Source organism: Kitasatospora sp. NPDC002040, from assembly GCF_040296785.1.
Classification (GTDB): Bacteria; Actinomycetota; Actinomycetes; order Streptomycetales; family Streptomycetaceae; genus Kitasatospora.
Genome location: NZ_JBEOXV010000006.1, coordinates 170,280 through 272,870 on the forward strand (window position 1 = coordinate 170,280; position 102,591 = coordinate 272,870).

Consider the following 102,591-nt stretch of genomic DNA (forward strand, 5'->3'; position numbering starts at 1 on the left):
GACCGGCTCACTCCGGTCCCCGACCCGGTCGCCCCGACCGCGAACGGACCGGTCCAACAGTCGGCGCTGACAAGGACGTTGAAGGCCAGGAAGACACCCGACCCGGTTGCTCCGGCCGGGGGCGCGGCACCCGGCGACGAGGAGCCGGTACGGATCATGGACGGCGTCGGCGGCATGTTCGGCCCGTCCCCGCGCGACCCGAGCCCGTGGCGGGCCACCTGCGGCCCGGTGCGAGGACGACGGTAACCGTCGTCCCGACAGTCAGGAGGTTCTCCCATGCTCCAGTCGGAACTGCTCGGCAGCAGCCCGGACCTGGCCCAGGTGGCCGCCGGGACCCGGAAGATCCGCGAGCCCGAGGCCTCGGACGCGGTGGCCGCCGTCCAACAGGCCCTGGTGACCACCGGTTCGGCCCTGCCGGCCTTCGGCCGGGACGGCAGGTTCGGCGCCGAGACGGGGACGGCGGTCAGCGCCTTCAAGGCCGGCCGCGGGCTCCAGCCCTCCGACCCGGTGGTCGGCGTCGGCACCATCACCCGGCTCGACCTCGAACTCACCTTCCTGGAGGGCCTGGACACGCCCCCGATCCGGACCGACTCCGCCCTGCTGGCCCGCGAACCGTTCACCGCGGGCATCCTCGACAGCCTCCATCCCGACCTGGACATCACCGGCAAGGTGCTCCAGATCCTGGAGCTGGCCGACGAGTTCTGCTTCTCGATGTCGATGGCCGTCCTCGACGCCCCCAAGCTGGCCAGCTTCGTCGGACGCTTCGTCGAGCCGCGCATCACCGCGGACTTCTGCACCCGGACCGGCCCGTGCAGCCCGGTCGACGACTTCTTCGACCTCGCCAACAGCCCGACCCCGTACACCGACTTCCTGCGCACCCACAACCCGGCCGTCCCCGCCGCCGTGATCAGCCAGGTCGGCGCGAGCGTCCGCCCCGACATCCTGAGCCAGCGCCCGGGCCGGGCCGCCGAGTGGTACGAGATCAAACCGCTCTCCCCCTCCGGCGTGACCGACGGCATCGCCAAGGGCGTCAAGCTGCGCTCCAACTACGAAGGCAACGGCTTCCCCTACCGCCCCGGCAAGACCTACACCCCGAGCCCGACCATCCCGCTGCACCAGTTCCTCACCCCCGAGGGCGAGAACCTGGAGCTCGTCATCGAGGCCCGCCGCCTGCTCCCCGGCCTGCTCTTCTACCGCCTCTGCCTGCGCGGCGACTACGTCCGCTTCTTCAACCGGGTCCGCCTCACAGCCGGCCTGCTGGCCATCCTGGCCGCCCTGGCCCCCGAACTCCTGGAGGCCGGCGCGGTCGCCGAGGAGGTGGCGGCCTTCCTCGCCCTGCTCCGCACCATCGCCGCCGGCCTGGGCGTGCTGATCCCGGCGATCTAGTCCAACAGGTGGCCGGTGGTGCTGTCCACGTGGGAGGGGATCTCGTCGTGGCGGTCGCCGGTGGTGGGGGTGCCGGTGGGTTCGAACATCAGGATGGCGGCGCCGGACGGGGCGGCCGGGCGGTGCTCGGTGCCCCGGGGGACGGTGAAGACGGAGCCCTTGGGGAGGACGACGGTGCGTTCGCCGGCGGGCTCGCGGAGGGAGATGTGCAGCTCGCCGTCGAGGACCAGGAAGAACTCGTCGGTGTCGTCGTGGGCGTGCCAGACGTGCTCGCCCTGCACCTTGGCGATCCGGACGTCGTAGTCGTTGACCCGGTTGACGATCCGGGGGCTCCAGAGGGCGTCGAAGGAGGCCAGGGCGGTGGCGAGGGCGATCGGTGCGGTGGTGGTGGTCATGGGGACCATGCTGGCCCGTGGCGGGCGGCCGGCGTGAGTGCTAGGAATTGCACATGCCGCAAGAATCCTCGCACCAGGTCCGGCCCGCGCCGCCCGCACCGCACCGCGTCGTGGTGATCGTGGACCGGAACTCCAACCCCTTCGAACTCGGCTGCGCCACCGAGGTGTTCGGCCTGCGCAGGCCGGAGATCGGGCGCGAGCTGTACGACTTCCGGCTCTGTTCGCCCGAACCGGACACCCTGATGCGGGACGGGTTCTTCACCCTCACCGGGGTGGCGGGGCTGGAGGCCGCCGAGACGGCGGACACCCTGATCGTCCCCAACCGCCCCGACACCGACGTGCCGCGCCGCCCGGCCGTGCTCGACGCCGTCCGGCGGGCGCACGCGCGCGGGGCGCGGCTGGTGGGCTTCTGCAGCGGCGCCTTCACCCTGGCCGAGGCCGGGGTCCTGGACGGCCGGCGGGCCACGGCGCACTGGCAGTGGGCGGATTCGTTCCGGGCCCGGTTCCCGGCCGTCCGGCTGGAGCCGGACGTGCTGTTCGTCGACGACGGCGACATCCTCACCTCGGCCGGGAGCGCCGCCGCGCTGGACCTCGGGCTGCACCTGGTCCGGCGCGACCACGGCGCGGAGATCGCCAACTCGGTCAGCCGCCGGCTGGTCTTCGCGGCCCACCGGGACGGCGGCCAGCGGCAGTTCGTCGAACGACCGGTCCCCGACCTGCCCGACGACTCGCTCGCCCCCGTGCTGGTCTGGGCCCAGGAACGGCTGGACCAGCCGCTCACCGTGGCGGACCTGGCGGCCCGGGCCGCCGTCAGCCCGGCCACCCTGCACCGGCGCTTCCGCACCCAGCTGGGCACCACCCCGCTGGCCTGGCTCACCGCGGAACGCCTCACCCTGGCCCGTCGCCTGATCGAACGCGGCGAGCCCGGCTTCGACGCGGTCGCCCGCCGCAGCGGCCTCGGCTCGGCCACCAACCTGCGGGCACTGCTGCGCCGCGAGACCGGCCTCGGCCCGCAGGCCTACCGCCGCCGCTTCGGCCCCGCCCCGGCCTGAAACAGCCCAGGGCCGACCGGCAGGTGACTCAGAAGGGCGGCCTCAGCCCTGTCGCTCCGGCGTCGAGAAGGTCATCCCCCCGGCCTGCTGCAGCGGCTCCTCGTAGGCGGGCTCGTCGTCGTACTCGACGGCGGGCGGGGACAGGAAGACGGCCCGGTCCACCGGGGCGGGCCGGGGCCCGCCCACCACGGCATCATCGGTGGCGGGTTCGGAGAACACGGGCAGCCCGAGCGGGCGGCGATCGAGGGTCATGATCGCCAGTGTGACAGGCCCACGGCACTCCCCCGAACGCATTTACCCGTCGACCCCGCGCACGGTACCCCGGGCACCTCCGCGCTCCGACGGTCGGACACCGGCGATCACCCCGGAGAGTGACTTCCGGGGAAGATCGCCCGAGTGCTCCGGAGCGCTGGTTAGAGTCCGCACGGAAGCAGTCGACAGAGGGGACTCGGGGTGAGCAACGAGCGCCGTGGGCAAGGCAGTTCGGGCGAGGACCTGGTGTACGCCGTGGCCGGGCTGGCCGATCTGGCCCTGAGCCGGGTGGAGCGCGGGGCGGGGCTGCTGCGCGGGCTGCTGCGCCGGGACGACCTCGGGGAGCTGGCCCGGGAGGGGCACCAGGATCTGAAGGCGCGCGGGGAGCTGGCGCTCAAGCGGCACGCCGTGCCCGAGGCGCACATGGAGCAGCTGGCCAGGATCGCCGCCGCCCGGCTGAGCGGCACCGGCGGTGCATGACGCCCGGGCCTTCCGGGCCAGGGTCGACCGGGTCCTGCACGAGCACGCCCGCGAGGAGACCGCGCAGCTGGTCGCGGTGAGCGAGCAACTGAAGCCGGTGGCCGATCAGTTGACCACCGCCGTGGCGGAGGGCAAGCGCCTGCGGGCGGCGTTCTGCTACTGGGGCTGGCGGGCCGCCGGACAGCCGGACAGCGATGCGGTGGTCCGGGCGGCGGCCGCGATGGAGCTGGTGCACGCGGCCGCCGTGGTGCACGACGACCTGATCGACGAGAGCGCCACCCGCCGGGGCGCGCCGACGGCGCACATCGCGCTGCGGACGGCGATCGGCGAGCCCGGGCGCCGCGAGGCCGGGGGCCGGGCGCTGGCCCTGATGGTCGGCGACCTGCTGCTGTCCTGGGCGGGCCAGCTGTTCACCTCCTGCGGGCTTCCGGGCGCGTACCTGGCCCGGGCGCGGCCGCTCTGGGCGGTGCTGGCCCGGGAGCTGGTGGCCGGGGAGTGCCTGGAGATCCTCGGCACCGGAGCGGCGGCGCGGGCCGAGCGGTCGCTGGAGATCATCCGGTTCAAGACCGCGAAGTACACCGTCGAGCACCCGCTGCAGATCGGCGGCGCCCTGGGCGGCGCCCCCGCCCGCACGCTGGCGGCGTTCAGCGCGTACGGGCTGCCGCTGGGCGAGGCGTTCCAGCTCCGGGACGACCTGCTGGGGGTGTTCGGCGATCCGGCGGTGACCGGGAAGTCCGACCTGGACGACCTGCGGGGCCACAAGCCGACCGTGCTGGTGGCGATCGCGCTGGCCGGGGCCGGGGAGACCGACCGCAAGGAGCTGACCGCCCTGCTCGGCCGTCCCGACCTGGACGCCGCCGACCTGCGGACGGCCCGGGGCGTGATCGAGCGCTCCGGCGCCCGTCGCCGGGTCGAGTCCATGATCGAGGAGCGCGCCTCGGCCGCCCGAACCGCGATCGCGCGGGCCCAGCTCCCCCCGGACGCCGCGCAGGCGCTCGGCGGGCTGGTGTCCGCGCTGGTCGCCCGTGACGCATGACGAACCCGGAGGAACGACCATGGGCGACACGCCAGTGAACCACCACCAGCCGGACGCCCTCCGGCTCCAGGGCGACGAACTCGCCGACGCCACCGTGGCGGAGCTGTTCGCCCGGGGCGAGATGGGGAAGTTCAACACCCTGATGCGCTGGTTCGACCGGTCCGGGCAGGACCTGCCCGACGGCCTGCCGGACGTGGCCAGGGAGTACCTCGCCGCCACCGCCGCCCCGCCGAGCTGGGTGGACTGGGGCGAGATGGAGAAGGCCCGGCTGTTCTTCATCGACAACAACGTGCACATCTCCACCGCGCTCTCGTTCGCCGCGATGCCGGCCTGCTACCTGGTCCCGCACATCGCCCGACTGCTCAGTGCCACCCACTCGTTGGCGTACCCGTCCCGCCGGATGGCTGAGACCGGGCAGTTCACCGTCTACCTGATGCGGCCGGACGCGTTCCAGGCGGACAGCCGGTTCGTACCGGCCGCGCAGAAGGTCCGGCTGCTGCACGCGTCGATCCGCCACCACCTGCGCCGGGAGGGGCGCTGGGACGAGGCCGCGCTGGGGGTGCCGATCTGTCAGGAGGACATGATCGGCGGGCAGATGATGTTCTCGGTCCAGGTCCTGGACGCGCTGCACCGGCTCGGCATCCACATGTCCGTGGAGGGCGCCGAGTCCTACTACTACGCCTGGCGGGTGGTCGGCGCGATGCTCGGCTGCGACCCCGCCTCGGTGCCGGTCGACCTGGCCTCGGCCCGGGACTTCTCCGACCGCTACATGGCCCGGCACATGGGTCCGTCCGCCGAAGGCGCGCTGCTCACCCGGCAGTTGATCGACCTGTACGAGGAGGTCGTCCCCGGCACGCTGTTCGACCCGGTGGTGGCCGCGCTGATCCGCTACCTGATCGGGGACACCTCGGCCGACTGGCTCGACATCCCCCGCTCCTCCACCTGGGACACCGCCGTGAAGACGGCGCCGGTCCTGCTCGGCCTGCTCGAACGGATCGAGGACAGCGGCCCGTTGGGCGAGTGGGTGCTCGACACCTTCGGCCGCTGGGTCACCGAGCTGGAGCTCAGCTCGCTGACCCGGGGCCGGGTCATGCAGTACGCCGTCCCGGAGGAGCTGAAGGGCGAGTACGGCATCAAGTCGGCCCGCCCCCGGACCGACCGGTGGACCCCGGCCCCGGTCTCCGCCGACCTCCGGATCTGAGGGCGGTCACCCCCGGACCAGGCCGCGCAGGCGGTGCAGCGCGGTGAACCGCTCGGCCTTGGCGACGGCGGCGCGGTCCAGCTCCTCCATCAGCCGGCGGGAGCGGTGTTCGAGGTCGAGCTCGTCCAGGATCCGGTCCAGCTCGGCCAGCAGTGAGCCGTGCAACTGCCAGGCCTCCGGATGTAGTTGCACTCGTTCCAGCAGCAGGCGGGCGACGTTCTCCCGGCTGGCCAGGGCGGCGGTCAGCTCGTCGGCCAGCCGCTGCTCGGCGGCTTCGGCGTTGCGGCTGACCTGGGTGGTGACCAGGACCGAGAAGCTGACCAGGGCGCCGCCGATGTGGGCCATCAGCTCCTCCAGCGCGAGCGCGACGTCCGGCGGGAACAGCGCCTCCTCGGCGCTGCGGCGCTTGGCCAGGTCGGTGAACGACCGGGCCATCACCCGGATGACGACCACGCAGATCTCCAGCGTGTCCAGGCCGGTGCGCAGCACCAGCCTGGACAGCAGGCCCTCCGAGATCCGGGGGTTGAGCCGCAGGCTGTCCTCGGCCTGCCGGAGCGCGGCGTCCACGTCGGCGATCGCCTGGTCCAGCTCGCGCGCCTCGTGCAGCCGGGCGGCGGCCCGGTGCACCTCTATCGGGCCGTGCACCTGCTCGGCGAGGCGCAGCAGCAGGTGGCGGGCCCGGCGGGCCAGGTCCTCGATCGACTCGCCGGCCGTGTCGATCCAGACCGGGGGTGCGAACAGCAGGTTGAAGAGCAGGCCGACCCCGGCGCCGATCAGGGTCTCCAGCACCCGGTCCCAGGCCTGGGTGGCGAGCCGGGTGACACCCAGCACCAGCATCGCGCTGATCGCGACCTCGTTGACGAACTCGTCCACCCGGACGAACTGGCCGATCGTCAGGGAGGCCAGGATGATCAGGCCCAGGCTCCACCAGCTCAGGCCCATCACGGCGCTGAAGCCGATCGCGATCAGCACCCCCACCACCACCGAGTTCACCCGGCGGATGCTGGTGGTCAGGGTCGAGTAGACCGTCACCTGCACCACCAGCAGCGCCGTCAGCGGCGCGGTGAGCGGCGCCGGCTCGGTGCTCAGCTGCACCGCGACGGCATAGGCCAGGGTCGCCGCGAGGGTGGCCCGTACGGTCAGGTGGACCACCGGGTCGCGGAGGTACCGGCGTACGTTCCCGATCAGAGTCGCTCGCACATCGGTCATTCTCCCCGTCTACCCCGGGTTCGCCGCGCTCATCCGGATCACTACTTGGAGGATCGACCCTGACCACCACACGGGATGCAACCCCTATGTACTGGTCTGTCCCTGATCAGTCTTCAGGAATCAGGGGAAGTACGGTCCATATCTGTTCAAGTCATTGACGCTTCGTCGGCGGCTCCGTAACCATCGGCCCATTCGGAGAGCGCTCCCCCACCCGTCTCCGGACCGTCCGACAGGAGCCGCCATGTCCGTACGTCGCCTGACTGCCCGACCACCCCTCGTCCTGCTGCTGGTGACCGCACTGCTGGCCGGCCTGGTGCTGGCCCTGGGCGGAGGCACCCCCGCCCGGGCCGCCGACGCCCTGCTCTCGCAGGGCCGCCCGGCCACCGCCTCCTCGACCGAGAACGGCGGCACCCCGGCCGCCGCCGCCGTCGACGGGAACACCGGCACCCGCTGGTCCAGCGCTGCGAGCGACCCGCAGTGGCTCCAGGTCGACCTCGGCGCCACCGCCACCCTCAGCCGGGTGGTGCTCAGTTGGGAGGCCGCGTACGCGAAGGCCTACCAGCTCCAGGCCTCCACCGACGGCAGCACCTGGACCACCCTCTACTCGACCGGTACCGGCGCGGGCGGCACCGAGAACCTGACCGTCACCGGCAGCGGCCGCTACGTCCGCGTCCTCGGCACCCAGCGCGCCACCCAGTACGGCTACTCGCTCTGGGAGTTCCAGGTCTACGGCAGCGCCGCCGGCACCGGCTGCGGCAGCACCGACGCCGCGCTCAACCGGCCCACCACCGCGTCCTCGACCGAGAACGGCGGCACCCCGACCGCCGCCGCTGTCGACGGGAACCCGGGCACCCGCTGGTCCAGCGCCGCGAGCGACCCGCAGTGGCTCCAGGTCGACCTCGGCTCGGTCCAGTCGCTCTGCGGCGTCCGCCTGGTCTGGGAGGCCGCGTACGCGAAGGCCTACCAGCTCCAGACCTCCACCGACGGCAGCACCTGGACCACCATCTACTCGACCGGCACCGGCGCGGGCGGCACCGAGAACCTGACCGTCACCGGCAGCGGTCGCTACGTCCGCGTCCTGGGCACCCAGCGCGCCACCCAGTACGGCTACTCGCTCTGGGAGTTCCAGGTCCTGACGGGCGGGCCGCCGAGCAGCTCGGCCGTCCTGCTCTCCTACGGCAAGCCCGCCACCGCCTCGACCTTCCAGGACAGCGGCTTCTGCTCGGGCTGCACCCCGGCCAAGGCCTTCGACGCCGACCCGGCCACCCGGTGGGCCAGCAGCGACACCACCGGCTGGGTCGACCCGGGCTGGATCGCGGTCGACCTGGGCGCAACCGCCGCGATCAGCAAGGTCGTTCTGCAGTGGGACCCGGCCTACGGCAAGGCCTACCAACTGCAGACCTCCGCCGACGGCAGCAACTGGACCACCATCTACTCGACCAGCACCGGCGCCGGGTTCAAGGAGAGCATCGACGTCTCCGGCACCGGCCGCTACGTCCGGATGTACGGCACCCAGCGCGGCACCCCGTACGGCTACTCGCTCTGGGGCTTCGACGTGTACGGCACCGGCGGCAACCCGACCCCGCCGCCCGCACTGCCGCCGAACCCGGGCAACCCGACCCACCTGGTCTGGAGCGACGAGTTCAACTCCCCCGCCGGGACGGCCCCGGACGCCTCCAAGTGGACCGCCGACGCCGGACCGGGCGTCAACAACGAGCTGGAGTACTACACCACCGGCAACCGGAACAGCTACCACGACGGCACCGGCAACCTGGTGATCGAGGCCCGCAAGGAGGTGACTCCGGGCTCGAGCTGCCCGCGCGACCCGCTGAGCGGGAGCACCACCTGCCAGTACACCTCGGGCCGGATCAACACCGCCGACCACTTCAACTTCACCTACGGCCATGTCGAGGCACGGATCAAGGTGACCGGCACGCAGGGGATCTGGCCCGCGTTCTGGCTGCTCGGCGCCAACTTCCGGACCGGCACGCCGTGGCCCAACTCCGGTGAGATCGACATCATGGAGCACGTCGGCAAGGTCGCGGACACGGTCTACTCGACCCTGCACGCCCCCGCCTACAACGGGGCGGGCGGGTACGGCAGTCCGTACACCGTGCCGGGCAGCGACTTCGCGTCCGCGTTCCACGTCTACGGGATGGACTGGGACTCCAGCCACATGACCTTCTCCGTCGACGGCAACGCCTTCTTCACCGTCGACCGCACCACCCTGGAGCAGACCCGGGGGCCGTGGGTCTACGACCACCCGTTCTACCTGATCCTCAACAACGCGGTCGGCGGCGACTGGCCCGGTGCGCCGGACGGCACCACCGTGTTCCCGCAGAAGATGCTGGTCGACTACGTCCGGGTCTCCCAGTAGCGGTCAACTGCTGATCCCGAGTGCGCCGTTGGCCCCCTGGCAACGAGACAGGGGGCCAACGGCGCAGTCCGGTCAATCCGTCAGGCCGGGCACCGGCCGCCCCGACAGGATCAGCCAGGCCGGCACCCGGACCCAGCGGGCCACCGGGCCGGCCTTGGCGCCGTAGCCGCCCGAGGGCAGCCCGACCAGCAACTCCCCCCGGGCCTGGACCAGTCGGAGGTGCCGGGCCGGCTCCTCGCCCTCGGCCGGCCCTTCGTCGATCAGCACCGCGATGTTCTCCGGCTCACCGGTCACCGGGTCCCGGCCCGTGACCAGCAGGTCGACCGGGTGGCCGCCGACGACCGAACCACGTTCGAGCGCATGGTGGCCGTGGTCACCGAGATGTGCCTGAAGCCGGTCCGCCAGGGCCTCGCGTCCGGGGGACGGGACAGCTGCGAGCGGCGCCGCCCCGGTCGGCCGCCGGTCGGCACCCGCCGCTGCCACCAGGGTCGAGCGCCTGGCCAACTCGGCGGGCAGGCCGGGGTGTTCCTGCCAGAAGCCGTGGGTGCCGACGGTGATCAACTGGGACTTGGCCCGGGTGATCGCGACGTTCCAGAGGTTCACCTGACCGCCCACCCAGTGCGCGGTACCGGCCGGGGTGTTCCCGGCCGCGACCAGGCTGAGCACCATGACGTCCCGTTGGCCGCCCTGGAAGGCGTGCACCGTACCGACCCGGACGTCGTACTCCCTGAGCCTGCGCTCCAGGTCCTCCTTCTGCGCCCGGAACGGAGTGACCACACCGATCGTCGCCTTCGCCGGGAGCCGGCGGCGCAGTTCGGCCACCACCCGCTCGACGGCGGCCGCTTCGGCCTGGTTGCGCCAGGATCCGCCGCCCTCGCCCGGGGCCGAGGCACCGTCCGGGACGTCCACCCAGGTGAGCACCGAGGACCGCCCGGACCCCTGGGACAGGTCCACCGGCGGGACATGGCCGCGCACGTCCGTGAGCACCCGCAGCCGGCCCGCGTAGCAGTACCCGTTCACCACGTCGGCGATCTCGGGGTGGCAGCGGTAGTGCTCGTCCAGCAGCAGCGCGGCCGTCCCCCGGCTCGCCGCGTCGTACACCGAGTTGGTGCGGTAGGAGAGTTGGTGCTCCTCCAGCCAGGCCGCGGACAGCCCCGCCCGCTCCCGGGCCTGGCGCTCCTGCTCGGGGGAGATCGAGGCGATGTGCCCCAGCTGCATCGGGTCGCCGATCACCAGGACGCGCTCGGCCCGGAACAGCAGCGGCAGCACGGCGGGGATCGAGCACTGGCTGGCCTCATCGATCACCACCAGGTCGACCAGGCCGGTCGAGAGTTCGAGCTGGCGGACGGAGTGCGTGCTGATCCCCCAGCCCTTGACCTGCGCCATCAGCTGCTTCTGGCTCTTCTGGAAACCCCGTTGCTGACGGAGCGACTGGAGTCGACGGTTCATCACCTCTGTTGCCGCCCGTAGCCGTTCCGCCGAGGTGGCCCCGGCCGCCTCCCGGGACAGCTCGGTGATCCGCGCGGTGTCCCGGAGCCGGTCCTCCCCCAACTGCTGCTCGTCGTACCGCTCGTGTGCGGTCGTCAGCGCACGGAGATCCGCCTCGGCGCCGCAGAGGTCGGCCAGCAGGGCCAACCGGAGCGGTTCCGCCAGGGCCGCGGCCACCAGGTGGTCCCGTACCTCCGGAGCCACCGCCCGGACGAACGCCCTTGCCGCCCGGGCCCGGCGCAGACCGGCCAGCACCCGGGCCCGCAGCGCCCTCCGGGCCCGGCGTTCGCACTGCCGGAGCAGGTCGCCGGAGCCGAGCCCGCCCCCGGCGAGCACCTCCGGCTGGATCCCGAGCGACTGCGCGGCCGCCGCCCTGGTCCGCAGCAGGTCGGCCAACCGCCCCTCCGCCCGGACGTACTCGGCGGCGGACCGCCGTCCGTCCAGCGAACGGGCCCAGGCATGGCGCAACTCGCCCATGGCGGTGGCGGAGTTGCGGGCGGGCTGCTCGGGGGGCTCGCGGAGCAGGCGCTCCAGCTTCTCCGCCTCCCGGCCGCGCGCCTCGACATTGCCGGTCCGCATCATCAGCCCCGGGGCGATGTCGTCGCAGCGGGCCGCGACCACGTTCACCGCCTCGTTGTTGGTGGAGGCCACCAGGACCGTCTGCCCGGCCTGGCTGCCGGTCGTGACGACCGCCGTCACCACCTCGCTCTTGCCGGTGCCCGGCGGGCCGGTGGCCACGGTCACCGGCTGCGTCATCGCCGCGCGGACCACGTGCTGCTGGCTCTCGTTGGAGGGTCCGGCGGCCACCACGGTCACCGCCCGCTGTGCCTCGGGGTCGGCTGCGGCCGACGATCCGGCCAGCAGCGCACCGAGCGCGGTGCGGGAGATCTGGTCGGCCTTGGCCGCGATCTCGGTCAGGTTGCCCACCAGCCCCTCGGCGAACTTGTCCGCACCGGAGGTCAGCAGCAGCATGGCGGCGTTGTGCGCCCCCCGCCGCAGCGAGCTGCGCACGCCGGTGTCGTTCAGCACCGAGATGTCCAGCGGCTCCAGCTCGGGCAGGTGCAGCTCGGTCAGCAACTGCCGTACCGCCTTGAGCATCTGGCCGCTGTTCCCGTCCTGCCAGGTCGGCTGCCAGCGGGCGGCCAGCTCTCCGGCCTCGTCCTGGGTCAGCAGCTCGGCCAGCAGCCCGGCGTGCACCGACGGCACCCCGGCGGGCCGGAGCACGTCCCGGCCGTCCGGGTCCGGGGACCGTTCCATCCGCTGTATCAGCAGCGGGGCCACCCGCACCGCGGTCTTGCCCCGGCGGCCGCCGGCGGCGGGCAGCGTGACGACCGGGTACCCGTACCAGTACTCGGTCTTGTCCGCGTCCCTGCCCCGGGGCAGCGCGGGTGCCGCCAGGGACCGGGCCAGTCCGGCCTGGACCTCCTCCTTGCCGGAGCCGTGCAGGACGTAGTCCTGCCCTTCGCCGCGGTCCCGGTCGGGCAGCATGGCCGAGGCCGACTCCGCAGCGATGCAGGCCAGGTAGTACTGGAGCAACCGCTTCCAGTCGACGCCGTCCTGCGCGTCGGAGTCGACCCGGGCCCGCGCCTTCAGCAGCGCCGGCGACGGCGCCGGACCGGCCGGACCGGCTCCCGGCAGCGGCGGCAGGAAGACCGGCTGCGCCACCGAGCGGGCGAACACCAGGTCCCGGGTGGCGCGGATGGTGGACTTGGTCGGACGCTGCTCCTCCGGGACCCCGAGGCTCGTCATCTGCTGGGTGAGAAAGGTGAACAGGTCGTCCGGGGTGATCCAACCGCTGTCCTTGATCCGCCCGTTGCGCAGCCCTTCGACGATCTCGCCGGTGAACCGCGACGTGCCGAGCGAGGAGCCCTCCGGTGCCATCGCGGAGGCGACCTGGAGCGCGTCGGAGGCCGTGATGAAGTACACCCCGGTCGGGTGCAGCAGCGTACTGCGGCCGGCCTCCGCGCCGCCCCGGAGCTCCTCCGCGGTCGCGCCCTTCGCGGTCCATCCCTGCACCACCGACCCGCTGGAGCAGCAGTCCAGCAGCACGATCTTCGAGGCCGCCCGGCAGTCCTGGAGCATCCGCTCCAGGAACTCCGCCGACACCGCCGTCCCCGGCAGGTCCGCCGGGTCCGAGTCACGGGTGAGGAAGTACAGCTGGTTGTCCTGCTCGCAGAACTCCCCGTGCCCGCTGAAGTAGACCAGGGCGGTCTCACTGGCCTGCCGCTCGCCGAGGAAGTCCTCGATCGCCCGCAGCATCTCGGCCCGGGTGGGCTCGGCGACCACGGCGCAGTCGTTGTACATGCCGATCTCGGTGCTCTCCAGCACCGCCTGCATGTAGTGCAGATCCGCTCGTACCGCCGGGAGTTCGTGGTACCTGGCGCTGTCGTACGTCGATACGCCGACCAGCAGCGCGTAACGGTCGTTGTCGCTCATCGGCCGCGCTCAGCCGACCGATCCGGACCCGTTGCCGGCGCGCTCGGCCCGCTCAGAACGTCCGGCCCGTTCAGCGCGCTCGGCCTGCCCGGCCTGCTCGGAGCGCTCGGCCTGGCCGGCCTGCTCGGCCTGCTCGGCCCGCTCGCCGAGGAAGCGCTCCACCAGTTCGGAGTCCTGCCGCACCTCTCGGCCGGAGATCTCCAGCTGCGCCCCGTCGGCTCTGACCACACGGATGGTGCGGCCCGGCGACCGGGCCAGCCAGGTCTGCAGCACCGCGACCCCGAGCGACCCGGCCGCGAGCAGCACGCTCACCGTCTCCAGGACCGGAACGCCCTTGGCCTCCCCGTCCGGTGCCTGCGGCTCGGGCAGTTGGACGACTGCGGTGAGGCCCGCGTCGGCGAACTCGGCCACGAGCTCGCGGGCCTCGCGCCGGGACCGCAGCGGATCGCTGTCGAGCAGGTCGATTCGGTGGCTGGTCTCCTGGGCGGATTCCACGCTGTCCCCTCTCGGTGTTCTGCCGAACGCGCAGAGTCGGCGCGTTCGCACACAGAGTGCAGATCCTAGTCAGCCCACCACCGCCGTGTGGATGATGTGACCGGAAGATCCGGAGCAGCCGACGCGTCCGGCGCCGGAGGGCTGTGCACCGCACCCGGGCCGAACTCCGGCTCCCGCTCCGGCGGCTGGACCCGCCCCGGCGAACAGGTGGAATCATGACCGGGATCCGGCTCCGACAGGTGGAGCCGATGACGGCAGGAGTCGTGGTGGGGCAGCCGGAGCCGACCGTACGGAAGCCCCGGGCCGCCATCCTCCGGGCCGAACGCCTGCAAGCCGCCGCCCGGACGGTCATCGGCGACCACCAGCACGCGGTCGAGCGGGTCCGCCTGGCCCTGGCCCCGCTCCAGGAAGCGCTGGTGGAGGCGGAACTCGACCGCATCCCGCTGGCCAGGCTGAAGGACGTCACCGGCGGCGGGCTCCGGCTGGCCGCGCTGGAGCAGGCCGGCTACACGACCGTCCGGCAGGTCCGGGACACCACCGCCTACACCTTGCGGCTGCACCCCGGCGTGGGTGAGCTGACTGCCGCTCAGGCCATCGGCGCAGCCCGGCAGCTCGCCGAGGCGGTCGGCCGGACCGTGGCGGTCCGGATCGACCCCGGCGACCGGAGCCCGGCCGCCACCGCGCTGGTGTCCGCCGTGCACCGGCTGGTCACCGCCGGCCACGAGGTGCGCCGCGCCCACGCGGCCGCCGAGCGGACCGAGCTCGACCTGGCCCCGCTGCTGACCGCCGCGCGCCCGCTCCGAGGCGCCCTGCGCGCACTGTTCGTCGGCCGCGAGCAGCGGGCGACGGCGCTGGAGGCCGTCCGCAAGCTGGAGGCGCTGACCTTCCGGGCCGATGAGCAGGAGCTGCCGACGGCGTTCGCGCAGGCGTCGGTGGACCTGCTGCGCCCACCGGTGTCGCCCGCCGAGGCCTGGATCGACTTCGAGCTGTACGCGGCCGAGTTCTACACCGTGCTCGACCAGGTCACCGGATCGGGCCCGGCCGGCCGGGTCACGTCGGAGGGTGACCTGCCCCAGGACCTGGCCGAGCGGATCCGGGCCGAGCCGCTGGACGACACCCACAGCAGGATCTCCCTGCGCGGCTACCAGGCGTTCGGGGTCCGATTCGCGCTGGCGCAGCAGCGGGTGATCATCGGCGACGAAATGGGTCTGGGGAAGACCGTGCAGGCCGTCGCCGCCATGGCCCACCTGCGATCCACCGGGCGGACCCGCTTCCTGGTGGTCTGTCCGGCCGGCGTCCTGGTGAACTGGACCAGGGAGATCGAGTCCGGCAGCACGCTGCCGGCCCTCCGCCTGCACGGCCCGGAGCGCGACGCGGCCGTGGACGACTGGCGCGGTCGGGGCGGTGTCGGTGTCACCACCTACGAAGGCCTGCGCCGGCTGGACCACCTGTCGGACCTGCCGGTCGGCATGCTGGTGGTGGACGAGGCGCACTTCATCAAGAACCGTACGGCGCAGCGTTCCAGGGCGGTGGCGGAGTGGGCGGAGCAGGCGGAGCACGTGCTCTTCCTGACCGGGACCCCGATGGAGAACCGGGTCGAGGAGTTCCGCAGCCTGGTGCAGTACCTGCAGCCGGATCTCCTCGGTCCGCCGGGCGGCAGCACCGGAGTCGGAAGCCCGGCGGCCTTCCGCAAAGCCGTCGCACCGGCGTACCTGCGGCGCAACCAGCAGGACGTGCTGGCCGAACTCCCGGCGGTCGTCCAGGTAGACGCCTGGGAGGAGTTCTCCCCGACCGACCAGGCCGCCTACCGGTCGGCGGTCGCCTCGGGGAACTTCATGGCCATGCGCCGGGCCGCCTACGCGGACCCGGCCGGATCGGCAAAGCTGTTGCGCCTCAAGGAACTTGTGCGGGAGGCCGCCGAGAACGGGCTCAAGGTGATCGTCTTCTCGTACTTCAAGGACGTGCTGGCGACCGTGCAGGAGGCGCTCGGCGGGCACGCCCTCGGCCCGATCCACGGCGGCCTGGCGGCCGCCCGGCGGCAGGACCTGGTCGACCGGTTCGGTGCGGAGCCGGGCCACGCCGTGCTGCTCGGTCAGATCCAGGCCGGTGGCATCGGCCTCAACATCCAGGCCGCGTCGGTGGTCATCCTGTGCGAGCCGCAGGTGAAGCCGACCCTGGAGAGCCAGGCCGTCGCCAGGGCCCACCGGATGGGCCAGGTACGGCCGGTGCAGGTCCACCGGCTGCTGGCGACGGACAGCGTCGACCAGCGCATGGTGGAGATCCTCCGGGCCAAGAGCCGGGAGTTCGACCACTACGCCCGCCGCAGCGAGACCGCCGAGTCGACGCCGGAGGCGGTGGACATCTCGGAACGGTCCCTGGCCGTCCGGATCGTGGAGGAGGAGCAGCTGCGGCTCGCGCTCACCACCTCCTGATCGGGTCCGGACGGCCACGCCCCTCGGTCCGCTACCGGATCGGCTGCCCGGAGATGGCGCGGGCGATCACCAGCCGCTGGATCTCGCTGGTCCCCTCGAAGATGGTGTAGATCTTGCTGTCCCGGTACCAGCGCTCCACCGGGTGCTCCCGGCTGTAGCCCGCGCCGCCGAGGATCTGCACCGCCTTCTCGGTCGCGGCCACCGCCACCTCGCCCGCCTTGAGCTTGGACATCGAACCCTCGCCCGCGGTGAACGGCCGGTCGTTGCGGCCCATCCAGGCGGCCCGCCAGATCAGCAGCCGGGCGCAGTCGATCTCGGTCCGCAGGTCGGCCAGCGCGAACGCGATCGCCTGGTTGTGCAGGATCGGCCGCCCGAACTGCTCGCGCCCACCCGCGTATTCGAGTGCGTACTCGTACGCGGCCCGGGCGATGCCGAGCGCCTGGGCGCCGACCGTGGGGCGGCTGAGCTCGAAGGTGGCCATCGCGGCCTGCGCCTTGGCCGCGCCGCCCTCGCGGACCCGGGCCAGCCGTTCGTCCAGCTTGGCCTTCCCGCCGAGCACGCACTCGGCGGGCACCCGGACCTCGTCCAGGAACACGTCGGCGGTGTGCGAGGCGCGCAGGCCCAGCTTCTTGATCTTGCGGTTGCCCACCAGCCCGGCGGTGCCGGGCGGCACGATGAACGCGGCCTGGCCGCGCGCGCCCAGCTCGGGGTCGACCGAGGCCACCACCACGTGCACGTTGGCGATCCCGCCGTTGGTGATCCAGGCCTTCTGACCGCTGATCACCCACTCCTGCCTGGCCTGGTCGAACCGGGCCCGGGTGCGGAGCGAGCTGACGTCCGAGCCGGCCCCGGGCTCGGAGACGCAGAAGGCGGCCAGCTTCGGGTCCTGCTCGTCGCCGAAGCACTGCGGGATCCACTCGATCGCCTGGTCGGGCGTGCCGCTGGCGAAGATCCCGGCCACCGCGAGGGTGGTGCCGAAGATCGACATGCCGATGCCCGCGTCGCCCCAGAACAGCTCCTCGTTGGCCACCGGCAGCGAGAGCCCGGTCGGGTCGGCCCACATCTCGGCCAGCGACTCGAAGCCGTACAGGCCGATCTTCGCCGCCTCCCGGATCACCGGCCAGGGCGTCTCCTCCCGTTCGTCCCACTCGGCGGCGGCCGGGCGGACCACGTCGGCGGCGAACCCGTGGACCCAGTCCCGGAGTTCGGTCTGCTCGTCGGTCAGGTCGAGGTTGAAGCTCATGCGGGGCTCCTTCTGCGCAGGCGGGGCTCAGGCCTTGGGGATGTCGAAGTAGCGGGTCAGCCCGGAGGCCAGGCCGAGGTCACCGGCGACCTTGAGCCTGCGGGTCATGAAGAGCGTGACGCCGTTGGCGTTGCCGGAGACCAGCCGGAGGAAGTCGGCCGCGGTCAGGGTGAGTCCGAGCCTCGGCTCCGCCTCCCCGGCGCCCTTGCGCAGCACGCAGGCGCCGTCGGCGATCGCGGTCTCGTACACCGCGTCGTCCTGGCCCGGGTCGCTGATCCGCCAGCGGACCAGCGCGTTCAGCCGCCCCGCCACCTCGGGCTTGAACCTGGTCTCCATCCGCCCGAACACCTCGTCCAGGATCCGCCCCCGGGCGGGTCCGGCGACGATGTCGGCGAGGGCGGCCTTCCCGGTGCCCCGGACCAGTTGGGCGAAGTCCTGGGGCGAGATGGCCGCGAAGTCGAGGCGGTCGAGATCCAGCCCGTCGAGGGAGGTCATGGTGGGCGACTCCTTCTTACTCCGGAGTAAGTTTACTTGAGAGTAAGGTTACGGCTCGGTCAGATAGGCTGGCAAGATGCACCCGGAACCGTCCCGAAAGCGACTCCCCCGCAAGGTCCGCGAACAGCAGATGCTCGACGCGGCGGTGCAGGTCTTCTCCGCCCGGGGCTTCCACGCCACCTCGATGGACGAGATCGCCGAGCGGGCCCAGGTCTCCAAGCCGCTGCTGTACCTGTACCTGGGCTCCAAGGAGGAGACCTTCAGCGCCTGCATCGCGCGCGAGGCGGACCGGCTGGTCGACAGCATCGGCAGCGCCGCCCGCTCCCCCGCCGACGAGCCCGGCGAGCGGCTGATGCAGGGGCTGACGGCGTTCTTCGGCTACGTCGCGGCCAACCGGGACAGCTGGGTGGTGCTCTACCAGCAGGCCAGGTCGCAGAGCGGTGCGGTGGCCGAGCAACTGGCCCGGGCCCGGGCCGAGATCGTCGACACCGTCACCGAACTGGTCCGGCAGTCGATGGAGTTGGACCAGGCCCGGGAGGGCGGCAGCGGGTACGCGGCGCTCCGCCGGGAGGCCGCGGCGATCGCGCACGCACTGGTCGGCGCGGCCGACGCGCTGGCCGACTGGGCGCTCACGGTGCCAGGCGAGCAGCCGGAGGCCACCGCGCGCCGGCTGATGAACCTGATCTGGATCGGCCTGGAGCGCCGCGGCAAGGGCGAGGGCTACGGGAGCTGACGGGCCGTGACGCTCCCCCGCAGATGGGTCCGGGTGCCCGCGCGGTCGGTGAGCAGCAGCTCGGTCCGCCCGTCCCGTTCGGCCGCCGCGAACCGTACCGTGCCGGGCAGCGGGACGGGCGCCCGGAACGCCACCTCGATCTCGGCCGCCGGGGGCAGCCGGTCGCCGAGCGCGGCCAGCGCCCGGGCCTTGGTCCACATCCCGTGCGCGATCGCCCGCCGGAAGCCGAACGGCCGCGCGGTCAGGGCGGACAGGTGGATCGGGTTGCGGTCCCCGCTGACCGCCGCGTACCGCCGCCCGGTGGCACCGGTCAGCGGCCAGCTCTCGAACGGACCCGGCAGCGGCTCGACCCCGGCCGCCACCGGGACGGGCGGGCCGCCGGGACGGCTCCGGTGCAGGTAGGTGCTGCGCGAGACCCACACCTCCTCCCCCGCCGCCCGGGCCACCGCCACCACCTCGAACGCCGTGCCGCGCGGGTGCTCGCGCAGCCCCTCGGTCCACACCTCGACCGCGAGCGGCTCCCGGGCCGCGACCGGCCGCCGGATGCCGACCGTGTTGGCGATGTGCACCAGCCCGAGCAGCGGCAGCGGGAAGCCGGGGGCCGTCATCAGCCGGAGCGCGGCCGGGAAGGCCAGCAGGTGCGGGTAGGTCGGCGGCAGCGGCCCGTCGGCCGGGGCGGCCGTGACGGCCGTGACGGCCGGGAAGCCGCAGATCCGGCGGTAGTCGGCCAGCCGCCCGGGGTCGGCCGCCCGCTCGGGCAGCAGCAGGCGCCGCTCCGGCAGCCCGCCGCCGCTGACGCCCCGTCGGGTGACGGCCCGCAGGTAGCTGCCCAGGACCCGGTCCATCTCAGGCCCCCAGCAGCGACTGGCCGCAGACCCGGAGCACCTGGCCGGTCACCCCCGCGTTCGCGGGGTCGGCCAGCCAGCCGACCGTCTCGGCGACGTCCACCGGCAGCCCGGCCTGGGCCAGGCTGTTCATCCGCCGCCCGGCCTCGCGCACCAGCAGCGGCATCCGGGCGGTCATCGCGGTCTCGATGAAGCCGGGCGCCACCGCGTTGACCCGGACGCCGCGCCCGCGCAGCTCCGGGGCCAGCGCCCGGACCAGCCCGATCAGACCGGCCTTGCTCGCCGCGTAGTTGGTCTGCCCCCTGTTGCCCGCGATGCCGCCGATGGAGGAGGTGCAGACCAGCGCACCGCCGTCGCGCAGCACCGGCTCCGGGCCGCGCAGCAGCGCCTCGGTGGTCCGGTGCACCGCACCCAGGTTCACCTCCAGCACGCCGTCCCACTCCGGCCGGGTCATCCGGGCCAGGGTGCGGTCGCGGGTGATGCCCGCGTTGTGCACGAAGACGTCCACCCCGCCGGCCCCGGCCAGCTCGGTCCGGATCAGCTCCGCCGCGTCCGGTCCGGTCAGGTCGACGGCCAGGGCCCGGCCGCCGACCCGCTCCGCCGTCCGGGCCAGCCCGTCCTGCTGGGCGGGCAGGTCGAGGCAGACCACGGTGGCGCCGTCCCGGGCCAGCACCTCGGCGATCGCCGCACCGATCCCGCCCGCCGCGCCCGTGACGGCGGCCACGGCGCCCGCCAGTGAGCGGCGCGCGGGGGCGGTCGCGGCCGGCTCCACCCGGATCACCTGGCCGGAGACGTACGCCGAGCGGGGTGAGAGCAGGAACCGCAGCGGGGAGTCGATCCACTGCTCGGCGCCCGGGGCGACCTGGAGCAGCTGGCAGGTGGAGCCGCCGCGCAGCTCCTTGCCGAGCGAGCGGACGAAGCCCTCCAGTGCCTGGGCGGCCAGTGCCGCTCCCGGGCCGCCTGCCCCCGGTACCTCGCCGAGCACCACCACCCGCCCGGCGGGCGCCAGTTCGCGGACCGAGGCGTGGCCGAACTCGTACAGCTCGGCCAGCCCGTCGGTGCCCTCCAGCCCGGTGGCGTCGAAGACCAGCGCGGCGGGGCGCGGCCCGGCGGGCCCGGCCGGGAGCGCCGCCGCCAGCGCGGCGCCGAGGCGGGCGCTCGCGGTGCCGCCGAGCAGGACCGGCCCGCCCAACGGGGCCTGCCCGGCCCGGTGGCGGACCAGCTCCGCGGCGACGGGCGCGCCGAGGCGGCGCAGCACGCCGCGCCCCACCGGGCCTTCGATGACCTGCTGCAGCAGACCGGCCATGGATCGATACCCCTTACTCCCTAGTAAGTTTACTGAAGAGTAAATACCCTGGGCCCGGTCGAGCACCAGGGGCCGTCCTTCGATCAGGGAGCCAGAGATGACCAGGACCGTACGCCGGGTGGCGATCCTCGGCGGCAACCGCATCCCGTTCGCCCGGGCCGGCGGGCCGTACGCGCGGGCCACCAACCAGGAGCTGCTCGCCGCCGCCCTGGACGGGCTGATCGACCACTTCGACCTGGCCGGGGTCAGGATCGGCGAGGTCGCCGCCGGGGCGGTGCTCAAGCACGCCCGGGACTTCAACCTGACCCGGGAGGTGGTGCTCGGCAGCCGGCTCGACCACCGCACTCCCGCCTGCGATCTGCAACAGGCCTGCGGCACCGGCCTGGAGGCGATCACCCTGGTGGCCAACAAGATCGCGCTCGGGCAGCTCGACTGCGGCGTGGCCGGCGGCGTCGACACCGTCAGCGACGCCCCGATCGGGCTCAACGACGAGCTGCGCCGACTGCTGCTGCGCACCCAGCAGTCCCGCTCCACCGGCCGCCGGCTGGCCACCCTGCTGGGCGGGCTGCGACCGCGCCAGCTGGTCCCCGACCTGCCGGTCAACTCCGAACCCCGGACCGGGCTTTCGATGGGCGAGCACGCCGCCCGCACCGCCCGGCAGTGGCGGATCGGCCGCACCGAGCAGGACGAACTCGCGGCCGAGAGCCACCGGCGGCTGGCCGCCGCGTACGCGCGGGGCTTCTTCGACGACCTGGTCACCCCCCATCGCGGCCTGGACCGCGACCAGAACCTGCGCCCCGACTCCTCGGCCGGTCAACTCGCCCGCCTGAAGCCGGTGTTCGGCACCGACGGGGAGGACGCCAGCATGACGGCGGGCAACTCCACCCCGCTCAGCGACGGCGCCGCCGTGGTCCTGCTGGCGAGCGAGGAGTGGGCCGCGGCGCGCGGACTGGAGCCGCTGGCGTACCTGGTGGACACCGAGGTGGCCGCGGTCGACTTCGTCCCCGGCACCGACGCACCCGAGGCCGACGGGCTGCTCACCGCGCCGGTGTTCGCGGTGCCCCGGCTGCTGGCCCGGCATGGGCTGACCCTGGGCGAGCTGGACCGGTACGAGATCCACGAGGCGTTCGCCTCCCAGCTACTGGCGACCCTGGCGGCCTGGGAGGACCCGCGGTTCTGCACCGAACGGCTCGGCCTGCCGGGCCCGTTGGGCACCGTCGAGCGGGACCGGCTGAACGTCAACGGCTCCTCGCTCGCGGCCGGCCACCCGTTCGCGGCCACCGGCGGCCGGATCACCGCCACCCTGGCCAAGCTGCTGCACGAACTGGCCGCCGAGCGGACCGGTGACCGCCCGGTCCGGGGCCTGATCTCGATCTGCGCCGCCGGCGGCCAGGGCATCACCGCACTGCTCGAACGCTGAACCGAACCCGACCCGAAGACCCCAGGACCCGAGGAGACCAGCTGATGGCCCACCCCCTCGTCCGGGCCGCCCGCGCCGAACACCTGCGCAACCGCGCCCGGGTGGACGTACGGCAGGACGGCGACCGGATCGTCGAGGCCCGCACCGCGCCCCTGGTACCGCCGCAGACCGAGGGCAGCCTCGCCGACCTGCCGTTCCGCAACGCCGCCGAGGCCCCCGACGCGGTGGTGCTGGCCCGCCGGGGCGCCGACGGCGCCTGGGCCGACGTCACCGCCGCCGCCTTCGCCGCCGAGGTCGCCGCCACCGCCAAGGGCCTGGTGGCGGCCGGGATCCGGCCCGGCGACCGGATCGTCCTGATGGCCAGGACCAGTTACGAGTGGACCCTGCTGGACTTCGCCGCCTGGGCCGCCGGTGCGGTGATCGTCCCGGTCTACCCCAGCTCCTCGGCCGAGCAGGCCGAGTGGATCACCGGCGACTGCGGCGCGGTCGCCGCCGTCGCCGAGGACGCCGGCTGCGCCGAGGTGCTGACCGTCGCGCTGGCCCGCCTCGGTACCCAGCTCCCGCTCTGGCGGCTGGACCTGGGCGCGGTGGCCGAGCTGGCCGAGGCGGGCGCCGCCGTCCCGGACGCGGAACTGGACCGCCGCCGGGCCGAGTCGGGCCCAGGCTCGGAGGCCACCCTGATCTACACCTCGGGCACCACCGGCCGCCCCAAGGGCTGCCGCCTCACCCACGGGAACTTCCTGGACGAGGCCGCCAACTGCCAGGCCCTGCTCAGGCCGGTGTTCGAGGCGGTCTCGGCCGAGCCGCCGTCCACCCTGCTGTTCCTCCCGCTGGCCCACGTGCTCGGCCGGATGATCCAGGTCACCTGTGTGCTGGCCCGGATCAGGACCGGCCACAGCCCCTCGCTCAAGCCGGCCGAACTCCGGCCCGACCTGGCCGGGTTCGGCGCCACCTTCCTGGTCGGGGTGCCCTACCTGTTCGAGAAGATCCACCACCTCGGCCGGGTCGAGGCCCAGGCGCGCGGCGCCGCCCGGGTGTACGACCGCGCGGTGGCGGTCGCGGTCCGCTATGCCCGGGCCGAGCTGGCCGCCGTCGCCGGTGACGGGCCCCGGGCCCCGCTCGGGCTGCGGCTGGTGCACGGCCTCTACGACGCGCTGGTCTACCGCAAGGTCCGGGCCGCGATGGGCGGCCGGGTCCGGTACGCGATCAGCGGCGGCTCCTCGCTCGACCCCGAGCTGCTGCTGTTCTTCGCCGGTGCGGGAGTGATCGTCTACGAGGGCTACGGCCTGACCGAGACCACCGGGCCCTCCACCGTCAATCCGCCGCTGCGCCCCCGCCCGGGGACGGTCGGCCCGCCCGTCCCCGGCACCGCGGTCCGGATCGCATCGGACGGCGAGGTGCTGCTCAGCGGCGGCCAGCTGTTCACCAGCTACCTCGACCCGGCGGCCCAACCGCCCTTCCTGGACGGCTGGTTCGCCACCGGCGACCTGGGCCGGCTGGACCCGGACGGCTACCTCACCATCACCGGCCGGAAGAAGGAGATCCTGGTCACCAGCGGCGGGAAGAACGTCAGCCCGGCCCCGCTGGAGGACCGGCTGCGGGCCCACCCGCTGATCAGCCAGTGCCTGGTGGTCGGCAACGGCCGCTCCCACGTGGCCGCCCTGGTCACGCTCGACCCCGAGACGCTGGCCCAGTTCCTGGAGCGGCCCCCGTCCGGCCCCGGCGCCCCGGTGCTCCCGGTCGACAGCGCCGTACCGCTGCACCCCGCCGTCGCGGCCGAGGTCGCCGCCGCCGTCCAGGCCGTCAACGCCGCCGTCTCGCGCGCCGAGTCGATCCGCCGGGTCCGGATCGTCGCGGGTGACTTCACCGAGGAGCGCGGTCTGCTCACCCCGTCGCTCAAGGTCAAACGGCAGGCGGTGATGGCCGCCTACCGCAAGGATGTGGAACTGCTCTACGGCAGCTGACATCCGTCCGCCCCGCGCGGCCCGGACCTGCCTATCGTGTGACCACCAACGGTGGACCACAGGAGGCCGCAGTGCCGATCGACGTCGAGCTGGCCCGGCAGGACACGGCGGGCTGCGCGGGGGTGACCCATCTCAACAACGCCGGCGCGTCCCTGCCGCCGCGTCAGGTGGTGGACGCGGTGGTGGACCACCTGCGGCTGGAGGAGCGGTCCGGCGGCTACGAGGCCGCGGCCGCCGCGGCCGGGCGGATCGAGCACACCTACGACGCGCTGGCCGAGCTGATCGGCGCCGGACGCCACGAGATCGCCCTGCACGAGAACGCCACCCGGGCCTGGGACATGGCGTTCTACGGGCTGCGCTGGCAGCCCGGCGACCGGATCCTGACCTCGCGCTCGGAGTACGCCAGCAACGCGATCGCGTACCTCCAGACCGCCGACCGGTACGGGGTGCAGGTCGAGCTGGTGCCCGACGACGAGCACGGGCAGGTCTCCGTGCCCGCCCTGCGCGAGCTGGTGGACGAGCGGGTGAAGCTGATCGGCATCACCCATGTGCCCACCCAGGGCGGGCTGGTCAATCCGGCCGCAGAGATCGGCGCGGTGGCGCGCGCCGCCGGGGCGGTGTACCTGCTGGACGCCTGCCAGTCGATCGGCCAACTGCCGGTCGACGTCCGGGAGATCGGCTGCGACCTGCTCACCGCACCGGGCCGCAAGTACCTGCGCGGGCCGCGCGGCACCGGCTTCCTGTACTGCTCGGAGCGGCTGCTCGACACCCTCGAGCCGCCGTTCCTGGACCTCTCCTCGGCGAGCTGGACCGGCCCGGACTCGTACCGGGTCCGGGACGACGCCCGCCGGTTCGAGAGCTGGGAGAGCAGCCTGGCCGGCCGGATCGGCCTCGGGGTCGCGGTGGACTACGCGCTGGGGCTCGGGCTGCCCGCGATCGAGGCCCGGGTCACCGCACTGGCGGCGGGCCTGCGGGAGCGGCTGCTGGCCCTGCCCGGGGTGACGCTGCACGACCGGGGCACGCGGCAGTGCGGCATCGTCAGCTTCACCGTGGCCGGCCACGACAGCGCCGCCCTGGTGCCGGAGCTCAGGGCGCAGCGGATCAACGTCTCGGCCGCGCTGCTCGGTTCGGCCCGCTGGGACCTGGCCGAGCGGGGGCTGGAGTCGCTGCTGCGGGCCTCGGTGCACTACTACAACACCGAGGAGGAGCTCGACCGCCTCTGCGCCGCGCTGCCCGCTCCGCTGCCTGGCTGACCTCCGCGCGGCGCCCGCGCCTTCCCGGCCGATTCGGTCCTATGCTCACTTTTCGGGCGCCGGCTCCGGCGCAGCCAGTCGGCCAGGGAGGCACCCGGATGAGCACGGACGACCGCTTCACCACCTGTCTGTGGTTCGACGACCAGGCCGAGGAGGCCGCCGAGTACTACCTGTCGGTGTTCAGGAACTCCCGGCTGGGCCGGATCGGCCGCTACACCGAGGCGGGCCCGGGCCCGGCCGGTTCGGTGCTCGCGGTGGAGTTCGAGCTGAACGGCCAGAAGTTCGTCGGCCTGAACGGCGGGCCGCTGTTCAAGTTCAACGAATCGGTCTCGTTCCAGATCCCGTGCGCCGACCAGGCCGAGATCGACTACTACTGGAGCCGGCTCACCGAGGGAGGCCAGGAGTCGCAGTGCGGCTGGCTCAAGGACCGGTACGGCGTCTCCTGGCAGGTGGTGCCGACCGCCCTGATCGAGATGATCGCCGACCCCGACCCGGAGAAGGCCCGGCGGACCACCGAGGCGATGCTCCGGATGGGCAAGTTCGACCTGGCCGCGCTGGAACGGGCCTACGCCGGGGAGTGAGCGCGGGGCCGATGCCGCCCGGGGGGCGGAGTGGTCACCCCTCCGCCTCCCAGAGCCCGGCGAAGAGCTGGTCCAACTGCTCCTCGCCGACCGGCGGTTCGGCCATCGGGTCGGTGGCCCGGGCGTGGAAGCCGGCCAGCAGCAGCGCCAGGTAGCGCCGCCACACGCCGGGGCGGAGATCGTCGGCGGCCGGTACCGCCCGGCAGAGCGGGCCGAGCAGGAAGAGCAGGTCCATCGGGACCACATCCAGGCGCATGGTCCCCTGCTTCTGCGCCCGGACCATCAGGGCCGTGACGGTCGCGGCGTTGCGGTGGCTCATCTCGGCCAGCGCCGGGACACTCGGGATGGCCATCGTCACCAGGTCGTTGAACCCCCGGTTGGCGCCGACCAGTTCGAAGATCCGGCTGAAGTAGCGCTCGATCCCGGTCCAGGCGTCCTCGCTCGCGAGCGCCTCCTCCCCCGCCTCGGCCAGCACCGACCCCGCCGTGGCGAAGACCTCGCCGATCAGGTCCTCCCGGGTCGGGAAGTGCCGGTAGAGGGTGGCGTTGCCGACGCCCGCGCGGCGGGCGATCACATCCAGCGGCGTGCCGAGCCCCTGCTGCGCGAAGAGCTCGGCCGCCGCCTCGACCAGCGCCTCACGGTTGCGCCGGGCGTCCCGCCGCCGGGGCGCGGCCTGCTGATCCGTCATGGGCCCACCTTAGTCAGTCACTGAAACGGGGACCACTCCCCGTTGGTGCTACAGTACCGCCAGGAAATGGGGGTCACTCCCCGTTTCGAGCTGGGTACACGGATCGCGCACAAGGGGAGTGCCATGACCACCCGTCAGAACTCGGGGCGCCGCGCGGCGGACTGGATGGACGGCCGACTGGGCATCCACACGCTCGCCCGGACCAATCTGCGGAAGATCTTTCCGGACCACTGGTCCTTCATGCTCGGCGAGATCTGCCTGTACAGCTTCGTCGTGATCATCCTGACCGGCGTCTACCTGACCATGTTCTTCAAGCCGAGCATGGCCGAGGTGGTCTACCACGGTTCCTACGCCCCGCTGAACGGCATCCGGATGTCGGAGGCCTACGCCTCCACCATGAACCTCAGCTTCGAGGTGCGCGGCGGGCTGCTGATCCGTCAGATCCACCACTGGGCCGCGCTGGTGTTCGTGGCGGCGATGTTCGTGCACATGATGCGGGTCTTCTTCACCGGCGCGTTCCGCAAGCCGCGCGAGGTCAACTGGCTGTTCGGCTTCCTGCTGCTGTTCCTCGGGCTGATGGACGGCTTCATGGGCTACTCGCTCCCGGACGACCTGCTCTCCGGCACCGGCATCCGCTTCGTCGAGGGCGTCACGCTGGCGGTGCCGCTGGTCGGCACGTACCTGCAGATGTTCCTGTTCGGCGGGGAGTTCCCCGGCACCGACATCGTGCCGCGGTTCTTCACCATCCACGTGCTGCTGATACCCGGGATCATGCTGGGCCTGCTGGTGGCGCACCTGATCCTGGTCTTCTACCACAAGCACACCCAGTGGGCCGGGCCCGGCCGGACCGAGCAGAACGTGGTCGGCATGCCGCTGATGCCGGTCTACCTGGCCAAGGCGGGCGGCTTCTTCTTCCTCGTCTTCGGCGTCATCGCGGCCATGTCGGCGGTCGCCACCGTCAACCCGATCTGGGCGTACGGTCCGTACCGCCCCGACCAGGTCTCCACCGACGCCCAGCCGGACTGGTACATGGGCTTCGCCGAGGGCCTGATCCGGGTGATGCCGGGCTGGGAGATCGGCCTCTGGGGGCACACCCTCAACCTCGGCATCCTGATCCCGTTCCTGGCCTTCCCGCTGGTGCTGGCCGCCATCGCGGCCTACCCCTTCATCGAGAGCTGGATCACCCGGGACGGCCGCGAGCACCACCTGCTGGACCGCCCGCGCAACGCCCCGGTACGGACCGCGTTCGGCGCGGCCTGGATCAGCCTCTACCTGGTCCTGCTGGCCGGCGGCGGCAACGACCTGTTCGCCACCCAGCTGCACCTCTCGCTGAACAGCATCACCTACGCGGTGCGGATCGGCGTGTTCGTGGTGCCGGTCCTGGTCTTCACGGTCACCAAGCGCTGGTGCCTGGGCCTGCAACGGCGGGACCGCGACAAGGTGTTGCACGGCCGGGAGACGGGCATCATCCAGCGGACACCCGGCGGCGAGTTCGTCGAACTCCACCAGCCGCTCTCCCCGGCCGAGTTGCACCGACTGACCGCGCACGAGCAGCACACCCCCGCCGAACTCCCGCCCCGGGCGGGGCTGCTGACCCGGGCCCGGGTCCGTGCCTCGCACGCCTACTACGGCCCGGCCGGACAGATCAGCCGGCCGACCGCCGAGGAGTACCGCGCGATCGCCCACACCGACGAGCACTGACGGAGGCGCGAGATGAGCCGGCACAGCACCCAACTCGCCGACACCCGACACCTGCTGATCACCAGCTTCGAGGACGACGGCAGCTCCGCCACCGCCACCACCTGGGTGGTGCCGGACGGCCCGGCCCTCGGCGTCTGGGCCCGCACCGACTCGGCCGTGGTCCGCCACGTCCGCAGCCACCCCGGCGTCCTGGTCGAACCCTGCGACCAGCACGGCCGCCCGCTCGGCGGGCGGCGGACGGCCCGGGCCGTGCTCTGCGACCCCGACACCACCGCGTGCTACCGCACCTCGCTGCTCAACAAGTACGGCCTGACCGGGATGCTCGCGCTGGTCCGGAGCCGGCTGCGGCTCGGTCTGGCCGGCACGGTCGGCATCCGGATCACCCTGACCGACCCGGACGCCGCCCTGCCGTTCGGCGCGGCCTGGACGCCGCCGCCCTGGTACAGCCTCAACTGAGCACAGCTGCCGGCCCGGGGCGGGCGGTGTCGGTGCCGTACGGTTGGATGATCATCATGACCGCCAACGATGTCGCACCGCTGCTGCCCGCCCCCGACATCCTGCGGGAGCACTGCCGGGCGCTCGCCGTCCTGGACGCGATCCTCTGCCCCGAGTGGCCGGACCGCTACTTCACCTTCGACGCCCACTGGGCGCCCGGGGAGCAGCTGGCCTCGATGCGGAACGGCTCCGGCGACGAGTACACGGTCACCTTCACCCCCGCCGGCACCTACCTGCGCGGCTTCGACCACGAGTCGCCGATGAGCCCGTACGCGGAGGACCGGGTCTGGCCCGGCGTCCTCGACGAGGTGCCCGGGCCGCTGCGGGCCTGCGCCGAGGAGCCCGCCTTCACCGACGACGGCCTCCCCACCGTCACGGCCGCGCTCTGGCACCTGGCCGGGGACGACCGGTGGCACAGCGGCGCGATCGACTTCCCGCCCGGCCACCCCGACCCGGACGGCGCCGACTGGCTGTTCCAGTCCCTCACCGACCGCTCGGCCGAGGCGTACGCCGACTTCGCTACCGACTACTACGAGGTCCCGGTCGACCTGGCCGCCGTCCGCCACGTGCTGGCCCTGCGCCCGCTGACCACCGAGGTGGTCCGGGCCCTCAATCCCGACCTGGCCCTGGCCGACCTGGCCGACGACCTCGCCGACGCCGACTATCCGTCAGAGTGACCGCGACGACCGCCTGACCTCCACCAGGCCGGCGATCCGCTCGGCGACAGCATGCCGCTCGAACGGGCGCCCGTCGCCGTTCAGGTGCTCCCGCAGCCGGAGGCTCGCCCAGGAGACCCGCTCGGGGTGCACGAACACGTGGCTCCGGCCGCAGCCGCAGTCCTGGCGCACCCACCCGCACCCCGGGCACAGCTCCACGAAGCCGTGCCCGGTCGAGCGCAGCACCGGCGGCCGGCCGTCCCCGCAGCTGCGGCAGCCAGTCGGCTGCTCCCCCTCGGCCAGCCGGACCTCGCGCCCGACGAACTCCGGCAGTGCGAGGGCGGGGTGGCAGTACTCGTCCACCACGTAGCTGCGCGGGCGCGACGGCCACCACCACGGCCCGGGTCGGTCCGGGCGCCGCAGCCCGGCCCGCTTCTCCTGCCGACGCCGCTCCGCGTAGCGGGCCGCGGCCTGCTGTCGGATCGTCCGGGCCCGGTCCAGCTCGGTCACCGCGCGCACCAGCGACCCGGGGTCGTCCTCCAGCTGACGCGGCATCAGGGCACTGACCGTCAGGTGGTGGTAAGTGCGGAGGAATCCGTACGGCGCGAAGACGTCGAGGCAGACCCAGAGCGCCCGGTGCCGCTGCATCGTGCTGAGCCCCGGGTCGAGCACCCGGTCGCGGTGGGTGGTGAAGCTGGTCATCGGGCGAGTATCGCCGAGTCCGTTCCGTACCGCCGCCGAATTACCCGCTGGTTCCTTCGTGTGCAGTTCGTCCGGTCAGGCGGTGTTCCCGGCCGGCCGGGGGAACGGGTACCGGCCGGAGCCGGTCGGCTCCCGGCCCGTGGTGGGTGTCCCCCTGTCCGGCGGGTCGTCGTCGAGCGAGGGGAACGTCCCGCCCGTGGCCACTCTGTGCCGTCCCGCCGTTGCCGTGCCCGAGTACGTGATCACTCAGGAGGAGACCCTCGACCTGGCCCGGTCGATCCACGCCGACCATCCCCAACTGCCGCTCGCCCTCAGACTGATCGAGAACACGGGGGTGCGCAAGCGGCACCTGGTCCAGTCGGTCGAGGAGACCCTGGCGCACCCGGGCTTCGAGGCCAGGAACCTGCGCTACGAGGCGGAGGCCAAGCGCCGGGTCCCCCAGGTGGTGCGGGAGGCACTGGAGCACGCACGCCTGACGCCGCAGGAGATCGACCTGATCGTCTACGTCTCCTGCACCGGCTTCATGATGCCCTCGCTGACCGCCTGGCTGATCAACTCGATGGGCTTCCGCCCGGAGACCCGCCAGCTCCCGATCGCCCAGCTCGGCTGTGCGGCCGGCGGCGCCGCGATCAACCGCGCGCACGACTTCTGCACCGCCTACCCGAACGCCAACGTGCTGATCGTGGCCTGCGAGTTCTGCTCGCTCTGCTACCAGCCCACCGACCTGGAGATCGGCACCCTGCTCTCCAACGGCCTGTTCGGCGACGCGGTCGCCGCCGCGGTGGTCCGGGGCAGCGGCGGCACCGGCGTCCACCTGGAGCGCAACGGCTCGTACCTGGTCCCGGACACCGAGGAGTGGATCGCCTACAGTGTCCGCTCCACCGGCTTCCACTTCCTGCTCGACAAGCGGGTCCCCGGCACCATGGAGCCGCTCGCCCCGGTGCTGGTCCAACTCGCCGAGCAGCACAAGTGGAACGCCTCCGAGCTGGACTTCTACATCGTGCACGCGGGCGGGCCGCGCATCCTGGACGACCTCTGCAGCCATCTGAAGGTCGACCCCGAGTGCTTCCGGTTCAGCCGGGCCACCCTGACCGAGTACGGGAACATCGCCAGCGCCGTGGTCTTCGACGCCCTGGCCCGCTACTTCGACGAGGGCACCGCCGTGGACCGGGCCACCGGGCTGATCGCCGGCTTCGGCCCGGGCATCACCGCCGAGGTCGCGCTCGGCCGCTGGACCGTGCCCGTGAAGCCCCAGTCGTTCGCCAAGACCCTGATCAGGAGCTCGAATTGACCACGACCACGGCCGCCCCGGTCCACTTCTGGAACCCGCCCGACCTCCCCGGCCTCGACTTCGACCCACTGCTGCACCGCCTGCTGCACGAGGACCCGGTGGCCCGGGTCCGGCTGCCGCACGGCGACGGCCACGCCTGGCTGGTGACCCGGTACGAGGAGGTCAGGTTCGTCTCGGTCGACCCGCGGTTCAGCCGCCAGGCGGTGTACGGGCGTTCGGTCACCCGGCTGGCCCCGCACTTCATCCCGATGGACGGCGCCGTCGGCTTCGCCGACCCGCCCGACCACACCCGGATGCGCCGGGTGGTGGCCAAGGCGTTCACCGCCCGCAGCATGCACCGGCTGCGCGAGCACGCCCAGCAGGTGATGGACCGGCTGCTCGACGCGATGGCCGAACACGGCGGCCCGCTCGACCTGATGGCGCACCTCAACCGCCCGTTCCCGCTCGCCATGATGTGCGAGCTGATGGGCGTCCCGCCGGCCGACCACGCCCTGATCGCGCACTGGTCCGACACCGTCATCTCGGCCTCGGCCGGCCGGGAGGCCAGCGAGCGGGCCAAGGAGGAGTTCGCCGAGTACTTCACCGAGCTGCTCGGCTGCCGCCGGCTGGAGCCGCGCGACGACCTCGCCGGAGTGCTGGCCGAGGCCGTCCAGGAGGGCACCCTGGAGCTGCACGAGGCGGTCGGGCTCGCCGTGCTGGTGCAGATCGGCGGCGGGCACGCGGTCCGCAACAACAGCGCCAACATGGTGTTCGCGCTGCTCACCCACCCCGGCCACCTGGCCCGGCTGCGGGGCCAACCCGCCCTGCTCCCACAGGCCGTGGACGAGCTGCTGCGGTACATCCCGCACCGTAACGCGGTCGGCCTGTCCCGGATCGCACTGGAGGACGTCGAGGTCGGCGGCGTGCTGATCCCGGCCGGGGACCCGGTCTACGTCTCGTACCTGACCGCCAATCGGGACCCCTCGGTCTTCGCCGACCCCGAGCTGCTCGACTTCGACCGCTGCCCCAACCCGCACGTCGCCTTCGGCCACGGGCCGCACTACTGCCCGGGCGCCGCACTGGCCCGGCTGGAGTCCGAGCTGATCGTCGGCTCGCTCTGGGACCGCTTCCCCGGCCTGCGGCTGGCCGTACCGGAGGACCAACTGGTCTGGCAGCGCGGCGCGTTGATCCGTGGTCCGGAAACCCTTCCGGTGACCTGGTGAGGACGCGCCGATGACCTACCTGAACCCCCGGGACGGCCTGGTGGTCCCGCCCGGCGGCGGCCGGACGGTGCACGCCGCCGCCCAGCAGGTCACCTTCAAGGTGACCGGCGCGCACTCGCTGGCCGCCTCCAGCTTCGAGGTGGTGGTGCCGCCCGGATTCGACGTCGGCGCGCACGCGCACGGCCGGAGTGAGGAGCTGTTCCTGCTGCTGGACGGCGAGTTGGACGTGCTCGCGTTCGAACCGAAGGTCCGGACGCCCGACTGGCGCGACTGGGAGTCGCGGGAGGGGCGGACCTTCCTCCGGGCCACCCCCGGCACGCTGATCCTGGTCCCGCCCGGCTGCCCGCACGCCTTCGCCAACCCGACCGGACGGCCCGCCCGGATGTTCTTCCAGGCCTCGCCGCCGCCCGAACACGAGCACTACTTCGAGGAGTTGCTGGACCTCTTGAACGCCGACGGCGGGATCGACCACGACGCGGTGGCGGCACTGCGCCTGCGCTACGACATCGAGCAGCTCACCCCGCTGCGGCACCTCCCGGTGGAGGTGGCGACCCCGTGACCGATGCCGGACCCGTGACCGATGCCGGCCCTCTGACCGAGGTGTGCCCCGCCCGCGGCACGGCCCACTTCTGGCCGGTCGACCACCTGCCGGAGCTGGAGTTCGACCCGCTGCTGCACCGGCTGCTGCGGGAGGAGCCGATCGCCCGGATCAGGCTCAGGTTCGGCGAGGGCGAGGCCTGGCTGGCCACCCGGTACGAGGACATCAAGGAGCTCACCTCCGACCCCCGGTTCAGCCGCGAACTCACCGTCGACCGGCCGGTCACCAGCATGACCCCGCACGTGGTCGCCCCGGTCGGCGGCATCGGACGCACCGACCCGCCCGACCACACCCGGCTGCGCCGCCTGGTCGCCCAGGCCTTCAACCGCCGCCGGGTGGCCCGGCTCCGGGTCGAGACCGAGGAGATCGCCGACCGGCTGGTCGACGCCGTGCTCGACCAGGGGCCGCCCGCCGAGCTCACCTCCGCCCTGACCGGCCCGCTGCCCGAGCAGGTGATCGGCAGGCTGCTCGGCGTCCCGGCCGGTGATCTCGGCCTGTTGCAGGGCTGGCGCGCCGTCATCCTCTCCAGCGACCACTCACTGGCCGAGAGCAACGGGGTCAAGGCCGAGATCGCGGGCTACTTCCGCACCCTGGCCGAGCACCGGGCCGCCCACCCCGCCGACGACCTGTTCAGCGAACTGGTCGCCGCCCACGGCGCCGGGGCGCTCAGCCGGCCGGAGCTGATCTCGCTCTCGGTGATGATCGTCCTCAACGCCCTGGACCAGATCCGCAACCAGGCCTCCACCATGGTCTACACCCTGCTCACCCACCCCGGACAGCTGGCCTGGCTGCGCGAGGACCGGACCCGACTGCCCGCTGCGGTCGAGGAGTTGCTCCGCTTCATCCCGCAGCGCAACGGGGTCGGCATGCCCCGGATCGCCACCGAGGACGTCACCGTCGGCGGTGTCACCATCCGGTCCGGCGAGGCGGTCTACGTCTCCTACCTCGCCGCCAACCGCGACCCCACCGTCTTCGCCGGCCCCGACCGGCTCGACCTCACCAGGACCGACCGGCCGCCGAACCTGGCCTTCGGGCACGGCGCCCACTACTGCCTCGGCGCCGCGCTCACCCGGATGCAGTGCGAGGTCGTCCTGGGCACCCTGCTCGACCGCCTGCCCGGCCTCCGACTGGCCGTACCCGCCGCCGAGATCCGCTGGCGCCGGGGCACCGTCAACCGGGGGCCGGAGACCCTGCCGATCAGCTGGTGACTCCGCCGACGCCTCAGCCCCGGGTCCGGCGCAGCTCGGCGTAGTCGGGCGCGGGGAAGCGGGTACCGGTGAGCGCGTCCGGCACGGGAGTGCCGGGCGTCAGGTCCAGCGGGATGAACCCGGCCCAGGACTCGACCGCGTCGTCCTTGGGCTCGTCCCGGGCGAAGCCGCTGCGCGTCTTGATCGAGAACTCCTCGACCGGCAGCGTCAGGACCGCCGTGTACTCCGCCTCCTCGACGCTCGGACGGCGGGCCGCGCCCGGGCCCGAGAGACGGCCCGGGACGACGCTCTCCACGATGTACGCGAGTGCGGCGGCCCGTTCCTCCGCGTCCTCGATGCCGGTCGCCCGTCCGAAGACCATGACGGAGCGGTAGGCGGCGGAGTGGTGGGAGGCGGCCCGGCCGAGGATCAGGCCGTCGATCAGGGTCGCGGTGACGCACACCGGGGTGCCGGCCGCCGCCGTGGTCATGAACCGGCCGTACGCCGATCCGTGCAGCAGGAGCCGGTCCCCGTCGCGGACGTGCAGGGTGGGGATGACCATCGGGCCCTGGTCGGTGTTGAAGCCGACGTGGACCGCGAGGGCCTCGTCCAGGATGGCGTAGGCCGCCTCGCGGTCGTACGTGACGCGGTCGGGGTACCGCTCGGCCGTGGTGCGCACAGTGGGTGACATGGCAGTGACTCTAAGGTTCGACCGAACGCTGCCCGGGCTGACACTCCGTCAGAGCAGCGGACCGAGCAGCGGCAGCACCGCCTGGCAGGGCAGTGGCCTGGGGTGGGCCGGGTCGAGGGCGTTGAGCACGTGGGTGAGCGCCCTCGGGTCGTAGGCGATCTCGGTGTGCTCTGCGGCGTCCAGCGGGCAGCCGTCCTGGAGGGTGGTGTCGGTGACGTCCGGGCCGCTCAGGAAGGCCGACTCGTACGGCGTCACCACCTCGTCGAAGCGGGAGGCGATGACGGTGTAGGTGACGCCGGGGACGGTGTCGCCGCCGGCGTTCAGGGCGGTGAGGAACGGCGAGCCCTGCTCCTGCTGGACGCAGGCCGGGCAGGCGGGGCCGAGCAGGAACCGGTTGGCGGGCTCCAGCAGGCCCAGCGCGGTGGCCAGCCGGGTGAACCCGAGGATGGTGGTGCCGTGGTTGCTCGGGGCCAGGCCGACCAGCTTGCCGACCTTGGCGGCGCCGCCGAGGTTCTTCAGGTAGTAACGGGGCATCATGCCGCCCTGCGAGTGGCCGACCAGGTCGGCCTCGGCCGCGCCGGTGGCGGCCAGGACCCGGTCGACGAAGGCGGCCAGCTGGGCCGCGCTCTGCTCGATCGGTCCGGTGCCCTGGATCGGGTTCCCGGGCTCCGCACCGTAGTTGAAGGCGTAGACGCAGTAGCCGTTGTTGGCCAGCAGCGGCGCCGCACCGCCCCAGTTGTCGTTCATATTCTCGAACGTGCCGTGCACCAGCACCACCGGCGCGGGGTGGGCCGCACCCGGCTTGCAGGACCAGTCGTTCGCGCCGTCCGGGGCCGCTTCGGGCTGCAGGAAGCCCTTCAGGAACCCGATCGTGAAATCGGTCTCGACCGGACGCGGTGCGGCTGCCGCGGCGCTCGGTCCGACCGCTGCCACCAGCGCGAGCACGGTGGTGGCAGCGGTCGCCGACAGTCGGCGTGTCAGGGCTCTCATTCTCCGGAACCGTCCTTCTCCCGTAGCGTCCGTCGCATCCCGCAGCGGCGGGATCTCCCGACGGCGTGTCAGCAGGAACAACGCGCCGAGGGGCAGGACGGTGACGCCCGGGTCCGGCGGCCCGGCGCCGTTACGCCTGGTGCACCAACCGGCCGCCCACGTACGTCCGTTCGACCCGGGCCTCGGCGATCCGCTCGGCCGGGTGGGCGAACACGTCGCGGTCCAGCACCACCAGGTCGGCCAGCAGCCCGGGCCGCAGGCTGCCCGCCTCGTCGCAGCCGTTCACGTGCGCCGAACCCGCCGTGTAGGCGGCCAGGGCGGTGGCGAGGTCGAGGCGCTGCTCGGGCAGGAAGACCCGGCCGTCGGTGGCGTCGGGCTCCATCCGGTTGACCGCGACGTGGATGCCGGCCAGCGGGTCGGGGCTGCTGACCGGCCAGTCGCTGCCGGCGGCCAGGGTGGCCCCGGTGCGCAGCAGGTCGCCGAACGGGTACTGCCAGGCAGCGCGTTCGGGGCCGAGGAAGGGGATGGTGAGCTGGTCCATCTGCGGCTCGTGGGCGGCCCAGAGCGGTTGGATGTTGGCGATCGCGCCGAGGGCGGCGAACCGGGCCAGGTCGTCGGGGTGCACCACCTGGAGGTGGGCCAGGTGGTGCCGGTTGCCGCGCGGGCCGTTGGCGGCGAGGGCGGCCTCGACCGCGTCCAGCGCCTCCCGGACGGCCCGGTCGCCGAGGGCGTGGAAGTGCACCTGGAAGTCGAGCGCGTCCAGCGCGGTCACGTGGCCGAGCAGGGCCTCGGGGTCGACGAAGCTGAGGCCGGAGTTGGCGGTGGCGCAGCCGCAGCCGTCCAGGTAGGGGGTGGTCATCGCGGCGGTGAAGTTCTCCGCGATGCCGTCCTGCATGATCTTCACCGAGCCGGCCCGGAACCGTCCGTGGGTCAACTCGGCCCGCTTGGCCACCAGTTCCGGGATCTGCTCGGCGCCGCGCTCGCGGTCCCACCAGAGCGCGCCGTTCACCCGGGCCGTCAGGGTGCCCGCCCGGGCGGCGGCCAGGTAGGCGTCGGAGGGGTCCGGCTGGCCGTTGAACACCCCGAGCAGGGCGTCCTGCCAGCCGGTGATGCCGAGCGAGTGCAGCAGCTGCTGGGCCCGGAGCAGCCCGGCCAGCCGGTCGGCCGGGGTGGTCGGCGGGACCAGCCGGGCGACCAGGGCGGTGGCGCCCTCCTGGAGCACGCCGCTCGGGGTGCCGTCCGGCTCGCGCTCGATCCGGCCGTCGGCCGGGTCGGGGGTGTCCCGGGTGAGTCCGGCCAGTTCGAGCGCGCGGGTGTTGGCCCAGGCGCCGTGGTGGTCCCGGTTGACCAGGTAGACCGGGCGGTCGGCGACCACCGAGTCGATCAACTGCCGGGTGGGGAGGCCGCCTTCGAAGCTCTCCAGGGACCAGCCGCTGCCGGTGATCCACTCCCGTTCGGGGTGCGCCGCGGCGAAGGCGCGGATCCGCTCCAGGTACTCGTCCGCGCCGACCGTGCCGGTCAGGTCGCACTCGCCCAGCTCGGTGCCGCCGTACACCGCGTGGATGTGCGCGTCCTGGAAGCCGGGGACCAGCAGCCTGCCCTTCAGGTCCACCACTTCGGTGCCGGGGCCGATCAGCTCCCGGAGTTCCTGGTGGCCGACGGCGGTGATCCGGTCGCCGGTGACGGCCAGGGCGGTGGCCCTGGTCCTGGCGGCGTCGGCGGTGAACACCGGGCCGCCGGTGAAGAGCAGGTCTGCGTGGTTCATCGGTGGAGCTCCCAACTGGGCGGGACGGATGGCGGGTCAGGCGGAAGGCGTCAGTTCGACCAGGTCGGCATCGGTGCCCCGGCCGGTCTCGAAGTACGGCGACCTGCGGACCCAGCGGGCCCAGCCGCAGGCCACCAGGCCGGTACCGATCATCAGGGCGGGGACCAGGAGCTGGAACCAGCCGTTGTCGGCGCTGACCTCGAAGTGGTCGGCGGAGGTCCAGAAGCTCCAGGCCAGGTAGCCGCCGACGGCGAGCAGTGCGGCCGCGCTGACCAGCGGGGCGACCACCACCCGGAGGCCGGCCAGGGGTTCGTCCCGGAGCAGGTGCCGGAACCGGACCGCGGCGGCCACCGCGGTGAGGGCGTAGTAGAGCACCACCACGATGCCGATCGCGTTCACGGCCGCGCTGATCAGGTCGGTGACGGTGGGGATGACCAGGGCCAGCACCGCGATCGCGGAGGAGATCAGCACCAGCAGCACGGTACCGGCGGCGGGGGTCCCGTAGCGGGGGTGGATCCGGGTCCAGACCGGGCCGAGGGTGCGGTCGCGGCCCATCGCGAAGGTGCCGCGCGCGGTCGGGATCACCGAGGCCTGGAGCGAGGCCACGGCGGAGAAGGTGAGAGCGATCAACGGCAGTGCGGCGAGCGGCTGTTCGGCCAGCTTGGCGCCGAAGTAGGTCAGCCCCTGGGCCCCGTTGTCGGCCAACTCGTCCAGCGGAAGCACCCGTTGGAAGGCCGTCCCGGCGAGCAGGAAGAGCAGCATCATCATCACCAGGGCCACGATGCCGCCGCGGGAGGCGTCCTTCGGGTCGTGCACCTCCTCGGCCACGGTGAAGACCGACTCGAAGCCCCAGTAGCAGAACACCGCGAGCACCATGCCCTGGGCCAGCGCGTCCAGGCTCGGGATGGCGAAGGGGTTGAACCACTCCAGCGCGAACGGCTGGTCACCGACCACCAGTCCGTAGCCGCAGAAGCCGAGCAGCACCAGGTACTCGAAGATCAGCAGGTACTTCTGCAACCGGGCGGCGAGCGCCAGCCCCCGGACCGCGACCACGGTGGCGGCGGCCAGCACCGCCAGGCCGATCAGGGTGGTCTGCAGGGTGGAGTCCGGGTCCAGGGCCAGGCCCCCGATGCTGTGCAGCCCGGCCTGGCCCGCGAGTTGGAGCACGGCCGAGCCGGTGACGGCGGTGGTGTACGCCATGAAGACGATGGTGCCGACGATGTTCACCCAGCCGGTGAGGAAGCCGAGCCAGGGGCTGAGGATCCGTCCGACCCAGGTGTAGCTGTTGCCCGCGTTGGGCTCGACCCGGTTCAGCCGGCCGTACGCGACGGCGATGCCGAGCACCGGCAGGAACGCCAGCAGCATGATCGCGGGCAGGTGCAGCCCGACCACACCGGCGGTGAGGCCGAGCCCGATGCCGATGCTGGAGGTCGCCGCGGTACTGGAGGCGGCGATCACCACCCCGTCGACGATGCCGATCGACTTCTTCATGGTGACGCCCTGGGGCAGGGTTCTCGCCCCGTCCTTCGCTGTCGCAGTCAACAGACCACCGCCTTGACCAGGGGGCTTTCGGTCAGCCCCGGGTCCGGCAAATGAAACTCCCGGGCCCTTCACACGTCAATGCCGTTGTCATAAGGTGCACGCCATGGACGAGCGAGCAGACCGGGTGGTGCACGAGCCCGAGCGGCGCCGACGGCGGCCGACCAAGCAGGGCACCGTGCTCTCGGCGGCCGTCATCGTCGAGACCGCGCTCCGGCTGCTGGGCCAGCACGGCTCCGAGGCGCTGACGGTCCGCCGCCTCGGCGCGGCGCTGGGCGCCGACCCCAGCGCGCTGTACCGGTACTTCCACAGCACCGACGACCTGTTGCTGGCCATCACCGACGAACTGGTCGGCCGGGCCCAGCACGGCTGGCAGGCCACCGGCGACTGGCGGGCGGACCTGCGCGAGATCGGCCTGCGGATCCACCGCGCCTACTGCGCCCACCCGCAGGCCGCCCTGCTGGCCGCCTACCGGACCACCGGCCGGACGTACGAGATCCAGGCGGTCGAGAACATCCTCGGCATCCTCCGCCGGGCCGGCTTCCCCGACCGGGAGGCGGTCGAGCTCTACCACGCCTTCGTCGACCAGGGCCTGGCCTTCGCCGCCCTGGACGCCGCCGTGGACGCCCTCCCCGCCCCGGCCCGGGCCGCCGACGCGTCCGTCTGGCAGCTCAACTACGCCCGCCTGCCCGCCGACACCCACCCGCACATCGCCGCCACCGCCCCGCTGCTCACCGCCGAGATGAACCGCAGCGCCTACCCGCTCGCCCTCGACCTGCTGCTCTCCGCCTTCGCCGCCCGACTGCCCCCGGCCTGACCGGCTGCGGCGCAGGTTCTTACCGGTCGCTGACGGTGCGGCAGCGTTGCCGCCCCGGCGGGTGGTCCGGGCCTACGGTCGGCGGCATGGAGATTCTGCTGACCGGCGGTGCCGGGTTCATCGGTTCGGCCGTCGCCGGGCTGCTGGTGCGCTCGGGCCACCGGGTCCGGGTGCTGGACGCGCTGCTGCCCGCCGTGCACCGCTCGGAGCCGGTGCTGCCCGAGGGGGTGGAGTTCCGCCGCGGCGACGTCCGCGACCGGGACACCGTGGCGGCGGCGCTGGAGGGCGTCGACGCGGTCTGCCACCAGGCGGCGATGGTCGGCCTCGGCGTCGACCTGGACGACGCGCCCGAGTACGCCGGGTGCAACGACCTCGGCACCGCCGTGCTGCTGGCCGGGATGGCCCGGGCCGGGGTGGGCCGGCTGGTGCTGGCCGGTTCGATGGTGGTGTACGGCGAGGGACGGCACCGGTGCCCCCGGCACGGCGACGTCGCCCCCGGCCCCCGCGCGGCGGCCGACCTGGACGCCGGACGGTTCGAGCCGCCCTGCCCGCACTGCGGCGCCCCGCTCGCTCCCGGGCTGGTGTCCGAGGACGCCCGCACCGATCCGCGCAACGTGTACGCCGCCACCAAGCTGGCGCAGGAGCACCTGGCCTCCGCCTGGGCCCGGGCCGGGGGCGGACGGGTGCTGACGCTGCGGTACCACAACGTGTACGGGCCCGGGATGCCGCGCGACACCCCGTACGCCGGGGTGGCCTCGCTGTTCCGCTCGGCGCTGGCGCGCGGCGAGGCGCCACTGGTGTTCGAGGACGGCGGCCAGCGGCGCGACTTCGTGCACGTGGACGATGTCGCGGCGGCCAACCTGGCCGCCCTGACCGCCGTCGCGGAACGGCCGCCCGGCACCGCCCGGGTCTACAACGTCGGCAGCGGGGAGCCGCACACCGTGGGCGAGTTGGCCACCGCGCTGGCCACCGCCCACGGCGGCCCGGCCCCGGTCGTCACCGGCGACTACCGCCTGGGCGACGTCCGGCACATCACCGCGGACTCCTCCCGGCTCCGGGCCGAACTGGGCTGGCGCCCCCGGGTCCCGTTCGCCGCCGGCATGGCCGCCTTCGCCGCCGCAACCGGCTGACTCCGGCCCGCCGCCCCGCTACGCGAGCGCGGCCGCCGCCGGGAGGGTGATCTCGAAGCAGCAACCGCCCTCGACGTTGCGGACGGTGGCCCGCCCCGCGTGCGCCTCGGCGATGCCCCGGACGATCGCCAGCCCCAGCCCCGCCCCGCCCGAGGGCTGCGGGGTACGGGCGCTGACGCCCCGCCAGCCGGTCTCGAACACCCGGGCCAGGTCGTCCTCCGGGATGCCGCCGCAGCCGTCGGTGACCGAGAGCACCACCCGGTCCTGCTCCCGGCGGGCCCCGACCGCGACCACGCCGTCGGCGGGGGTGGCCCGGATCGCGTTGACCAGCAGGTTCCCCAGCGCCCGGGAGATCTCCCGGCCGTCCACCTCGACCGGGGCCGGCTCGACCTGGCCGCCGAGCAGCCGGATGCCGCGCTCCCGGGCCAGCGGATCGGCCCCGGCCAGCGCGTCGCCGACCAGGTCGTAGACCGAGATCCGGCTCGGGCTGAGGTGCAGCGAGCCGGCCTGGATCCGGGACAGCTCGAACAGGTCGTCCACCATGCCGGTCAGCCGGTCGACCTCGGTCCTGATCCGGGCGTGGTAGCGGGCCGGGTCCTCGACCACGCCGTCCTCCAGCGCCTCCGCCATCGCCCGCAGCCCGGCCAGCGGGGTCCGCAGGTCGTGCGAGATCCAGGCGATCAGCTCCCGGCGGGAGGACTCCAGCGCCTGCTCGCGCTGCCTGGACTCGGCCAGCCGCGCACTGGTGGCGGCCAACTCGGCGCTCAGTTCGGCCAGTTCCGCGCTGAGCGGCCGGTCCGGCGCGGTGAAGCCGGCGTCGCTGCCGACGGTCCTGGCGGCCAGCGTGAGCGCCCGGCTGCCCGCCACGGCCTGCCGGCCGAGCAGGGCGGCGGTGCCCAGCGAGACCACCGCGCCCATCGCCAGCACCGTCATCACCACCCCGAGGTCGTGGTCGGAGAGGAACATCGCCTGGGCCACGGCCGTGGTGCCGGAGGCCATCGCCAGCACCGTCACCACCGCGACCGCGAACAGCGAGAGGGCGACCGAGCGGCGGCGCAGTATCCGGACCGCCGGCCAGCCCAGCAGCCCGGTCAGGCCGGCCCCGACGGCGGCGAACAGCGCGATCAGCAACAGGTCCTTCATGACAGATCCCTCATGACGGTACGTCAACTCCCCTGCGGGGTCGGTACGGGGTCGAAGCGGTAGCCGACTCCCCAGACGGTGCTGATCAGGACGGGCGCGGCCGGGTCGTGCTCGATCTTCTCCCGCAGCCGCCGGACGTGCACCGTCACGGTGGACAGGTCGCCGAACTCCCAGCCCCAGACCTGCCGCATCAGCTCCTCCCGGGAGAACACCGCGCCGGGGTGCCGCAACAGGAACGCCAGCAGATCGAACTCCCGCAGCGTCAGCATGAGTTCGACTCCGGCCCGGAAGGCCCGGCGGGCCTTCGGATCGAGCGTGAGCGCACCCGCGACCAGCACCGGGGAGACCGGCGGCGGAGCCGCGCTGCGGCGCAGCACGGACTGCACCCGCAGGGTCAGTTCGCGCGGGCTGAACGGCTTGGTCACGTAGTCGTCCGCGCCGAGCTCCAGCCCGAGCACCCGGTCCGCCTCCTCGCCCTTGGCGGTGAGCATCACGATCGGCAGCGCGGCGCCCGCCACGGTGGCGCGCAGCCGCCGGCAGACCTCCAGACCGTCCAGACCGGGCAGCATCAGGTCGAGCAGCAGCAGGTCCGGCGGGTTCGCCGCGACCAGCTCCAGGGCGTGCCGGCCGTCGGAGGCCTGCTCGACCAGGTACCCGGCGCGCAGCAGGTAGCCGGTGACGACCTCGGCGACCGTGGGGTCGTCGTCGACCACCAGGATCCGGGTGGCGGGGGGTGTCGCTGTCACCCCTTGAGCGTAGGAGCCCGCACGCCCCGGCCGGACCCCCGGCTCGCTGCCGTCCGACTTCCGTAAGGAGTCGGTCCGGGGCCGGGCCGGGTGCCCGGGCCTAGCGTGGGAAGGGTGACGACACCTTTCTCCGGCACCGTGGACGTGGTGCTGCCCTGTCTGGACGAGGCCGGGGCGCTGCCCTGGGTGCTGGGCCGGATCCCGCCGGGCTGGCGTCCGCTCGTGGTGGACAACGGCTCGACCGACGGCTCCGCCGAGCTGGCCCGCTCGCTCGGCGCGACCGTGATCCGCGAGGAGCGCCGGGGCTTCGGCGCCGCCTGCCATGCCGGGCTGCTCGCCGCCACCGCCGAGCTGGTCTGCTTCCTGGACTGCGACGGCTCGCTCGACCCGGCCCAGCTGCCCCGGGTGACCGGACCGGTGCTGGACGGCTCCGCCGACCTGGTGCTGGGCCGCCGCCGGCCCACCGCGCTCGGCGCCTGGCCGCTGCACGCCCGCCTCGCCAACGCCGAACTGGCCCGGCGGCTGCGGGCCAGGACCGGCGCCCCGCTGCACGACCTGGGCCCGATGCGGGCGGCCCGCCGCGACCGGCTGCTCGCCCTCGGGCTGGGCGACCGGCGCTCGGGCTACCCGCTGGAGATGGTGCTGGCGGCCGCGGCGGCCGGGCTGCGGATCGCCGAGACCCCGGTGGACTACCGCCCCCGCAGCGGCCGTTCGAAGGTGACCGGCACCCTGCGCGGCACCCGGCAGGCGGTCCGCGACATGCGGGCGGTACTGGCCGCCCCGCCGCCGACCCTGCTGGTGCTGGCCAAGGCGCCGGTGCCGGGCCGGGTGAAGACCCGGCTGACCCCGCCGTACTCCCCCGAACAGGGCGCCGCCCTGGCCGGGGCCGCGCTCGCCGACACGCTGGCCGAGCTGGGCCGGGTGCCCGCCGGGCGGCGGCTGCTGGTGCTGGACGGCGAGCCCGGCGACTGGCTGCCGCCGGGCTGGCAGGTGGTCCCGCAGGGCAGCGGCGGCCTGGACCAGCGGCTGGTGGCGGCCTTCGCGGCGGCCCCGCCGGACGCACCGGCGCTGCTGGTCGGCATGGACACCCCGCAGCTGCGCGCCGAGGTGCTGGCCGCCCCGCTGGCCGCGGCCGCCCGGGGCGGGGTGGACGCCTGGTACGGGCCCGCCACCGACGGCGGTTTCTGGGCCCTCGGGCTGGCCCGTCCCGGCCGGGCGCTGGCGGAGCGCCTGCTGCTCGGGGTGCCGATGTCCACCGACCGGACCGGCGCGGTGCTGCTGGAGCGGCTCTCGGCCGCTGGTCTGACGGTCCGCCACCTGCCCCGGCTGACCGACGTGGACACCGCCGCGAGTGCGGCCGAGGTGGCCGCGCTGGCACCGGACGGGCGGTTCGCCGCGTGCTGGCGGGAGTTCAGGACGGCCCGGCAGGTGACCGGTTGAGCACCCGGGCGTGGATCGACGACCCGTTCAGCCGGGCCATCAGGGCCGGGCGCGGCCCGCTCTGGCTGCGGGACGCGTCCGGCCGCCGCCACCCCCTGGACGTGGAGCGCTGGTGCGCGGCACCGGACGCGGCCGACCACTCGCTGCTGCGCCGCTGCCTGCGGCCGCGCCGGGCGGTGCTGGACGTGGGCTGCGGGCCCGGCCGGCTGGTCACCGAACTGCTCGCACTCGGGGTCCCGGCGCTGGGGGTCGACCTGACCCCGGCGGCGGTCGCCCGGACCACCGGCCTGGGCGGCACGGCGCTGCGGCGCTCGGTCTTCGACCGGCTGCCGGGCGAGGGCCGGTGGGGCGCGGTCCTGCTCGCCGACGGCAACATCGGGATCGGCGGCGACCCGGCCGCGCTGCTCCGGCGGATGGCCCAACTCATGGCCCCCGGAGGCGTGTTGCTGGCCGAGGTGGAGCCGGGTGACGGCGGGCTGGACGAGCGGCTGACGGTCCGGATCGAGGGTGCCGACCGCCGCCTCGGCCCCGCCTTCGCCTGGGCCAGGGTGGGCGCGGACAGCGCCGCCCGGCACGGCGCACCGGCCGGGCTGGCCGAGACCGAGCGCTGGTCCAGCCACGGCCGCCGCTTCATCGCCCTGCAGCGGCCCGCCTGACCAGCGCACCGGTCACCACCGCAGCGAGCGCCGCCCCGTACGCCCACTGGCCCCCGCCGAGGTAGAGCACCTGCCCGGCCGCCGGGACGGCCAGCCACTCCCAGCGGCCGTCCAGCGGGAGCAGCGCGAGCAGCAGCAGCCCGTACCAGGGATAGGCCGGGGTGGCCACCAGCAGGGCGGTGCCGAGCAGCAGCACCGCACCCCGCCACGGCCGGTCCGGGTCGCCGTGCCGCAGCACGTACCAGCAGGCCGCCAGCAGCACCAGCACGCCTGCCACCAGCGCGAGTTGACCCGGCAGCAGCAGCCGGAGCAGGCCGAAGCGGTCGGCCCCGGAGCTCCGGTCGTAGCCCTCCTCGCGCAGGTAGCCGGGCAGGTAGCCGAGCACCGCGCGGCCGGAGCCGACCAGGTACGGCAGGTAGCTCAGCCCGAAGGCCGCCAGGGCGGTGAGCGGCAGCAGGAGCAGCCCGGTGCGCGGACGGCGGGCCAGTACGCCGGAGAGGGCGGCGGGCAGGGCGATGCCGGGGATCAGCTTGGTGGCCGCCGCCAGCCCGAGCAGCGCGCCGGCGCCCGCCGTTCGCCGCCGTCCGGGTGCACCTCGGGCGGCCAGCAGGCCGGCCAGCAGCAGCAGCGCTCCCAGCGTGTCCACGTGTGCGTCGTTGACCGCCCAGACCGTCACGCCCGGACACCAGCTCCACAGCGCGACCCGCCAGCACCGCTCCCGCAGCACCGCCGCCAGTACCGCGCCGACCGCCAGCACCAGGACGAACCCGCCCAGTTGGGCCGCCCGGACGCCGTACCGGCCGCCCGCGCCGTACAGCGCCGCGAACCAGGCCTCGGCCACCGGCGGGTAGACGGTCGGCACCCCGGGCCGGTTGACGTGGCTGCAGAACCCGGCGGCGGCGCGGCGCTCGTCCCAGCCCCCGCAGTCGCCGCCGGGCGGGAACAGCTCGGGGGCGCGGGCCCGCAGCCCGGCCAGTTCGGCCGCGTCCGGCGGGTGGGCGTACGGGGAGATCCCGGCGGCCTGCACCCGGCCGTCCCAGAGGTAGCGGTAGGCGTCGTCGCTGGTCCGGGGCGGTGCCACCAGCCCGGCGGCGGCCACCAGGACGCCTCCCGCCAGCAGCAGCCGGGTGGCGGCCCGGGGCGGGGTCAGCCGCAGCAGCGCCACAGCGAGGCCGAACAGCACCGCGTCCAGCACGTACCAGCCGTACAGCGGACGGGAGTTGCCCAGGGTGCCGCCGCCGAGCACGGTCCCCACCAGGGCGGCGGTCAGCGCGAGCAGGGCCAGCACAGTGGCCGGGGCGGCCCACACCCGGCGGGAAGACGGTTGGTCGGACACCCCGTCAGCCTGCCAGCCGCCAACGGCCGTCCCACGCGGCACACGCACGCCGTACGACTTCCGTAAGCATGTCCCGACTGCCGTCAGGGACCCTCCGACCCCCGCTGCCGCGAATCGGACATCCGTCAACCTGCCCGTCCGACGCGGCACACGCGCGCCGTACGACTTCCGTAAGCATGTCGCGACTGCCCTCAGGGACTGTCCGGCGGTGTGATGGCGGGGTGGACCAAGACACCCCCGGCGCCCGCCGCCGGTTCGACCTCCCGCTGCCCCCGCCGCCCGCCTTCCTGCGGCGCGGCCCACTGCGCGAAGGGACGTTCGACTCCCCGCTGCACGAGCCCAGGACGGCGGTGGTGCTGGGCCGCTGGCTGGGCGCGGCGCTGCTGACCTGCTTCCTGACCGGCCTGCTCAGCCATCTGCTCCAAGAGCCGCCGGCCTGGCTCGAAGGGCACCTGCCGAGCCGCCCGGTGAACGGCTACCGGGTCACCCAGGGCCTGCACGTGATCGCCGGGACGGCCGCCGTCCCGCTGCTCGGCGCCAAGCTCTGGACGGTCTATCCGAAGCTGTTCGAGTGGCCACCCGCCCGCAGCCTGGGGCACGCACTGGAGCGGCTGGGCATCGCCGTCCTGGTCGCCGCGACGCTGCTGGAGCTGTTCACCGGGCTGCTGAACACCCTCCAGTGGTACCCGTGGCCGTTCCCGTTCCGGCAGACGCACTTCTGGCTCGGCTGGACGGCCGTCGGCGGCCTGCTGCTGCACCTGGCGGTCAAGGCCCCGGTGATCGCCGCGCACTGGTGGCGGGCCCGGGTGCCGGTGCCGGGACGGCGGGCCTTCCTGACCTCGGTCACCGTCGCGGCGGCGGCCGTCACGGCGACCACGGCGGGTCAGACCGTGCCCTGGCTGCGGTGGTCGGACCTGCTGGCCCCGCGCCGCCCCGACCTCGGGACGCTCGGCCTGCCGGTCAACCGGACCGCCGCCCAGGCGGGCACCACCACCGTCCCGGCCGACTGGCGGCTGACGGTGGCCGGCCCCCGGCCGTACCGGCTGAGCCTGGACGAGCTGCGGGCGCTGCCGCAGCACACCGTCCGGCTGCCGATCGCCTGCGTGGAGGGCTGGAGCGCCTCGGCGGACTGGACCGGCGTCCGGGTCCGCGACCTGCTGGAGCGGGCCGGCGCACCCGCCGACGCACTGGTGCGGGTGGTCTCACTGGAGGCCGAAGGCCCGTACGCGGTCAGCGAGTTGCCCGCCCCGTACGCCCGGGACGGGCTCACCCTGCTGGCACTGGCGGTGAACGGGCAGCCGCTGAACGCCGACCACGGGTTCCCGGCCCGCCTGATCGCGCCGAACCGGCCCGGGGTGCTGCAGACCAAGTGGGTCGCCCGACTGGAGGTGCGGTGATGCGGGTACTGACCGGACTGCTGGGAGCGGGCCTGATCGGCTTCGGGATCTTCGGGCTGCTGACGGACCCGCAGATCGGCGACCCGCTCGACGTACTGGTGTGGGCGGTCGGCGGGCTGCTGGTCCACGACGGGCTCTGGCTGCCGCTGGTCCTGCTGGCCGGCGCCGCACTGGCCCACGGCCGGCTGGGCCGCGGACCGGGCGGCCGGGCCGTGCGCGGCGGCCTGGTGGTGGCCGCCGCGCTGACCGCCGTCGGGCTCCCCGCCGTCCTGCGGGCCGGGGAGGACCACGGCAATCCCTCGGTGCTGCCGCTGCCCTACCTGCGCAACTGGCTGCTGCTGCTCGCCGCCACGGCTGCGGTCACCCTGCTGCTGGTACTGCTGCGGCGTCGTCGTCGAGCCAACTGAGACCGGTCGCCAGCCCGGCCAGGGCGTGCGGGCAGTCGCACGTCCTGGCCGCCGGGAGGCCCTCGAGGGCCCGGAACAGCACGGTGCGCAGCCGGTCCACGTTCCGGCCGAACACCTCCAGCACCTCGGCGTGGGTCACCCCCTCGCCGCTCTCGACCCCGGCGTCCAGGTCGGTGACCAGCGTCAACGAGGTGTAGCAGAGCCCGAGTTCGCGAGCCAGCACCGCCTCCGGATGGCCGGTCATGCCGACCACCGACCAGCCGTTGGCGGCGTGCCACCGGGATTCGGCCCGGGTGGAGAACCGGGGCCCGCCGACCACCACCAGCGTCCCGCCGTCCACCGGCTCCCAGCCCTGCTGCCGGGCCGCGTCCAGCACCACCCGCCGCCCGGTCGGGCAGTACGGGTCCGCCATCGACACGTGCACCACGTTCGGCACCGTGCCGTCCGGCAGCGGCTCGCCGTCGAAGTAGGTCCCCGCCCGGCCGGTGGTCCGGTCCACGAACTGGTCCGGCACCAGCAGCGCGCCGGGCCCGTACTCCGCCCGCAGCCCGCCCACCGCGCACGGCCCGAGCACCTGCCGCACGCCCAGCGAGTGCAGCGCCCACAGGTTGGCCCGGTAGTTGATCCGGTGCGGCGGCACCGCGTGCCCGCGCCCGTGCCGGGGCAGGAACGCGACCCGCCGCCCCGCCACCTCGCCGAGGGACACCGCGTCGCTCGGCGCCCCGTACGGCGTGTCCAGCACCACCTCGGTCACGTCCTCCAGCAGGGCGTACAGGCCCGATCCCCCGATCACCCCGATCTCCGCCCGGCCCAACAGTTCTGACGGTGCGTCAGTCGTCATCTCCAGCCTCCGTTCACGACCTTCCCAGCCTAGGAGCGGGGACGGTCCGCCGGGCCGGGGAGACCTTACGGTTCCCGGACGGCGGCCCCCGCAGCCGCTCCGCGCGCGACTGTCGGCACCCCTGGCTAGGGTGACGAAAAAGGGATCCCCGAGGCAGAGAAGGGTCATGATCATGGCTGCGTACGCTGAAGGAACGCCGTGCTGGGTCGACGCGATGTTCGCCGACGTGGAGGGCGCGAAGGCGTTCTACAGCGAGGTGCTGGGCTGGACGTTCGGTGAGGCCGCGTCCGAGTTCGGCAGCTACACCCAGGCCTACTCGGACGGCAAGGCGGTGGCCGCGGTGGTGCCCCCGATGCCGGGCCAGGAGGGCCAGTCGGCCTGGTGTCTGTACCTCGCCGCACCCGACGTGAGCGCCACCGCGGCGAAGGTCAAGGCGGCCGGCGGCACCGTGATGATGGAGCCGATGCAGGTCGGCGACTTCGGCTCGATGGCGATCGTGGCCGACCCGAGCGGCGCGGTCTTCGGCCTCTGGCAGGGCGGTGAGCACGAGGGCTTCGAGAAGCGCACCGGTCCGGGCGCCTACAGCTGGGCCGAGGTCTACACCCGGGACGCGCCCAAGGTGGACGCCTTCTACCCGGCGGTCTTCCCGTACAAGGCGCAGCAGGTGATCGACGACAAGGTCGACTTCCGGACGTACCGCCTGACCGGGGATCCGGTGCTCGGCCGGATGGCGATGGGCCCCGAGTTCCCCGCCGAGGTGCCGTCGTACGTGAACGTCTACTTCGCGGTGGCCGACTGCGACGAGGCGGTGGCCAGGGCGACCAAGGCCGGGGCCACCCTCCAGTTCGGCCCGATGAGCAGCCCGTTCGGCCGCTTCGCGGCCCTGCGGGACCCGCAGGGCGCCAACTTCTCGGTGATCGACCCGGACACCACCGAGGGCGAGATGCCCGCCCTGGCCGACGCCTGACGGTACGACGGAGGCGGCCACCCCCTCGCCGGGGTGGCCGCCTCCGCCATGGTGCCGGACTACTCCGGCAGGACCAGCGCCGGGGTGTCCCGGGTGAGCACCTCACCGCGGAAGAAGGCCGGGCTGCGCCGGGTCATCACGGCCATCACCACCAGCCCGAGGGCCAGCACGCCGACGCCGATCACGAAGACCGAGCCGATGCCGAAGACCGAGCTGCCCTGCCCGTACGCCGGGTCGACCATGTCGTACAGGCTCCGGCCGAAGATGCCCGCCAGGGTCACCCCGCCGAGCACCGGGAAGACCACCTTGAGCAGCGCGTCCCGGACCGAGCCGCGGATGTCGTGGCGGAAGTACCAGGCGCAGGCGAAGGCGGTCAGCGAGTAGTAGAAGCAGATCATCAGGGTCAGCGCGGCGATGGTGTCCTGGAGGACGTTCTCGCTGATCAGCGTCATCACGGTGTAGAACGCGCCGGTCCCGACGCCGGCCGTGACGATCGCCCGGCCGGGGGTGCGGTACTTCGCGTTGCCCTCGGTGAAGGACGGCGGCAGCGCCTCGTAGACGCTCATCGCCAGCACGGTGCGGCTGACCGGGATGAAGGTGGTCTGCAGGCTGGCGGCGGCCGAGGCGAGCACCGCGACGAAGAGCAGCACGCCCAGGGTGGGGCCCATCACCGGGCCGGCCAGCGCGGCGAAGACGTTCGAGGAGGTCTCCTCGTTGCCCAGCCCGGTGCCGGTGCTGCCGACGCCCGCGTACATCTGCACGGCGACGGCGGTGAACAGGTACGAGCCGACCAGCACCACCATGGCCACCAGCGCGGCCCGGCCCGGCGTCTTCTCGCTGCCGCCGGTCTCCTCGTTGGCGCTCAGGCAGGCGTCCCAGCCCCAGTACATGAAGAGCGAGAGCGAGAGCCCGGCCACGAAGGACGAGAACGAGCTGGCCTGGAACGGGTCGAGCCAGCTCCAGGAGAAGTCCAGCGAGCCGGGTGCGTCCCCGGCGACGGCCTTGCTGATCGCCATCACGGCGAAGATGCCGAGCACCGTGAGCTGGAGGCCGACCAGGGCGTACTGGACGCCCTTGGTGGCCGTCATGCCCCGGTAGCTGATCGCGGTGGCGACCGCGATCAGCGCCAGGCAGGTCAGCACGTGCACCAGCTTGTCGTCGTTCAGCCCGGTGATCCACCCGCTGCCGGTGACCTCGCCGAGCAGCAGGTAGAAGTACTCGGTGGCGACGCCGGCCAGATTCGACAGCACGATGATGGTGGCCACCACCAGGCCCCAGCCGCACATCCAGCCGACCTTGGGGCCGAAGGCCTTGACGGTCCAGGTGAAGGAGGTGCCGCTGTCCGGGATGGCCTTGTTGAGCTCCCGGTACGCGAACGCGACGAGCATCATCGGCAGGAAGCCGGCCAGGAAGAGCGCGGGCATCTGCAACCCGACCGCCGCCACCGTGGTGCCGAGCGTGGTGGTCAGGCAGTAGACCGGGGCCACCGTCGAGACTCCGATGACGGAGTTCCCGAGCAGGCCGACCGAGTTGCTGTTGAGGCCCTTGGAACGGACGCCGCCGTTGGCGTCCGTTCCGGCCGCCGGACCGGCGGCCTTCGGGCGGGAGTCGAGCTGAACCATGCCCCGACCGTACGTTGAACTGTTTCCGCAGCTCAGGGGCACAGGGGTGACGAACCGTGACATGGATTAGATGATCAAAAACCTTGTTTCGCCACGGATTCCAAGATATTCATCCAGTGCACCCTGTACATCCGAGGCACATTCCAGGTTGCCCCAGGCAACGAAACCCGCACCGTTACCTAAATCGCCCCGGTGTCACCCGGTATGTGATCTGCCTCACCCGGCCGGCGGCTTGAAGCAGTTCGAGCTCACCCGGACGATGATCCGGTTCATCGGGTGGAAGGACTGCGCGAACACCGCGACCGTCTTCTCCGGGTTCTTGCCCCAGGTCTGCAGGTCGGCCTTGTCCGCCGTCCGCTCGTGGCCCAGGCCGTCCCAGCCGTTCGCCTTGAAGTACGCGTTCAGCCGGTCGATCGCCGGATCGAGGTCGGCCGGCGCGAGGTCGTCGATCTGCCAGAAGTGGATCGCGTCCCGCGAGCCCTTCTCGGTGCCCTTGTCCTGGCAGTCGGAGAAGTTGAGGGCCTCGCTCTGCCCGGTCCGGCCCTTCACCGCGAGCGCCTCCTGCACCTTCGCGGAGACCTGCTTCAACTCGTTCCCGATCTGATCCTCGGTGGCGATGCGCAACGACGTGTCCTTCGTGGAGCCCGTGGTCGTCCCACAGGAGGTCAGCAGGGTCAGTGCGAGGACGGCCGCAGCCGCCGTCCGGATTCTCATGAGCCGCTCAATCCTTCAGGCCGACCTGGCCGTAGCTGCCGGTGATGATCGCCGCCTGGTTCCGCAGGGCGCTGTGCGGCTGGTCGTTGTTCTCCCAGTACTCGCTGTGGCCGTGGTTGCCGTCGGTCTTGATCTGGTTGGCCCCGAAGTCGTCCGAGGTCGGCACGTTGGGGAAGTCGAACCAGCCGCCCCGGCCGTGCCCGAGCGCCCCGAGGTTCGGGACCGGGTCCCCGTCCGCCTCGGCCGCCCAGACGTGCTTCGGGTCGATGTTCAGGTCCGAGGCGTGCCGGACGTGCATACCGGGGCTGCCGGCCACGATGATCTCGTCCACGGCCAGGCCGTTGCCGTTCTTCGCAGCTTCTCCGACCACGACCGAACCATAGCTGTGACCGATCACCGACGTGTGCCGCGGCCCGCCGTCGTGGGTGACTCCCAGTCCGTCCACGTAGCGGTCCAGCCTGGGCGCGCCGTCCTCGGCGTAGTTGTTGAACGGGGCGTCCTTGACCACGTCGTCGGGCGCGTCGTAGCCGAGCCACATGATGGTCGAGGTCTGGCCCGGGGCGCTGAACTGCTCCGACGCGGCGTGCAGGTTCTTCATCCGGTCCAGGTCGCCGCCGATGCCCGCCAGCTCGGCCGTGGTCCCGGGGATGTAGACCGCGGTGTTCTTCGCGGTGTCCGGGTTGCCGAAGGCCACGATGGCCTGGCCGTCGTCCTTCGGGTCGAGACCGATCAGGAAGACCTCCGGGCCGGCCGGGTCGTGGTCCTCCTTGTCCAAGCGGTTCTTCAGGTCCTGGAGGGCCTGCATCCGCTTCTTGCCGTCCCCGGAGGTGTCGTTCCGGTTCAGGTCCAGCTGCTGCTCCAGCTGGGCCCGGTTCGCCACGTCCCGGATCTCGCTCGGGATGCCGTTCCGGTTGCCGACCTCGGCCGGGTAGAGGGCCAGGTACTCGCGCTGCTGCTGCTGCGTCAGCGAGTTCCACCACTTGGCGTTGTCCGCCGGGTTGTCGTTGTTCGGCACCACCGAGGCCAAACCGAGCGAGGACCGCATCCCCGCCACGTCGTTGGCCACCTCCGCCTGCGCCTTGGAGCTGTCGGCGTCGACCACCTCACCGGTCAGCCCGCCCAGTGCGGCGGAGCCGTCGGCGCTGGCCTGCTCGGCCTTCTTCACCGCGTCGCCGATCCGCTGCCTGAACTCGCCCAGCCGGGCGTTCCGCTGACGGTTGATCTCCTGCGCGTCCGGATCGTGCCGCTCCACCGGGTCCAGCTGCGGCCCGGTGACCCAACCCTCGTCGTCCACCTGGTAGTTGTTGCCCTCGGCCTCGGACACCGCGGCCCGCAGCTCCTGCTGCGCCGCGGACATCCGCTGGTGCACCGCGTCGATGGTGACCGCGATCGCCATCGCCTCGGCGTTGACGATGCCGAGCTGCTCCTCGGCCCGCTCCAGCTTCCGGTACGCCGCCTCGGCGTCGTCGCCGGCCCAGCCCGAACCGCGCAGCGCACCGCTCACCCGGCCGCGGTGCCGGGTCCGGGCGTCGCCGCTGCCCTCACCGAGCTTGCGCCAGGAGGCCGCGGCGGCCTCCAGGTCGCCGAAGTTCTGCTTCATCAGGAGCGCGAAGCTGTTCGCCATCGGACTAGCCCGCCCGGTTCATCGAGGCGGCCACCAGCTGATCGGTGCCGCGGTGCTGTCCGGCCGTGCTGCGCAGGGCGTCCGCGTTGCCCTCGATCGACTGGTGCAGGCCGGTCAGCGCGCTGCGCCAGCTGTCCGCGATCTGCCCGAGCTGGGCCGAGACCGACCAGCCGGCGGTGGAGGAGGAGGCCTCGTCCGCGTCCTTGACCGCCCGGTCGGAGAACGGCCTGAGCTCGCCGTTGAGATCGGTGACCACCTTGGCCGCGTTGTCCAGCTCCGCCGGATCCACGTTCACTTGCGATGACAAGGCTTCGCCCCCACGAATCGGCCGCACTCGGTCAACTGTCGGCGACACCCTAGTGAATGAGACGCTCCGCCCGCGATCCCTGCTGGTGAACCGTCACCGACCCGCCACTAAACCAGCCCGGACTGACGGATCGTGATGTTCAGTCGGCCGACCAGGCCGAGGGCCGGGTCGGCGGTGCCCGGGTGGGTCCGCGGGACGCCGTGGTAGGCGAAGCGCATCGGGCCGCCGAAGACCAGCAGGTCACCGCTGCGCAGTTCGAGATCGGTCCACGGCCTGGTCCTGGTCGCGGTGTTGCCGAGGCGGAAGACGCAGCTGTCACCGAGCGAGAGCGAGACCACCGGGGCGTCGGACTTCTCGTCCTTGTCCTGGTGCAGGCCCATCTGCGCGCCGTGCGCGTAGTGGTTCACCACCCCGATGTCAGGACGGTAGTCCGCCGTACCGGCGATCCCGGTCGGCTCGGGCCCGTACGCGTCGCCCAGCGCCCGCGCCGCCAGCTCGCCCAGCACCGCCGGGAACGGCTTGACCGGCGAACCGTCACCGTCCACCACCGTCCGGACGTAGCGGTACGGGTACCAGTGCCAGCCGAGCGAGAGCGAGCGGACCGACATCTCGCCGCCGTTCGGCATCCGGATCGTCCGCATCCCGGCCGGCGGCCGGGCCCACTCCCGGCAGGCCTCGACCAGCTCGCGCTGCTCCTCCGGGCCGAGCCAGTCCGGCAGGAGCACCACCCCGGGTGCCGGGTCGGCCCGCTCGCGGGGGAAGAGTTCCATACCGGCCATCCTGGCACCGGACCCGCCGGGCGACGGCGGTCTGCCGAAGTCCCGCCCGGGCTTTCCCGGGTCGGTCAGCGCAGCAGGCCGAGCTCCCGTGCGCAGTCCGGCCAGGCGCCCCAGCCCTGCCGGCGGCGGATCTCCTCGGCCACGGTGATCTGGTGCCGGCGCGGCGCCCGGTCCGGCCGGTCGGCGTACCGGAGCCCGCCCGCCTCCGCCCAGGTGGCCGGCCAGATCTGCAGGCCACCGTAGAAGCCGTTGCCGGTGTCGGCGTGCCAGTCGCCGTCGCTCTCGCAGCCGGCCAGCTGCTCCCAGGTGCGGTCGGGTACGGCTGCGGCCGCGGCGGTGGCGGGGACGAGCGCGGCGGCGGTCAGCAGGGCGGTGGCGAGGGCGGGCAGCAGGATCGGTCGCATGGCCTCATGAAGGCACGGCCCCGGCCGTCCGGCACCGCGACCGGTCCGTCCGGACGACAACGCGGCAAGGCCGCCCCCTCCGGGTGGAGGGAGCGGCCTTGCCGGTGCGCGGTCGGCTCAGTGAGCGTCAGGCGTCGTTCAGAGCGAGATGACCTGGCCCGGGAAGATCAGGTCCGGGTTGCCACCGAGGACGGAGGCGTTGTTGCTGTAGACCGTCTTCCAGTCCAGGCCCTTGTCCGCGGCGATCTTGCTCAGGGTGTCGCCGGTCTTGATGGTGTAGTTGCCACCGTTGGACTTGGCCGGAGCCGAGGGGGCCTTGGTCTCGGCCTTCGGGGCGGCAGCCTTCGGGGCAGCGGCCTTCGGGGCGGCCTTCGGGGCCTCGGCGACCTTGGTCTCCACCTTCGGAGCAGCCTTGGTCTCGGCCTTCGGGGCGGCGGCGCGGGTCTCGGAGCGCGAGGCCTTGGCGGAGGAGGTGTTGCTCGACGAGGTGTCGACGTCGGCGGCGGCGCCGCCCTTGGTCAGACCGGCCTTGACGGAGCAGACCGGCCAGGCGCCGGGGCCCTGGGAGGCGAGCACCTTCTCGGCGACGGCGATCTGCTGGCCCTTGCTGGCCAGGTTCGCCTGGGAGGCGTACTGGGTGCCACCGAAGGCGGCCCAGGTGCTGGAGGTGAACTGCAGGCCACCGTAGAAGCCGTTGCCGTTGGCAATGCTCCAGTTACCGGTGGACTCGCACTGCGCGACCTTGTCCCAGGTGGAGGACGAGGCGGCGGAGGCCGAGTTGGCCGTGACGAGGCCGGCCACGGGAAGGACGGCGACGGCGCCGCCCATGACAGCCAGCCGAACGCGGTTGCGCTTGACGGCGGTGGTGGCAGCGGCGGTCTCGTTACGGAAGGTCATGAGTATCCTCTCGACAATCCCGGGCAGGCATGCGGAACCAAGCCCTGAAGAGCGTGATTTCGTCTGCCGCGTCCGCAAGACGGCCGTGCACGTTTCTCGATCGACGTGCTCGCCGCCCCGGCCAACCTCCCGCACACCTGCGCCGCTCCTACGAGCGAGTCACGCTGGTGAGCACCTGCCGTACCGGTGGAGACCGGCGGGCCGTGCACCGGGAGGTGAACCCGGGTAGTGCTCGTTGCACTGGTTACGAAGCTACGAGCCGGATCGGCAGGCTCCAAACGTTTTGGGGTTTCCCCAGCTCAGCCAGGGGTTACCGGCAGTAAAGATCAAGTAAATGCGGGCTTTATGTCCGATTTACTACCTATTTCCATGATCAAACCTTGGCCGCCGGTGACCTGGGTCACCTTTCGCCCACTGTGACCTCGCGCACAACATCGACAGATTGCGACCTCCCCTCCACAGGGAGCAGTCGAAAACCCGGCAAATCCCGTCACGATCAAGCGCACCCGTGACCCCAGCCACAACGGCCCGTTGGTAATGGCGGTCGGGCCTGCCCGCGCCACCCCCAGACGAACCGAGGAGTCCCCGTGCCGCGCATGCTCGAAGTCAGCGACGAGGTCCGAGCCGAGATCGGTGACGACGAGGCAGACAATCTGCTCGCCGGCGCCCACGCGCCCGACAGTTACGACTGCACCTCCTGCCGGACCCCCGGCGACTCCAGCCGGGAGGCCACCAGCACGGTGCTCTTCGTCGGCGACGAGACGGCGGTGCTCGCCTTCGCCCACTCCCGCTGCATCCCGTCCCAGGTCGTACCGGTCTCCGAGGAGCAGCTGGCCGGCGCCGTCCGCAGCATCAGCCAGTCCCAGGGCGGCGCCCCCGCCCCTGCTCCCGTCCCCCCGGCCCCGGTCCCGGCCGCGCCGGTCGCCGGGCAGCCCTCGGTCTCCGCCACCGGGCAGCCCGCCGTCCTCGGCATCACCTGCGGGCTGGTGCTCTGCGGCGACACCGGGCACGCCGCCCTGGTGATCGAACCGACCGGCCCGGTCGGCCGCCCCGGCAACACCACGGGCGAGGACGAGTTCCTCACCCTCCTCACCGAGCAGGGCTTCCAGTTCGTCGAGGACGTCAACAAGGCCCCCGCCCCGCTCCCCGGCTGGTCGGTCCTGATGGCGATGGGCCAGCTGCACGCGATCCTGCACCCCACCCCGACCGGCACCAACGCCGCCTGGTGGCAGGCCCACCAGCCGCTCCAGGTCACCGAGGCCTGGCGCTCCGCCGCCCGCCAGCTCAACGCCGTCACCATGTACGCGGCCCCGGCCGGCACCATCGGCCGCCAGCCCCGCGAGGACCTGCTCCGGATCGCCCTCGACCGGGCCACCACCCGCGGCCTCCTGGTCGCCGCCTCGCTCCCCCTCGCCGGCACCTGAGCCCCGGCGCGGCCGGGGGCCCGGGGAACCGCGAGGCCGCCGCCGTTCCCCGGGCCCCCACCTGCCGGAAGCACGTGCCAAGCGGCGGCCGTCCCGCATCCGATGCCGGTCTCACTCGTTGGTCCTACGTGTACAGCTACGAGGTCGCCGCCGCCCACCGCCAGCCCACGAGCCGTCCCATCCCGGGTATGCGCCCGTCGTACGACGCGGAGAACCCCACCTCGCCCACGCCGATCTACGACACGCTGTACTCGGAGTACCGCCGCCTCTTCCGGGCCCTCCCGGGTGACCGCACCGGTGAGGAGGACCTCCGCTTCACCGGCTTCGCCTCCCGCGAGCACTACCCGCCGCAGCAGCAGACCTTCCACACCTACCCGGGCCACGCCCAGGGCACCCCGCAGTTCATGCCGGCCCAGTCCAACCCCCCGACCACCGGCCAGGGCTGGGTCGCCACCGGCTACCTCTCCCCGGCGGTCGGCGGGCGCCACCGCAGCATGCTCTCGCTGCCCCCGGGCCAGTACTGACGGCATGACGAAGGGGCCGGGCTGATGCCCGGCCCCTTCGTCATGCCAGCAGACTCACTTGGTGCGCTTGCGCTTCTCCCGCACCCGGACCGAGATCGAGATCGGCGTCCCGACGAAGCCGAACTCCTCCCGCAGGCGACGCTCGACGAAGCGGCGGTAGCCCGCCTCCAGGAAGCCGGAGGCGAACAGCACGAACCGCGGCGGCTTGATGCCGGCCTGGGTGCCGAACAGGATGCGCGGCTGCTTGCCACCGCGGATCGGGTGCGGGTGGGCCGCGACCAGCTCGCCGAGGAAGGCGTTCAGGCGGGCGGTGGAGATACGGGTCTCCCAGCCGGCCAGCGCGGTCTCGATCGCCGGGACGAGCTTCTCCATGTGGCGGCCGGTCTTCGCCGAGACGTTGACCCGGGGCGCCCACTGGACCTGGACCAGGTCCTTCTCGATCTCGCGCTCCAGGTAATAGCGGCGCTCTTCGTCGATCTGGTCCCACTTGTTGTACGCGATCACCACGGCCCGGCCGGCCTCGACGGCCATCGTGATGATCCGGGTGTCCTGCTCGGCCAGGGTCTCGCTGGCGTCCACCAGGACCACCGCGACCTCGGCCTTCTCCAGCGCGGCGGAGGTGCGCAGCGAGGCGTAGAAGTCCGCGCCCGCGGTCAGGTGCACCCGGCGGCGGATACCGGCGGTGTCGACGAACTTCCAGGTCTTGCCGCCGAGTTCGATCATCTCGTCGACCGGGTCACGGGTGGTGCCGGCCATCTCGTTGACGACCACCCGCTCCTCGCCCGCGACCTTGTTCAGCAGGCTGGACTTGCCGACGTTCGGCCGGCCGATCAGCGCCACCCGGCGGGGGCCGCCGGTCGGGACGCCGAAGGTCTGCGGCGGGGCGTCGGGCAGCGCGGCCATCACGGCGTCGAGCAGGTCGCCGGAGCCGCGGCCGTGCAGGGCCGAGACGGGGTAGGGCTCGCCCAGGCCGAGCGACCACAGGTAGGTGGCCTCGACCTCGGTGGACTGGCCGTCCACCTTGTTGGCGCAGAGCACGGTGGGCTTGCCGGCCCGCCGGATGATCTTGATCAGGGCCTCGTCGGTGTCGGTGGCGCCGACGTTCGCGTCCACCACGAACAGCACCGCGTCGGCCTGCTCGATGCCGAGCTCGGCCTGGGCGGCGACCATCGCGTCGATGCCCAGGACGTCGATCTCCCAGCCGCCGGTGTCCAGCACCTTGAAGCGGCGGCCGTTCCAGGTCGCCTCGTAGCTGACCCGGTCCCGGGTGACGCCCGGCTTGTCCTCGACGACCGCCTCGCGGCGGCCGATGATGCGGTTCACCAGGGTCGACTTGCCGACGTTCGGGCGGCCGACCACGGCCAGCACCGGCATCGGGCCGTCGTTGAGGCCCTCGAGGTCCTCGCCCTCGAAGCCCTCCTCGGCGGCGAGCGCCATGAACTCGGCGTAGTCGGCGTCGTCCAGCGCGCCGTTGGTGTCGTTGGTCATGTTCCGTACTTCCGTTTCCCGGCCCGTCCCTTCCCAGGGATGCGCCGTGCGTACCTGCCCCGAGGGGGCAGCGCGGTGCGGGCCGCCGGTTCGTTCCGGCGGACGCGAGAGTGTGGGCGGTCGTCAGACCGCGGAGAGGCCGGCCCGCTGCTCGACCAGGCCGGTGATGGTGTCGATCACCTGGTCCAGGGTCAGCTCGCTGGTGTCCACCAGCACGGCGTCGGCGGCCTGGGCGAGCGGGGCGGTCTCCCGGGAGGAGTCCGCCGCGTCCCGGCGGGCCAGGTCGGCGGCCATCGCGGTGATGGTCGCCTCGTCCAGGCCCTTGGCCCGCAGCTCGGTGGCGCGGCGCTCGGCGCGCGCGCCCTCCGAGGCGGTGAGGAAGATCTTCACGGTGGCGTCCGGGTACACCACGGTGCCCATGTCCCGGCCCTCGGCGACGATGCCGCGGTCGGCGACCTCGGCGCAGCCGCGCTGCAGCTCGACCAGCCTGGCCCGCACCTGCGGGACCGCGGCGACCGCGCTGACCTGGGAGGTGACCTGCTGGCCGCGGATCGGGCCGGAGACGTCCTGGCCGTCCACCGTGATGGTCGGGCCGGCGGCGTCGGTGCCGGAGACGATCACCGGCTTGCCGCAGGCGACGGCCACCGCCTCGGCGTCGTTGACGTCGACCTCGTTGGCCAGCATCCACCAGGTCATCGCGCGGTACATCGCGCCGGTGTCCAGGAAGCTCAGCCCGAGCCGGGCGGCGACCGCCCGGGAGACGGTCGACTTGCCGGAGCCGGAGGGTCCGTCGATGGCGACGACGACCGGGGCGTTCGCTCGGTCGGCAGTGTCCACGGCGCGAACCTCTCTACTGAATCTGGGCAGGGTCTCCACCAAGGTTAGTCGACCCGCGCCACCGTCCTCGCCCAGTGACCGCCGGGCAGCCGTCTCGTTGGACCGGCCATGAAGCGAATGATCACCGGCGCCGCGCTGGCCCTCACCGCGCTGGCCCTCACCGGAACCCCCGCCGACGCCGCGAGCAACAACACCATCGGCGACGTCGTCAGCGCCCCGGCCGGCTGGCACCTGGCCCCCACCGCCCTCTGCACCGAGGAGCTCGCCCCGCTCCCCGCCCTCCCCGGCAGCAACTGCCCGGCCGTCCCCAAGGGCTGACCCGCCAGCTTTTGCACAAATGTCTTGCACGCTTGTACAACTCTCCCCTAGGGTGGTGCCACCGAGACCGACCGAGGAGAGAAACCATGACCGAAACCGCCGTCACCCCCGTCCGCGCCGAGCTCGACCTCGACGGCCGCCGACTCTCCTACCTGGACTTCGGCGGCACCGGCCGCCCGCTGCTCGCCCTGCACGGGCACCTGGCCGAGGGGCAGGACTGGGCGGCGGTGGCCGCGGAGCTGGGCCCCGACTGGCGGGTGATCGCGCCGGACCTGCGGGGCCACGGCGACTCCGACCGGGCCGCCGAGTACAGCCGGGAGGGCTACCTCGCCGACGTGGTGGCGCTGCTGCACCGGCTGGACCTGGGGCCGCTGCCGGTGCTCGGCCACTCCGGCGGCGGCATCACCGCGTACCAGCTGGCGGCCCGCCACCCCGAGCTGGTCAGCGCGCTGATCAACGAGGAGGGCCCGGCCGAGCTGCCGGTCGGCGGGCCGAGCCCGCTGGCCTTCGTACTGGCCATGCCCTACACCGCCGCGACCCGGGCGGAGCTGCTCGCCGCACTCGGCCCGGTGGCCCCGCTCGTCGGCGACCGCCTCCGCCAACTGCCGGACGGCAGCTGGCGGTTGCCGTTCCACCCGGCCGACACGGTCAGCTCCGAGGAGCAGGTGCACGGCGACCACTGGGCCGACTGGCTGGGCAGCAGCTGCCCCGCGCTGCTGGTCGCCGGCAACCGGTTCCCGTGCCTGCCCGCCGAGTCGGCCACCGCGATGGCCGGGCGCCGCCCGGGCACCCGGCTGGTCACCCTGGACGGGGACCACTTCGTGCACGCCGCCGACCCGGCCGGTTTCGCGGCCGCCGTCCGCGCCTTCCTCGCCTCGCTCTGACGGGGGTTCAGGCCCGGCGACGGGTCCGCAGCACCACGTGGCCGGTCAGACCCGCCAGACCCAGGCAGAGCGGGGAGTACAGCCGCAGGTTCAGCCGACGGAACTCCGGGGTCTCCTCCCGCAGCCGCAGGCCCGACACGGCCGGCCCGGCCGCTCCCCGGGCGGCCAGCACCCCGGCCACCGTCCACATCCCGGCCCGCACCAGGCGGGCCCGGCCGAGCCGGCTCTCCGGCCTGGCCCCGGCCAGCACCAGCCCGCCTGCCGCCCCGAGCAGCCCGGCCACCACCGCTGTGGCAGCCTTCGGCGGCAGCCCGCCGTCGGGGCCGGCCGGCCCGACCACCACCCGCGCCAGCTCGGCCGGCGTCTCCAACGGCCAGGGCGACCGGAGCCACACCCCGTGCAGCACCCCCGCCCCGATCAACCCGGTCGCAGCCAACCCCGCCGCAGCCCGCACATCCGTCGTACCCGTCATGGCACACCCCTCCCCCGCGAACAGGCGGGACCCCGCCCTGCCACCGACCCTAGGGCCTGTCGTCGAACCCCCGTCGTCCGCCCGGAGGGCGGGCGGGGCGTCGTTGGGGTGCGTGCATCGGCGGCGCCGAGAAGGGGGCCCCTCCCGGCCGGAGGCTGGGATGCCGCAGGCGGGGCGGGGGTCCCCCCGGCCGGAGGCTGGGGAGAGATAGATGCGGAGCATCATCGACCGACGAGAAGCCGGCGAAGGGCCCCTCCTGCCCGTTGCCGGGCAAGGAGGGCACGTGCCCCGGCGGCGGCCCGCAGACGGGGGTTCGACGACCGACCCTAGGCAGCTTTACGGGCCGGCCGGACGGCGTCCTCAGTCCCGGACGCTCCAGCCGTGCTCGCGCAGCGCGACCGTGAGCCGCTTGACCGAGCCCGGCGACACCGAGAGCTGGACGAAGCCGACCTGCTGGCCCGAGGAGTGCTCGATCACCACGTCCTCGATGTTCACCCCGAGCGCGCCGACCTCGCCGAACAGGCGGCCCAGCTCGCCCGGCTGGTCGCCCAGCACCACGGCGACCGTCTCGTACCGGGTGGGCGGGGCGCCGTGCTTGCCGGGGATCCGGGCCTGGCCGGTGTTGCCCCGCCGCATCACGGCCTCGATCCCGGCCGCCCCGGCCTGCCGCTCGCCCTCCTCGACGGCCTGCATCGACCGCAGCGCGGTGACGGTGTCGCCCAGGTCGCCCGCCAGCTCCTCCAGGATGTCGGCCACCACGCCGGCGTTGGCGGAGAGGATGTCCACCCACATCGCCGGGTTGGAGGCGGCGATCCGGGTCACGTCCCGGACCCCCTGCCCGGCCAGCCTTATGGCGGTCTCGTCCGCGTGCTCCAGTCGGGCCGCGACCAGGGAGGAGAACAGCTGCGGCGCGTGCGAGACCAGCGCCACGGCCCGGTCGTGCGCGGCGGCGTCCATCACGATCGGCATCGCCCCGCAGAGCGCGACCAGTTCCAGCGCGGCGTTCAGGGTCTCGGTGTCGGTGTCGGCGGTCGGGGTGAGCACCCACGGCCGCCCCTCGAACAGGTCCGCCCGCGCCGCCAGCGGCCCCGAGCGCTCCCGCCCGGCCATCGGGTGGCTGCCGATGTAGTTCACCGTGTCGCAGCCGAGCGCCGTCACCTCGGCCCCGGGGCCGGACTTCACGCTCGCCACATCGGTGTACCAGCGCGCCAGGCCCCGGTGCTGACAGTCTGCCAGCACCTTCCCCACCAGCGCGGGCGGCACCGCGATGATCGCCAGGTCCACCGGCCCGTCCGGCGCCTCGGTGGTCCCCGCGCCGAGCGAGGCCGCCGTCCGGGCGGCGTCCGCGTCGGCGTCCTCCAGGTAGACGTGCAGCCCACGCCCCGTCAGGGCGAGCGCGGCGGAGGTGCCGATCAGTCCGGTGCCGACGACGGCGACTGTGCGCATGACGGGTGCGTCTCCTGAGGCGGTAGGGCCAGGTCGGCCCCATCCTCTCGCACCGGAGGCCCGACGGACGTCCTTGACCACCCAGTGGTCGGCTCTCCGTCAGGTCCGGCCCCCGGAACGGCGACGGCCGGGCCCCGGCGGTGCGGGGCCCGGCCGTCCGGGCTCACTTCGCCCGGTCGCCCAGGTCGGCCAGGGCGACGGCGGCGCGGATGTACTTGTTGCGGCCGAGGTCGCCGATGGTCTTGATCCGCAGGGTGGCCAGCGCCTCGCCGTGGGCGTCGGTCAGGCCTGCGATGGCGGCCACGGGGGCGTCCAGGACTTCGGTCAGGGTCAGGTTCTCGTAGGCCTTGTCGAGCAGCTTGTCCAGATCGGCGGTGACGGTCACGCGGAACCTCCAAGTAGCGCTGGTCAGTTGAGGTCAAGGCTTGGGCAGTACGGGGCCCGGGGCCACCGGCCGCACCCGTGCGGGTGAGCGCGGCTGGGCCGGTCGGCGGACCGTCCGGCGTGTCGGGCGGCGCGGCGCGCGGGGCGAAACCACTGACAGCGGCGGTGCGGCCGGGCAGACTGGGCCGCGCGCTGACCAGGCAAGGCGGAAGGGGCCCGAGTGGAGTCGGTACTGGACGAGGTGGTGGTGTACGCCGCCGGAGCGCTCTGCCGGAGGCGGGCGCGCGGGGCGGTGCCGGCCGACGGGCGGGTCCGGCTGACCGGCCTGCCGGCCGAGCTGGACCCGGCATCGGTCCGGGCCACGGTACGGGGTGCCGGCCTGCGGGTGACCGAGGCCCGGGTCGGGTACGAGACCGTCCTGCGCAGCCCGGACGAGATGCCGGAGCGGATCCGGGTGCTCGACCTGGCTGCGCAGGAGTACTCCGCCGCCGAGACCCGCGAGCGCCGGCAGGCCGAGCGGATCGCCGAGCTCACCGCGCTGCGCGCCGTCCCGCCGCCCCGCCACCGGGACGAGCCGCACCGCCGGACCCCGGCCGACGCCTGGCTGGAGCTGGCCGACTTCGTCGACACCCGGCTGACCGCACTGCAGGCCGAGGCGGCCCGGCTGGCCGAGCTGACCGCCCGGGCCGAGCACGCGCTCCAACTCGCCCAGGACCGCCTGGACGCCGCACCCGACACCGAGCGCACCGGCCCGACCAACACCACCGCGACCGTCCTGCTCACCCTCACCGGCGGGTCCGCCACCGGGACGGAGGAGGTGGAGTTCGAGCTGGAGTACGGCATCCCCGGCGCCCACTGGGTGCCCTCGTACCGGCTGAGCCACCGTCAGGGCGATTCCGGGGGGCAGCTGGTCCTGCGCGCCTCGGTGGCCCAGCGCACCGGCGAGGACTGGACCGGCGTCCGCCTCGGCCTGTCCACCGCCGACCTGCAGCGCCGCACCGAGCTGCCCCGGCTGCGCTCGGCCCGGATCGGCCGCCGCCAGACCGCCCCAGCCCCGTCCGGCTGGCGCGAGGCCCCGCCCGGGCTGGGCGAGCTGTTCGCGGCGTACGACACCGCCGCGCCGCGCCCCGCGCCCGCGTTCGGGTTCGCGGGCCCGGTGGCGGTCGGTGGCGGTGCCCCTGCCGCTCCCGCAGCCGCTGCCGACGAGGACCGGCCGCCGGTCCGGAGCGTGTCGCGACGGGCCCGGATGCCGAAGGCGGCGGGCGGCGCGGCACCGGGCTACGGCGGCTCCGCCGAGATGTTCCGGGGCGGCCCGGCCGGCCCCGTCCCGGCACCCGCGCCGATGCCCGCCATGGCCGCCGCGCCGATGGCCGACCTGGCCGCCCCGCAGCAGTTCGGCGCGGCCCCCGGCAGCCCGCCGCCCCCGCCGGAGCCGCCCGCCCCGCCGCACCCCGGCGCCCGCTGGCTGGACTACGCCGCCCTCACCCTCCAGGGCCCGGCCGGCCCCGACCGGGGCCTGCTGGCCCCCGCACCGCAGCGGCACCGCAGCAGCCCCGCCCCCACCGCCGCCCCGCCCCCGCACACCGTGCCGCCCCGCTTCTCGGCCGGCTCCTTCGACCAGCGGTACGACGCCGCGGCCCCGGTCGACCTGCCCTCGGACGGCAGCTGGCACACCGTCACCATCGGCGAGATCCCGGTCTCGCTGGCCGAGGAGTACGTCTGCGTGCCGTCGGTCGAGGAGACCGTCTACGGCACCCTGCTGCTCACCAACGCCACCGACCGGGCCCTGCTGGCCGGGCCGGTCGAGGTGACCGTGGACGGCGACTTCCTGCTCACCGCCGCCCTGCCCACCCTCGCCCCCGGCGCGACCAGGCGGCTCGGCCTCGGCGTGGCCGAGGGCATCCGGGCGGCCCGGCGCACCGAGCTGCACGAGTCGACGGCGGGGATGCGCAACAACACCCTGGTGCTCGACCACCGGGTTCAGGTCGAGCTGGTCAACCGGCTGGCCCGCCCGGTCACCGTCGAGGTCAGGGAACGGGTGCCGGTGACCGCCGAGCCGGATGTCAGGCTCCAGGAGCGGCCCGGCTGGTCCGCCCCTGACGAACCGTCCGAGGACGACCCGGCCGGCACCCGGATCCGGCGGGTCGAGCTGCCCGCCCACGGCCGGGCCGAGCTGGACGGCGGCTACGAGATCCGCATCCCGGCCGGCAAGACCCTGCACGGCGGAGACCGGAGGAACTGACCCATGACCACCACCACACCCCTCCCGGTCACGGCCGTCACCTGCCTGGAGGACCGCTCGCTGGTCGAACGGTCCACCGGGCTCGACCTCGCCCCCGGCGTCCAGCGGCTGCGCCTCGGCCCGGTCACCGCACTGGCCGCCGACCGCACCCTGCGGGCCGAGCTCGCCACCGGCAGCGTGCTGGACACCCGGATCACCCGGGTCTGGACCGCACCCGCGCCCCAGCCCCCCACCGCCGAGGACTCCGAACTCCGCCACCGGGTGCACGCGCTGGAGCAGGAGCTGACCGCGCTCGCCGCCGAACGCCAACGCCTGACCGCCCGGCTGACCCTGCTCGGCCAGCTCACCGCCGACCTGCTCCGGGAGATCGGCGAGGGCGCTGGCCGGGGCGAGACCGAACCGGCCCGCTGGACCCGCGAGCTCGACCGGGTGGACGCCGAGCGCGACACCCACGGCGAGCGGCTGCGCTCCACCGACGCCCGGCTGCTCGACGCCGAGAGCGAGCTCGGCCAGGCCCGGCACGCGCTGGCCCTGGCCGAGGAGGAGCCGCCGGAGCTGCTCGGCTTCCTGGAGCTGACCGTCGACACCCCCGGCGGCCCGAACCGACTGACCGTCAGCCATCTCACCCCCTGCGCCCTCTGGCGCCCCGCCTACCGGGCCACCCTGGCCGACGACGGGTCGCTCACCCTGGAGACCGAGGCGGTGGTCTGGCAGCGCACCGGCGAGGACTGGTCCGACGTCCGGCTCACCCTCTCCACCGCCCGGTCCGCCCTCGCGGGCGAGCCGCCCCGGCTGTCCGAGGACGTGCTGACCCTGCGCGAGCGCACCGCCGAGGAGCGCCGCACCGTCGAGGTGGAGCTGCGCGAGCAGGCGATCGGCTCCACCGGCCCGGCCGCCGACGGCCTGCCCGGCGTGGACGACGGCGGCGAGGTCCGGGTCCTGCACGCCCCCGCCCCCGCCCGCGTCCCCGGTGACGGCCGCCCGCACCGGGTCCCGCTCACCGCCTTCACCACCCCTGCCAGCAGCGAGTACAGCTGCGCCCCCGAGCTCTCCCCGCTGGTCACCCGGGTGGCCCGGTTCACCAACGCGGCCGGCCACGCCCTGCTGGCCGGTCCGGTCGACCTGGTGCTGGGCAGCGGCTTCACCGGCCGGGCCGAGCTGGAGTTCACCGCGCCGGGCGCCCCCGCCGAGCTCTCCTTCGGCAGCTCCGACGCCTACCGGGTGGTCCGGGAGACCGAGGAGGCCCGGAGCAGCGCCGGCGCCCTCTCCACCCGCACCGTGCAGACCCGGACGGTACGGCTCCACCTGTCCCGCTTCTCCGGCCCCGACGACCGGGCCGACCAGCCGGTCACCGTCCGCGAACGCATCCCGGTCTCCGAGGTCGCCGCGGTGGAGGTCCGGCTCCGCAAGGAGCTCTGCTCCCCCGCCCCCGACGAGCTCGACCCCGACGGCATCGTCCGCTGGCAGCTCACCCTCCCGCCCGGCGGCCGACGCACCGTCACCCTGGTGTACGAGGTCACCGCGACGGCCAAGGTGGCCGGACTCTGAGCGCGGCTACCCGGTCAACTCCGGTGAAATGCCGTCAACTCCGGTAAAAATGGAGCCATGATCTACCATCTCGCACCCCTGGACGACTGGCTGCGCGACCCCGGGCGGCCCTACACCGCCGCCTCGCTGCTCACCGACGGCTTCATCCACTGCTCGGCCGACGAGACGACCGCGCTCGCCGTCGCCAACGCCTTCTTCCAGGACACGCGGGACCCCCTGATGGCCCTGCTGATCGAGGAGAAGCTGGTCGAGCCCATGATCAAGTGGGAGGACGCCGACGGTGCACCCCCGCCCGGCGCCACCCCCGGCATCCGCTTCCCGCACATCTACGGCCGCCTCAACCGCACCGCCGTGCTCGGCCTGGAGAAACTCCAGCGCGACCCGGCCGGCCGCTGGTCCGCCCTGCTCCCCTGGAGCTGACCACCAGGGGAGCCGCCTGCTAGAGCCAGCCGCGTTCGCGGGCGGCCATGCCGGCCTGGAAGCGGGTGGTCGCGCCGAGCTCCCGCATCAGCGTCTGCAGCCGCCGCTGCGTGGTGCGGGCGCTCCACCCCAGCGACCGGGCGATCGACTCGTCGGTGAGCCCGGCCGCCAGCAGCCCGAGCAGCTTCCGCTGGTCGTCCTCGGGCCCGAGCCCGTCGTCGCCGTCACCGATCGCGGCCTGCAGCGGCACCGCCCGCTCCCACTCCGCCTCGAACAGTCCGTCCAGGGCCTGCAGCAGAGCCGACGGGTGGATCACGTACGCGGCGTCCAGCACCGCGTCGCCGACGCTGATCGGGATGATCGCCATCCGGTCGTCGGCCATCATCATCTTCATCGGCAGCACCGGTCTGACCCGGGCCTCCTCGCCGTCGGCGACGCCGATCAGGATCTCCTTCTCCAGCCGCCCGGGCCAGGCCACCGCCTCCTTGTCGAAGACCGTCCTGAACCGCACCCCCGCCCGCAGCTGCTGCCGCTGGCGCGGGAGGTTGGCCACCGGGTCCTGGATGTACGGCGGGCAGTCGAAGCCGCGCACCTGCTGCTGGGCGGTCTCGATCAGGTGCTCCAGCCGCTGGGCGATCGCCTCGCCACCGGTCAGCACCTCGACCGAGTGCGCCGGGTCGGTGAACCGGGAGGCCTCCCGGAACGCGTCCATCAGCCGGTGCATCTCGGCCCGGGCGCTGCGCAGCTGGGCCTCGCGGTGGCCGATCAGGGTGCCGATGGCGACGTCGGGGGCGACCGCGAGGTAGCGCTCCCGGTCCACCGGGGCGCGGGTGATCATGCCTTGGTCGGCCAACCGGTCGAGCGCGGCGTGGCCCTGTTGCAGCGTCAGGCCGCACTGGGTGGCGATCTCGTCCGCAGTCGACTGCGGTGCGATCACCAGGGCCGCGTAGACCTGTCCGTCCGGCCTTCCCAGGCCGAGCACCCCGAATGAGTCGAGCACCATGATTCCTTCCCCCATCGGCTCCCCCTCGCCACCACCCCTGGTGGCGCAGATCCGCCATTCGGCGCGCCGCTGTCCGTTGGCCATCCTCCGCCACGAGTCCCTGACCTGACAAGCCGTATGCGGCCAGGCTCACAGCAACTCCCGCCGAACGCCGGAGGGCCTCCCCGCCGCATGGCGGGGAGGCCCTCCGATCGGTCGGGACCCTACAGGCCGACCTCGTTCATCAGCTGACCGACCTCGGGGTTGGTCAGACGGCGCAGCCAGCCCGACTTCTGGTCCCCGAGCGCGATCGGACCGAAGTGGGTCCGGACCAGCTTCTCGACCGGGTAGCCGGCCTCGGAGAGCATCCGTCGCACGATGTGCTTGCGGCCCTCGTGCAGGGTGACCTCGACCAGGTAGTTCTTGCCGACGTTGGAGACCACCTTGAAGCTGTCGGCGCGGGCGTAGCCGTCCTCCAGCTCGATGCCCTTGGCCAGCACCTTGCCCAGATCGCGCGGGATCGGGCCCTGGATCGCGGCCAGGTACGTCTTGGTGACGCCGTACTTCGGGTGGGTCAGGCGGTGGGCCAGCTCACCGTGGTTGGTGAGCAGGATGATGCCCTCGGTCTCGGTGTCCAGCCGGCCCACGTGGAACAGCCGGGTCTCCCGGTTGGTCACGTAGTCGCCCAGGCACTGGCGGCCGTCCGGGTCCTCCATGGTGGAGACCACGCCGGAAGGCTTGTTCAGCGCGAAGAACAGGAACGACTGGGTGGCGACGGTCAGGCCGTCCACCTTGATCTCGTCCGTCTCCGGCTGGACCCGCTTGCCCTGCTCGGTCACCAGCTGGCCGTTGACCATCACCCGGCCCTGCTCGATCATCTCCTCGCAGGCCCGGCGGCTGCCCATGCCGGCCCGCGCCAGCACCTTCTGCAGGCGCTCGCCCTCGGCGTTGCCGCCCTTGACGCCCTGGCCCTGCTCGTGGCGGGCCAGCACCGCGTCCTCGATCTTGCCCTGGAGCTCACGGGTCCGCTGCGGCTGGCGCCGCGGGTCGCCCGGGGCGCCCTGGCCCTCCTTGCGGACCCGGGGGGCCTGGCTGGGCCGCCGGGACGCGGAGTCCCGGTTGGGGTACGCGTGCGGACCGCCGCCGAACTCGGGGCGGTCGTACTTGCGCTCCTCCGGGCGGAGCGGACGGTCCGGGTACTGGGGCCGGTCGTCCCGACGGTCGTCCCTGCGGTCGTCCCGCCGGTCGCCGCCACCACTGCGGCCGCCACCGAAGGAGCCGCCGCCACGGTTGTCCCGGCCGCCGTACGAGGAGCCGCCGCCGGAGCGACCGCCGCCGCCGCCGGAGCCGCCGCCGTACGAACCGCCACCGCTACGGCCGCCGCCGGACCCGCCGCCGTACGAGCCACCGCCCGAGCGGCCGCCACTGCTGCTGCCACCGCCGCCGTAGGAGCCGCCACCGGAGCGACCACCGCTGCTGCTGCCGCCGCCGTAGGAGCCGCCACCGGAGCGACCACCGCTGCTGCTGCCGCCGCCGTACGAGCCACCGCCGGAGCGACCGCCACTGCTGCTGCCACCGCCGCCGTACGAGCCGCCACCGGAGCGACCGCCGCCGCCGGAGCCGCCGCCGTACGACGAACCCCCGCCGCTACGGCCGCCGCCGCTGCCCCCGTACGACGAACCACCGCGAGGGGCGCCGCTCCGACCCCCGCCGCCCTGCCCGCCGCCTCGGCCCTGGCTCCCGCCACCGCCGCTGCTGTTCCTGCCGTTGCCACTGCTACGCATCAAAATGTCCGTACGTCGTTGTCCGTCTGGAAGTGCTCGTCGTGCCCGGCCGACCTCACTGCACTTCCCTGCCGTCCGCACGTGCGGCGGCGACCGCCTCCGCGATCATCGTGCCTTCGAGGGACTCCGCTTCCACGTCGTCGACCTCGGGCAGGAAGGGCGCCAGCTCCGGGAGTTCCTCCAGGCCGCGCAACCCCATCCGTTCCAGGAAGTAGTTCGTCGTCCGATACAGGATTGCACCTGTTTCCGGCTCGGAGCCGGTCTCTTCCACCAGTCCTCGCTGTACCAGGGTACGCATCACGCCGTCACAGTTCACACCACGGACCGCCGAGACCCGGCTGCGCGACACCGGCTGCCGGTATGCGACCACCGCCAGCGTCTCCAGCGCGGCCTGGGTGAGCCGGGCCTGCTGGCCGTCCAGGACGTACCGGTCGACGGCCGGCGCGCACTCGGCCCGGGTGTAGAAACGCCAGCCCCCGGCGACGAACCGCAGGTCGAAGCCCCGGCCCTGGGCGGTGTACTCGGCGGACAGCTCCCGCAGGGACGCGGCCACCTCGGCCGGCGGGCGCTCCAGCACGGCGGCCAGCCGCCGTTCGGCGACGGGTTCGTCGGCCAGCAGCAGAATTGCCTCCAGATCGGCCCGGAGCGAGGACACCGGGGCCTCGACGACCGGTTCGGCCGGTCCGGGCCCGGGCCCAGGCGGCTCGTGGCCGTCCTCCAGCGCCCCGTAGGCGGACTCCTGCCACTCCTCGGCCCGGGACTGCCCCGGGACGCCCAGCGAGCGCCTGGCGGGCCGTGACGGCTCCTCGGTCATGACGGCTCCTTCCCGATCGGCTCCGGCGGCCGGTCGAACTCGTCGGTCACCTCGACCCGGCGGTCGGCCTCGGCCACCCACCGGACGGTCAGCTCGCCCAGCGCCTCGGGCTGGTCGAAGTCCAGCACCCGCTCCCGGTACAGCTCCAGCAGGGCCAGGAACCGGGCCACCACCACCAGGGTGTCGCCCCCGGCGTCGGCCACCAGCCGCCCGAAGCCGGCCTCCCCCAGCTCGCGGAGCAGCTCGACCAGCAGGGCGGCCTGCTCCCGGACGCTGACCGGCGGGGCGTGGATGTGGTCGACGTAGACCACCGGCGCGGGCCTGGGCGCCATCGTCCGGGCGGCCAGCTGCGCGAACCGCTCCGGTCCGATGCTGATCACCACCTCGGGCAGCAGCGCCGCGTGCTGCGGCTCCAGGCCGACCGTCCGGGGGCGCTGCCGCAGCTCGGCCGCCCAGCGGTCCGCCAGCACGGCGGCCACCTGCTTGTACGCCCGGTACTGGAGCAGCCGGGCGAACAGCAGGTCGCGGGCCTCCAGCAGGGCGAGGTCCTCCTCGTCCTCCACCTCGGCGGCGGGCAGCAGCCGGGCCGCCTTGAGGTCGAGCAGGGTCGCGGCCACCACCAGGAAGTCGGTGGCCGCGTCCAGGTCCCAGTCGGGGCCCATCGCCCGGATGTACCCGACGAACTCGTCGGTGATCCGTGACAGCGCCAGCTCGGTGACGTCGAGCCGGTGCTTGGCGATCAGCCCGAGCAGCAGGTCGAACGGGCCCTCGAAGTTGTCCAGCCGCACCTGGAACGGATGCTCGGCCATCTACGGGTCCAGGGGCTCGGAGCTCTGCCCGACAGGCGGCTCCGCCGCCGGGGCGGGGCTGTCTGGCGTGCCGGTCAAAGGCGAAAGTACCTGACCAGCGGCGTCGGGATCACGTTCCCGGGGTCGGCGTCGCCCGGTGGCGGAGCCGCACACCGGCGGCGCCTCGAACCCCTGCTCGCCGCAGGACGGGTCAGCGACCGCGGAGACGGCGGACCAGGATGCTGGCCTCGCCGCGCTGCTCCAGGTCGGCCAGGACGACCGCGATCGCCTCCCGGACCACCCGGCCGCGGTCGACCGCGAGGCCGTGCTCGCCCCGGAGCACCAGGCGGGCGTGCTCCAGGTCCATCAGTTCCTCGGCGGAGACGTACACGGTGATCTTCTCGTCGTGCCGCTCCCGGCCGCTCGGGCGGCGCGGGGCCCGCCCCCGGGGGCGGGGCCGCCGGGCGGCCTCGCCCGCGGGCTCCTCGGTGCCGTGCTGACGCGGTGCCGCCGCGCCTTCGGCGACGGGCTGCGACTCGGGCCGGGCCTGCGGGACCTCCGCCGCCGGGCCGCCCTTCTCGGCGGTCCGGGCGGTCTCCGTGCGGGGTGCCTCGGGCCGGTTCAGGGAGGGCGACAGGGCCATCCCCCCGGTGGTCCGGAACAGCTCGTCGGCACCCGGGAGACTCACTCGGCGGGGCGGCACCGGTCGAGCACCTCCCTGGCGAGCTGACGGTAGGCGGCGGCACCGACCGAGTTGGTCGCGTACGTGGTGATCGGCTCGCCGGCCACGGTGGTCTCGGGGAACCTGACGGTCCGTCCGATCACGGTGTGGAAGACGTGCTCGCCGAAGGCCTCGACCACCCGGGCCAGCACCTCGCGGCTGTGCACGGTGCGCGAGTCGTACATGGTGGCCAGGATGCCGTCGAGCCGCAGGTCGGGGTTGAGCCGCTCGCAGACCTTCTCGATGGTCTCGGTGAGCAGCGCGACCCCGCGCAGGGCGAAGAACTCGCACTCCAGCGGGACGATGACGCTGTGCGCCGCCGTCAGGGCGTTGACCGTCAGCAGGCCGAGCGAGGGCTGGCAGTCGATGATGACGAAGTCGTAGTCCGGCAGCAGCGGCTTGAGCGCGCGGGCCAGTGCGGACTCGCGGGCGACCTCGCTGACCAGCTGGACCTCGGCGGCCGACAGGTCGATGTTCGAGGGCAGCAGGTCCATGCCGGGCACGGCGGTCTTCAGCAGCACCTCATCGGCCGTCAGACCCCGCTCCATCAGCAGGTTGTAGACCGTGACGTCGAGTTCCATCGGGTTGACGCCCAGGCCGACCGACAGCGCCCCCTGCGGGTCGAAGTCGACCAGCAGGACCCGGCGGCCGTACTCGGCCAGTGCGGCACCGAGGTTGATGGTCGACGTGGTCTTGCCCACGCCGCCCTTCTGGTTGCACATCGCGATGATCTGCGCGGGGCCGTGCTCGGCCAGCGGCGCGGGGATCGGGAAATAGGGCAGCGGGCGGCCGGTGGGGCCCACTCGTTCACGGCGCTGACGGGCTGCGTCAGGGGCGAGGGTCGCGGCGTACTCCGGGTCCGGTTCGTACTCGGCATCAGGGTCGTCGTAGGAACCGTACGCAAAGTCACCGTAGGCCAGGCCGTGTGACGGCAGGTCAGCCTCGCCGGTGGTGGTGGCCGGGGCGGTGTTCTGCCGTGCCTCGAAGGTACGGACCGCGACCGAGTGCTCCGCCAGTCCCGGCTGACCACCCCCGGGAGCAAATGTCGACTCATTCACAAGTCGTCTTACCTCCTTGGGCATCCAGGACTGTTGTCGATTCGTCAGCGTGGCAGCATGCCGACGGTTTGCGACTCTAGGCTGTCTGCGGCGTTCGCAGCAACACAATCCACGGTAGTGGGCCGGATGTGTCGGCCGTTGGACCGGTCACTGTCAAGGGTTGAGAGGCCGCACGACCCTAACGTTTCTGCGCCGGGTGACAGCGTGCGCATTAATTGACACGGTCACCCGACCATCCCACGAATGTCGACAATGACCGCTCGGCGGCGTCCGGGCAGACCGAAGCCCCCGGCCCGGGGGAGCGGGTCGGGGGCGTCCGGCGGTGCTGACGGAAGGTCAGGCGAGCACGCTCTCCAGCGAGACCGACGGCAGGCCGAAGGCCTCGGCCACGGCGCCGTAGGTGATCTGGCCCTCGTGCACGTTCAGGCCCTTGGCCAGCGCGGCGTCGCGGCGCAGCGCGTCCTTCCAGCCCCGGTTGGCCAGCTCGACCACGTACGGCAGGGTCGCGTTGGTCAGCGCGTAGGTGGAGGTGTTCGGCACCGCGCCCGGCATGTTGGCCACGCAGTAGAAGACCGAGTTGTGGACCGGGAAGGTCGGCTCGGCGTGCGTGGTGGCGCGGGAGTCCTCGAAGCAGCCGCCCTGGTCGATCGCGATGTCGACGAGCACGGAGCCCGGCTTCATCCGGGAGACCAGCTCGTTGGTAACGAGCTTCGGGGCCTTGGCGCCCGGGATCAGCACGGCGCCGATCACCAGGTCGGCCTCGAGCACGGCGCTCTCGAGCTCGTACGCGTTGGACATGATGGCCTTGATCTTCGTGCCGAAGATCTTGTCGGCCTCGCGCAGCTTGTTGATGTCGCGGTCCAGCAGGGTCACCTCGTAGCCCATGCCGATCGCGATGGTGGCCGCGTGCCAGCCGGAGACGCCGCCGCCGATGACCACGCACTTGGCCGCGTGGGTGCCGGGCACGCCACCCGGCAGGGTGCCGCGGCCGCCGGCCGGGCGCATCAGGTGGTACGAGCCGACCTGCGGGGCCAGCCGGCCCGCGACCTCGGACATCGGGGCGAGCAGCGGCAGGGCGCCGTTGCCGAGCTGCACGGTCTCGTACGCGATCGCGGTGGTGCCGGAGGCGACCAGCGCGTCGGTGCCGGCCCGGTCGGCCGCCAGGTGCAGGTACGTGAAGAGGGTCTGGCCCTTGCGCAGGCGGTGGTACTCCTGCGCGATCGGCTCCTTGACCTTCAGCAGCAGGTCGGCGGCGGCCCACACCTCGTCGGCCGTGGGGAGGATGGTGGCACCGGCGGCCACGTACTCCTCGTTGGGGATCGAGGAGCCGAGACCGGCGTTGTCCTCGATGACGACCTCGTGTCCGTTACGGACCAGCTCATGCACGCCGGCGGGCGTGATGGCCACGCGGTACTCGTGGTTCTTGACCTCGCGGGGGATGCCGACCTTCACGACTGAACACGTCCCTTTTGCCTCTGGGGCCCGGCCGGAGAACACCGGCGGGCAACGCGCACGTGGAGACCTCCGGAGACGCCGGGGCACGCTTCGCTACGCGACTAAGGTCGAGTGTAATGAAGCCCAGGTGATCCGTCAGCCTTCCAAACTGAATAAATCAGCTCGCCACATTGGCAGATTCGTAGGCTTGCATCCCACATGAGCTGGCAAACCGGTCGCAAAGTGACCTTCCGGACATTACTCCGAAGTCACCCGGGCCCGCTCGGCTTCGACCAGTGCCCGCAAGGCCTCCAGGGCGGCCGACACCGCCCGCAGGCCCCGCTCGTCGCCCAGTCGCCGCAGCACTGACAGCGCCGCCCGGTACTCGCGCTCGGCCTCCTCGAACCGGCGCTGGGCCAGATGCGCCTCGGCCGTCCGGGCCAGCAGCCTGGCCTCGGCCGGGTGGTCGCCCAGACTCTGGCGCAGTTCCAGGGCCCGGCCGTACCAGTCGGCGGCGCGCACCGGGTCCGCGAGCGCCCGACGGCTCTCCCCCACGCCCTCCAGGGCCCGGGCGCAGGCCACCTCGTCCTCCCCCGCCCGGCCCTGCTCCAGCGCGGCCCGGTAGCGCTCGGCGGCCACCTCCCAGCGGCCCGCCGCCGCCTGCAGGTCGCCCAGGTTGAGCAGGGCGGCAGCGGCCCGGCGCGGGTTCCCGCTCCGTTCGGCCACCTTGAGCACCAGCCCGTGCAGCTCGTACAGGTCCACCGGGGCGGCCACGCCGGTCAGCGGCAGCGCCCGCAGCAGGGCGGTCACCAGCCGGCCGGCCGAACCGTCCAGATCCGCCCGGCCGATCGCGTCCCCGACCGCGCCCAGCAGCTGGCCGCGCTGCTCGGTCAGCCAGAGCCGGGCCTGGGCCGCCGTCCGCAGCCGCAGCGGCCCGGGCAGCGGGTCCGGGCCGGGCCCGGCGGCCGGGTCGAGCAGCGCCCGGGCCGACTCCACCAGGCGCACCAGCCGCTCCAGCAGCCGGGCCCGCGCCAGCTCCACCTCGGACGGCCGGTCCAGTTCCTCGCGCAGTGCCAGCAGTCGGCCGTACAGCCGCCCCGGCACCCGGTAGCGGAGCGTCCCGTCGCCCGACTCCCCGTCCCGGTCCAGGAGTTCACGCTCCGTCAGCTTCTCCAGCAGTGCCCCCGCCTCCGGCGCCGGGCAGCCCACCAGGGCGGACGCGGTGCGCAGATCGGCCAGCTGCGCGGGGGCCAGCGTGAGCATCCGCAGCATCCGCGCCTCGGCCGGCGGCAGCGACCGGTGCAGCAGGGTGAACGCCGCACCGAGCGGGTCGCCGTCGGGCACCGGCACCGGCCCGTCGGTCGGCTTCGCGACCGGCTTCTCGGCCGGCTTGGCGACCGGCCCATCGGTCGGCTTGGCGGTCGGCTTCGCGACCGGCTTGGCGGCCGGTTCGGCCGCGCCCTTCTTCCGCTTCTTGGCCGGCTCCGGCGTCCGCGTCCCGACCGCCAGCGACAGCTCCCGGGCCGCGTCCGTCACCGCTGCCTTCGGGGCGGCCCGCAGCCAACCCGCCATCAGCCGCAGCGCGGTGGGGCGGGCGGCGCAGCTCTCGGCCAGATCGGCCGCACCGACCGGGTCGCAACTGATCCGGGTGCCGCCCACCAGCGCGCTCAGCAGCTCCACCGCCGCCGACTGGGACAGCCCGCCCAGGATGACCGGGTCGATCCCCTCGATCCCGGTCAGCGGCCCGGCCGTGGTGGCCACCACCAGCGCCCCGGGCGCGGCGGCCAGCAGCGGCCAGAGCTGCCCCGAGTCCCGGACGTCGTCCAGCACCAGCAGGACCCGGTGCCCCGCCACCGCCGCCCGCAGCGCCCCGCAGGCGGGGTCGTCCTCACCCTCCTCGTCGCCGGTCGGCAGCGCACCCGCCGCAGGCGCCCCCAGCTGCTCCAGCAGCCGCCGGGCCGCCGTCCCCGGCGCCACCCGCTCGCCGTCCGGCGCGGACAGCCGCGCGAACAGCACTCCATCGGGGTAGTCGGCCGCCACCGAGGCGGCGAACCGGAGCGCCAGCGTGGTCCGCCCCGACCCCGGCCGCCCCGCCACCACCAGCAGCGGACACCGGCCCGCCACCACTCGGCCCCGGGCCGCCGCCAGCGCCGCCAGCTCGGGCCCGCGCCCGACGAACAGGCCCGGCCCGTCCGGCAGTTGAGCCGGAACCGGGGCGGGCCGTGCGTCCATCGTCGCCGTCTTCCTCGCCACCTGCGCCACTCCCGACCGGTCAGCCGACGGCCCGCACGGAGCCCCGTCCGGGAAGCGTAGTTCGGCCCGGCACCCGCACGAGAGGTGACACCAGTACTACCAACCACCAAATCACCCGTGCGGAGGCAGCCGCCCGCCCGGCTGCGGTCCGGGGCCCGGAGCCGGTCCCTAGGCGAAGGGCCGGGCCGGCCAGGGCGAGTCCGCCGCCCGCAGCGTGTCCAGCCCGGCGGGCGAGGTCAGGGCCGCGTGCAGGGCCAGCGTCCCGGTGATCAGCGTCGGGTTGTGCAGTTCCCCGGTCAGCACCAGCTGCAGCAGCTCGGGCAGCGGCACCCGCGCCGTCTCGATCTCCAGCTCCTCCCCGTGCGCCTCGTACCGCTCCCCGTCGGCCGCCGACAGGTCGGTGGCCAGGAAGAGCCGCAGCGCCTCGTCCGTCCCGCCGGGCGAGGTGTAGAAGTCGACCAGCACCCGCCAGTCGCCCGCCTTGCAGTGCGCCTCCTCGAACAGCTCGCGCTGGGCCGCGTGCAGCGGGTTCTCCCCGGGCACGTCCAGCAGGCCGGCCGGGAGCTCCCAGAGCCGCTGCCGGACCGGGTGCCGGTACTGGCGCAGGATCAGCACCCGCTGCTGCTCGTCCAGCGCCAGCACCGAGACCGAGCCGGGGTGGGTCTGGTAGTCCCGCCGGGCGTAGCTGCCGTCGGGCATCAGCACCTCGTCCGTGCGGACCCCGGTGACCCTCCCCCGGAACGGCTCCGTACTCGACCGCACGGGCCACTCCTCCGCCTGGTCGCGGATCTGCCTCTGACCGTCCGTCATCTCGCACTCCCCTTTTCGTCAGTACGACACTAACCCACGCAGAACGGCGGCCGCGCGAAGAATCGCGCGACCGCCGTCCACCCGTCGGCAGAGAGTTACTCGCCGTCGGTCTTGATCTTGATGGCCGCCGCCACCAGACCCGCGAACAGCGGGTGCGGGCGGGTCGGACGGGACTTCAGCTCCGGGTGCGCCTGGGTGGCGACCAGGTAGGGGTGGACCTCGCGCGGGTACTCGACGTACTCGACCAGGTCGCCCTTCGGGGAGAGGCCGGAGAACTGCAGGCCGGTCTTCTCCAGGTCCGCGCGGTACGCGTTGTTGACCTCGTAGCGGTGGCGGTGGCGCTCGTCCACGTACTGCTCGCCGCCGTACACCTCGCGGACGATCGAGCCCTCGGCCAGCTTGGCCGGGTAGAGCCCGAGCCGCATGGTGCCGCCCAGGTCGCCCTTGCCGTCCACGATCGCCAGCTGCTCGGCCATGGTCGAGATGACCGGGTACTTGGCCGCCGCGTCGAACTCGGTCGAGTTGGCGTCCGGCAGGCCGGCCAGGTTGCGGGCGGCCTCGATGACCACGCACTGCAGGCCCAGGCACAGGCCCAGCAGCGGCACCTTGTTCTCGCGGGCGTAGGTGATCGCGGCCACCTTGCCGTCCACGCCGCGGTCGCCGAAGCCACCGGGGATGCAGATCGCGTCCACGTCGCCGAGCTGCTCCTGCGCCCCCTCGGGGGTCAGGCAGTCGTCCGAGGTGACCCACTTGATCTCGACCCGGGCGTTGTTGGCGAAACCGCCGGCCCGGAGCGCCTCGGTCACCGAGAGGTAGGCGTCGGGGAGGTCGATGTACTTGCCGACCAGCGCGACCTTCACGATGTGCTGGGGCTCGTGCACCCGGCGCAGCAGGTCGTCCCAGACGGTCCAGTCCACGTCCCGGAAGGCCAGGTCGAGCCGGCGGACCACGTACGCGTCCAGGCCCTCGGAGTGCAGCACCTTGGGGATGTCGTAGATCGACTTGGCGTCGATGGCCGCGACCACGGCCTCCTCGTCCACGTCGCACATCAGCGAGATCTTGCGCTTGATCGCCTGCGGCACCTCGCGGTCGGCGCGCAGCACGATGGCGTCCGGCTGGATGCCGATGTTGCGCAGGGCCGCGACCGAGTGCTGGGTCGGCTTGGTCTTCAGCTCGCCCGAGGGGCCGATGTACGGCAGCAGCGAGACGTGCACGAAGAAGACGTTGTCCCGGCCGACCTCGTGGCGGACCTGGCGGACCGCCTCCAGGAACGGCAGCGACTCGATGTCGCCGACGGTGCCGCCGACCTCGGTGATCACCACGTCGACGTCCTCGGTCGCCATCCGGCGGATCCGGGACTTGATCTCGTTGGTGATGTGCGGGATGACCTGGACGGTGTCGCCGAGGTACTCGCCGCGGCGCTCCTTGGCGATCACCGTGGAGTACACCTGGCCGGTGGTGACGTTCGCCGAACCGTGCAGGTTGGTGTCGAGGAAGCGCTCGTAGTGGCCGATGTCGAGGTCGGTCTCGGCGCCGTCGTCGGTGACGAAGACCTCACCGTGCTGGAACGGGTTCATGGTGCCCGGGTCCACGTTGAGGTACGGGTCGAGCTTCTGCATCGTCACACGCAGTCCGCGTGCCTTGAGCAGGGCACCGAGGCTGGAGGCGGTGAGGCCCTTGCCGAGCGAGGAGGCGACACCCCCGGTGACGAAGAGGTGCTTGGTCGTCACGGCGCGGCCGTTCGCTGCCTTGCCGGATTGGGGCTGTGCCAAGAGGGGGCTCCCGTGGGTCGCTGTCGAAGGTGACGCCGGTGGAGGGACCGCCGGGCGCCTGGCCGACGAGGAGTTCGCACTCGGCCGGTGAGCCTTTCGGCTGCTCCGGCGGGGTCGTCGGGGTCGGCGGCTCCGGGGCGAATGCCCACCAGTCCACGGGATACCAGGGTATCAGCGCGATGCCGTGCACGCGGTCGCGGGCGTCCCGGCGCGTCCGTCCGGCGTTCACCCGGCGTTGCCGGAACACCGTCCGGCCTGGCCCGGAAGGATCACTTCCACCTGGTTCGTACGGGTCAGGCGCCCTGCTCCGGTCGGGCCACTTTGGCGGCAATCGGTGTGACAGCGGCCGGACGGGGCGCTCTCCACGTGCCCCGCCCCGGGCCGCCGAAGTATTCTGCACGGACGCATCGCCGACAGACAGAGCACGCGGAGGGCGAGGGGGTCAGGACGACGCCTCTCGGTCCCCGATGCGCGACCGGACACCTCCCGTACCAGTTCACCCGTTCAGGCCAGGGGCCCACCACGGCCCCGCCCCGGTGGCCACCAGCCCCGCCCGCCAGGACGCCTCCGGCCCCGCAGCGACACCGTGTGCCCCGCCGTCGGTGGCCGCCGAGCACATATTGCGAACTGGAGAACCACGTGGCCGGCCGTATCGAGGACTACGCACTCATCGGGGACATGCAGACCGCCGCCCTGGTCAGCAGGGACGGGGCGGTCGACTGGATGTGCCTGCCCAGATTCGACTCCCCGGCCGTGTTCGCGGGCCTGCTGGGGACGGATGAACACGGGTTCTGGCGGATCGGCCCCGCCGAGGCGGTCCCCGACCAGGACACCCCGGCCGCCCCCCCGGCCCCCCGCTCGGCGTTCACCGACAGCGGCGAGATCCCGATCCCGCCCACCGCCGCCGCGCCCGCCGTGCCGGCCGACCGGCGCCGCTACCGGGGCGACTCGCTGATCCTGGAGCAGGAGTGGGACGCCCAGGGCGGCACCGTCCGGGTGATCGACTTCATGCCGCCCCGCCCGCTGGCCGGGCTGGACGCCGTCCCGCAGATGATCCGGATCGTCGAGGGCGTCTCCGGCCGGGTCCGGATGCGCTCGGCCCTGCGGATGCGGTTCAGCTACGGCCGGGTGGTGCCCTGGGTGCACCGGGTCGAGCAGCCCGACGGCGGCCACCGCACCGTCGCGGTGGCCGGGCCCGACTCGGTCTGGCTGGACGGCGCGGCCGAGACCTACGGCCGCGACCTGACCACGTACGCCGACTTCACCGTCGGTGCGGGCGAGCGGATCGCCTTCGCCCTCACCTGGCAGGCCAGCCACCTGCCCGCCCCCGCCGCTCCCGACGCCGAGACGGCGCTCACGGACACGGTGGACTTCTGGCGCGACTGGGTCGGCCAGTGCACCTACCAGGGCCCCTACCGGGAGCCGGTGGTCCGCTCGCTGATCACGCTCAAGGCGCTCACCTACGCGCCCACCGGCGGCATCGTCGCCGCCCCGACCACCTCGCTGCCCGAGGACATCGGCGGCGAGCGCAACTGGGACTACCGCTACACCTGGCTCCGGGACGCGGCAATCACCCTCTCCTCGCTGCTGCGCACCGGCTACCGCGAGGAGGCCAGGGCCTGGCGCGAGTGGCTGCTCCGCGCGGTGGCCGGCGACCCGGAGAACCTGCAGATCATGTACGGCATCGCGGGCGAGCGGGAGCTGACCGAGTCGGAGCTGGACTGGCTGCCCGGCTACGAGGGCTCGCAGCCCGTCCGGGTCGGCAACGGCGCGGCCGGCCAGCTCCAGCTGGACGTCTACGGCGAGGTGGTCGAGGCGCTGCACCTGGCCCACATGACCGGCCTGACCCGCAACGACCACGCCCACCTGCTCCAGCTCAAGCTGATCACCTACCTGGAGAAGCACTGGCGCGAGCCGGACGAGGGCATCTGGGAGGTCCGCGGCCCGCGCCGCCACTTCGTCCACTCCAAGGTGATGGCCTGGGTCGCGGTCGACCGCACCATCAAGCTGATCGAGCAGACCCCCGCCGAGGGCCCGCTGGAGCGCTGGAAGGCCCTGCGGGACGAGATCCACCGCGACGTCTGCGAGAAGGGCTACGACGCCGCGCGCAACACCTTCACCCAGTACTACGGCGGCCACGAGCTGGACGCCTCGCTGCTGCTGATCCCCCAGGTCGGCTTCCTGCCGCCGGACGACAAGCGGGTCATCGGCACCATCGAGGCGATCCAGCGGGAGCTCTCCACCGAGGACGGCTTCGTGCTCCGCTACCCCACCCACGACGAGGACGGCAACAACGTCGACGGGCTGTCCGGGCACGAGGGCGCCTTCCTGGCCTGCTCGTTCTGGCTCGCGGACGACCTGGCCATGATCGGCCGGGTGCAGGAGGCCAGAGAGCTGTTCGAGAAGCTGCTCTCACTGCGCAACGACGTCGGCCTGCTGGCCGAGGAGTGGGACTCCCGCACCCAGCGGCAGGTCGGCAACTTCCCGCAGGCGTTCAGCCACGTGCCGCTGATCGACACCGCGCTGCGCCTCACCGCCTGCGCGGGCGCCTACCTCTCGGCCCAGCCCGACGGCCGGGAGCGGGAGCAGGCGACCCTGTAGGCACCCCGTGCCCAGGTCAGGGGCCCGGTGCCGTCCCCCGGGCCCCTGACCGGGCAGCTCAGTCGGTGATCAGCGCGATCCGCCGGACCAGCTGCGCCACGGTGTCCGTGGGCGGCCAGGGGAAGTCCGTGAGGGCGGCGCGCAGCGTGACCTGGCCGTGCAGCGCCGTCCAGAGCGCGACCGCGTCGCCGAACGGGTCGGTGCTGGTCGAGCGCCCGGCCTCGACGCAGGCCTCCAGGCTCCGGACCAGGGCCATGAACGCGTCCCGCCCGGTCGGCCGGCTGCCCCCCTGGCAGGCCGGGACCTCGGTCGGGTGCGGGGTGGTGCTGAAGACGACCCGGTAGCAGGCCGGCTCCCTGGTGCCGAACTCCACGTACGCCGCGCAGCCCGCGAGCAGTGCGTCCACCGGGTCCGGCTCGGCCGCCTTCGCGGCCTCGGTCATCCGGTTCAGCCGGGCGAGGGCCTCCAGGACGACCGCCTCGACGATGGCTTCCCGGTCGGGGAAGTGGCCGTAGATGGAGGGTGCGGCGATGCCGACCTCCCGGGCCACCGCGCGCAGGGTGACCGCCTCCTTGGAGCCCTCGCGCTCGATCAGGCCGAGCGCCGCCCGGACGATCTCCTCGCGCAGCCGGGGCCCCTCACCGCGACGGTTCCGCGGCCGGGCCGCCGGCTCCTCGTGCTGCTCGGTGGCGGACGCCTGCTGCTCCATGAGAAGTGACTTTACACCTGTTAGGTCAGTGCGCTACCTTCCCGTCAACAGCTAACGGCCGTAAGGTTACGAGAGTTAGGACGCCTCGATGGGCACCCCGACCACGCTCGACCCGACCGCACCCGATCCGGACGCCGGCCACCCGCGCCGCTGGGCCACCCTGGCCGCCCTCTGCGCCTCGCTGGTGGTGGTCACCATCGACAACACGGTGCTCAACACCGCCCTGCCGGCGCTCGCCGGCGCCCTGCACGCCTCCACCGCCGACCTGCAGTGGATCAACAACGCCTACACCCTGGTGTTCGCCGCGATGCTGATCACGGCGGGCGGACTCGGTGCCAGGTTCGGCCAGCGCCGCTCGCTGATCACCGGGCTGACGGTCTTCGCGCTGGCCTCGGCGGTCGCCGCCAACGCCGACTCGGCGGACCAGCTGATCGCCCTGCGCGCGGTGATGGGGCTCGGCGCGGCCTTCGTGATGCCCGCCACGCTCTCCGTGATCGTGTCGCTGTTCGGGGAGCGGGAGCGGCCCAAGGCGATCGCGATCTGGTCCGCCACCGCCGGGCTCGGCATCGTGATCGGCCCGATCGCCGGCGGCCTGCTGCTCGAACACTTCTCCTGGGGCAGCGTCTTCTGGATCAACGTCCCGCTGGTCGCCGCCACCCTGGCCGCCGCCGTACTCCTGATCCCCGCCCTGCCGGGCCGCCGGACCGGCCGGCTCGACGTCCCCGGCCTGCTGCTCTCGGCCCTCGGCCTGGCCGCCCTGGTCGACGTGATCGTCCAGGGCCCGGAGCGCGGCTGGCTCTCCGCCACCTCCCTGACCGAGGCGGCGGTGGCGGCGGTGCTGCTGGCCGGGTTCGCCGCCTGGGAGCTGACGACCGCTCAGCCGATGGTCGACCTGCGGATGTTCGCCGTCCGCGCGGTGGCCGCCTCCGGCGCCACCCTCGCCGTCACCTTCTTCGCCCTGTTCGGCCTACTCTTCGTCTACACCCAGTACCTCCAACTGGTGCACGGCTACAGCCCGCTGAAGGCCGGGCTGGGCGCGCTCCCGTTCGCGCTGGCGATGGCCGCCACCGCCGCCACCAGCGACCGCAGCACCGCCCGGTTCGGCGCCCGCAGGGCGGTCGCCGGGGGGCTGGCCCTGATGGCGCTCGGACTCGCCGGGGTGTCCCTGGTGCGGGTGGACACCCCGTTCGCCCTGCTCTCGGTCGGGATGGCGGTGGTCGGCGCCGGGATGGGCCTGATCATGGCCCCCGCCAGCGCGGCGGCGGTGGCCGCGCTGCCCCGGGAGAAGGCGCCGATGGCCAGTGCCCTCAACGGCGTGGTCCGCGAACTCGGCGGCGTGCTGGGCATCGCCGTGGTCGGCACCGTGGTCTCCGCCGCCTACCGCGACCGGCTGCGCACCGCCCTGCCCGGCGTCCCGGCCCCCGCCGACGCCGACCTCCCGTCGGCCCACGCGGTCGCCGCCCACCTCGCTCCCGACCAGGCCGTCCGCCTGACCGATGCCGCCGACCACGCCTTCACCACCGCCATGCACAGCGGCACCTGGACCTGCGCCGCCATCGCCCTCGCGGGCGCCGTCGCCGCGCTCCTGCTCATGCAGCGCACCGCGTCCCGGCCGACCCCGGCCCGGGGCACGGCGGCGCCGGCCCCGGAAGCGGTCAACGTGCTTGCCGGGTAAGGCACTCCGCCACGGCTCAGGTGCGCTGGACCAGTTCGTCGTACGTACTGAGCACCTGGGCCACCGTGTCCGCCTCGTCCGGCCAGGTCTCGGACTGCTGCCGCCCCGCCTCCGCGAGCGCGCTGCGCCGGGCCGGGTCGGCCAGCAGCTCCCGGACCGCCGAGGCCAGCGCGGCCGGGTCGCCGTACGGGACCAGCAGGGCGGCCTCGCCGACCAGTTCGGGCACGCCGCCGACCGCCGTGGAGACGACCGGGACACCGGCCCGCATCGCCTCCTGGACCACCAGTGAGCGGGCCTCCCAGCGGCTGCTGACCACCACCAGGTCGGCCGCCGCGAGCAGGTCGGGCACGTCGGTGCGGTAGCCGAGCAGCTCGACCGGCAGCTTCTCCGCGGCGACCCGCTCCCGCAGTGCGTCCTCCTCCGGGCCCTCCCCGGCGACGACCACCAGCGGGTCGCTGTCGCCGAGCCCGTGCCGGACCGCGTCCAGCAGCAGGCCGAAGGACTTCTGCTGGACCAGCCGCCCGACCGCGAGCACCACCGGCCGCTCGGCGGAGCCGGCCAGCAGCGCGGCCCGCGCGGCCTCCCGGCCGAGGCCGCCGGCCGGCATCGGCGGGGCGGCGACCGGGCCGAGCCTGGCGTCAGTGGCGCCGAGTTCGCGGGCCCGGGCCACCAGGTCGGAGGAGGCGCCGAGCACCAGGTCGGCGGAGCGGGCCACCCGACGCTCCATCAGGCGCTGGAGCCGGCGGTCCAGCCCGGTGGCCAGCATCGCGTGATGGGACGTCACCACCAGCGGGGTCTCCGGGCGCAGACCGGGGAAGCGGCCGGCCGTACGCAGCGCCAGGTCGGCCAGCAGCCCGGCCCGCAGGCCGTGCGCGTGCACGATGTCGGCGCCGGTGAAGGCGCGGCGGAGCTCGCCGATCGCGGTGGCGTCGCTGCGGGCGCCCGAGGTGGGGGTGATGTCGACCAGGTGGAACCGGGCGCCGGTGCGGGAGAAGCCGAACAGCGCGTCCGTCCCGCCGGGGGCGCAGACGGTCACGGCCACGCCGTGCGCGACCAGGCCCAGGGCCAGCGACCGCACATGGGCGCCGACACCTCCGCTGGCGGCGGAGAGCACCAGCACCACGTGCAGCTGCCCCGGTTCGGTGCCTTGGCCGGCCCTGGTGGCGGAAGGGTCCACGTCGTCTCGCTCCGACTCGATCATGAACTGGTCAGTCAGTTTCCAGCCGCCACCATGCCAGGTCCGGCGCCCTCTTGGACAGTCGGCACCCCCTCGTGTCGGAGGTCCGACCGAACAGCGCGCCCACCGAGCGGTCAACCGAGCCGCGGGGCACGGGCCGCGGCGAGCAGTTCCTCCGCGTGCGCCCGGCCGAGCTCGGAGTCCTCCAGACCGGCCAGCATCCGCGAGAGTTCGCGTACCCGCTCCTCGTCCGAGAGCACCTTGACGCCGCTGCGGGTCACCGTGCCGTCGTGGGTCTTCTCCACCACCAGGTGCCGGTCGGCGAAGGCCGCCACCTGCGGGAGGTGGGTGACCACCACGACCTGGGCGGTCTCGGCGAGCTTGGCCAGCCGGCGGCCGATCTCGACCGCGGCCTTGCCGCCGACACCCGCGTCCACCTCGTCGAAGAGGTAGGTCGGCACCGGGTCGGCACCCGCGAAGACCACCTCGACGGCGAGCATCACCCGGGACAGCTCACCGCCCGAGGCGCCCTTGGCGATCGGCCGGGGCGAGGCGCCGGGGTGCGGGGCGAGCAGCACCTCGACCTCGTCCACGCCGTGCGAGCCGAACGCCACGGTGCGGCCGTCGAGTTCGAGCCCGGCCGGGTCGTCCGTCCGGGCCAGGTCGAAGGTCACCCGGGCGTGCGGCATGGCCAGCTCGGCGAGCTCGGCCGAGACCGCCTCGGCGAACCGGCCCGCCGCGGCCTGCCGGGCCGCCGAGACCTCGGCCGCCAGCCGGGTCAGCTCCTGACGGAGTGTCGCGTGCTGCTCCGTCAGCTGGTCGATCCGGTCGTCGTCGCCGTCCAGCTCGGCCAGCCTGGCCGAGCCGGCCTCGGCCCAGGCCAGCACCTCGGCCAGGGTGTTCTCCGGGCCGCCGTACTTGCGCAGCAGCTGCGCCAGCACCGAGCGGCGCTCCTCGACCGCGGCCAGCCGGACCGGGTCGGCGTCCAGGTCGTCGGCGTACCCGGCCAGGTCCTGGGCGACGTCGGCCAGCAGGTAGCCGACCTCGTTCAGCCGGTCGGCCAGCCCGGCCAGGCTCTCGTCGTACTGGCGGACGCCGTCCACCGCGCGGCGGGCCTGGGCCACCAGGGTGCCCGCGTCCACCGCCTCGGGGTCGCTCGGGTGCCCGGCCAGGGCGGCGTGCGCCAGGGTGGCGGCGGAGGAGAGCGCGTCGGCGTGGCCGAGCCGCTCGGCCTCGGCGGCCAGCTCGGCGTCCTCCCCGGCGACCGGCTCGGCGGCAGCGACCTCGTCCAGGCCGAACCGGAGCAGGTCGGCCTCCTGGGCCCGCTCCCGGGCCCGGGTGGTCAGCTCGTCCAGGGTCGCGGCGATCTCGCGCAGCGCCTTGTACACCTCCCGGTAGCGGGCCAGCGGCCCGGCCACGGCGGCGCCCGCGTACCGGTCCAGCGCACCGCGCTGGCGGGACGGCCGGAGCAGCCGCTGCTGGTCGGTCTGGCCGTGCACCGCCACCAGGTCCTCGCCCAGCTCGGCCAGCAGGCCGACCGGGACGGACCGGCCGCCGACGTGCGCGCGCGAGCGGCCCTCGGCGGAGACGGTGCGGCTCAGCAGCAGCGCGCCGTCGTCCAGCTCGGCCCCGGCCTCCACGGCCCGCTCCAGCACCGCGGAGCCGGGCGGCAGCGACAGCCGCCCCTCGACCACGGCCCGGTCCGCGCCGCGCCGCACCAGCGCCGGGTCGGCCCGGCCGCCCAGCAGCAGCCCGAGGCTGGTCACCACCATGGTCTTGCCCGCCCCGGTCTCACCGGTCACGGCGGTGAAGCCGGGTGCCAGTTCGACCACCGCGTCGTCGATGACGCCAAGATCCCGTATCCGCATCTCGTCCAACACGGTGACGACCTTACGAGGTTCCGGGACCGCCGCGCGACGAGCAGCGGCTCCGGCCGGGCAAGTTCATCCCTTTCGGGCGCTGCGCGAGCTATGTCACCGGCGCTGTCGGAGGGTGCTGCTAGGAGCCCTCCGGGACGGTGAACCGGCGCAGGAAGAACTGGGCCAGCGGCCCGATCGCCAGCGCGTACGCGACCGTGCCGACGCCCACGGTGCCGCCGAGCAGGACGCCCACGGCCAGCACGGTCAGCTCGATGCCGGTGCGGATCAGGCGGACCGAGCGGCCGGTGCGGCGGTGCAGGCCGGTCATCAGGCCGTCCCGGGGGCCGGGGCCGAGCCGGGCGCCGATGTAGAGGCCGGTGGCCAGGCCGTTGAGCACGATGCCGGTCGCCAGCAGGGCGATCCGGGCCGGCCAGTTCCCGGGCGTGTCCAGCACGCCGAGGGTGAGGTCCATCGCCACCCCGAGGATCAGCACGTTGCCGACCGTGCCGATGCCGGGGACCTGGCGGAGCGGGATCCAGAGCAGCAGCACCAGCGCGCCGATGATGGTGACCCAGCTGCCGATGCTGAGGCCGAAGTGGTGCACCATGCCCTGGTTCAGCACGTCCCAGGGGTTGACGCCCAGGCCGGCCCGGACCATCAGGCCCAGGCTGGTGCCGTAGAGCCAGAGGCCGAGCAGGAGCTGCGGCAGACGGCGGGCGAGCCGGCCGGAGCTCCAGGCGCCCCGGTCGGCCCGGTTGGCCCGGTTGGCCCGGGGAACGGGAACGGGAGCGGGGACAGGGCCGGAGAGGGTGGCCATCGGGTGGCTCCTTCGGACGGTGCGGCGGGGGTGCCCGGTGGGCCGGGCCGGAGCCGGGCCACGTCTTGAGTCACCGCGACTTTCCCCTGGTCCGCGCCTTCCGTGCGCGGGGCCGGGAAGGCCGAAGCTCCGGTCCGGTCCGCCGGACACCCCTGGCGGCCCGATGGCCGCACTGCCATCATGGGGAGTCCACCTGGAGACTCTCCAGGGCCAATTCCTCTCAACTGGACTGATTCAGATGGCCGAGTGGCAGAGCACCGTGACCCCGCCCGCACTGGCCCGCCTGCTGCGCGGCGCCCGGCTGCCCGAGAGCCCCGGCCACCGCCCCGCCTACCGGACGCTGGCCGGGCAGGTCCGCCTGCTGGTCTCCGAGGGCCGCCTGCCGGTCGGCGCCCGGCTGCCCGCCGAACGCGAGCTGGCCCAGGTGCTGGAGCTCAGCCGCACCACGGTGGCCACCGCGTACGAGGCGCTGCGCACCGAGGGGTACCTGCGCAGCCGGCGCGGCTCCGGCAGCTGGACCACCCTGCCCGAGGGCAGCCGCCCGCCCAGCGACGCCCTGCACCCGGTGCCGCCGGACGAGCGCGACCGCACCCTCGACCTGGGCGTGGCCGCCCTGCCCGCCCCACAGCCCTGGCTCGGGCAGGCCGCCGCCCGCGCGGTCGAGCAGCTGCCCGCGTACGCCGCCGGGCACGGCAACTTCCCCACCGGCGTGCCCGTCCTGCGGGAGGCGATCGCCCGCCGCTACACCGAGCGCGGGCTGCCCAGCACACCCGACCAGATCCTGGTCACCACCGGCGCGATGGCCGCGCTCCAGCTGGTCCAGCGGGCCCTGCTGGGCCGGGGCGACCGGGTCGCGGTCGAGGCGCCCAGCTACGCCCACACCCTGCAGGCGCTGCGCCGGGCCGAGACCCGCCTGGTCCCCGTCCCGTACGCCGGGCCGCGCTGGGACCTGCCCGAGTGGCAGCGGGTGCTGCGCGGCGCGGCCCCCCGAGTCGCGTACGTGATCCCCGACTTCCACAACCCCACCGGCGCGCTGGTCGACGAGGAGCAGCGCCGGGCCCTGCTGGCCGCCGCCAGGGCCGCCGGCACCACCGTGGTGGTGGACGAGACCCCGGCCGAACTCGACTGGGGCCTGGGCGACTTGACCATGCCCCGACCGACCGCCGCGCTCGACCGGGCCGCCCAGGTGGTCACCGTCGGCTCCGCCAGCAAGCTGCTCTGGGGCGGCCTGCGGATCGGCTGGGTCCGCGCGAACGCCGCGCTGGTACGGCAGTTGGCGACCGACCGGGCCTTCACCGACATCGGCAGCCCGGTGCTCGACCAGCTGATCGCCGCCGAGATGATCACCGAACACCTGGTCGAGATCAGGGCCGACCGGCACGCCCGGCTGCGGGCCAGCGCCGAGGGCATCGCGGCCGCCCTGCGCGAACAGCTCCCGCACTGGCAAGTCACCCTGCCGCCAGGCGGGTTGGCCCTCTGGGTGACCACCGGCGGCCTGTCCGGCAGCGCCCTCGCCCAGGCCGGCGAACAGACCGGGGTACGGATCGCGGCCGGGTCGCGGTTCGGCGTCGACGGCGCGTTCGAGCACCACCTCCGGATCCCGCTCACCGTGCCCGGACCGGCCGCCGCCGAAGCCGTCGCCCGCCTGGCCGACACCGCCGAACTCGCCGCCACCGGCCGCTGGAACGGACTCGACACCGCACTGCCGCTGGCGGTCTGACCCCCGGCCGCCGACCACCGCCCGCAGTCGGTCAGCAGCCGCCGCGCCCCCGCCAACCGGTCACCGGCAGCGCGAACTTCGCCACCAGCCGGTCGGTGAACGGCGCCCGGTGCAGCCTGGCCAGCCGCACCGGCGTACGGCCCCGGCGGACCTCCACCCGCGCCCCGGCCGGGAGTTCGACCGAACGGCGGCCGTCGCACCAGAGCACCCCGTGCGGGGTCCTCGGCTGCACCTCCACCGCCAGCACCGAATCCGGCGAGGTCACCAGCGGCCGGGCGAACAGCGCGTGCGCGCTGATCGGCACCATCAGCAGCGCCTCCACCTCCGGCCACACCACCGGGCCACCGCCCGAGAAGGCATACGCCGTCGACCCGGTCGGGGTCGAGAGCACCACCCCGTCGCAGCCGAAGGTGGAGACCGGCCGGCCGTCCACCTCGGTCACCACCTCCAGCATCCGTTCCCGGGACGCCTTCTCGATCGACGCCTCGTTCAGCGCCCACCCCTCGTACAGCACGTCGCCGTTGGTCCGCACCAGCACGTCGAGGGTCATCCGGTCCTCGATCTCGTAGTCGGCGTCCACCACCCGATCGACCACCACCGCCAGATCGTCCCGCTCCGCCTCCGCCAGGAAGCCCACCCGGCCCAGGTTGATGCCCAGCATCGGCAGCCCCGACTCCCGGGCCAGCTCCGCCCCCCGCAGCAGCGTGCCGTCACCGCCCGCGACCAGGATCAGCTCGCAGCCGTCCGCCGCGCCGTGCCCCCCGGGCACCCGCTCGACCCCGTCCGGCAGGTCCAGGCCCTCCGCCTCGGCCGCCAGCAGCCGGATTCTGATCCCGGCCTTCAACAGGCCCTGCACCAGCGCCTCGACGCTGCGCAGCGCGGCCTCCCGACCCGTGTGTGCGATCAGGAAGACCGTGCGTTCCTCGCTCATGCTGCTGCCCTCTCCCTACGCCTGCCGGGTCGCCGTTGCCCCGGGTACGACCGCCGCGCTCACGACGACCGGACGCCTGCGTCGCACCCTATCGGGGGCCCTCCGCGACCGCCCGGTCCGCCTCCGCCGGATCCAGCTGCGGAGCGTCCTGGCGCAGCCAGAGGAAGTACTCCACGTTGCCCGACGGTCCGGGCAGCGGGCTGGCGGTCACCGCCCGCACCCCCAGCCCCAACGCCCAGGCCCGGTCCGCCACCTGACGGACCATCTCCGCCCGCAGCTCCGGGCTGCGCACCACTCCACCGCTGCCGAGCCGCTCCTTGCCGATCTCGAACTGCGGCTTGACCATCATCACCAGGTCCGCGTCCTCGGCACAGCACCCCGCCAGCGCGGGCAGCACCAGGCCGAGCGAGATGAACGACAGGTCCCCCACCACCAGGCCGACCGGCTCGCCGCCGATCTGCTCCAGCGTCAGCTCCCGGACGTTGGTCCGGTCCATCACGGTCACCCGGTCGTCGCTCTGCAGCGACCACGCCAGCTGGCCGTACCCGACGTCCACCGCCAGCACGTGCGCGACGCCCGAGCGCAGCAGCACGTCCGTGAAACCGCCCGTCGAGGCGCCCGCGTCCAGCGCCCGGCGGCCCTCGACCACCAGCCCCTCGGGCAGGAACGCCGCCAGCGCACCGGCCAGCTTGTGCCCGCCCCGCGAGACGTAGTCCGGGTCGTTCTCGTCCGCTGCCACCACCACGGCCGCCGCCGTCTCCACCTGGGTGGCCGGCTTGGTCGCGGTGGTGCCGCCGACGGTCACCCGGCCCGCCGCGATCAGCTCGCTCGCGTGCTCACGCGAACGGGCCAGGTTGCGGCGGACCAGCTCCGCGTCGAGTCGGCGTCGTGCCACTGCCACTGGGGTTCCATCTCCTGCTACTGATCGAGAGCCGCGAGCGTGTCCGCAAGCCGCTGGTGTACATCTTCGTACACCGCCACGTGCCCGCCGGTCTCCACCCCGTCCAGCTCGCCCAGGCGGGCCAGCACCGCGTCCACCTCGGGGCGGCCGGTGGGGGTGAAGCCGTCCTCGCCGAGGTCAGTCATCGGCGGGCTTCCTCGGCGCGGCCTTCTTGGTCGCCGTCTTCTTGGCCGCGGTCTTCTTGGCTGCGGTCTTCTTGGCTGCGGTCGTCCTGACCGTCGTCGTCTTGGCTGCGGTCGTCTTCTTCACGGCCGCCTTCTTCACCGGGGCCTTGTCGGCAGCGGCGGTCTTCTTCGCGGTCGCGGTCTTCTTGACCACCGCGGCCTTCTTCACCGCCGCGCGCTTCACCGCAGGTGCGGCCGGCGCCGGGGTCTCCGCCCAGCCGTCGGCCTCCGCCCAGTCGTCCGGCTCGGGCTCGGGCTCGGTCGGACGGACCTCGTCCTCCCAGCCGGCGTCGAACAGGCCGCCAGCCCGGGCCTCCTGAGGCGGCGCCGGCACCGGCTCCTCCTCCACCTCACGGAGCTTGCTCTCCAGGTAGCCGAGCACCACGCCGACCTTCACCACCTGGTCGCCGACCAGCTCGAAGACCTTCTCGACCTCGCTCCGGGCCACCCCGACCGCCAGGTCGACCCCGGCCCGGCCGGCCGTCACGGCCTCCCCGGCCAGCGTCTGCAAGGTCTTCGCCGACGGCGGGAACTGCTCCAGCCCCGCCACGTTCACCCCCGACCGCTCCAGCAGCCCGGCCACCCGCTTGCCGGCCTCCTCGGCGACCTCGGTGGCCACCACGACCACCCCGCGCACCGCGTCCCGCAGCATCTCGGCCTACCTCCTCCGTGCCGTCCACGAAATCCCTCGCCCACGACGCTACCGCCTCGGCCACCGCCGGGACGGCCCACGGGCCGCCGTCCCGGTGGATCGGGCACCGCCCGGCGGCCGGGCTCCCCGGCACCCTTGACCAGTGGTCTGGACCACGCCAGAGTGTCAGACTCGGCGAACAAGGAGTGACGACGTGGCCAGGACCGGCTGGGTCCGACTGTCGGTGGCGGCTCTCGTCCTGGTGCTGGCCGGTGGCTGCACCGACGCACCGGACGGCGCCCGCCCCGCCCCGCACCCCGTCAGCATCGAGGCCGACCACCCGGACGCGCTCGCCGACCAGGCGGTCCGGCTGCGGATCACCGGGCTCGAACCGCAGGCGGAGGTGACCGTCACCGCCAGGACCACGGACTACCTCGACACCACCTGGCAGGCCCAGGCCACCTTCGTGGCCGACCAGCAGGGCACCGTCGACCTCAGCACCACCGCCCCGCGCTCCGGCTCCTACCAGGGTGTCGACGGGATGGGCCTGTTCTGGGCGATGAACCCGTCGCCCGCCGAGGCCGACGGAGCGTACTTCATCACCCGGTACCCGCAGCTCGAGGGCTCCTACCAGGTCCACCTCACCGTCGACACCGGCGGACGACAGCAGGCCGCCCGGGCGCTGGAACGCCGCTGGACGGCCACCGGCGTCACCGCACGCAGACTGACCCTCGCGGCCGACGGGGTCACCGGCGAGCTCTTCCGCCCGCCGCCCGGCCCGGCCCGCCGACCGGCGGTCCTGGTCTTCGGCGGCTCCGAAGGCGGCACCAGCCAGAACTTCACCGCGGCACTGCTCGCCTCGCACGGCTATCCGGCCCTGTCCCTGGGCTACTTCGCCCTGCCCGGACTGCCGCCCACCCTGCAGGACGTCCCGCTGGAGTACTTCGCCACCGCCGCACGGCTGCTGGCCGCAGAGACGGGAGCGGACCCCGCCCGGCTCCTCGCCATGGGCTACTCACGCGGCAGCGAAGCCGCCCTGCTGCTCGCCCAGCACTACCCGGACCTGGTCCACGGCACCGTTGTCTACGCCCCCGCGGCCCGGGTCCACGCCGGGTTCCCCAGCGGACCGACCGCCTGGACCCTGGGCGGCGCGCCGGTGCCGACCGGCACGATCCCACTCGACCGGGTGACCGGCCCCGTGCTCGCGATCGCCGGCGCGGACGACGAGCTCTGGCCCTCCGCGGACTCGGCCGAGCAGATCGCCCGAGCAATCGCACCCGACGGCCCTCCGCACCGGGCACTCGTCTACCCCGGCGCCGGACACCTCGTCGGCACCTTCCCCTACCTCGCCATGGACACCACCCCGGCCAACACCGCCGCCGGGCGGACCAACCGGTACGGCGGCACCCGCGCCGGGAACGCGGCCGCCCAGGCCGCAGGCTGGCGCCAGGTCCTGGCCCTGCTCGCGGGGCTGCGCAGCGGCTGACCACGGCACCCGGGCGCTGCGATAGCGTGGGCAGCCAGCCGCACCGAAGGGGAGACCAGCAGCGATGGCCAGCACCGAGGAGTGCCGTACGGCGCTCGAGCAGCTCAGCCGCAACCTCGCCGGCACCAACGGCGAGGTCCGCCAGGCCGCCGCGCTCGACCGCTCGCTGACCTGCCGGATCACCGACCTCGACCTGACCTTCTCCGGCCGCCTCCGGGACGGCCGGATCACCGACGTGGTCGAGACCCCCGGCCCGCCGCCGGCCAAGGCCGAGATCCGCCTCACCATGGCCAGCGACGACCTGGTCGCCATGGTCGGCGGCACCCTCAACTTCGCCTCCGCCTGGGCCTCCGGCCGGGTCAAGCTCGAAGCCGGCTTCCGCGACCTGCTGCGCCTGCGCTCCCTGCTCTGAGGCGCCCGGGGTCGTCCGGCCCCGGGCCCTGCAACCGGCTAGAAGCCCAGCTCCGCGAGCGCCTTCCGCCCGTCCAGCCCCGCCCCCGCCGACCAGGCCGCGCCGCAGAGCGCCCGCAGCCCGTCGTACCGGTCCTCCCCCGCCCCGGACAGCCGCAGCACCCCGTCCTCCGCCCAGGCCCGCCAGCCGCCGCACTCGAAGCCGCCGTCCACGGCGACCGCCGCCCGATGGGCCGTCAGCAGCCCGCGCAGGTCCGCCGCCAGGTACGTCGGGCGGTGCTCCACCGGGGCGTCCAGCAGCAGCGCCGGCGTGGTGACCCCGGTGAAGACCAGCAGACTGTCGACCCCGCCGTTCCAGGCACCCTCGATGTCGGTGTCGAGCCGGTCGCCGACCACCAGCGGCCGCTTCGCGCCGGTCCGGATCACCGTCTCCCGGTGCATCGGCGGCAGCGGCTTGCCCGCCACCTCCGGCTCCACCCCGGTGGCCGTACGGACGGCGGCCACCAGCGTCCCGTTCCCGGGCGCGATGCCGCGTGCGGTCGGCACCGTCAGGTCGGTGTTCGAGGCCACCCACGGCAGCCCGGACGCGACCGCGTACGAGGCCTCGGCCAGCTGCTCCCAGCCCACCGAGGGGTCGTAGCCCTGCACCACCGCGAGCGGCTGCTCGGCCAGCGAGCGGACCGCCACCAGACCGTGCTCGGCCAGCGCCTCGACCAGCCCGGCACCACCCACCACCAGCACCTTCGCCCCGGCGGGGACCTTCTCGGCCACCAGCCGGGCCGCCGCCTGGGCGGAGTTGATCACGTCGGACGGCTCGGCCGGGATGTCCAGCTCGGTCAGGTGCTCCGCCACCACCCGGGGCGGCCGGGACGCGTTGTTGGTGACGTACGCCAGCCGCATGCCGCGGTCCCGGGCCACCGCCAGCGAGTCGGCCGCGTGGTCGATCGCGTTCGGGCCGGCGTACACCACACCGTCCAGGTCGAGCAGCGCGGTGTCGTACGCCTCGGTCAGCGGGAGGTCGGAGCCCCCGGGTGCCGTCCGTGCCCGGCCGGTTGCGCCGTTCGCGCCAGTTGCGCCGGTCTCCGTCATGCCCGCTGCACCTCGTCCTCAGTCGTCGCCGCCTGTCACACCGTCAGGCGGAATCCTGCCCGGCCTCGCCCGTGTACCCCGGCGCGCCCGGAAGGAGCGGGCCGTACGCCCCGGCCCGGGCCGCCAGGGTCACCCTGGTCTGCCGGAGGGCCGCGCGGTAGTGCTCGGCCCCGGGCCGCATCGCGACCGCCAGCGCGAGATGCTCGGCCGAGGTCTCGAAGTCACCCAGCCGGGCCGCCGCCACGCCCCATCCGAACTGAGCGTAGTCGTCCGAGGGATCGGCCAGCGCCACCGCCCGGAAGTTCTCCAGCGCCGCCCCGAACAGCCCCGCGTCGAACTGCGCCCGGGCCAGCATCTCCCGGATGCTCCGCGACTCCGGCTCCACCTCCGCCGCCCGGGTCAGCAGCTGCACCGCCGCCGCCGGATGGCCCTGCTCCAACAGCTGCGCCCCGCGCCGGAACCAGTCGTAGACCCCGCCCTCGGGCACCCCGTCGCTCCCGCTCATGCCTGCCTCGCTCCCTCCGGACACCCGCCGTCCGACCTGACACACCCTCCGGGCCGTCGCGGGCGCTGTGATCACTGAACAGCACATACCCGGTTACCATGCCCAGGATGACGACACCCAGTGCAGACAGTGGAGCACCGGCTCCGACAGGCGGCCCCGGAAACCCCGGGCACGTCGCCACCGCGGGGCTGTCCCTCTCCCCGTTCCGCGGCCTGCGGTACCGCCCCGACCGGGTGGGCAACCTGGCGGCGGTCACCTCGCCGCCGTACGACGTGGTGGATCCCAACCGGCGGCTCGACCTGGAGACCGCCGACCCGCACAACATCGTCCGGCTGATCCTGCCCCGCCCCGAGCCGGACGACAGCGGCGACCGCCCGGACCGCGACACCCGCTACCGGCACGCCGCCCGCCTGCTCAAGGACTGGCAGCGCGAGGGCGTGCTCGCCCCCGACCCCGAGGCCGCGCTCTACGTCTACGAGCAGCGGGCCGACGGCATCCTCCAGCGCGGCCTGATCGGCTCACTGGCCGTCAGCGGCCGGGAGGCCGGGGTGGTGCTGCCGCACGAGGACGTGATGCCCCGTCCGGTCGCCGACCGGGTCGGCCTGATGCGCACCACCAAGGCCAACCTCGAACCGCTGCTGCTCACCTACCGGGGCAACGGCGGCGCGGCCGGCGTGGTCGAGCGCGCCGTACTGGGCGAACCGCTGCTCACCACGACCACCACCGACGGCACCCACCACCGGCTCTGGGCCGTCACCGACCCGGCCGAACTGGCCGAGGTGACCCGGGACCTGGCGACCTGTCGGGCGCTGATCGCCGACGGCCACCACCGCTGGGAGATGTACCTGCGGCTCCAGCGCGAGCACCGCCACCTGCCGCGCAGCCCGTGGGACCGCGGGCTGGTGCTGCTGGTGGACACCGCCCGCTACCCGCTCCGGGTCCGCGCCATCCACCGGGTGCTGTACCGGCTGCCGGTCGCCGAGGCACTCGCCCGGCTGGGCGAGCAGTGGCGGGTCAAGGAGGTGCCGGGCCCGCTGGAACACGCGCTGCAGGCCCTCGCCGAAGCCAAGCGCCACGGTGGCAACGCCTTCCTGCTGACCGGTGGCGAGGGGACCTTCTGGCTGCTCAGCGAGCCGGATGAGGCCCTGCTGACCGCCACCGTCCCGGCCGACAAGCCGGAGGAGTGGCGCCACCTGGACGCCACCGTGCTGCACGCCACCCTGCTCGACCACACCTGGCGGATCCCGGACGGCCCCGACGACATCGGCTACCTGCACGCCGCCGCGGCCGCCGAGCGCGAGGCGGCCCGCTCCGGCGGCACCGCCGTCCTGCTGCACCCGGTGGAGGAGAGCGTGGTGCGGCGGCTGGCCGAGCAGGGCGTGACCATGCCCCGGAAGTCCACCTCGTTCGGCCCCAAGCCGGCCACCGGCCTGGTGCTCCGCAGCCTCGAACTCGGCTGACCGGGCCGAGAAACGGGAAAGGCCCCGACCGCGTGAGCGGTCGGGGCCTTCCTGCTGTGTGCCTGCGGCGTCAGCGACGGTCGCCGGAGTCCCGGACGTCGTCGACCTCGTCGATCTCGAGGTCGTCCTCGTCGTAGTACTCCTCGACGTCCTCCTCGTCCTCGTAGATGACCCGGTCGTCGCCGGTGTCGTCCATGGCGATCTTCCGGCGCGGGCGCTCCTCGACGATCTCGTCCCGGTCGTCCCGGTCGTCCTCGTCGTCCTGGTCCCGGTCGTCATCGTCCAGGTCGTCGGAGGCCGCGTCGGCGAGCTCGTCGAGCTCCTCGTCACCGGCGTCCCGAACGTCCTCGGCGTCCTGGATCTCCCGGCCGTCCTCGTCCGCCATCTCGGGGTCGAGCGCGTCGGTGAACTCCAGGCCGTCGATCTCGGCGAGCCGCTCGGAGGCATTGGTCTGCCCGTCGCTGTCCGCCTCGGCCGCCTTCGCGAACCAGTCACGGGCCTCGTCGCCACGGCCGGCCGCGATCAGCGCCTCGGCGTAGGCGTAGCGCAGACGCGCGGTCCACGGGTGGATCGAGCTGGAGGCCAGCTCCGGGCTCTGCAGCGTCACCACGGCGGCCTCGAACTGCTCCATGTCGCCACGGGCACCCGCCGCGACCAGACGCATCTCGACCTGGCCGGCCTTGTCCAGCTGCTTCACCTCGGGCTCACCGGCCATCGCCAGCGCCCGCTCCGGACGGCTCAGACCACGCTCGCAGTCCGCCATCACCGGCCACAGGTCCACCCGGCCGGTCATCCGCTTCGCGGCGCGGAACTCGGTCAGCGCCTCCGCATAACGCTGCGTCACGTACGAGGCGAAGCCCGCCGCCTCACGGACCGAGGCGACCCTGGAGGCCAGCCGCAGCGCGACGCGGGAGTACTGGTAAGCCTCCTCGGGGTCGGTGTCGAGCGTCCGGGCCACCATCACCAGGTTGCGCGCGACATCGTCCGCGAGGGTCTTCGGCAGGCTCTTCAGGTCCTGGCGGACATCGCCGTCCAGCTCGAACCCGGTGACGTCCTCCGGGATCGGCAGCCGCTTGACCGGCTCGAAGTTGCCCCGGCGGTCGTCGTAGTCCGAACGCTCGTCCCGACGCGGGCCACGGTCGTCACGGTTCCCGTAGGACGGACGGCCACCACGGTCATCGCGGTTGCCGTACGACGGACGGCCACCACGGTCGCCACCGTAGGAGGGACGGTCACCGGACGGGCGACGGTCACCGTAGGAGGGACGGTCACCCGAGGGGCGACGGTCACCGTAGGACGGGCGGTCGCCGGAGGGACGGCCACCACGGTCGTCACGGTTGCCGTACGAGGGACGGTCGCCCGACGGGCGACGGTCACCGTAGGACGGACGGTCACCCGACGGGCGGCCACCACGGTCGTCACGGTTGCCGTAGGACGGGCGGTCACCCGACGGGCGGTCACCGTAGGACGGACGACCACCGCGGTCATCGCGGTTGCCGTACGACGGACGGTCGCCGGAGGGGCGGCCACCACGGTCGTCACGGTTGCCGTACGAGGGACGGTCGCCCGACGGGCGACGGTCACCGTACGACGGACGATCACCGGAGGGGCGACGGTCACCGTAGGACGGACGGTCGCCGGAGGGGCGGTCGTCACGACGGAAGCCACCACCGGACGGACGGTCACCGTACGAGGGACGGTCGCCGGACGGACGGCCGCCACGGTCATCGCGGTTGCCGTAGGAGGGACGGTCACCGGAGGGGCGACGGTCACCGTACGACGGACGGTCGCCGGAAGGACGGCCGCCACGGTCGTCACGGTTGCCGTACGACGGGCGGTCACCGTAGGACGGACGGCCGCCACGGTCATCGCGGTTGCCGTACGAGGGACGGTCACCCGAGGGACGACGGTCACCGTACGACGGACGATCACCCGACGGGCGGTCACCGAAGGACGGACGGCCACCGCGGTCATCGCGGTTGCCGTACGAGGGACGGTCACCCGACGGGCGGCCACCACGGTCGTCACGGTTGCCGTAGGAGGGACGGTCACCGGACGGGCGACGGTCACCGTACGACGGACGGTCGCCGGAAGGACGGCCACCGCGGTCATCGCGGTTGCCGTAGGACGGACGGTCACCGGAGGGACGGCCACCACGGTCGTCACGGTTGCCGTACGAGGGACGGTCACCCGACGGGCGGCCACCACGGTCATCGCGGTTGCCGTACGAGGGACGGTCACCCGACGGGCGGCCACCACGGTCATCGCGGTTGCCGTACGAGGGACGGTCACCCGACGGGCGACGGTCACCGTACGACGGACGGTCACCCGAGGGACGGCCGCCACGATCGTCACGGTTGCCGTACGACGGACGGTCACCGTAGGAGGGACGGCCGCCACGGTCATCGCGGTTGCCGTAGGACGGACGGTCACCCGAGGGGCGACGGTCACCGTACGACGGACGGTCGCCGGAGGGACGGCCGCCACGGTCATCGTGGTTGCCGTACGAGGGGCGGTCGCTCGACGAGCGGTCGTCGCGACGCGGACCACGGTCGTTGGACCAACCCCCACGCGACCGGGAATCGTTGCCGCGGCCATCGTCCGATCGACGGTCGGGACGGTCCTGGGGAGGGTTCGACATCGTGGTGACTCCTGTCTGCTGCTTCTGCTCGACCGCGCGGCCAGGGCGACGACGTCGCCCGGTGCGGTGTGGTGGGGCCCGTGTGGCCGCACACCAGCTCCATTGTCCGGCATCCGGCCATCTCCCGCTGTCGGGCGGTGGCCGGCCTGCTTCTATCGGGGGAAAAACAAAAAAGGCCGTTGGCCCCAGCGAATCGCTGGGGCCAACGGCCTTTTGAATACTTGTTCGGCGGCGTCCTACTCTCCCACAGGGTCCCCCCTGCAGTACCATCGGCGCTACGAGGCTTAGCTTCCGGGTTCGGAATGTGACCGGGCGTTTCCCTCGTGCTATGACCACCGAAACCCTATCGGGTATTCAGCGAAACACACACTTTTTAGTTTATAAAGTGGTTTCTCACCGGCGATAGCTGTTCGCTACCCGGGAACCACACAGTGAACGCGAGCGTCTGAGGACAAGCCCTCGGCCTATTAGTACCGGTCAGCTCCACCCCTTACAGGGCTTCCACATCCGGCCTATCAACCCAGTCGTCTACTGGGAGCC

91 protein-coding genes, 2 rRNA genes and 2 pseudogenes (1 of these 95 cut by a window edge) are annotated in these 102,591 nt (G+C 73.6%); 41 read left to right on the plus strand and 54 right to left on the minus strand.

The window, feature by feature from the left end:
* Together ABT118_RS17785 and ABT118_RS17790 are read left to right on the plus strand one after the other, a co-directional pair.
* A protein-coding gene (locus tag ABT118_RS17785; RefSeq protein WP_350669467.1) for a hypothetical protein crosses the window boundary here: on the plus strand, positions 1-246 show its 3' portion. 75 nt of this gene lie to the left of the window's left edge; only the last 246 of its 321 coding nucleotides appear in the window; its start codon lies off the left edge, out of view; its stop codon occupies positions 244-246.
* A gap of 30 nt (positions 247-276) precedes the next feature.
* Complete coding sequence (locus ABT118_RS17790; protein WP_350669468.1) at positions 277-1,386, plus strand: peptidoglycan-binding domain-containing protein; 1,110 nt, start codon at positions 277-279, stop codon at positions 1,384-1,386.
* Here ABT118_RS17790 and ABT118_RS17795 read toward each other — a convergent pair.
* A complete protein-coding gene (locus ABT118_RS17795) occupies positions 1,383-1,781 on the minus strand; it encodes a cupin domain-containing protein (protein WP_350669469.1) in 399 nt (132 codons plus the stop codon). The two genes, ABT118_RS17790 and ABT118_RS17795, sit on opposite strands and share 4 nt — an antisense overlap.
* Positions 1,782-1,834: 53 nt before the next feature.
* Here ABT118_RS17795 and ABT118_RS17800 point away from each other — a divergent pair, with 53 nt between their 5' ends.
* Positions 1,835-2,833: a GlxA family transcriptional regulator gene (locus ABT118_RS17800; RefSeq protein ID WP_350669470.1), complete on the plus strand. Its 999-nt coding sequence runs from the start codon at positions 1,835-1,837 to the stop codon at positions 2,831-2,833.
* Positions 2,834-2,875: 42 nt separating this feature from the next.
* Here the strand turns inward: ABT118_RS17800 and ABT118_RS17805 are convergent, their stop codons facing one another.
* Positions 2,876-3,085: a hypothetical protein gene (locus ABT118_RS17805; protein ID WP_350669471.1), complete on the minus strand. Its 210-nt coding sequence runs from the start codon at positions 3,083-3,085 to the stop codon at positions 2,876-2,878.
* Positions 3,086-3,286: 201 nt separating this feature from the next.
* On the opposite strand from ABT118_RS17805, the gene ABT118_RS17810 reads away from it, so the two are divergent.
* The 3 genes from ABT118_RS17810 to ABT118_RS17820 are packed head-to-tail and all read left to right on the plus strand — an operon-like array spanning position 3,287 to position 5,802.
* Positions 3,287-3,565, plus strand: a complete 279-nt coding sequence (locus tag ABT118_RS17810; protein ID WP_350669472.1) for a polyprenyl synthetase — start codon at positions 3,287-3,289, stop codon at positions 3,563-3,565.
* On the plus strand, positions 3,558-4,601 hold the full coding sequence (locus ABT118_RS17815) for a polyprenyl synthetase family protein (protein ID WP_350669473.1): 1,044 nt from the start codon (positions 3,558-3,560) through the stop codon (positions 4,599-4,601). The genes ABT118_RS17810 and ABT118_RS17815 overlap by 8 nt, the downstream gene beginning before the upstream one ends.
* A gap of 19 nt (positions 4,602-4,620) precedes the next feature.
* Entirely contained in the window at positions 4,621-5,802 is a 1,182-nt protein-coding gene (locus ABT118_RS17820; protein WP_350669474.1) for an oxygenase MpaB family protein, read from the plus strand.
* A gap of 6 nt (positions 5,803-5,808) precedes the next feature.
* On the opposite strand, the gene ABT118_RS17825 is transcribed toward ABT118_RS17820, so the two are convergent.
* Positions 5,809-7,011 carry an FUSC family protein gene (locus tag ABT118_RS17825; protein ID WP_350669475.1) on the minus strand — a complete coding sequence of 401 codons (1,203 nt, stop codon included), beginning with the start codon at positions 7,009-7,011 and terminating at the stop codon, positions 5,809-5,811.
* A 241-nt stretch (positions 7,012-7,252) separates the two neighbouring features.
* Here ABT118_RS17825 and ABT118_RS17830 point away from each other — a divergent pair, with 241 nt between their 5' ends.
* Complete coding sequence (locus tag ABT118_RS17830) at positions 7,253-9,388, plus strand: discoidin domain-containing protein (protein WP_350669476.1); 2,136 nt, start codon at positions 7,253-7,255, stop codon at positions 9,386-9,388.
* A gap of 72 nt (positions 9,389-9,460) precedes the next feature.
* On the opposite strand, the gene ABT118_RS17835 is transcribed toward ABT118_RS17830, so the two are convergent.
* Positions 9,461-13,312, minus strand: a complete 3,852-nt coding sequence (locus ABT118_RS17835; RefSeq protein ID WP_350669477.1) for a caspase, EACC1-associated type — start codon at positions 13,310-13,312, stop codon at positions 9,461-9,463.
* A gap of 9 nt (positions 13,313-13,321) precedes the next feature.
* Complete coding sequence (locus ABT118_RS17840) at positions 13,322-13,807, minus strand: effector-associated constant component EACC1 (protein WP_350669478.1); 486 nt, start codon at positions 13,805-13,807, stop codon at positions 13,322-13,324.
* Between the two features lie 248 nt (positions 13,808-14,055).
* On the opposite strand from ABT118_RS17840, the gene ABT118_RS17845 reads away from it, so the two are divergent.
* Complete coding sequence (locus tag ABT118_RS17845) at positions 14,056-16,239, plus strand: DEAD/DEAH box helicase (RefSeq protein ID WP_350669479.1); 2,184 nt, start codon at positions 14,056-14,058, stop codon at positions 16,237-16,239.
* 31 nt (positions 16,240-16,270) lie between these two features.
* Here ABT118_RS17845 and ABT118_RS17850 read toward each other — a convergent pair whose 3' ends face one another.
* Positions 16,271-17,482, minus strand: a complete 1,212-nt coding sequence (locus ABT118_RS17850) for an acyl-CoA dehydrogenase family protein (protein ID WP_350669480.1) — start codon at positions 17,480-17,482, stop codon at positions 16,271-16,273.
* Positions 17,483-17,509: 27 nt separating this feature from the next.
* Positions 17,510-17,977, minus strand: coding sequence for an SCP2 sterol-binding domain-containing protein (locus tag ABT118_RS17855; RefSeq protein WP_350669481.1), 468 nt, complete (start codon positions 17,975-17,977; stop codon positions 17,510-17,512).
* 76 nt (positions 17,978-18,053) lie between these two features.
* Between ABT118_RS17855 and ABT118_RS17860 the strand changes: the two genes are divergently transcribed.
* Positions 18,054-18,710 (plus strand): TetR/AcrR family transcriptional regulator, encoded by a 657-nt coding sequence (locus ABT118_RS17860; protein ID WP_350669482.1) that lies wholly within the window; start codon positions 18,054-18,056, stop codon positions 18,708-18,710.
* Here ABT118_RS17860 and ABT118_RS17865 read toward each other — a convergent pair.
* Together ABT118_RS17865 and ABT118_RS17870 are read right to left on the minus strand one after the other, a co-directional pair.
* Entirely contained in the window at positions 18,698-19,555 is an 858-nt protein-coding gene (locus ABT118_RS17865; RefSeq protein ID WP_350669483.1) for a MaoC/PaaZ C-terminal domain-containing protein, read from the minus strand. The two genes, ABT118_RS17860 and ABT118_RS17865, sit on opposite strands and share 13 nt — an antisense overlap.
* Before the next feature lies 1 nt (position 19,556).
* A complete protein-coding gene (locus ABT118_RS17870) occupies positions 19,557-20,861 on the minus strand; it encodes a 3-oxoacyl-ACP reductase (protein ID WP_350669485.1) in 1,305 nt (434 codons plus the stop codon).
* Between the two features lie 97 nt (positions 20,862-20,958).
* Here ABT118_RS17870 and ABT118_RS17875 point away from each other — a divergent pair, with 97 nt between their 5' ends.
* The 4 genes from ABT118_RS17875 (at position 20,959) to ABT118_RS17890 (ending at position 26,079) form a co-directional block, all read left to right on the plus strand.
* The gene (locus tag ABT118_RS17875) at positions 20,959-22,281 is read left to right on the plus strand and encodes an acetyl-CoA C-acetyltransferase (protein WP_350669486.1); all 1,323 of its coding nucleotides are present in this window, start codon (positions 20,959-20,961) and stop codon (positions 22,279-22,281) included.
* A gap of 44 nt (positions 22,282-22,325) precedes the next feature.
* Complete coding sequence (locus ABT118_RS17880) at positions 22,326-24,245, plus strand: AMP-dependent synthetase/ligase (RefSeq protein WP_350669487.1); 1,920 nt, start codon at positions 22,326-22,328, stop codon at positions 24,243-24,245.
* Between the two features lie 71 nt (positions 24,246-24,316).
* Entirely contained in the window at positions 24,317-25,498 is a 1,182-nt protein-coding gene (locus ABT118_RS17885) for an aminotransferase class V-fold PLP-dependent enzyme (RefSeq protein ID WP_350669488.1), read from the plus strand.
* Between the two features lie 98 nt (positions 25,499-25,596).
* Positions 25,597-26,079: a VOC family protein gene (locus ABT118_RS17890; RefSeq protein ID WP_350669489.1), complete on the plus strand. Its 483-nt coding sequence runs from the start codon at positions 25,597-25,599 to the stop codon at positions 26,077-26,079.
* Between the two features lie 34 nt (positions 26,080-26,113).
* Here the strand turns inward: ABT118_RS17890 and ABT118_RS17895 are convergent, their stop codons facing one another.
* The gene (locus ABT118_RS17895) at positions 26,114-26,767 is read right to left on the minus strand and encodes a TetR/AcrR family transcriptional regulator (protein WP_350669490.1); all 654 of its coding nucleotides are present in this window, start codon (positions 26,765-26,767) and stop codon (positions 26,114-26,116) included.
* A 123-nt stretch (positions 26,768-26,890) separates the two neighbouring features.
* Between ABT118_RS17895 and qcrB the strand changes: the two genes are divergently transcribed.
* Genes qcrB through ABT118_RS17910 form a run of 3 tightly spaced genes read left to right on the plus strand, consistent with a single transcriptional unit; the run spans position 26,891 to position 29,640 of the window.
* Positions 26,891-28,468 carry a cytochrome bc1 complex cytochrome b subunit gene (gene qcrB / locus ABT118_RS17900; RefSeq protein WP_350669491.1) on the plus strand — a complete coding sequence of 526 codons (1,578 nt, stop codon included), beginning with the start codon at positions 26,891-26,893 and terminating at the stop codon, positions 28,466-28,468.
* Positions 28,469-28,480: 12 nt separating this feature from the next.
* A complete protein-coding gene (locus ABT118_RS17905; protein WP_350669492.1) occupies positions 28,481-28,924 on the plus strand; it encodes a PPOX class F420-dependent oxidoreductase in 444 nt (147 codons plus the stop codon).
* 56 nt (positions 28,925-28,980) lie between these two features.
* A complete protein-coding gene (locus ABT118_RS17910; protein WP_350669493.1) occupies positions 28,981-29,640 on the plus strand; it encodes a hypothetical protein in 660 nt (219 codons plus the stop codon).
* Here the strand turns inward: ABT118_RS17910 and ABT118_RS17915 are convergent.
* Positions 29,632-30,321, minus strand: a complete 690-nt coding sequence (locus tag ABT118_RS17915) for a hypothetical protein (protein ID WP_350669494.1) — start codon at positions 30,319-30,321, stop codon at positions 29,632-29,634. The two genes, ABT118_RS17910 and ABT118_RS17915, sit on opposite strands and share 9 nt — an antisense overlap.
* Positions 30,322-30,517: 196 nt before the next feature.
* Here ABT118_RS17915 and ABT118_RS17920 point away from each other — a divergent pair, with 196 nt between their 5' ends.
* From ABT118_RS17920 to ABT118_RS17935, 4 genes are read left to right on the plus strand one after another with little or no spacing between them, the layout of a single operon-like run.
* On the plus strand, positions 30,518-31,612 hold the full coding sequence (locus ABT118_RS17920) for a type III polyketide synthase (protein WP_350669496.1): 1,095 nt from the start codon (positions 30,518-30,520) through the stop codon (positions 31,610-31,612).
* Positions 31,609-32,814 (plus strand): cytochrome P450, encoded by a 1,206-nt coding sequence (locus ABT118_RS17925; RefSeq protein WP_350669498.1) that lies wholly within the window; start codon positions 31,609-31,611, stop codon positions 32,812-32,814. The genes ABT118_RS17920 and ABT118_RS17925 overlap by 4 nt, the downstream gene beginning before the upstream one ends.
* A gap of 10 nt (positions 32,815-32,824) precedes the next feature.
* The gene (locus ABT118_RS17930) at positions 32,825-33,373 is read left to right on the plus strand and encodes a cupin domain-containing protein (RefSeq protein ID WP_350669499.1); all 549 of its coding nucleotides are present in this window, start codon (positions 32,825-32,827) and stop codon (positions 33,371-33,373) included.
* Positions 33,370-34,620 (plus strand): cytochrome P450, encoded by a 1,251-nt coding sequence (locus ABT118_RS17935; RefSeq protein ID WP_350669500.1) that lies wholly within the window; start codon positions 33,370-33,372, stop codon positions 34,618-34,620. The genes ABT118_RS17930 and ABT118_RS17935 overlap by 4 nt, the downstream gene beginning before the upstream one ends.
* Before the next feature lie 13 nt (positions 34,621-34,633).
* Here ABT118_RS17935 and ABT118_RS17940 read toward each other — a convergent pair whose 3' ends face one another.
* From ABT118_RS17940 to ABT118_RS17955, 4 genes are all read right to left on the minus strand, one after another.
* The gene (locus tag ABT118_RS17940) at positions 34,634-35,290 is read right to left on the minus strand and encodes a pyridoxamine 5'-phosphate oxidase family protein (RefSeq protein ID WP_350669501.1); all 657 of its coding nucleotides are present in this window, start codon (positions 35,288-35,290) and stop codon (positions 34,634-34,636) included.
* Positions 35,291-35,338: 48 nt separating this feature from the next.
* Positions 35,339-36,280, minus strand: a complete 942-nt coding sequence (locus tag ABT118_RS17945) for an esterase/lipase family protein (protein WP_350669502.1) — start codon at positions 36,278-36,280, stop codon at positions 35,339-35,341.
* A 130-nt stretch (positions 36,281-36,410) separates the two neighbouring features.
* A complete protein-coding gene (locus ABT118_RS17950) occupies positions 36,411-38,045 on the minus strand; it encodes an amidohydrolase (protein WP_350669503.1) in 1,635 nt (544 codons plus the stop codon).
* 36 nt (positions 38,046-38,081) lie between these two features.
* The gene (locus tag ABT118_RS17955) at positions 38,082-39,536 is read right to left on the minus strand and encodes an APC family permease (protein ID WP_350669678.1); all 1,455 of its coding nucleotides are present in this window, start codon (positions 39,534-39,536) and stop codon (positions 38,082-38,084) included.
* 154 nt (positions 39,537-39,690) lie between these two features.
* On the opposite strand from ABT118_RS17955, the gene ABT118_RS17960 reads away from it, so the two are divergent.
* Both ABT118_RS17960 and ABT118_RS17965 read left to right on the plus strand, forming a co-directional pair.
* On the plus strand, positions 39,691-40,401 hold the full coding sequence (locus tag ABT118_RS17960; RefSeq protein WP_350669506.1) for a TetR/AcrR family transcriptional regulator: 711 nt from the start codon (positions 39,691-39,693) through the stop codon (positions 40,399-40,401).
* An 86-nt stretch (positions 40,402-40,487) separates the two neighbouring features.
* A complete protein-coding gene (locus ABT118_RS17965; RefSeq protein WP_350669508.1) occupies positions 40,488-41,531 on the plus strand; it encodes an NAD-dependent epimerase/dehydratase family protein in 1,044 nt (347 codons plus the stop codon).
* Between the two features lie 18 nt (positions 41,532-41,549).
* Here the strand turns inward: ABT118_RS17965 and ABT118_RS17970 are convergent, their stop codons facing one another.
* Both ABT118_RS17970 and ABT118_RS17975 read right to left on the minus strand, forming a co-directional pair.
* Positions 41,550-42,674, minus strand: coding sequence for a sensor histidine kinase (locus tag ABT118_RS17970; RefSeq protein ID WP_350669510.1), 1,125 nt, complete (start codon positions 42,672-42,674; stop codon positions 41,550-41,552).
* Positions 42,675-42,697: 23 nt separating this feature from the next.
* On the minus strand, positions 42,698-43,420 hold the full coding sequence (locus ABT118_RS17975) for a response regulator transcription factor (protein WP_350669512.1): 723 nt from the start codon (positions 43,418-43,420) through the stop codon (positions 42,698-42,700).
* A gap of 105 nt (positions 43,421-43,525) precedes the next feature.
* Here ABT118_RS17975 and ABT118_RS17980 point away from each other — a divergent pair.
* From ABT118_RS17980 to ABT118_RS17990, 3 genes and pseudogenes are all read left to right on the plus strand, one after another.
* Positions 43,526-44,206: pseudogene (locus tag ABT118_RS17980) on the plus strand (glycosyltransferase family 2 protein); the annotation flags it as partial.
* Entirely contained in the window at positions 44,180-44,860 is a 681-nt protein-coding gene (locus ABT118_RS17985) for a TIGR04282 family arsenosugar biosynthesis glycosyltransferase (protein WP_350669681.1), read from the plus strand. The pseudogene ABT118_RS17980 and the gene ABT118_RS17985, both read left to right, overlap by 27 nt.
* Complete coding sequence (locus ABT118_RS17990) at positions 44,857-45,516, plus strand: methyltransferase domain-containing protein (RefSeq protein WP_350669514.1); 660 nt, start codon at positions 44,857-44,859, stop codon at positions 45,514-45,516. Before ABT118_RS17985 ends, ABT118_RS17990 begins: the two co-directional genes overlap by 4 nt.
* Here the strand turns inward: ABT118_RS17990 and ABT118_RS17995 are convergent.
* A complete protein-coding gene (locus tag ABT118_RS17995) occupies positions 45,491-46,852 on the minus strand; it encodes a glycosyltransferase 87 family protein (RefSeq protein ID WP_350669515.1) in 1,362 nt (453 codons plus the stop codon). The two genes, ABT118_RS17990 and ABT118_RS17995, sit on opposite strands and share 26 nt — an antisense overlap.
* Before the next feature lie 221 nt (positions 46,853-47,073).
* Here ABT118_RS17995 and ABT118_RS18000 point away from each other — a divergent pair, with 221 nt between their 5' ends.
* Both ABT118_RS18000 and ABT118_RS18005 read left to right on the plus strand, forming a co-directional pair.
* Complete coding sequence (locus tag ABT118_RS18000) at positions 47,074-48,249, plus strand: molybdopterin-dependent oxidoreductase (RefSeq protein WP_502884577.1); 1,176 nt, start codon at positions 47,074-47,076, stop codon at positions 48,247-48,249.
* Complete coding sequence (locus ABT118_RS18005; RefSeq protein WP_350669516.1) at positions 48,249-48,656, plus strand: hypothetical protein; 408 nt, start codon at positions 48,249-48,251, stop codon at positions 48,654-48,656. The genes ABT118_RS18000 and ABT118_RS18005 overlap by 1 nt, the downstream gene beginning before the upstream one ends.
* Here the strand turns inward: ABT118_RS18005 and ABT118_RS18010 are convergent.
* Positions 48,610-49,497, minus strand: coding sequence for an S-methyl-5'-thioadenosine phosphorylase (locus ABT118_RS18010; protein ID WP_350669517.1), 888 nt, complete (start codon positions 49,495-49,497; stop codon positions 48,610-48,612). The genes ABT118_RS18005 and ABT118_RS18010 overlap by 47 nt on opposite strands.
* Positions 49,498-49,669: 172 nt before the next feature.
* On the opposite strand from ABT118_RS18010, the gene ABT118_RS18015 reads away from it, so the two are divergent.
* A complete protein-coding gene (locus tag ABT118_RS18015; protein ID WP_350669518.1) occupies positions 49,670-50,464 on the plus strand; it encodes a VOC family protein in 795 nt (264 codons plus the stop codon).
* Positions 50,465-50,523: 59 nt separating this feature from the next.
* On the opposite strand, the gene ABT118_RS18020 is transcribed toward ABT118_RS18015, so the two are convergent.
* From ABT118_RS18020 to ABT118_RS18050, 7 genes are all read right to left on the minus strand, one after another.
* A complete protein-coding gene (locus tag ABT118_RS18020; RefSeq protein WP_350669520.1) occupies positions 50,524-52,086 on the minus strand; it encodes an APC family permease in 1,563 nt (520 codons plus the stop codon).
* Positions 52,087-52,302: 216 nt separating this feature from the next.
* Positions 52,303-52,800 carry a hypothetical protein gene (locus ABT118_RS18025; protein ID WP_350669521.1) on the minus strand — a complete coding sequence of 166 codons (498 nt, stop codon included), beginning with the start codon at positions 52,798-52,800 and terminating at the stop codon, positions 52,303-52,305.
* A gap of 7 nt (positions 52,801-52,807) precedes the next feature.
* Positions 52,808-54,424 carry an alpha/beta hydrolase gene (locus ABT118_RS18030; RefSeq protein WP_350669523.1) on the minus strand — a complete coding sequence of 539 codons (1,617 nt, stop codon included), beginning with the start codon at positions 54,422-54,424 and terminating at the stop codon, positions 52,808-52,810.
* Between the two features lie 4 nt (positions 54,425-54,428).
* Positions 54,429-54,719, minus strand: coding sequence for a hypothetical protein (locus tag ABT118_RS18035; protein WP_350669524.1), 291 nt, complete (start codon positions 54,717-54,719; stop codon positions 54,429-54,431).
* Between the two features lie 119 nt (positions 54,720-54,838).
* The gene (locus tag ABT118_RS18040) at positions 54,839-55,510 is read right to left on the minus strand and encodes an alpha-ketoglutarate-dependent dioxygenase AlkB family protein (protein WP_350669526.1); all 672 of its coding nucleotides are present in this window, start codon (positions 55,508-55,510) and stop codon (positions 54,839-54,841) included.
* 65 nt (positions 55,511-55,575) lie between these two features.
* Positions 55,576-55,914, minus strand: coding sequence for a transglycosylase family protein (locus ABT118_RS18045; RefSeq protein ID WP_350669527.1), 339 nt, complete (start codon positions 55,912-55,914; stop codon positions 55,576-55,578).
* A gap of 138 nt (positions 55,915-56,052) precedes the next feature.
* Positions 56,053-56,811 (minus strand): transglycosylase family protein, encoded by a 759-nt coding sequence (locus ABT118_RS18050; protein ID WP_350669529.1) that lies wholly within the window; start codon positions 56,809-56,811, stop codon positions 56,053-56,055.
* Positions 56,812-57,398: 587 nt separating this feature from the next.
* On the opposite strand from ABT118_RS18050, the gene ABT118_RS18055 reads away from it, so the two are divergent.
* Complete coding sequence (locus ABT118_RS18055) at positions 57,399-58,235, plus strand: DUF8842 C-terminal domain-containing protein (RefSeq protein ID WP_350669530.1); 837 nt, start codon at positions 57,399-57,401, stop codon at positions 58,233-58,235.
* 188 nt (positions 58,236-58,423) lie between these two features.
* Entirely contained in the window at positions 58,424-58,759 is a 336-nt protein-coding gene (locus ABT118_RS18060; RefSeq protein ID WP_350669531.1) for a hypothetical protein, read from the plus strand.
* Positions 58,760-58,813: 54 nt separating this feature from the next.
* On the opposite strand, the gene der is transcribed toward ABT118_RS18060, so the two are convergent.
* Positions 58,814-60,247 carry a ribosome biogenesis GTPase Der gene (gene der / locus ABT118_RS18065; protein WP_350669534.1) on the minus strand — a complete coding sequence of 478 codons (1,434 nt, stop codon included), beginning with the start codon at positions 60,245-60,247 and terminating at the stop codon, positions 58,814-58,816.
* 123 nt (positions 60,248-60,370) lie between these two features.
* On the minus strand, positions 60,371-61,084 hold the full coding sequence (cmk, locus tag ABT118_RS18070) for a (d)CMP kinase (protein ID WP_350669538.1): 714 nt from the start codon (positions 61,082-61,084) through the stop codon (positions 60,371-60,373).
* Between the two features lie 108 nt (positions 61,085-61,192).
* Between cmk and ABT118_RS18075 the strand changes: the two genes are divergently transcribed.
* Both ABT118_RS18075 and ABT118_RS18080 read left to right on the plus strand, forming a co-directional pair.
* A complete protein-coding gene (locus tag ABT118_RS18075; protein WP_350669541.1) occupies positions 61,193-61,402 on the plus strand; it encodes a hypothetical protein in 210 nt (69 codons plus the stop codon).
* 86 nt (positions 61,403-61,488) lie between these two features.
* A complete protein-coding gene (locus ABT118_RS18080) occupies positions 61,489-62,286 on the plus strand; it encodes an alpha/beta fold hydrolase (protein ID WP_350669545.1) in 798 nt (265 codons plus the stop codon).
* A 7-nt stretch (positions 62,287-62,293) separates the two neighbouring features.
* On the opposite strand, the gene ABT118_RS18085 is transcribed toward ABT118_RS18080, so the two are convergent.
* The 3 genes from ABT118_RS18085 to ABT118_RS18095 all read right to left on the minus strand — a co-directional run bounded on the left by ABT118_RS18085 (position 62,294) and on the right by ABT118_RS18095 (position 64,589).
* The gene (locus ABT118_RS18085; RefSeq protein WP_350669547.1) at positions 62,294-62,758 is read right to left on the minus strand and encodes a DUF3995 domain-containing protein; all 465 of its coding nucleotides are present in this window, start codon (positions 62,756-62,758) and stop codon (positions 62,294-62,296) included.
* A 360-nt stretch (positions 62,759-63,118) separates the two neighbouring features.
* Positions 63,119-64,285 carry a prephenate dehydrogenase gene (locus ABT118_RS18090; RefSeq protein WP_350669549.1) on the minus strand — a complete coding sequence of 389 codons (1,167 nt, stop codon included), beginning with the start codon at positions 64,283-64,285 and terminating at the stop codon, positions 63,119-63,121.
* Positions 64,286-64,367: 82 nt separating this feature from the next.
* On the minus strand, positions 64,368-64,589 hold the full coding sequence (locus tag ABT118_RS18095) for a hypothetical protein (RefSeq protein ID WP_350669551.1): 222 nt from the start codon (positions 64,587-64,589) through the stop codon (positions 64,368-64,370).
* 219 nt (positions 64,590-64,808) lie between these two features.
* On the opposite strand from ABT118_RS18095, the gene ABT118_RS18100 reads away from it, so the two are divergent.
* From ABT118_RS18100 to ABT118_RS18110, 3 genes are read left to right on the plus strand one after another with little or no spacing between them, the layout of a single operon-like run.
* Complete coding sequence (locus ABT118_RS18100; RefSeq protein WP_350669554.1) at positions 64,809-66,830, plus strand: DUF4139 domain-containing protein; 2,022 nt, start codon at positions 64,809-64,811, stop codon at positions 66,828-66,830.
* A 3-nt stretch (positions 66,831-66,833) separates the two neighbouring features.
* Positions 66,834-68,378 carry a mucoidy inhibitor MuiA family protein gene (locus ABT118_RS18105; RefSeq protein ID WP_350669557.1) on the plus strand — a complete coding sequence of 515 codons (1,545 nt, stop codon included), beginning with the start codon at positions 66,834-66,836 and terminating at the stop codon, positions 68,376-68,378.
* 57 nt (positions 68,379-68,435) lie between these two features.
* Complete coding sequence (locus tag ABT118_RS18110) at positions 68,436-68,798, plus strand: DUF952 domain-containing protein (protein ID WP_350669559.1); 363 nt, start codon at positions 68,436-68,438, stop codon at positions 68,796-68,798.
* Positions 68,799-68,817: 19 nt separating this feature from the next.
* Here ABT118_RS18110 and ABT118_RS18115 read toward each other — a convergent pair whose 3' ends face one another.
* The 10 genes from ABT118_RS18115 to pyrG all read right to left on the minus strand — a co-directional run bounded on the left by ABT118_RS18115 (position 68,818) and on the right by pyrG (position 81,172).
* Positions 68,818-69,801, minus strand: coding sequence for a helix-turn-helix domain-containing protein (locus ABT118_RS18115; RefSeq protein ID WP_350669563.1), 984 nt, complete (start codon positions 69,799-69,801; stop codon positions 68,818-68,820).
* Between the two features lie 203 nt (positions 69,802-70,004).
* Positions 70,005-71,564, minus strand: a complete 1,560-nt coding sequence (locus ABT118_RS18120) for a pseudouridine synthase (RefSeq protein WP_350669566.1) — start codon at positions 71,562-71,564, stop codon at positions 70,005-70,007.
* Between the two features lie 55 nt (positions 71,565-71,619).
* A complete protein-coding gene (scpB, locus tag ABT118_RS18125; protein WP_350669569.1) occupies positions 71,620-72,378 on the minus strand; it encodes an SMC-Scp complex subunit ScpB in 759 nt (252 codons plus the stop codon).
* A complete protein-coding gene (locus ABT118_RS18130) occupies positions 72,375-73,187 on the minus strand; it encodes a segregation and condensation protein A (protein WP_350669574.1) in 813 nt (270 codons plus the stop codon). The genes scpB and ABT118_RS18130 overlap by 4 nt, the downstream gene beginning before the upstream one ends.
* 190 nt (positions 73,188-73,377) lie before the next feature.
* Complete coding sequence (locus tag ABT118_RS18135) at positions 73,378-73,854, minus strand: hypothetical protein (RefSeq protein ID WP_502884578.1); 477 nt, start codon at positions 73,852-73,854, stop codon at positions 73,378-73,380.
* The gene (locus ABT118_RS18140; RefSeq protein WP_350669583.1) at positions 73,851-74,945 is read right to left on the minus strand and encodes a ParA family protein; all 1,095 of its coding nucleotides are present in this window, start codon (positions 74,943-74,945) and stop codon (positions 73,851-73,853) included. Before ABT118_RS18140 ends, ABT118_RS18135 begins: the two co-directional genes overlap by 4 nt.
* A 336-nt stretch (positions 74,946-75,281) precedes the next feature.
* A complete protein-coding gene (gene ald / locus ABT118_RS18145) occupies positions 75,282-76,397 on the minus strand; it encodes an alanine dehydrogenase (RefSeq protein WP_350669589.1) in 1,116 nt (371 codons plus the stop codon).
* Between the two features lie 240 nt (positions 76,398-76,637).
* Positions 76,638-78,611 carry a tetratricopeptide repeat protein gene (locus tag ABT118_RS18150; protein ID WP_350669593.1) on the minus strand — a complete coding sequence of 658 codons (1,974 nt, stop codon included), beginning with the start codon at positions 78,609-78,611 and terminating at the stop codon, positions 76,638-76,640.
* 189 nt (positions 78,612-78,800) lie between these two features.
* Positions 78,801-79,442 carry an NUDIX domain-containing protein gene (locus tag ABT118_RS18155; protein WP_350669597.1) on the minus strand — a complete coding sequence of 214 codons (642 nt, stop codon included), beginning with the start codon at positions 79,440-79,442 and terminating at the stop codon, positions 78,801-78,803.
* A gap of 95 nt (positions 79,443-79,537) precedes the next feature.
* Positions 79,538-81,172 carry a CTP synthase gene (gene pyrG / locus ABT118_RS18160; protein WP_350669600.1) on the minus strand — a complete coding sequence of 545 codons (1,635 nt, stop codon included), beginning with the start codon at positions 81,170-81,172 and terminating at the stop codon, positions 79,538-79,540.
* A gap of 681 nt (positions 81,173-81,853) precedes the next feature.
* Between pyrG and ABT118_RS18165 the strand changes: the two genes are divergently transcribed.
* Positions 81,854-83,815 (plus strand): glycoside hydrolase family 15 protein, encoded by a 1,962-nt coding sequence (locus ABT118_RS18165; protein WP_350669603.1) that lies wholly within the window; start codon positions 81,854-81,856, stop codon positions 83,813-83,815.
* A gap of 58 nt (positions 83,816-83,873) precedes the next feature.
* Here ABT118_RS18165 and ABT118_RS18170 read toward each other — a convergent pair whose 3' ends face one another.
* Positions 83,874-84,524, minus strand: a complete 651-nt coding sequence (locus ABT118_RS18170; RefSeq protein WP_350669606.1) for a TetR/AcrR family transcriptional regulator — start codon at positions 84,522-84,524, stop codon at positions 83,874-83,876.
* Between the two features lie 88 nt (positions 84,525-84,612).
* On the opposite strand from ABT118_RS18170, the gene ABT118_RS18175 reads away from it, so the two are divergent.
* A complete protein-coding gene (locus tag ABT118_RS18175) occupies positions 84,613-86,199 on the plus strand; it encodes an MFS transporter (protein ID WP_350669610.1) in 1,587 nt (528 codons plus the stop codon).
* Between the two features lie 16 nt (positions 86,200-86,215).
* Here the strand turns inward: ABT118_RS18175 and ABT118_RS18180 are convergent, their stop codons facing one another.
* The 3 genes from ABT118_RS18180 to yczE form a co-directional block, all read right to left on the minus strand.
* Complete coding sequence (locus ABT118_RS18180; protein WP_350669614.1) at positions 86,216-87,376, minus strand: glycosyltransferase family 4 protein; 1,161 nt, start codon at positions 87,374-87,376, stop codon at positions 86,216-86,218.
* Between the two features lie 134 nt (positions 87,377-87,510).
* Positions 87,511-89,244 (minus strand): DNA repair protein RecN, encoded by a 1,734-nt coding sequence (recN, locus tag ABT118_RS18185; protein ID WP_350669687.1) that lies wholly within the window; start codon positions 89,242-89,244, stop codon positions 87,511-87,513.
* A gap of 130 nt (positions 89,245-89,374) precedes the next feature.
* On the minus strand, positions 89,375-90,052 hold the full coding sequence (yczE, locus tag ABT118_RS18190) for a membrane protein YczE (protein WP_350669616.1): 678 nt from the start codon (positions 90,050-90,052) through the stop codon (positions 89,375-89,377).
* Positions 90,053-90,290: 238 nt separating this feature from the next.
* Here yczE and yczR point away from each other — a divergent pair, with 238 nt between their 5' ends.
* A complete protein-coding gene (gene yczR, locus ABT118_RS18195; protein WP_350669619.1) occupies positions 90,291-91,772 on the plus strand; it encodes a MocR-like transcription factor YczR in 1,482 nt (493 codons plus the stop codon).
* A 31-nt stretch (positions 91,773-91,803) separates the two neighbouring features.
* Here yczR and ABT118_RS18200 read toward each other — a convergent pair whose 3' ends face one another.
* From ABT118_RS18200 to ABT118_RS18215, 4 genes are all read right to left on the minus strand, one after another.
* Positions 91,804-92,703: an NAD kinase gene (locus tag ABT118_RS18200; RefSeq protein ID WP_350669625.1), complete on the minus strand. Its 900-nt coding sequence runs from the start codon at positions 92,701-92,703 to the stop codon at positions 91,804-91,806.
* A gap of 88 nt (positions 92,704-92,791) precedes the next feature.
* A complete protein-coding gene (locus ABT118_RS18205) occupies positions 92,792-93,598 on the minus strand; it encodes a TlyA family RNA methyltransferase (RefSeq protein WP_350669691.1) in 807 nt (268 codons plus the stop codon).
* A gap of 23 nt (positions 93,599-93,621) precedes the next feature.
* Positions 93,622-93,789, minus strand: a complete 168-nt coding sequence (locus tag ABT118_RS18210; protein WP_350669628.1) for a hypothetical protein — start codon at positions 93,787-93,789, stop codon at positions 93,622-93,624.
* Complete coding sequence (locus tag ABT118_RS18215; protein ID WP_350669630.1) at positions 93,782-94,480, minus strand: hypothetical protein; 699 nt, start codon at positions 94,478-94,480, stop codon at positions 93,782-93,784. The genes ABT118_RS18210 and ABT118_RS18215 overlap by 8 nt, the downstream gene beginning before the upstream one ends.
* A 193-nt stretch (positions 94,481-94,673) precedes the next feature.
* On the opposite strand from ABT118_RS18215, the gene ABT118_RS18220 reads away from it, so the two are divergent.
* Positions 94,674-95,945 carry an acyl-CoA thioesterase/BAAT N-terminal domain-containing protein gene (locus ABT118_RS18220; protein ID WP_350669633.1) on the plus strand — a complete coding sequence of 424 codons (1,272 nt, stop codon included), beginning with the start codon at positions 94,674-94,676 and terminating at the stop codon, positions 95,943-95,945.
* Between the two features lie 64 nt (positions 95,946-96,009).
* Positions 96,010-96,357 (plus strand): SCP2 sterol-binding domain-containing protein, encoded by a 348-nt coding sequence (locus tag ABT118_RS18225; RefSeq protein WP_350669636.1) that lies wholly within the window; start codon positions 96,010-96,012, stop codon positions 96,355-96,357.
* 38 nt (positions 96,358-96,395) lie between these two features.
* Here ABT118_RS18225 and ABT118_RS18230 read toward each other — a convergent pair whose 3' ends face one another.
* Entirely contained in the window at positions 96,396-97,445 is a 1,050-nt protein-coding gene (locus ABT118_RS18230) for an HAD-IIA family hydrolase (RefSeq protein WP_350669639.1), read from the minus strand.
* A 43-nt stretch (positions 97,446-97,488) separates the two neighbouring features.
* Positions 97,489-97,950: a tetratricopeptide repeat protein gene (locus ABT118_RS18235; RefSeq protein ID WP_350669643.1), complete on the minus strand. Its 462-nt coding sequence runs from the start codon at positions 97,948-97,950 to the stop codon at positions 97,489-97,491.
* A gap of 107 nt (positions 97,951-98,057) precedes the next feature.
* On the opposite strand from ABT118_RS18235, the gene ABT118_RS18240 reads away from it, so the two are divergent.
* Positions 98,058-99,410 carry a DUF1015 family protein gene (locus ABT118_RS18240; RefSeq protein WP_350669646.1) on the plus strand — a complete coding sequence of 451 codons (1,353 nt, stop codon included), beginning with the start codon at positions 98,058-98,060 and terminating at the stop codon, positions 99,408-99,410.
* A 366-nt stretch (positions 99,411-99,776) separates the two neighbouring features.
* Here the strand turns inward: ABT118_RS18240 and ABT118_RS32755 are convergent.
* The 3 genes and pseudogenes from ABT118_RS32755 to ABT118_RS18255 all read right to left on the minus strand — a co-directional run.
* A pseudogene (locus tag ABT118_RS32755) lies at positions 99,777-100,479 on the minus strand (tetratricopeptide repeat protein); the annotation flags it as partial.
* 1,795 nt (positions 100,480-102,274) lie between these two features.
* A 5S ribosomal RNA gene (gene rrf / locus ABT118_RS18250) occupies positions 102,275-102,391 on the minus strand.
* 107 nt (positions 102,392-102,498) lie between these two features.
* Positions 102,499-102,591: ribosomal RNA gene (locus tag ABT118_RS18255) — 23S ribosomal RNA — on the minus strand; the annotation flags it as partial.

What these genes read in the sequence shown, in the direction of transcription:
- ABT118_RS17790 (WP_350669468.1), top strand. Translation starts at nt 277, where the DNA reads ATGCTCCAGTCGGAACTGCTCGGCAGCAGCCCGGACCTGGCCCAGGTG.
- ABT118_RS17795 (WP_350669469.1), bottom strand. Translation starts at nt 1,781, where the DNA reads ATGACCACCACCACCGCACCGATCGCCCTCGCCACCGCCCTGGCCTCC.
- ABT118_RS17800 (WP_350669470.1), top strand. Translation starts at nt 1,835, where the DNA reads ATGCCGCAAGAATCCTCGCACCAGGTCCGGCCCGCGCCGCCCGCACCG.
- ABT118_RS17805 (WP_350669471.1), bottom strand. Translation starts at nt 3,085, where the DNA reads ATGACCCTCGATCGCCGCCCGCTCGGGCTGCCCGTGTTCTCCGAACCC.
- ABT118_RS17820 (WP_350669474.1), top strand. Translation starts at nt 4,621, where the DNA reads ATGGGCGACACGCCAGTGAACCACCACCAGCCGGACGCCCTCCGGCTC.
- ABT118_RS17825 (WP_350669475.1), bottom strand. Translation starts at nt 7,011, where the DNA reads ATGACCGATGTGCGAGCGACTCTGATCGGGAACGTACGCCGGTACCTC.
- ABT118_RS17830 (WP_350669476.1), top strand. Translation starts at nt 7,253, where the DNA reads ATGTCCGTACGTCGCCTGACTGCCCGACCACCCCTCGTCCTGCTGCTG.
- ABT118_RS17835 (WP_350669477.1), bottom strand. Translation starts at nt 13,312, where the DNA reads ATGAGCGACAACGACCGTTACGCGCTGCTGGTCGGCGTATCGACGTAC.
- ABT118_RS17845 (WP_350669479.1), top strand. Translation starts at nt 14,056, where the DNA reads ATGACGGCAGGAGTCGTGGTGGGGCAGCCGGAGCCGACCGTACGGAAG.
- ABT118_RS17850 (WP_350669480.1), bottom strand. Translation starts at nt 17,482, where the DNA reads ATGAGCTTCAACCTCGACCTGACCGACGAGCAGACCGAACTCCGGGAC.
- ABT118_RS17855 (WP_350669481.1), bottom strand. Translation starts at nt 17,977, where the DNA reads ATGACCTCCCTCGACGGGCTGGATCTCGACCGCCTCGACTTCGCGGCC.
- ABT118_RS17860 (WP_350669482.1), top strand. Translation starts at nt 18,054, where the DNA reads ATGCACCCGGAACCGTCCCGAAAGCGACTCCCCCGCAAGGTCCGCGAA.
- ABT118_RS17865 (WP_350669483.1), bottom strand. Translation starts at nt 19,555, where the DNA reads ATGGACCGGGTCCTGGGCAGCTACCTGCGGGCCGTCACCCGACGGGGC.
- ABT118_RS17870 (WP_350669485.1), bottom strand. Translation starts at nt 20,861, where the DNA reads ATGGCCGGTCTGCTGCAGCAGGTCATCGAAGGCCCGGTGGGGCGCGGC.
- ABT118_RS17875 (WP_350669486.1), top strand. Translation starts at nt 20,959, where the DNA reads ATGACCAGGACCGTACGCCGGGTGGCGATCCTCGGCGGCAACCGCATC.
- ABT118_RS17880 (WP_350669487.1), top strand. Translation starts at nt 22,326, where the DNA reads ATGGCCCACCCCCTCGTCCGGGCCGCCCGCGCCGAACACCTGCGCAAC.
- ABT118_RS17890 (WP_350669489.1), top strand. Translation starts at nt 25,597, where the DNA reads ATGAGCACGGACGACCGCTTCACCACCTGTCTGTGGTTCGACGACCAG.
- ABT118_RS17895 (WP_350669490.1), bottom strand. Translation starts at nt 26,767, where the DNA reads ATGACGGATCAGCAGGCCGCGCCCCGGCGGCGGGACGCCCGGCGCAAC.
- qcrB (WP_350669491.1), top strand. Translation starts at nt 26,891, where the DNA reads ATGACCACCCGTCAGAACTCGGGGCGCCGCGCGGCGGACTGGATGGAC.
- ABT118_RS17905 (WP_350669492.1), top strand. Translation starts at nt 28,481, where the DNA reads ATGAGCCGGCACAGCACCCAACTCGCCGACACCCGACACCTGCTGATC.
- ABT118_RS17910 (WP_350669493.1), top strand. Translation starts at nt 28,981, where the DNA reads ATGACCGCCAACGATGTCGCACCGCTGCTGCCCGCCCCCGACATCCTG.
- ABT118_RS17915 (WP_350669494.1), bottom strand. Translation starts at nt 30,321, where the DNA reads ATGACCAGCTTCACCACCCACCGCGACCGGGTGCTCGACCCGGGGCTC.
- ABT118_RS17930 (WP_350669499.1), top strand. Translation starts at nt 32,825, where the DNA reads ATGACCTACCTGAACCCCCGGGACGGCCTGGTGGTCCCGCCCGGCGGC.
- ABT118_RS17940 (WP_350669501.1), bottom strand. Translation starts at nt 35,290, where the DNA reads ATGTCACCCACTGTGCGCACCACGGCCGAGCGGTACCCCGACCGCGTC.
- ABT118_RS17945 (WP_350669502.1), bottom strand. Translation starts at nt 36,280, where the DNA reads ATGAGAGCCCTGACACGCCGACTGTCGGCGACCGCTGCCACCACCGTG.
- ABT118_RS17950 (WP_350669503.1), bottom strand. Translation starts at nt 38,045, where the DNA reads ATGAACCACGCAGACCTGCTCTTCACCGGCGGCCCGGTGTTCACCGCC.
- ABT118_RS17955 (WP_350669678.1), bottom strand. Translation starts at nt 39,536, where the DNA reads ATGAAGAAGTCGATCGGCATCGTCGACGGGGTGGTGATCGCCGCCTCC.
- ABT118_RS17960 (WP_350669506.1), top strand. Translation starts at nt 39,691, where the DNA reads ATGGACGAGCGAGCAGACCGGGTGGTGCACGAGCCCGAGCGGCGCCGA.
- ABT118_RS17965 (WP_350669508.1), top strand. Translation starts at nt 40,488, where the DNA reads ATGGAGATTCTGCTGACCGGCGGTGCCGGGTTCATCGGTTCGGCCGTC.
- ABT118_RS17970 (WP_350669510.1), bottom strand. Translation starts at nt 42,674, where the DNA reads ATGAAGGACCTGTTGCTGATCGCGCTGTTCGCCGCCGTCGGGGCCGGC.
- ABT118_RS17985 (WP_350669681.1), top strand. Translation starts at nt 44,180, where the DNA reads ATGCGGGCGGTACTGGCCGCCCCGCCGCCGACCCTGCTGGTGCTGGCC.
- ABT118_RS18005 (WP_350669516.1), top strand. Translation starts at nt 48,249, where the DNA reads ATGCGGGTACTGACCGGACTGCTGGGAGCGGGCCTGATCGGCTTCGGG.
- ABT118_RS18010 (WP_350669517.1), bottom strand. Translation starts at nt 49,497, where the DNA reads ATGACGACTGACGCACCGTCAGAACTGTTGGGCCGGGCGGAGATCGGG.
- ABT118_RS18015 (WP_350669518.1), top strand. Translation starts at nt 49,670, where the DNA reads ATGGCTGCGTACGCTGAAGGAACGCCGTGCTGGGTCGACGCGATGTTC.
- ABT118_RS18020 (WP_350669520.1), bottom strand. Translation starts at nt 52,086, where the DNA reads ATGGTTCAGCTCGACTCCCGCCCGAAGGCCGCCGGTCCGGCGGCCGGA.
- ABT118_RS18025 (WP_350669521.1), bottom strand. Translation starts at nt 52,800, where the DNA reads ATGAGAATCCGGACGGCGGCTGCGGCCGTCCTCGCACTGACCCTGCTG.
- ABT118_RS18030 (WP_350669523.1), bottom strand. Translation starts at nt 54,424, where the DNA reads ATGGCGAACAGCTTCGCGCTCCTGATGAAGCAGAACTTCGGCGACCTG.
- ABT118_RS18040 (WP_350669526.1), bottom strand. Translation starts at nt 55,510, where the DNA reads ATGGCCGGTATGGAACTCTTCCCCCGCGAGCGGGCCGACCCGGCACCC.
- ABT118_RS18045 (WP_350669527.1), bottom strand. Translation starts at nt 55,914, where the DNA reads ATGCGACCGATCCTGCTGCCCGCCCTCGCCACCGCCCTGCTGACCGCC.
- ABT118_RS18050 (WP_350669529.1), bottom strand. Translation starts at nt 56,811, where the DNA reads ATGACCTTCCGTAACGAGACCGCCGCTGCCACCACCGCCGTCAAGCGC.
- ABT118_RS18060 (WP_350669531.1), top strand. Translation starts at nt 58,424, where the DNA reads ATGCGCCCGTCGTACGACGCGGAGAACCCCACCTCGCCCACGCCGATC.
- der (WP_350669534.1), bottom strand. Translation starts at nt 60,247, where the DNA reads ATGACCAACGACACCAACGGCGCGCTGGACGACGCCGACTACGCCGAG.
- ABT118_RS18075 (WP_350669541.1), top strand. Translation starts at nt 61,193, where the DNA reads ATGAAGCGAATGATCACCGGCGCCGCGCTGGCCCTCACCGCGCTGGCC.
- ABT118_RS18080 (WP_350669545.1), top strand. Translation starts at nt 61,489, where the DNA reads ATGACCGAAACCGCCGTCACCCCCGTCCGCGCCGAGCTCGACCTCGAC.
- ABT118_RS18085 (WP_350669547.1), bottom strand. Translation starts at nt 62,758, where the DNA reads ATGACGGGTACGACGGATGTGCGGGCTGCGGCGGGGTTGGCTGCGACC.
- ABT118_RS18105 (WP_350669557.1), top strand. Translation starts at nt 66,834, where the DNA reads ATGACCACCACCACACCCCTCCCGGTCACGGCCGTCACCTGCCTGGAG.
- ABT118_RS18110 (WP_350669559.1), top strand. Translation starts at nt 68,436, where the DNA reads ATGATCTACCATCTCGCACCCCTGGACGACTGGCTGCGCGACCCCGGG.
- ABT118_RS18115 (WP_350669563.1), bottom strand. Translation starts at nt 69,801, where the DNA reads ATGGTGCTCGACTCATTCGGGGTGCTCGGCCTGGGAAGGCCGGACGGA.
- ABT118_RS18120 (WP_350669566.1), bottom strand. Translation starts at nt 71,564, where the DNA reads ATGCGTAGCAGTGGCAACGGCAGGAACAGCAGCGGCGGTGGCGGGAGC.
- scpB (WP_350669569.1), bottom strand. Translation starts at nt 72,378, where the DNA reads ATGACCGAGGAGCCGTCACGGCCCGCCAGGCGCTCGCTGGGCGTCCCG.
- ABT118_RS18130 (WP_350669574.1), bottom strand. Translation starts at nt 73,187, where the DNA reads ATGGCCGAGCATCCGTTCCAGGTGCGGCTGGACAACTTCGAGGGCCCG.
- ABT118_RS18150 (WP_350669593.1), bottom strand. Translation starts at nt 78,611, where the DNA reads ATGGACGCACGGCCCGCCCCGGTTCCGGCTCAACTGCCGGACGGGCCG.
- ABT118_RS18155 (WP_350669597.1), bottom strand. Translation starts at nt 79,442, where the DNA reads ATGACGGACGGTCAGAGGCAGATCCGCGACCAGGCGGAGGAGTGGCCC.
- ABT118_RS18170 (WP_350669606.1), bottom strand. Translation starts at nt 84,524, where the DNA reads ATGGAGCAGCAGGCGTCCGCCACCGAGCAGCACGAGGAGCCGGCGGCC.
- ABT118_RS18175 (WP_350669610.1), top strand. Translation starts at nt 84,613, where the DNA reads ATGGGCACCCCGACCACGCTCGACCCGACCGCACCCGATCCGGACGCC.
- recN (WP_350669687.1), bottom strand. Translation starts at nt 89,244, where the DNA reads ATGCGGATACGGGATCTTGGCGTCATCGACGACGCGGTGGTCGAACTG.
- yczE (WP_350669616.1), bottom strand. Translation starts at nt 90,052, where the DNA reads ATGGCCACCCTCTCCGGCCCTGTCCCCGCTCCCGTTCCCGTTCCCCGG.
- yczR (WP_350669619.1), top strand. Translation starts at nt 90,291, where the DNA reads ATGGCCGAGTGGCAGAGCACCGTGACCCCGCCCGCACTGGCCCGCCTG.
- ABT118_RS18200 (WP_350669625.1), bottom strand. Translation starts at nt 92,703, where the DNA reads ATGAGCGAGGAACGCACGGTCTTCCTGATCGCACACACGGGTCGGGAG.
- ABT118_RS18210 (WP_350669628.1), bottom strand. Translation starts at nt 93,789, where the DNA reads ATGACTGACCTCGGCGAGGACGGCTTCACCCCCACCGGCCGCCCCGAG.
- ABT118_RS18215 (WP_350669630.1), bottom strand. Translation starts at nt 94,480, where the DNA reads ATGCTGCGGGACGCGGTGCGCGGGGTGGTCGTGGTGGCCACCGAGGTC.
- ABT118_RS18225 (WP_350669636.1), top strand. Translation starts at nt 96,010, where the DNA reads ATGGCCAGCACCGAGGAGTGCCGTACGGCGCTCGAGCAGCTCAGCCGC.
- ABT118_RS18230 (WP_350669639.1), bottom strand. Translation starts at nt 97,445, where the DNA reads ATGACGGAGACCGGCGCAACTGGCGCGAACGGCGCAACCGGCCGGGCA.
- ABT118_RS18235 (WP_350669643.1), bottom strand. Translation starts at nt 97,950, where the DNA reads ATGAGCGGGAGCGACGGGGTGCCCGAGGGCGGGGTCTACGACTGGTTC.
- ABT118_RS18240 (WP_350669646.1), top strand. Translation starts at nt 98,058, where the DNA reads ATGACGACACCCAGTGCAGACAGTGGAGCACCGGCTCCGACAGGCGGC.